We start from the raw sequence: 113064 nt of genomic DNA, 5'->3' as shown, positions 1-113064 counted from the left end.
GGTGCCCATGAGCGACAGGCACATCAGTCAGCACTTCGAGACCCTCGCGATCCACGCGGGCAACACCGCCGATCCCCTCACCGGCGCGGTCGTCCCGCCGATCTACCAGGTCTCGACCTACAAGCAGGACGGCGTCGGCGGCCTGCGCGGCGGCTACGAGTACAGCCGCAGCGCCAACCCGACCCGCACCGCCCTGGAGGAGAACCTCGCGGCCCTCGAGGGCGGCCGCCGAGGACTTGCGTTCGCTTCCGGACTGGCGGCCGAGGACTGCCTGTTGCGTACGCTGCTCAGCCCCGGTGACCACGTGGTCATCCCCAACGACGCGTACGGCGGTACCTTCCGCCTCTTCGCCAAGGTCGTCGCCCGCTGGGGCGTGGAGTGGTCGGTCGCCGACACCAGCGACCCCTCCTCCGTACGGGCCGCGATCACCCCGAAGACCAAGGCCGTGTGGGTGGAGACCCCCTCCAACCCGCTGCTCGGCATCACCGACATCGCCACCGTCGCCCAGATCGCCCGGGACGCGGGCGCGAAGCTCGTCGTCGACAACACCTTCGCCACGCCCTATCTCCAGCAGCCGCTGGCGCTCGGCGCGGACGTCGTGGTGCACTCCCTGACCAAGTACATGGGCGGCCACTCCGACGTCGTCGGCGGCGCGCTGATCACGGCCGACGAGACGCTCGGCGAGGAACTGGCGTTCCACCAGAACGCGATGGGCGCGGTCGCCGGGCCCTTCGACTCCTGGCTGGTGCTGCGCGGCACCAAGACGCTGTCGGTGCGCATGGACCGGCACAGCGAGAACGCCACCAGGGTCGCCGACATGCTGACCCGCCACGCGCGCGTGACGCAGGTGCTCTACCCGGGCCTGCCCGAGCACCCCGGCCACGAGGTCGCGGCCAAGCAGATGCGGTCCTTCGGCGGCATGATCTCCTTCCGTGTCACCGGCGGCGAGGAGGCGGCGGTCGAGGTCTGCAACCGCGCCAAGGTGTTCACGCTCGGCGAGTCCCTGGGCGGCGTCGAGTCCCTCATCGAGCACCCCGGCCGGATGACGCACGCCTCGGTGGCGGGCTCGGCGCTGGAGGTGCCCGCCGACCTGGTCCGGCTCTCCGTGGGCATCGAGAACGTCGACGACCTGCTCGAGGACCTTCAGCAGGCCCTGGGATAGCCCCCGCGAGGCCTGCCGCGCGGTGGTCACCAGTCGGTGACCGGTGGAGTCGTCTGCGAGGGCGGCTCCACCCAGGGGCGGGCCGTGGCCGCCCAGACCACGAAGGCCACGGTCGCCGCGAACAGCAGCAGCCACAGCAGCCGCAGGGCGATCGTCCGGCGCCGCAGCATACGGCCGCCCAGCCGGAGCACGTCCGCGTGCAGGCCGGCCGGGACCCGCGGTGCGGTCCGCTCCATCATCTGCCGTACGGCGGCCTCCCGTTCGGGCCGGTTCACGAGGTGGCCGCCTTCGCGCTCACGCGCGCGGGGGCCGGCCCCCGAGGCGGATGCAGCAGGACCGTGGTCGCCCGGTCGACGATCAGGTGGATCCGATCCGCGGGCAGCCCGAGCAGCGCCGCCACCTGCTCCTCGGCGACCCCCTCGTGCAGCCGCAGGACCACGACGAGCCGGTGCTGGGCGGAGAGCACGGCCAGCGGTCCGGCGGGCCGCGCGCGGGCGCGGCCGAACGGCAGAACGCCGTACCGGTGCCAGGTGCCGCGCGCGAAGCGGACGGCCAGGCACTCCCGCGCGTGGTTGTACGGGTCCTCGCCGCGCAGCCGGTCCCAGCACGCGTACGTGTGCGCGAGGGCGTGGGTCAGCAGACGCCGCGCGCGCGGGTTGTCCTCCGCCGTCTCCGCGGTGAGCAGGGTGGCGGTCCCCAGCAGCCGTCCGCCCGCCCCGGCCAGGAACGCCTCGAACTCCCGGGCCCGGCGGGCTTCCTGGACCGTACGCCTCTCTCGCATCGCGCGCGCCTCCCGCCCGCCGGCGACCCCCTGGAAACGGACCCCGGCGGAGCACGGTTGCGGCACCACGTACGGCGCGGAGGGACCCGGTCTCATATGAGGCCAGGGGTGGGCTTTCGGTCAAGAGCCGCGCACGCGCCGTATGCATGTCGCGTACGAGAACCACGCACCCCCGGCGGGAGACCGCCCCGCACGCGTGTGTGCCCCGGTCCTCAGGAAGCGGCCGGTGCCGGCTCCGCGCCCGGTAGGCCCTGGGCGGCCATGCGCGAGGACAGGGCGACGTTGAAGCGGGTGAGGAGGGAGCAGAACGCCTCCCGCTCCTCCGGAGCCCAGTCCTCGGTCAGCTCGGCCATCAACTGCCGCCGGGAGGACCGTACTTCCTCCAGCCGCGACTGCCCGCGCGGGGAGAGCTGGAGCACCACGGCCCGCCCGTCCTCGGGGTGCGAGGTCCGCTTGACCAGGCCGGTGTCGACGAGGGGGGCCACCTGCCGGGTGACGGTCGACGAGTCGATCCCCATGCTGGCCGCGAGCGCCTTGACGCCCATGGGGCCTTCCTTGTCGAGACGGTTGAGCAGCAGGTACGCGGCGCGGTCCATGGAGTTGCGCACCTGTCCGACGCCGCCCAGGCGGGTCTGTTCGGCCCGGCGGGCGAAGACCGCGACCTCGTGCTGCAGCGTGTCGAGAAGACCGGTGTCACCGACGGTCGTCATGTCCATCGACATTTCAGGTGTTGTGGGCATGGCCGGGGGCTCACTTCATGAAGGGGGTGCTGTCAGGAATGGGGGACAGAGTACGCGGCCGGAAGCCGGGTCGTACCGGCGCTGCGCAAACCAGTCTCGGTGGTTGGTCACAGCGGCCGTTCCCGCCTGTGAACTGCGATGCTGATGTCATGAGCTATGGCACGGCTGACTCCTTGCGGCCCGTCACCCTCGACGATGTGCGCGGCGCACAGAAGATGCTCTCGGGCGTGGCGCGGATGACGGCGATGGAGGGCAGCAGGCATCTGTCCCAGCTCGTCGGGGCGCCGGTGCACCTCAAGTGCGAGAACCTCCAGCGGACGGGATCGTTCAAGCTGCGCGGCGCGTATGTGCGGATCGCGGGGCTGCTGCCGGAGGAGCGGGCCGCCGGGGTGGTCGCGGCGAGCGCGGGCAACCACGCGCAGGGCGTGGCGCTGGCGTCGGCGCTGCTGGGAGTGCGCTCCACGGTGTTCATGCCCAAGGGCGCCCCGCTGCCGAAGATCAGCGCGACCCGGGAGTACGGCGCGGAGGTGCGCCTGCACGGTCAGGTGGTCGACGAAACGCTGGCCGCCGCGCAGGAGTACGCGGAGCGGACGGGCGCGGTGTTCATCCATCCCTTCGACCACGCCGATGTGATCGCGGGGCAGGGGACGGTCGGCCTGGAGATCCTGGAGCAGTGTCCGCAGGTGGGCACGGTCGTCGTCGGGATCGGCGGCGGGGGCCTCGCGGCGGGTGTCGCGGTCGCGGTGAAGTCGCTGCGGCCGGAGGTGCGGATCGTGGGCGTCCAGGCGGAGGGGGCTGCGGCGTATCCGCCCTCGCTGGCGGCCGGCCGGCCGGTGTCGATCGAGGCGCCGGCGACGATGGCCGACGGGATCAAGGTCGGCCGTCCCGGTGACGTGCCGTTCGGGATCGTCGGCGATCTGGTGGACGAGGTGCGCACGGTGTCGGAGGGCGAGCTGTCCGCCGCGCTGCTGCTGTGCCTGGAGCGGGCCAAGCTGGTCGTCGAACCGGCGGGGGCGAGTCCGGTCGCGGCGCTGCTGAGCGAGCCCGGCACCTTCGAGGGCCCGGTGGTCGCGGTGCTGTCCGGCGGCAACGTCGACCCGGTGCTGATGCAGCGCGTGCTGCGGCACGGCATGGCCGCGCAGGGCCGCTACCTGGCGGTCAGCGTGCGGCTGACGGACCGGCCGGGTGCGCTCGCGACGCTGCTGGGGGTGTTGTCAGTGGTCGACGCCAACGTTCTCGACGTGAGCCATGTGCGGACCGATCCGAGGCTCGGGCTGACCGAGGCGGAGGTCGAGCTGCACCTGGAGACGAAGGGGCCGGCGCACTGCGCCGAGGTCGGCCAGGCCCTGCGCGACGCGGGGTACACGGTCGTCGTCTGACCCGTCGCGAGTGCCGGGAGTCCGGTGAACGCGCAGGTCGGAGCCCGTTCGCTCACTCATGCGAGCGAACTCTCTGGTGAGTCGCGATACATCGCGTTATGGTGGATGCGTGGTCGCCTGTCGGGCGTCCGAAACAGCGCAAACCTAGGCTTTTCGAAGGAATCCCCGAAGACGTGGAGAACTTTTATGCCAGGCGCCATCTATGCCGAAGGCCTGGTCAAGACCTTCGGTGACGTAAGGGCTCTGGACGGCGTTGACCTGGACGTCCCGGAGGGCACCGTCCTCGGCCTGCTCGGGCCGAACGGCGCGGGCAAGACCACCGCGGTCCGCTGCCTGACCACCCTCCTGCGCCCTGACAGCGGGCGGCTGCAGGTCGCCGGCCTCGATGTGCTCAAGCACCCCAACGAGGTGCGCCGCTCGATCGGCCTGTCCGGCCAGTTCGCGGCGGTCGACGAATACCTCACCGGCCGTGAGAACCTGCAGATGGTCGGACAGCTCTACCAGATGAGGGCGAGGCCCGCGAAGGCCCGCGCCGAGGAACTGCTGGAGCAGTTCGACCTCACCGAGGCCGCCGACCGCACGGCCAGGACCTACTCCGGAGGTATGCGCCGCCGGCTCGACCTGGCCGCGGCACTGGTGGTCTCACCGCCGGTCATGTTCATGGACGAGCCGACGACCGGCCTCGACCCCCGCAACCGCCAGCTCCTGTGGGACGTGATCAAGCGCCTCGTCTCCGGCGGTACGACACTGCTGCTCACCACCCAGTATCTGGAGGAGGCCGACCACCTCGCGCACGACATCGCGGTCGTCGACCACGGCAAGGTCATCGCCCGCGGCACCTCCGACGAGCTCAAGGCCCGCACCGGCGGCGAGCGCATCGAGGTCGTGGTCCACGAACGGGAGCAGATCTCCGTCGCCCGCGAGGTGCTCGCCGGCTTCGGCAAGGGCGAGACCACCGTCGAGGAGCACACCCGCTGCCTCACCGTGCCCGTCACCGGCGGCGCCAAGCTCCTGGCCGAGGTCATCCGGGAGCTGGACACCCGCGGCATAGAGATGGACGACATAGGCCTGCGCCGCCCGACCCTCGACGACGTCTTCCTGTCCCTGACCGGACACATGGCCGAGGAGAAGGCCGAGGAGAAGGCCGAGGAGAAGGCCGAGGGGAACGGCGACCGGCAGGGCCAGGACAGGAGCAAGGGCAGGCAGAAGGGAAAGGAGGCCACGGTATGACCGCCGTCACCGACACCGTCCGGGGAACGGCCCCCGCCCACCCCATGGGCCAGTCCGTCCGCGACCCACTGGTCGTTGCAAAACGCAACTTGATTCGGATGTCACGGATTCCGAATCCTGTTCGCCCGTGTTGGTCGGGTTTCACCTCAGGGAAGGAGTCGGCGAAGTGAGTGCCATGAACGACTCCCTGGTCATCGCCCGCAGGAATCTGATTCGCATGAGTCGGATTCCTGAAATGGTTATTTTCGGGCTGATCCAGCCGATCATGTTCGTGGTCCTCTTCACGTACGTCTTCGGCGGCTCGATGAACATCGGCGGCTCCACCGACCCGGACGTCTACAAGAACTTCCTGATGGCCGGCATCTTCGCGCAGACCGTCACCTTCGCCACCGCCGGTGCGGGCGCGGGCATAGCCGACGACATGCACAAGGGCCTGATCGACCGCTTCCGTTCCCTGCCCATGGCGCGCGGCGCGGTGCTCACCGGCCGCACCATGGCCGACCTCGTCCAGACGGCGCTCACCCTGCTCGTCCTGGCCGTCGTCGCGCTCCTGGTCGGCTGGCGCCCCGGCTTCGCGGAGCCCACCAACTTCGGCAAGGTCATCGCCGGCTTCGGCCTGCTCCTCCTCCTCGGCTACGCGTTCACCTGGATCGGCGCCCTGATCGGCCTGACCGTCCGCACCCCCGAGGCGGCCACCTCCGGCGGGCTGATCTGGCTCTTCCCGGTGACCTTCATATCCAACGCGTTCGTGGACTCCTCCCAGATGGCGTCCTGGCTGCAACCCATCGCCGAGTGGAACCCGTTCAGCGCCACCGTCCAGGCCTGCCGCAAGCTCTTCGGAGACCCGGGCGTCTCCCCGTCCGACGCATGGCCGATGGCCCACCCTGTCTGGGCCTCGATCATCTACTCGGTGGTGATCGTCGCGATCTTCCGCACGCTCGCGGTCCGCAAGTACCGCCGGGCAGCCGGCTGATCACGGGCGCCTCAACTTCGTCTGCTGGATGCGCCGGCCAGAACCCTCTCCAAGATCGAGGAGGGGGCTCGGTCGTCTCTCATCGGTCCGCGTGGCCACTGCCCGATGTTCGCCAACCCCGGACAGTCACCCTCCGACGCCTGGCCCATGCAGCATCCGGACCACCCGACGACATGGCGAAGCCCCCGGCGGCTCGGGCGCCAGGGGCTCGTCAGGAGAGTGAGGCGGTGGCTCAGCCGCTGTAGGGCTCGGCCTTGAGGATGCGCACGGAGGCCTTCTTGCCGTTCGGCAGCTCGTACTCCGCGTCCTCGCCGACCTTGTGACCGATCACGCCGGTGCCCAGCGGGGACTGCGGCGAGTAGGTCTCGACGTCGGCGCTCGCGTACTCGCGCGAGGCGAGCAGGAACGTCATGGTGTCGTCCTCGTCACCGTCGAAGGCGATCGTCACGACCATGCCGGGCGCCACGGCACCGTCCGCGGAGGCCGGAGCCTCGCCGACCTTGGCGTTCTCGAGGAGCTGGGTCAGCTGGCGCACGCGAAGCTCCTGCTTGCCCTGCTCCTCCTTGGCCGCGTGGTACCCGCCGTTCTCGCGCAGGTCGCCCTCCTCGCGCGCGGCCGCGATCTTGGCGGCGATCTCCGTGCGCGCAGGACCAGTAAGGTGCTCAAGCTCTTCCTTGAGCTTGTTGTACGCCTCCTGGGTAAGCCAGGTGACGGACTCGCTGGTCTGGGTCACAGGTGCTCCTCGTCGGTACTGGGAATACAAAGCATCGCCCTACCCTCAAGCATGTTCCTCAGGGGATGGGCGAAACCACGAGCCTAACAATTCCGCGGGCAAAGGGGGAGGACATAAGCCACCAGAATTACGTCAACGCAGGTCAGCGTGTACGCAATGCGGAGGACGGGGCGCCCTCAGTCGGCGTGACAGCCGAGCAGCTCGGCCGTGGTGCCCTTGGCCGTCGTGCGGAGGGTGACCACCTTGTCGATCCGGGTGTCCGAACCGGAGAAGCGGAAGTCCGCGCGGCCCACCTCGGCGCCGTCGGCCGACTGGGAGCGGACCGTGCAGTAGCCGCTCGCCCCCGCGTCCTTGCGGACCTCCAGGTGCACCTCGACGGCGTCGTCCGAGGTCGCCTTGAAGGTGATCACCTCGGCGCTGATCTTGTTCTGGCCGACGTAGTGGTAGGCGAAGTATCCGACGATCACGAGCAGGACCCCGCCGAGCACGGCGCCCACGATCTTCAGGGTGCGGTCGGCCCGTTCGTCCGAGGCGCGGCCGTAGCGGCCCTCCGGCACGCGGGTGCTCGCCGTACTCATGATCGTCCTCTCGGCAGGCCAGGGCCCTGGAATTATTCGCCCCCCGATTCGGTCACTATAGAAGCCTGCGATCGCGCCGGCTCACACGGGCGCCGACTTACCGAGGATTGAGTCTTGACTGACCAGCTGCGACTGATGGCCGTGCACGCGCACCCCGACGACGAGTCGAGCAAGGGCGCGGCCACCATGGCGAAGTACGTGTCCGAGGGGGTGGACGTGCTGGTGGTGACCTGCACGGGCGGGGAGCGCGGCTCCATCCTCAACCCCAAGCTTCAGGGCGACAAGTACATCGAGGAGCACATCCACGAGGTACGCAAGAAGGAGATGGACGAGGCCCGCGAGATCCTCGGCGTCCGGCAGGAGTGGCTCGGCTTCGTCGACTCGGGCCTGCCCGAGGGCGACCCGCTGCCGCCGCTGCCCGAGGGCTGCTTCGCGCTGGAGGACGTCGACAAGGCGGCCGGCGAGCTGGTGAAGCAGATCCGCTCCTTCCGTCCCCAGGTGATCACCACCTACGACGAGAACGGCGGCTATCCGCACCCCGACCACATCATGACCCACAAGATCTCGATGGTGGCGTTCGAGGGCGCGGACGACACCGCGAAGTACCCGGAGGACGAGTTCGGGCCCGCGTACCGGCCGCTGAAGCTGTACTACAACCAGGGCTTCAACCGCCCCCGTACCGAGGCGCTGCACCATGCGATGCGCGACCGCGGCCTGGAGTCGCCCTACGGGGAGTGGCTCAAGCGCTGGGAGGAGTTCGGGGTGAAGGAGCGCACGCTCACCACGCACATCCCGTGCGCCGAGTTCTTCGAGATCCGTGACAAGGCGCTGATCGCCCACGCCACGCAGATCGACCCCGACGGCGGCTGGTTCCGGGTGCCGATGGAGATCCAGAAGGAGGTCTGGCCGACCGAGGAGTACGAGCTCGCGAAGGCTCTCGTCGATACGTCCATCCCCGAGGACGACCTCTTTGCGGGCGTCCGGGACAATGCCTGACATGAGCGCAAGCGTGAGCCTGGCAATGACGCATCTCGTCCCCCTCGCCAAGGAGGTCGACGAGAACAAGGTCACCCCCGGTGTCCTCGGCTTCATCGTGTTCGCGGCGATGGCGGTGGCGGTGTGGGCCCTGATGAAGTCGATGAACAAGCACATGGGCAAGGTCGACTTCAAGGAAGCCCCGGACGGCGAGGAGACCCCCGCCGCCGCCCCGGGCTCGACGAGCAAGACCTCTCCGGCCAAGGGCTGATCGGGGCCGGGCGCACCCGGCCGGGCGCCCGGGCTCAGGAGGGGGAACCGTCCCGCTGCTGAGCCCGCGTGCCCGCCTACGCCTCGTTCACCGCCACCCCCATCACCTCCCGTTCGTGCCGGCCGGGCACCAGCCCGAGGCGCCAGGCCTGCCAGCCCGTCTCCGGACGGATGCCGCGTTCCAGGAGGACGGCGTAGGCGGCGAGGGACTCGGACAGCTTGGTGTCCCGCAGGGGGTGGGCGGTGCGGCTCAGCTGGGCCAGTTCCTCCTGGGCCACGGCCGTGCCCACCGCCGCGCCGCCCGGTGCGCCGTACGGCAGGAGGGTGCAGCGCAGGAAGCGGGCCCAGTCCTCGCCGCGGCGGTCGCCGTAGGAGGAGAACAGGCCCGCCGCCTCGTCGCACAGGGCCAGGGCCTGCTGGGCGCGGGCGTTGCCCGCCTCGATGATCGCCAGCTCCAGACAGGTCCACGCCTCACCGTGGGAGACCCCGATGCGCTGGAAGTCGGCGCGGGCGTCGACGAGGAGCTGCCGGGCGAAACCGGAGTTGCGCAGGGAGCCGGTCTGGGCGGCCCGCTGGTCCCGGGTGACCCGTGCCGAGTGATGGCGGGCGCAGGCCAGGCCGTAGACGTCACGCATCCGGGAGAACAGGGTGCGCGAGCGTTCCAGCTCGCGCACGGAGGAGTCCAGGTCGCCGGTCTCCTCGAGGGCGAGGCCCAGGTAGTACACGGTCCAGGCCTCGCCGCGGGCGTCCTCGTTGGCGCGGTGCCGGGCCGCCGCCGCGCGCAGTCCCTCCACCGCCGGGGCCGGGTCACCGGCGATCATGCGGGCCCGGGCCAGCTGGGTCAGGGCCCAGGCCGCACCGCGTTCGTCGCGGGTACGGCCGTACAGGTCGAGGGCGCGGTTCAGGTCGGCCTCCGCGGCCGGGACGTCGCCGCGGCGCAGGTTGAGCTGGCCGAGCTGGAAGTGGGCCCAGGCCTCCCCGTGCACGGAACCGCCCTCGCGGTGCAGCACCAGGGAGCGGGTCAGCAGGTCCAGGGCTTCGCCGAGCCGGGCCCGGTCGCGTTCCACGGCGGCCAGGGCGTGCATGGTCCAGGCGCGGTCCGTGGCCAGCTCGGGCGCGGCCTGGAGGTCCAGCGCCTCCCGCAGCTTGGCCGCCGCCTCGGTGAGGCTGCCCTGGTGGTGCAGGGTGATGCCCAGGGAGCACAGGGCCCGGGCCGCGCCGGCGTCGTGATGGGCCTGGAGGTAGAGGTCGACGACCGAGGCCAGGGTGGTCCGGGCCTTGTCCAGCTCGCCCAGCTGCCGGGCCGCGATGCCGGTGCGCCACTGCACGGACCGCACCAGCAGGTCCTGGCCGACCGACTGGGCCAGCTCGCTGATCTCGCCGAGGCGGTAGAGGTCGCCGCGCAGCAGGCAGTAGTCGCACAGCGCGCCCAGCAGGCTCAGTACGGCCGTCTCGTGCACGCCCTCCGCCTGGCGCAGGGTCGCGGTGATGAAGCTCGACTCGTCGTCCAGCCAGCGCAGGGCCTCGTCGAGGGAGGTGAAGCCGTGCGGGGTGAACCGGTCCGAGCGGGTCGACATGTTGCCGTCGACCAGCCGCAGCACGGAGTCGGCGAGCTCGGCGTAGCTGACGATCAGGCGTTCCTGGGCGGCCGTGAGCTCGGTCTGCTCCTCCTCGTCGAGCAGCCGGGCCTGGGCGAAGGCGCGGACCAGGTCGTGCAGCCGGTAGCGGTCGCGGCGCACCCGGTCGACGAGGCCCGCGTCCGCGAGGGCGGTCAGATGCCGGGTCGCCTCCGCGCGGTCGGTGGCCAGGAGGGCGGCGGCCGCGGCGGCGCCGAGCGAGGCCCGTCCGGCCAGGGCCAGCCGCCGCAGCAGCCGGCGGGTGCCTTCGGGCTGGTCGGTGTAGCGCAGCCACAGGGCGCGCTCGACGGGTCCGACCGGGCCGTACGCCCCGAGGTCCGTGGCCAGTCCGCGTGGTGAGCGCGGGCCCAGCGAGGAGCCCGCGATCCGCAGCGCCAGTGGCAGCCCGCCGCACAACTCCCTTATCCGTTCGGCGGATTCGGCGTCGTACGGTGCGGAGGCGTCCTGGGCGGCGGCGCTCAGCAGTTCCTCCGCGCCCGCCGCCTCCAGGGGCCGTACCGGGAGCCGGTGTGCCCAGGCGGACAGCTCGGCGGGGAGGTCCAGCGGGTCGCGGGCGGTGACCAGGACCAGGCTGTCGGAGCGTTCCGGGACGAGGGTGCGCACCTGCTCGGGGTCGCCGGCGTCGTCGAGGAGGACGACGACCGGCAGGCCGGTGAGGTGCTGGTAGTAGAGGTCGGCGAGGCGTTTGACCTGCTGGTCGGGGGACGAGCGCTCGCGGAAGAGGAGCTGTTCGCGGGGGGCGCCGAGGCGGTTCAGCAGGTGCAGCAGGGCGTCCCGGGTGGCCAGCGGGGCGCCCTGGGCGCTGTCGCCGCGCAGATCGACGACGCAGGCGCCGCGGAACTGGTCGCGCAGATCGTGTGCGGCGCGTATCGCGAGCGCGCTGCGGCCGCTGCCGGGCGGGCCGTGCAGCACGACGACCGTGGGTCTGGTCTCGGTGCTCGCCCGGGCCGACTGCACCCACTGCCGGATCTGTGCCAGCTCCGCCCGGCGTCCGGCGAACGGGCCGACCGGCTCCGGCAGTTGGCCGAACGACTGCTCCAGCACGGTCCGCCCGCGTGCCGCCGCGCTCTTGTCCGCGCCCTTCAACTGCGGGCCGGGCGCCTTCTTCGGCCGCGGTCCGGTCGTCGCGTCCAGCACCCGCTGCTGGTCGAGGAACGGGCGGATCCCGCGTACCTCCAGCGCCGTCAGCCACTGCAACCGCAACTGCTCGGCGCCGCCCGGCTGTCCGGCCTCGCCGGCGTGGTGGTGCGCGGCCGGCAGGTGCGAGCCGGCCACCTTCACCACGGTCGCCGCGGCCCCGACCACGCCGACCGCCACTCCGGCCCCGAGGGCCGTGCCGGGACCGGTCCCGAGCGCGAGGTCGGCGACCGCGGTCGTCACGGCGGCAACTCCCGCTACCAGTAAGGGAGTCCGCCCGCCGCCCTCCTGGGCGTACCGCTGCGCGAAGCTGACCCGTCCGGCGTCCCGTTCGTCCAGGGCGCGGGCGTAGGCCTCGTACTCCGCGGCGGCGGTCTGCGCCATCGCGTCCAGTGCCCCGCGCGCCCTGGTCATCAGCACCTGCCGGTCGGTGCGCCCGCCCGACCGCCGTACCTCTTCCTCCACGGCCCGCGCCAACAACCGCTCGGCCTCTGCCTTGTGACTGTCCCGCATGTCCCGTCCCCCTCCGGCGGCACGGCGTCCGTCCGGTCAAGTGTGCGGCGGACGACTCCCGTGGCGCGAGAGGGCGAAGGGTTACGGAGGGTTTCCGATCGGACACCACCCTCGCCCCGCTGCCCGCCGCCGGGTACTGGGGCAGGATGGACCCCATGCCGAACCGACTGGCCCATGAGACGTCTCCGTATCTGCTCCAGCACGCCGACAACCCGGTCGACTGGTGGCCCTGGTCCGAGGAGGCCTTCGAGGAGGCGCGGCGGCGCGGGGTCCCGGTGCTGCTCAGCGTCGGGTACAGCAGCTGCCACTGGTGTCATGTCATGGCCCACGAGTCCTTCGAGGACCCCGAGACCGCGGAGCGGCTCAACGCGGGTTTCGTGAGTGTCAAGGTCGACCGTGAGGAGCGTCCCGACGTGGACGCCGTCTACATGGAGGCCGTGCAGGCCGCGACCGGGCAGGGCGGGTGGCCGATGACGGTGTTCCTGACGCCGGACGCGGAGCCGTTCTACTTCGGTACGTACTTCCCGCCGGAGCCCCGGCACGGCATGCCCTCGTTCCGGCAGGTGCTGGAGGGGGTCCGGCAGGCCTGGGGCGAGCGGCGGGAGGAGGTCGCGGAGGTCGCCGGGAAGATCGTGCGGGATCTGTCGGAGCGGGAGATCTCCTTCGGGGACGCGGAGGCGCCGGGGGAGCAGGAGCTGTCGCAGGCGCTGCTGGGGCTGACCCGGGAGTACGACCCGCAGCGCGGCGGGTTCGGCGGGGCGCCGAAGTTCCCGCCGTCCATGGTGGTCGAGTTCCTGCTGCGGCATCACGCCCGCACCGGGGCCGAGGGTGCGCTCCAGATGGCCCAGGACACCTGTGAGCGGATGGCGCGGGGCGGGATCTACGACCAGCTCGGCGGCGGGTTCGCCCGGTACTCGGTCGACCGCGACTGGACCGTGCCGCACTTCGAGAAGATGTTGTACGACAATGCGCTGCTGTGCCGCGTGTACGCGCATCTCTGGCGGGCCACCGGCTCCGAGCTGGCCCGGCGGGTCGCCCTGGAGACGGCCGACTTCATGGTGCGGGAGCTGCGGACCGGGGAGGGCGGGTTCGCCTCGGCGCTCGACGCCGACAGCGACGACGGGACCGGGAAGCACGTCGAGGGCGTGTACTACGTGTGGACGCCCGAGCAGCTGACCGAGGCGCTCGGCGCCGAGGACGCGCGGCTCGCGATGCACTACTTCGGGGTCACGGAGGAAGGCACCTTCGAGCAGGGCGCCTCCGTGCTCCGGCTGCCCCAGCAGGACAGCGTCTTCGACGCGGAGAAGATCGCCGGGATCAGGGAGCGGCTGCTGCGGAAGCGGGCCGAGCGCCCCGCGCCCGGCCGGGACGACAAGGTCGTCGCCGCCTGGAACGGGCTCGCGATCGCCGCCCTCGCCGAGACCGGCGCCTACTTCGACCGCCCCGACCTGGTGGCCGCGGCCGTGGGCGCCGCCGATCTCCTCGTACGGCTGCACCTCGACGAGCAGGCCCGGCTCTCCCGTACCAGCAAGGACGGGCGGGCCGGCGCGAATGCCGGGGTGCTGGAGGACTACGCCGATGTCGCCGAGGGGTTCCTCGCGCTGGCCTCGGTCACCGGGGAGGGGGTCTGGCTGGAGTTCGCCGGGTTCCTGCTCGACCATGTCCTGGTGCGATTCGCCGACCCGGAGTCGGGGGCGCTGTACGACACGGCCGCCGACGCCGAGCGGCTGATCCGCAGGCCGCAGGACCCGACCGACAACGCCGTGCCCTCCGGCTGGACCGCCGCCGCCGGCGCGCTGCTGGGCTATGCCGCGCACACCGGTTCCGAGCCGCACCGCACCGCCGCCGAGAAGGCCCTCGGGGTCGTCAAGGCGCTGGGGCCGCGGGTGCCCCGGTTCATCGGGTGGGGGCTCGCCGCCGCCGAGGCGCTGCTGGACGGGCCGCGCGAGGTGGCCGTGGTGGCGGCCGATGTCGACGATCCGGCCGCGAGGACCCTGCTGCGCACCGCGCTGCTCGGTGCCGCGCCGGGGGCGGTGGTGGCGTACGGCACGGTCGGCAGCGAGGAGTTCCCGCTGCTCGCGGACCGGACCCTGAGGGACGGGGAACCGACGGCGTACGTCTGCCGCAACTTCACCTGCGACGCCCCGACGACCGACCCGGAACGGCTCCGCGCGGCGCTGGGCGACTGACGCAGCGGCTCAGGCGCCGGTGAGGATCATGGCGCCGAGCGTCAGCTGAGCGCCCCACTGCACCAGCACGGCCGCGGGCCTCACGTACGACGCGCCGGCCCGGCGCCACACCAGCGCGGTCAGGCCGGCGAGCACGGACAGCCAGAACAGTGTGTACAGGGTGGTGCCGTCGACCGTCGAGCACCGCTCGCCGTAGGTGAGGCAGCGGCTGCCGCGCTCTCCGGACCACACGGCCAGCCAGGCGAGGCCGACGGTCGGCAGGAGCGAGACGAGTCCGGCCGCCGCCCACCCGATGAGGAAGCGGTCGGTCTGCCGGTGCGCGGTGGTGTCCATGGCGCCATCCCATCGTGCGACGGCGTGGCGGGGGAGGGGCCGTCGTACTCAGTTCTCCTGTGCGCGCATGCTCAGGGCGTCCTCGACGATCGCCTCCAGTTGCTGGTGGTGGGCGCCCTTCCAGTAGGCGCGGCCGCAGGCGGTGCACTGGGCGAAGACGTCGTAGGAGCGGTGGGTGCCGTGTTCGAGCTGGTCGGCGACCTCGTCCTTGGTGGCTTCGCGCAGCAGGCCGTTGCAGGCGGTGCAGCGGGTCCAGGGGTCGAGGGCGGGGCGGAACCGGTCGAGGACGTCGCGGAGTTGGTCCTCCGGGCGGGTGCTGTAGATGTAGGCGCCGGCCCACAGCTCGCGGCGGCGCAGCAGGCCCCGGTCGCGGCTGAGCATGACCCGCTGCTCGGCGGCGGACCGGGCGGCGAGGGCCGGGTCGCCGATGTCGGTGGACTCGTAGGCCGTGTCCACGCCGAGCAGGCGCAGCCGGCGGGCGAGGGTGCCGAGGTGGACGTCGAGGAGGAACCGCAGGGGCGCGCCGGGGACCTGCTGGGGGCGGGCGACCGGGCGGACCGTCACCCGCTCGCCGTCCGCCGGGATGTGCGCGACCGGGACCTCGCGGCCGTCGACCACGAGGGTGCCGACCTCCGTCAGCGGGACGCCGAGGGACTCGACGACATGGCCGAGGGTGGAGACGCCGTCGACGGCGAGCGGGTGGGCGCCGGTCCGGCGGGCGTGCGGGACGAACAGGGCCAGCTCGGAGGCGACTTCGACGTGGATCTCGGGTGGGTTCACCTGGTCAGGATGGCACGGTGGGCCGGGCCCGGCTCAGGGGTTTTCGACGGTCAGGCCGTTCTGGAGGACGTCCAGGGCGCGGTCGAGGAGAGCGGGGAAGTCCCCCTCGTGGCCGTGCTCGGCCCAGTACATCGAGGTCTCCATCAGACCGCCGATGAGCGACATCGTGTGTACCCGCACCTCCAGGCTGTCGGGGTCGAGGCCGGTGCGCTCGGCGACGGCGGTGGCGAACATCCGGCCGGTGACCGACATGCTCTCCATCATCCGCGAGCGCACCGCGGGAACCTGGGCCAGCAGATGGGTGCGGATGCGTGCCACCTCCGGGTCCTCCTCCATGCCGGTGCGCACGGCCTCCTGCATCACGTACCGGACGGACTGCGCCCAGGGCTCGTCCGCCGGGCGGGCCCGCAGTTCCTCCAGCAGGACCGGGTCGTACTCGTCCGTGAGGACGATGTCCTCCTTGGTCGGGAAGTAGCGGAAGACGGTCGACGGCGACACCTCGGCGCGCTCGGCGATCTGGTCGATCGTCGTGGCGTCGTACCCCTGCTCCTTGATCAGCGCGTACGTCGCGGTGCGGATCGCCTCGCGCGTCTTGATCTTCTTGCGCTCACGCAGACCCGGCTGGGGGCGGTCGGCGGGGGTGGAGGTGCGGGCGGCCGTCATGGGGTTCATTCTCAGGCATCCGCCTTGTGCGCGGCCACGTCGGGCCGCGGGCTGCCGGTGCGGCGGGCCGCCGTGGTCCCCGGCAGGAAGGCCGCCGCCAGGAGGGCCGAGACCAGGGCGGCGATCCCGCACACCAGCAGGGCCAGGGTCATGCCGTGCACATACGCGTCGTTCGCGGAGGCGGCGAGGTGGGCGGAGCCCGCCTGCTCGGCGACGATGCGCGCGGCGACGACCGAGTCCCGTGCGGTGTCGGCGGCCCCGGCGGGCAGGCCGGCGACGTCGAGGCGGTCGCGGAAGGCGCCCGAGAGCAGGGAGCCGAGCAGGGCGATCCCGATCGCGGCGCCGACCTGGCGCAGGGTCATCAGCAGCCCGGAGCCGCTGCCGGCCCGGTCGGCGGGCAGGGCGCCGAGGGCGCCGTCCATCGCGGGCACGACCGCGAAACCGAAGCCGAAACCGGTGATCGACAGCCAGAGCGCGGTGAAGCCGTAGCCCGAGTCGACCGTCGTACGGGTGCCGAGGAGGGCGGCGAAGGCCAGCACCATCAGGCCGGCGCTGACGACGGCCCGCGGGCCGAACCGGGTGACGACCGGCTGGGCGGCCCGGGAGGCGACCAGCAGACCGCCCATCAGCGGCAGCAGCCGTACGCCGGTGCCGAGCGCGTCGTTGCCGAGGACGGCCTGGAGGTACGGGGGCAGGACGAACATCAGGCCGGACAGGACGAACATCACCAGGGTCGCGGCGAGCGTGTTGAACAGGAAGCCGCGGTCGGCGAGCAGCGCCATGTCGAGCATCGGCCGCTCGACGCGCCGCTCGCGCAGCACCAGAGCGGCGATCAGGGCCACCGCCGCGCCGAACATGCCGAGCACCAGCGGATCGCCCCAGCCGCGGGTGGGCGCCTCGATGATCGCGTAGATGAGCGCGCCGAGGCCGGTGGCGGTGAGCGCGGTGGACAGGGTGTCGACCCGGGGGGAGGCGGGGTCGCGGGTCTCGGGCAGCAGCAGGACGCAGGCGGTGATGCCGATCGCGGCCATCGGCACGTTGACCAGGAAGACCGAGCCCCACCAGAAGTGGTCGAGGAGCCAGCCGCCGATGATCGGGCCGAGCGGCAGGCCGAGCGCGGAGGCGGCGGAGATCACGCCGATGGCCTTGGTGCGCTCGTCGGGGCCGAAGAGCGAGGGCAGTACGGACAGGGCGAGCGGGGTGACGAGCGCGCCGCCGACGCCCATGAAGGCGCGGGCCGCGACGACCCAGTTCACCTCGTCGGCCAGCGCGCCCAGCAGTGAGCCGGCCAGGAAGATCCCGAGTCCGGTGATCAGCATCCGGCGGCGGCCGAAGCGGTCGCCGAGGAGGCCGGCGGGGAGCATCAGCGCCGCGAAGACGACGACGTAGGCGTCCGCCATCCACTGCTGCTCGCCGGTGGTGGCGCCGAGGTCGCGCGCCATCGTCGGGAGCGCCACGTTGAGGATCGTCATGTCGAAGCCGAGCGTCAGCATGCTGGCGACCAGGGCCGCGAGGGCCCACCAGCGGCGGGGGTCGCGTCCCGCCCCGGAAACGTTCGTGACAGTAGCCATGAAATGAGAGTAGCTCTCAAAACCTAGTGAGTGTCAATTCCCGTGACGGGTGCGCCGGGCACGAAAAAAAGGGCCGCGGCTCGGAAGCCGTGGCCCTGGGAAGGCTGAAAACCGACGCTACGCGTGCTGGTACGCCACCAGCGAGATGCCGACGTAGTGGACGATGAACGCGGCCAGCGTCAAGGTGTGGAAGACCTCGTGGAAGCCGAACCACCGAGGTGACGGGTTGGGCCGCTTGATGCCGTAGATCACGCCGCCCGCGCTGTAGAGGAGCCCGCCGACGACGACCAGGACCAGCACCGCGATACCGCCGGTGCGCATGAAGTCCGGCAGGAAGAAGACGGCCGCCCAGCCCATCGCGATGTAGCAGGGGGTGTAGAGCCAGCGCGGGGCGCCGACCCAGAACACCCGGAAGGCGATGCCCGCGAGCGCCGCGCCCCAGATGCCCCACAGCAGCCACAGGCCCTTGGTCTCCGGCAGGAGCAGCAGGGTCAGCGGGGTGTAGGTGCCCGCGATGATCAGGAAGATGTTGGCGTGGTCGAGGCGGCGCAGGATGCCGTCCATGCGCGCGTTCCAGTTGCCCCGGTGGTACAGCGCGCTCACGCCGAACAGCAGGCAGGCGGTGAGCGCGTAGATCCCGCAGGCGATCCGGCCCCGGGTGGAGTCCGCGAGGGCGGTGAGGACCAGGCCCGCGATCAGCGCGGCCGGGAACATGCCGAGATGCAGCCAGCCGCGGAGCTTGGGCTTGATCTCTTGCGACAGGGAGAGCGCGGCGGGACCGCGGCCGGCGGCCGGCGTGTCCGTGGGCGCGTCGGGGACGGGCGCAGTCATAGGCGGAATCGTACCTACGGAGCCGTAAGTTACGGATCAGTCCTGCCGGTTCAGGGGCGAAGAGTGGCCATCATCTCACGGTCCTGCACCAGAAGCCGTAAAAGGTTCATTCAAAAGAATCTTCTGTTGAACGTCAAGTGGACGCAAAGAAGCGTGGTTATGCGTGGCGATCCTCACTCTGCTCACCTGTGACGCCTTCTGGACAGATGGGCGCGAGCGTCGGATGATCAGATGAGTGCGGTCGGCACCGGATGAGCGCTGAAGATCCAGTCGCCGGGCATCCGGGCCGCAGCCCCCACGGGGCCTCCAACAAAAAACCCCTCATCTAGGAGCGATCGTGGCGCGCGACATCGCGGCTCCCACTGTCATCCCGACCAACCACCAGGAACTGATCTCGTGGGTCAACGAGATCGCCGAACTGACACAGCCGGACAGCGTGGTCTGGTGTGACGGATCCGAGGCCGAGTACGAGCGCCTGTGCGGGGAGCTCGTCGAGAAGGGCACCTTCCGCAGGCTCGACCCGATCAAGCGCCCCAACTCCTACTACGCCGCTTCCGACCCGACCGATGTCGCGCGGGTCGAGGACCGGACGTTCATCTGCTCCGAGAAGGAGGAGGACGCCGGTCCCACGAACCACTGGAAGGCCCCCGCCGAGATGCGGGAGATCTTCGCCGGCGAGAACGGCATCTTCCGCGGCTCGATGCGCGGCCGGACGATGTACGTCGTGCCGTTCTGCATGGGCCCCCTCGGCTCCGACCTCTCCGCGATCGGCGTCGAGATCACCGACTCCGCCTACGTCGCGGTCTCCATGCGCACCATGACCCGCATGGGACAGCCCGTCCTCGACGAGCTCGGCTCCGACGGCTTCTTCGTCAAGGCCGTGCACACCCTCGGCGCGCCCCTGGCCGAGGGCCAGGCGGACGTTCCGTGGCCGTGCAACTCCACCAAGTACATCTCGCACTTCCCCGAGAGCCGCGAGATCTGGTCCTTCGGCTCCGGCTACGGCGGCAACGCCCTGCTCGGCAAGAAGTGCTACGCCCTGCGCATCGCCTCCGTCATGGCCCGTGACGAGGGCTGGCTCGCCGAGCACATGCTGATCCTCAAGCTCACCCCGCCGCAGGGCGAGTCGAAGTACGTCGCGGCCGCCTTCCCCTCCGCCTGCGGCAAGACCAACCTCGCCATGCTGGAGCCCACCATCTCCGGCTGGACCGTCGAGACGATCGGCGACGACATCGCCTGGATGCGCTTCGGCGAGGACGGCCGCCTGTACGCGATCAACCCCGAGGCCGGCTTCTTCGGCGTCGCGCCCGGCACCGGCGAGCACACCAACGCCAACGCGATGAAGACGCTGTGGGGCAACTCCGTCTTCACCAACGTCGCCCTCACCGACGACAACGACATCTGGTGGGAGGGCATGACGGAGGAGACCCCGGCCCACCTCACCGACTGGAAGGGCAACGACTGGACCTCGTCCTCGGACGTCCCGGCCGCCCACCCCAACGCCCGCTTCACCGTCCCGGCCTCGCAGTGCCCGATCATCGCGCCCGAATGGGAGGACCCCAGGGGCGTGCCGATCTCGGCGATCCTCTTCGGCGGCCGGCGCGCGAGCGCGGTCCCGCTGGTGACGGAGTCCTTCGACTGGAACCACGGTGTCTTCCTCGGCGCGAACGTCGCCTCCGAGAAGACCGCCGCCGCCGAGGGCAAGGTCGGCGAGCTGCGCCGCGACCCGTTCGCCATGCTGCCGTTCTGCGGCTACAACATGGGCGACTACATGGGTCACTGGGTCGAGGTCGCCAAGGGCAGGGACCAGGCGAAACTCCCGAAGATCTACTACGTCAACTGGTTCCGCAAGAACGACGAGGGCAAGTTCGTCTGGCCTGGCTTCGGCGAGAACAGCCGCGTCCTGAAGTGGATCGTCGAGCGGCTGGACGGCAGGGCCGAGGGCGTCGAGACCCCGATCGGCATCCTGCCGGCCAAGGGCGCCCTGGACACCAAGGGCCTCGAACTGGCCGACGCCGATCTCGAGTTCCTGCTCACGGTCGACAAGGAGGTCTGGCGCGAGGAGGCCGCCCTGGTCCCCGAGCACCTCAACACCTTCGGCGACCACACCCCGAAGGAACTGTGGGACGAGTACCGCGCCCTGGTGCAGCGCCTGGGCTGACGCCCTCCACGAACGCCGCGGCCGGCTGCCGATCGAGCCCTGACCAGCAATATCGTCACGGCCGGCCGCGGTGACAGCACCATCCGCACCACCGGACCGGCGAGGTTGCGCACAACGGCGTGCGCAACCACGGGCCTGTCGTCACCACCCCGTCCGCCCCGACGGGGAGGCGGCGACAGGCCTTCGCCCGTTTCAGGCGGCCTTCGCGAAGACCCACCACCGCAGCAGCGTGAAACGCAGGACCGTCGCCGTCCCGTTGGCCACGACCAGCGCGGCGATCTCCACACGCGGAGTGTCCGACACCATCCGGTGCACCAGGGCGAGGGCGCCGCTGCTGAGCGCGAGCCCCGCGAGGAAGGCCACCAGCCCCTGGAGCTGATGCCGGGCGACCCCCTCCCTGCCGCGGACCCGGAAGGTGAACCGGCGGTTGGCCGCGGTGTTCGCCACGGCCGTGGCGAAGAGCGCGACCAGGTTGGCGAGCTGGGCGTCGAGCACCGGCCGCAGCGCCGTGAACAGCCCGAGATGGGCCAGCGTGGACAGCACGCCGATGACCGCGAACACGGGAAGCTGCCGGGCGACCCCTGTGGTACGGGGTGCGTGTGTCTCTACGCGCTGAGCCATTCCAGCATTGTACGGTAAGTAAGCAAATACTACCGTAAGTGAGCATTGGGCTGGGGTCCGCATGTCATCAGTCGAACTGTCGGTCGTGATTCCGGTGTTCAACGAGGAAGAGGCACTTCCGGCCCTGGCGGAGCGGCTGCGGCCGGTGCTCGACGGGACGGGCGAGACGTACGAGGTGGTCGCCGTCGACGACGGTTCCACGGACGGGACGGCCGGTCAACTCACCCGGCTGCGCGCCGACTGGCCCGAGCTGCGGGTGGTGCGGCTGCGCCGCAACAGCGGACACCAGGCCGCGCTGACCGCCGGGCTGCACCACGCCCGCGGCCACTACACCGCGAGCCTCGACGCCGACCTCCAGGATCCCCCGGAGAAGATCCCCGAGATGCTCGCCCTGGCCCGCTCCCGGCACCTCGACATCGTCTACGGCGTGCGCGGCAACCGCTCCAGCGACACCGGCTTCAAACGCCGTACCGCCGGCGCCTACTACTGGCTCGTGCGCCGGGTGGTCGGCGGTCATGTCTCGGCCCAGGCGGGCGACTTCCGGCTGCTGTCGCGCGAGGCCCTCGACGCCCTGAAGGCCCTGCCCGACCAGCCGCAGGTCTACCGGCTGCTCATGCCCTGGTTCGGCTTCCCCAGCGGGGAGATCACCTACCGCCGGGACCCCCGTGTCGCCGGCCGCACCAAGTACCCCCTGCGCAAGATGGTCCTGCTCGCGGTCGACAGCGTCATCGGCTTCTCCGTCGCCCCGCTGCGGCTCGCCGTCTGGCTCGGTGTGCTCGCCTTCGCCGTCTGCCTCGGCATGGTGGCGTACACCCTGGCCGTGTACGCCGCGGGCGACACCACCCGCGGCTGGACCTCCCTGATCATCGCGGTGCTCTTCGTCGGCTCCGTCCAGCTCATCTGCCTGGGGGTGGTCGGCGAGTACATCGGCCGCATCTACACCGCCGTGCAGCGGCGGCCGACCTACTACGTCGCCGACGACACCGCCGCGGCCGTCGCCCCGGGCGCGGCGGTCACGCCCGGGCCGCCGGTCACGTCCGGGCCGGCTCGGCCGCGGTCGGGCTGACGAGCGGCGCGGGCGCGCCGGGCGGGCGCCGCAGTTCGAGGACGGCGGTGCGGAGTACGGCCACCACCGCCAGCAGCATCAGCGCACCGTGCGCGGCCATGGACAGATACGGGGCCAGGGTCGCGTTGACGACCACCAGATAGCTGCCGAACGAGGCGAGCTGCACCAGCACCGGTACGTACCAGAGCTGCCGGGGCAGGACGAACGCGGCCACCACCGTGAGCACGTCCGCGAGGTAGAAGTACCGCTCGTGCATCGAGGGCAGCAGGAACGGCACCAGGACCGAGGAGCAGGCGGCCAGCAGCACGATCCGGGTGTCCGTGAGCCCAGGCGTGGCGGGGGCGGGGTCCGGCGCGCCGGACCGGCCGCTCCGCAGGGTCCAGGCCGTGAGCCCGACCAGGGCCGTCACCACCACCCCGGCGACCAGCACACCCGCCGTGCGGACCGGACCGGTGTCCCCGGGCACCGAGACGAACTCGTAGACGGACGGTGCGTGCAGGGACAGCAACTGGTACGTCCCCGTCTGCCGGGCGTAGACCGTCAGCAGCCGCCAGGGATCGGCGCCGAGCAGCAGTGCCGGCACGTCGAGGGCGAGGTACGCCCCGGGGATCGCCAGCAGGCTCCGCCACGGCACCCGTCCCAGCACCACCATGACCAGCAGGAACGGGAAGAGGAACACGGCCTGGAACTTGACCGCCAGCGCGATCCCGAAGAAGGCGCACGCCCACCACGGCCGCCGGCTCAGCAACTGGTGGATCCCGCCGAGAAGGAAGACCGTGTAGACACTGTCGCACTGCCCCCACCAGCCGCTGTTGGTGACGACGGTGGGCAGCAGGAGCACCGCCGCCGCCGCGCCGTAGGCCGCCCAGGCGGAGGCGGGCCGCAGCCGGGCCACGATCCGGAAGGCGCAGTACGCCAGCGCCAGGTCGGACAGGATCGAGATCCACTTGATGCCGGCCAGCGCCGACACGGGCAGATAGGTCAGCCCGGCGAGCAGATAGAGGTAGGGCACGTTGTAGTCGGAGAAGCCGGGGTCGGCGAGGGCGGCGAACCCGCCGTGGCTCTCCAGGTGCCGATACCAGGGGTCGAGGAAGGTGATGAAGTCACCCGACTGGTAGGGCAGCAGGAAGACCCGGGCCGCGAGGGCGGTCGCCACCAGGGTGTACACGGCCAGCACCCGTACGGTCCGGTCGCTCGTCGTCATCGGGGACTCCCTGCCGGGCTCGGGGCGGGTGCGGGGCGCAGGGAATCCCGGAAGGACTCCGGTACCTGGGAAAGGAGTGCGGGGTCGGCCGCCACCGCACTGCGGAATTCCTCGGCGGCCTCCCGGTCCCGGTGCTTGCGGACCCAGAGATCCCCCAGCTCCAGATGGGCGGTGGCCGCCTGCGGATCGGCGCCGACGGCGCGTTCCAGAAGTCCCATCGCGAGATCGGGATCGCTCGACTTCAGCAGGAGCGCCTCGTTGTACAGGGCCGAGGGAAACGCCGGATCGATTTTCAGGGCCTTTTCGTAGGCCCTGCGGGCATCGGCGGTCCGGCCGTCCTGGTGCGCGATGACGCCCAGGTTGTACCAGGCGGCCTTGTTCCGCGGGTCCATGGTGAGGACCACGCCGTAGAACCGGGAGGCCCCTTGGGGATCGTCGTTCTGCTGCGCCGCGATGCCCGCTTGCAGCAGGGCGTCGGCGCTCGGGGGAGTCCGCTCCGACGAGGGCCGCATTCCGTTGTCCGAGAGCGCCGCCGCACAGGCGACGACCGACCACGACAGCAATCCGGTGGCAACTGCAGCCGCACCGGAGAGCACTACCAACAATTGCCTGCGTTTCACCGCATCGACGTTACGAGGCGGTGCTTGTGGCGCAGGTGTGCGCGGGCACGCCGGGCGCGCAGTCCACCCGAATGCAGGCGGGCAAAAAATATGGCGCCCGGTCCGCGCGTCGCTGCGGGTGCACGCGGACCGGGGCCGTAGGGGGACCCCGCAGGGTCAGCCGGCGGTGCTCAGCTCCTGCTCCTCCGCCAGCGCGGCGGCATGGGCTTCCATGCGCTCCGCCGCGAGGATCGCCGCCTTGGTGTCCGCGCGGGACGCGGCGACGACCAGGGCGCGGCCCGCGAGGGAGTGCGCCCGCTGGTGCAGTGCCGCGAGCCGGGACTCGCGGGCGGCGGAGGTGGCCGCGCGGGCCGGTGTCCGTCCGCCCCGCAGCCGGGTCACCTGCTGGGCGAGCCGTGCGGCCGCGCCGTCGAGGTCGGCGGACGGGGCCGGCCCGCGCAGCTCGTCGGTGACGGCGAGCAGGGCCGAGAGATGTCCGGCGAGCTGGATGTCCAGCTCCTCCTCGCGGGAGCGGTGGGGGAAGTCGGACGTGGTGCCGGCCATCGTGCTGTGGACGGACCCCTTGTGCGAGGAAGGGGTGCGGTTCGGCTCGTACATGAGGATGGCCTCCTGTGCTCTGACAGGAAGCCATCCTAGCTTAGATTTCGTCTAAAGTTGAGCCGTTCGCAGAACAGGGGCACGGCCTCTACAGAGGGTGAACCCCGCCGGGATCAGGGCTGGCCGTAGCCGTCCAGGAAGCGCGAGATCCGGCCCATCGCGTCCCGCAGATCCGTCGCCGTAGGCAGCGTCACCACCCGGAAGTGGTCCGGTTCCGGCCAGTTGAAGCCGGTGCCCTGGACGACCATGATCTTCTCCTGGCGCAGCAGGTCCAGGACCATCTGCCGGTCGTCCTTGATCTTGAAGACGGTCGGGTCCAGACGCGGGAAGAGATACAGCGCGCCCTTCGGCCGTACGCAGGTCACGCCCGGGATCTGCGTCAGCAGCTCGTACGCCGTGTCCATCTGCTCCTTGAGCCGGCCGCCCGGCAGTACCAGGTCGTTGATGGACTGCCGTCCGCTGAGCGCGGCCACCACACCGTGCTGGCCCGGCATGTTGGCGCACAGCCGCATGTTCGCCAGGATCGTCAGGCCCTCGATGTAGGAGTCGGCGTGGGCGCGCGGGCCCGAGATCGACATCCAGCCGACCCGGTAGCCGGCCACCCGGTAGGCCTTCGACATCCCGTTGAAGGTGAGCGTCAGCAGATCCGGGGCCACGGAGGCGGTCGGCGTGTGCGTGGCGCCGTCGTACAGGATCTTGTCGTAGATCTCGTCGGAGCAGACGAGCAGATTGTGGCGCCGGGCGATGTCGGTCAGCCCCCGGACCATCGTCTCGTCGTACACCGCGCCCGTCGGGTTGTTGGGGTTGATGATGACGATCGCCTTGGTGCGGTCGGTGACCTTGCGCTCGACGTCCGCGAGGTCGGGCATCCAGTCCGACTGCTCGTCGCAGCGGTAGTGCACGGCCGTGCCGCCGGACAGCGACACGGCGGCGGTCCACAGCGGATAGTCCGGCGACGGCACGAGCACCTCGTCGCCGTCGTCCAGCAGGCCCTGCATCGCCATCACGATCAGCTCGGAGACGCCGTTGCCGATGAAGACGTGCTCGACGTCCGTCTCGATGCCGAGGGTCTGGTTGTGCATGACGACCGCGCGGCGCGCGGCGAGCAGACCCTTGGCGTCGCCGTAGCCGTGCGCCGTGGAGACGTTGCGGAGGACGTCCTCCAGGATCTCGGGCGGGGCCTCGAATCCGAAGGCGGCCGGGTTGCCGGTGTTGAGCTTGAGGATGCGGTGACCTGCCGCCTCCAGGCGCATCGCCTCCTCGAGAACCGGGCCCCGGATCTCGTAACAGACGTTGGCGAGCTTCGTCGACTGGATCACCTGCATGTCAGGGAGCTTACGGCCCGGTTACGCCCCGTGGGGCGTGTTTTCCACCACGCGAGACGGGTGATTTGGTCTGTTATCGCCGGTCACTGTCCGACGGGCCGTACCTCTCCCTACAATGCGCGGCCATGTCCAGGCCAGGCGAGAGCGGCGCGCCCCAGGTGCGGCCGATCGTGTTCCACCCGGATGCCGGGGCCGATCCGGCGTCGTACGCGCAGTACGCCGATCCGGCGGCCGCGCACGGGTGGCAGAACGCGTACGACGAGACCCAGCGGCTGCCCCGCGTGCCCGCCCTGCCCGCCGACGGGCCGGCCGCCTTCGCGGGTGAGCCGGTGGCGGGCGGCCGGGCGGACCGCCGGCGCGCCGCGCGCCGCACGGGTGGCGGGCGCTCGCGCCGGGTGGCGGTCGCGGCGGGGGCCGTGGGCGCGGTGTCGCTGGCCGCGCTGGTGGCCGGGATGTCCCTCAGCTCGGGTTCCTCGTCGGACGGCGGCCAGGACAGGCGCGGGGACACCCGCTCGGCACCCGACGACACGGTGAGCCCCTCGGGCTCCCCGGGCGGCACGCCCTCGTCGGCGGGCGAGCCGGTGCCCTCCGGTACGAGCGCGCCCCCGTCCTCCGGCTCCACGACGTCCGGCGCGCCCTCCGTCACCTCCTCGGCCCCGGCTCCGAGCGCTCCGGCGGCGACCGGCGCCCCCTCCGTGACCGTCACCGGGTCCTGGGGTGCCCCCGGTGGTGTGGGTAATCAGGGCCGGGGTCATGGAAAGGGTGGTGGGAAGTCCCGCTGAGTGCTGTGCGGGATGTGCGGTCGGTCTTTCGTGGCCGTGTCGTGGCCGTTCGTGCCGCGCGGCGCGAACGCTCCGGCGGCGACCGGCAGCCCCGCCGTGACCGTCACCGGGTCCTGGAGCGCATATCGATGCGGCCCCGCGCCCCTTCCCGGGCGCTGCCGTGGCCCTCCTTCGACTCGACCCGGCCGAGCGGTTCGGGCTCGGCCGCCAGCGTCTCGCTGGCCGACTGCCAGGCCGGGTCTCCCGGGTACAGCTCGCTGCGCAGGTAGGCCCAGGTGAGGTGCTGGACCACGGACACCCGCTCGGGGCTCTCGTCCGTGGTCTCGGCGACGTCGTATCCGGAGACCCCGCCGAGCCCGTGCTCCCCGCCGAAGAGGGTGAGCAGGGACTTGCGGCCGGGGGAGAGGGTGTAGGGGTCGGCGTGCCAGTCCGGGCCCGCGACCGTCAGGTGCGCGGAGTCGTCCCGGTCGCCGGCGACCACCAGGGTCGGCGTGGTCATCTTCGAGAAGTCCGTGGTGGCGAGGAAGGGCCAGTTCTCGGTCACGAACGGGGTGAGGGCGTTGCCGCCCCGGCCGACCGAGGCCAGCAGGACGCCCGCCCTGATCCGGGGCTCGGTCAGGTCCACCTCCGTCCCGTCGTCGGGGTCGGTGAGCCGGGCGCCCAGCAGCAGGCTCGCGGTGTGCCCGCCCATCGAGTGCCCGGCCACGGCGACCCTGTCCCGGTCCAGACGCCCCGCGAGCTGCGGGACGGCGGCCTCGATCTCGTCGAGCCGGTCGAGGATCAGGCTCATGTCCTCGGCGCGTGAACGCCAGAACAGGGGTGCCCCGGGGGTGTCGGGGTCCAGGGTCAGGCTCCGGGAGCTCAGATGCGTGGGCTGGACGACCGCGAAGCCGTGCGCCGCCCAGTGGTGGGCGAGCGGCGCATTGCCGTTCAGCGAGGAGAGGTGGTTCGCGTAGCCCTGGCCGTGCGACAGGAGGACGGCCGGCAGATCGTCCCCGGTCAGGGGTGCCGAGACCCGCAGCTGGAGGTCCACGGGCCGGTCCGGGGCGGAAAGGGTCACGGGGCCGACCGAGAGGACGGGGGCGGGCGAGGGGCGGGTCGATGCGCTCATGATGAGGTGCCCCAAAAGCGGAACGCTGTCCCGTTTAATATACGGAACCGTGTCCCGTTTCTGCAAAGCATGGGATCGCGCCAACTCCCGTCCGGAAACAACCGCTTGCCCCTCCGGGTATCCGTACTAAGAATGCACATGACAAAACAGCGGGCGGCCGGAAGATCTCCGGTCGCCTCGTCGTAAGAGGGGACCCCCACATGAGAAAGCCTCTCGTCGCCGCGCTCACCGCCCTGGCCATCGCCGGGATCGGGGCGGCACCGGCCGTCGCGGCACCCGCGGCCAAGGCGGACACCAAGGCGGACAGCAAGGCGGACACCCGGGCGGCCGCGCCCACGTTGCAGGCCGTCACCCTCGCCGGGACCGTCGCGCTCAGCAACTGTTCCGGATCGGTCATCCGCTTCCCGAACTCCCTGGACACCGACCCGGCGCTGGTGCTCAGCAACGGCCACTGCCTGACGTCCGGCTTCCTGGACCCGGGCGAGGTCCTCACCAACCAGACCTCCACCCGGACCTTCGGGCTGCTCAACTCCTCCGGCACCCGGGTCGCGACCCTGCGCGCCAGCAAGCTCGCCTACGCGACGATGACCGACACGGACGTGTCGATCTACCAGCTGACCAGCACCTACGCGACGATCAAGAGCGCGTACGGGATCTCCGCGCTGACCGTGCAGGACACCCACCCGACCGCCGGCACCGCCATCACCGTGGCCTCCGGCTACTGGAAGACGCTCTACAACTGCAACATCGACGGGTTCGCCTACCGCCTCAAGGAGGGCGACTGGACCTGGAAGGACTCCGTCCGCTACACCTCGGCCTGCCAGACCATCGGCGGCACCTCCGGCTCGCCGGTGATCGACCAGTCCACCGGCAAGGTCGTCGCCGTCAACAACACCGGCAACGAGGACGGCGCGACCTGCACGGAGAACAACCCCTGCGAGGTCAGTGAGAGCGGCACCGTCACCGTGCGCAAGGGCATCAACTACGCGCAGGAGATCTACCAGATCCCCGCGTGCTTCACGACGGGCAACCAGCTCAACCTGAGCGCGAGCGCCTGCGTGCTGCCCAAGCCGTAAGGCACCGGCGGGTGTTCCGTCACATGGGACTGCGACGGACCGCCCGCCCGGCCAGGACATCCGTGCGGCGGCCGTCCTCGATCACGAAACGGCCGTCGACCAGGACGTGCGGGATGCCCGTGGGCAGGGTGCGCGGGGTGGCGTACGTCGCGCCCGCCGCCACCGTCGCCGGGTCGAACAGGACCAGGTCGGCGCGGAACCCCTCACGGACCAGGCCCCGGTCGGGCAGGCGGAGGCGGGCCGCCGGGCGGCCGGTCAGATGGGCCACGCACTCCTCCAGGGACAGGATGCCCAACTCCCGTACGTAGTGGCCGAGATAGTGCGGGAAGGTGCCGTAGGCGCGCGGGTGCGGTTTGGCGCCGTGCAGGACGCCGTCCGAGCCGCCCGTGTGGACGCGGTGGCGCATGATGGCCCGGACGTTCTCCTCGTGGCCCACGTGCTGGAGGATCGTCGGGCCGAGGCCGTCGTCGAGCAGCAGCCGGCGGGCCGTCGCCCAGGGCGCCTCGCCGCGCAGGGACGACGACTCCAGGACCGTACGGCCGACGAAACCGCCCAGTGCCGGGTCGGTCACCCCGGAGATCTCCACGGTGTCCCAGTCCACCGGCACCCCGTGGCAGCCGTCCGCGCCGGTCACCTCCAGGTCGTGGCGGATCCGCTCGGCGGTCCCGTCGTCGGCGAGCCGGCGCAGGATCTCCCCGGGACCGCCCTCGCTCGCCCAGCTCGGCAGCAGGGCCACCAGCGTGGTGCAGCCGGGCGTGTAGGGATAGGTGTCGAGCGTGATGTCGGCGCCGGCGTCGAGCGCCTCGTCGAGGAGGGTCAGCAGCTCGGGCGCCCGCCCCCGGTTCACCCCGAAGTTCAAGGTGGCGTGGGCGAGGTGCAGGGCGCAGTCCGCCTCCCCGGCCAGCTTCACCATCTCCGCGTACGCCTCCAGCGCGCCCGCCCCGTAACTGCGGTGGTGGGGGCAGTAGTAGCCGCCGTGGCGGGCCACCACCCGGCACAGCTCGGTCAGTTCGGCGTTCTCGGCGTACATCCCGGGGGTGTACGTCAGCCCCGACGACAGGCCGACCGCGCCCTGTTCCAGGCCCTCCGCCACCAGGTGCCGCATCCGGTCCAGCTCGCGGGGCGTGGCCGGGCGGTCCTCCCAGCCGACGACGAGGGCGCGGACCGTGCCCTGCGGGACCAGGTAGGCCGCGTTCACCGCGATGCCCCGGTCGAGCCGGTCCAGGTACTCGCCCACCGAGCGCCAGTCGAAGTCGATGTCGTCGCCGGTGCCGTTCCAGCCGGCGATGGCCCGGCGGACCTCGCCCAGGGTGCGGTCGTCGACCGGGGCGTACGACAGCCCGTCCTGGCCCAGGACCTCCAGCGTCACCCCCTGCGCGGCCTTGGCGCTGTGGTCGGGGTCGCGCAGCAGGGCCAGGTCGCTGTGCGCGTGCATGTCGATGAAGCCGGGGGCGAGGACCAGCCCCTCCGCGTCCAGCTCCCGTACCGCCTTCGGCCGCTGACAGCCCGCCGCCGCGGCCTCCCGGACGATCGCGACGATCCTGCCGTCGTCGATCACCACGTCCGCGCGGTAGGAGTCCGCGCCGCTGCCGTCGACGACGTCCGCGTCCCGGACGACGAGGTCTTCCATGCCCGGCCCTCCGCTCAGGGGAACGTACGGATGTGTCAGAAGAACGTACGGATGTACTCGACGACCGTGCCGTCCGCCCGCGCGACCGGGATCAGCGGCCACTTGTCGAACGACGTGCACGGATGCGACAGCCCGAGCCCGACCCAGTCGCCGACCTCGACATCCGCCTCCTCGGTGGTGCGCAGCCAGGCGTGCTGGTCGGACAGGGCGGTGACCGACACCCCGGTGGCCGGGCGTTCCGCACCGTTGCGGCGGACCACCTGGGCGAACGGCAGGTCCAGGTCGTAGGCGGCGTCCCGCTTGCCCGCGTTGACGAACGCCTGGCCCGGTGAGGGGCGGGAGACCACCTGTGTCCACAGCCGGAACGCGGGCTCCAGGGCACCCTCCTGCGGCACCCGGTTGAACGGGGTGAGCCGGCGGTAGTGACCGTCGTCGTGCGAGACGTACGCGCCGGAGCGCAGCAGCTTCAGCACCGGGGAGGACAGCTCGGGGATCTCCGCGAACACCTCGGCGACCCCGTCGAACCAGGCGCTCCCGCCCGCGCTGACGACGATCTCCGCCACCCCGGCGAACCGCCCCGCCCTGTCGAAGTCGGCGGCGAGCGCCACCAGCCGGCGCAGCCAGGCCCGCACCCGCTCCTCGTCGGCCCGCGGGACCTCGCCCTCGTACCCCGCGACCCCCACCAGCCTGAGGGTCGCCGTGGCGGCCACCGCGTCCGCGACGGCCGTGCACTCCGCCTCCGTACGGACCCCGGTGCGGGCGCCCTCCCCGGCGGCGAGCTCGACGACGACGTCCAGCGGGCGGGCCGCCCCGGCGAGTGCCGCGTCCATCAGCTCGACCCCGCGCACCGAGTCGACGTAACAGACGAAACGGAAGTCCGGGTCGGCGTCGAGCTGTCCGGAGATCCAGCGCAGGGCCGCCGGGTCCACGAGCTGGTTCGCGAGGAACACCCGCCCGACGCCGTACGCCCGCGCCACCCGGACCTGGTGCGGGACGGCGAGGGTGATGCCCCAGGCGCCGTACTCGATCTGCCGCCGGAAGAGCTGGGGCGCCATGGTCGTCTTGCCGTGCGGGGCGAACGCGAGTCCGTGCCGGGTCGCGTACGTCTCCATCAGACGCAGATTGTGCTCCAGGCGCTCGGCGGAGAGGGCGAGCACCGGGGTCGTGAAACCGTCGGTGAAGAGGTTGCGGCGCTGGGCGGTCAGCTCGGCGACGGTGAGGCCGTCGGCGTCCGGCGGGAGGCCCTTGAAGCGGTGGTCGACTGCTTCCTCCGCGAGGCGGGCGAGCGCTTCCGTACCGGACACGAGGCCTCCCTGATCGAGTGCGTTGCCTTCGGCGCCGCATTTCATGTTGCATTATCTGCAACGTTCATTGCGTATGTCGCTTACCGCTGTCTAACATCCACGCCAATGCCGGGTCAATGGCGACGCCGTGACCCTCCGCCCTCGACGAGGAGCTACGACCATCGTGACTGCCCCCGACGTCGTGGACGTCGTCGCGCTCGGCGAGTCCATGGTCACGTTCCTGCCCACCCGCCCCGGCCGACTCGCCGACGTCCCCTCCTTCGACCGGGGGATCGGCGGCGCGGAGTCCAACGTGGCGTGCGGGTTGGCCGCCGCCGGCCATGCGGTGAGGTGGGTCAGCCGGGTCGGGGCGGACGGGTTCGGCGATCACCTGGTCGAGGCGATCGGAGCGTACGGCGTCGACGTCGCCTCCGTCGGCCGTGACCCGTCCCGTCCCACGGGCGTGTACTTCCGTACGGCGGGGGACCGGGCCGGCGCGGACCACGAGGTGGCCTACTACCGGGCGGGGTCGGCGGCCTCGGCGATGTCCACGGCCACGGTGGAGCTGGCGGCGGTGCGGGCGGGGCGGGTGCTGCACCTGTCGGGGATCACGGCGGCGTTGTCGCCGCAGTGCCGCGAACTGCTGTGGGAGCTGACCGGACCCGGCCCGGGCCGTCCCCTCGTCTCCTTCGACGTCAACCACCGCACCGGCCTGTGGCCGACGGCCGACGGGCCGAGGGTGCTGCTGGAGCTGGCGCACCGGGCGGATCTCGTGTTCGTGGGGGAGGACGAGGCGGAGGAGGCGTGGGGGGTGACGGGTGGGCCGTCGGCGATCCGGGACGTGCTGCCCGAGCCGCAGGTGCTGGTGGTGAAGGAAGGCGGGAGGGGGGCCACTGCCTTCGTCTCGTCCGCGGGTGCGCGGGGGCCGGCCGCGCCCACACGGCGGGGCCGCACATGTCAGGGCCCCACGCCCCCCGGGCCGGCCGACTCCCGTGGCGTCTTCGTCCCCGCTCTGACCGTCGACGTCGTGGCAACCACCGGCGCCGGGGACGCCTTCGCCGCCGGGTTTCTCTCCGCGACCCTGCGGGGGCTTCCCCTCCGGGACCGGCTGCGGCACGGGCATCTCACGGCCGCCGCCGCCCTCACCGTCCCCGGTGACCTCACCGTGCCCCCCTCCCGCGACCACGCCGACCGGCTCGCGGGGCTCGACGACCACGCGTGGGGGACACTTCGACTCGGCCCCGGCTGGACACAGGCCGGGGCGGCCCCGGAGGAGGTACGCACCCCATGAGCCAGACCGTCGACCGCGCGCTGAGCATCCTGCCGCTGCTCGCCGAGGGCCCCGCCGATCTCGGACAGGTCGCCGACCGCCTCGGCGTGCACAAGTCGACGGCCCTGCGGCTGCTGCGCACCCTCCATGAACACGGCCTGGTCTACCGCCAGTCCGACCAGCGCTACCGCCTCGGCGCCCGCCTCTTCGCCCTCGCCCAGGAGGCGATGGAGAACCTCGACATCCGCGAGATCGCCCACCCCCACCTCGTCCGCCTCAACGAGCAGTGCGGACACACCGTGCATCTCGCCGTGTACGAGGAGGGCGAGGTCCTCTACATCGACAAGGTCGAGAGCCGTTACCCGGTGCGGATGTACTCGCGGATCGGCAAGCCCGTGGCCATCACGGTCGCCGCCGTCGCCAAGCTGCTCCTCGCCGACCTCCCCGAGGCCGAGCGGCGCGCGGTCGCCGAGAAGCTCGAATACCCGATGTACACGGCCCGTTCCACCCCCAACGCCCCCGCTTTCCTGCGGGAGCTGGAGAAGGTGCGGGAGCAGGGCTGGGCCACCGACCTCGGCGGCCACGAGGAGTCCATCAACTGCGTCGCCGCCCCCATCCGCGGTGCGGACGGCCGGGTGGTCGCCGCGATGTCGGTCTCCGCGCCGAACGTCGTCGTCACCGCCGACGAACTCCTCACCCTCCGCCCGCTGGTGCGCCGTACGGCGGACACGATCAGCGGGGAGTACTCCGGCAGGACACCGATCAAGGAAGCCACCTGATGACCGAGAAGATCGCGCTCACCCCGAAGACCCACACCACCCCGCCCGCGAAGTTCTCCCACGGCGTGCGCAAGGGCAACCTCCTCCAGGTCGCCGGCCAGGTCGGCTTCCTGCCCGCCGAGGAGGGCAGGCCCCCGACGCCGGCCGGGCCCACCCTGCGCGAGCAGACCCTCCAGACCCTCGCCAACGTGGAGGCGATCCTCCGGGAGGGCGGGGCGCGCTGGGAGGACGTGATGATGATCCGCGTCTATCTGACGGACGTGGACCACTTCGCGGAGCTGAACGAGATCTACGACGCCTACTTCGCGGACCTCACCGAGGCGCCCGCCGCCCGCACCACCGTCTACGTCGGTCTCCCCGCCGGGCTCCTCGTCGAGATCGACGCGCTCGCCGTACTCGGCTGACGCGGCCGGGTTGAGCGTGTTCGGGTGAGCCTCTCCCTTGTAGGTCTCCGGTAACGAAGTAGGGGCTGGCTGTGTCCGGCACAGGATCTTCGACCATACTTCGCGCTGTGGAGCAGCAGCGGATAGGTTCGAGCAGCAAGCCCCTGGAGGGCGCCGGATTCGACCCGGCGTTCATCCCCGGACTCTCGTCGCCTCCCAAGGCGGAGCCGGAGGACGCGAAGCCGCCCGAGGAGGCCGAGGAGTCCGAGGAGACGGCCGAGGCCGAGTCCGAGGAGACCGGGGTCGTCGACGAGACCCCGGCCGCCGAGGAGGCCCCCGCCGAGGAGGAGGCCTCCGACGGCCCCGTCTTCGAGGCCGCCGACCGCCGGGCGCGGATCACCGCCGACGCCAAGGGCGTCCGGCTCCGCCTCGACGAGGAGGCGTGCGAGTTCCGCTGGGACGAGATCGGCGCCATCGAGACCGAGGCCCCGCGCTTCGGCAAGCGGTTCACCATCACGGTCCACACCCCTGACCGCCGCTGGTACCCGATCGAGATCGAGGCGACGGCCAGGTCCCGCTTCAAGGAGTGGGAGACGTCATTGGACGAGGTCCTCGACGCGTACTTCGAAGAGGGCGACGACTAGTCCCGCCTAGCCGCAGTACTGGGCGGCCTTGCCGATGGACCGGTACATGCAGTCCGCGTTCTCCAGCAACTGCAGCACCGCGTCCCGGTTCCGGGAGGTCTCCCGCTCGATCACCTCGTCGGGCGGGTAGAACCCACCCCCGGAGCTGGACGTCGGATACATCTCGAACGTGTACGAGAAGATCTTGTGCACGCCCCAGAGATAGTCGTCGATCGTCCCGTCGGTGATGTACAGGTCGCTCGACTGCTCCGCGGTGTACCCGTTGCTGGCCGCCATCTTCTGCCCCACCGCCTTGAACGCGGCGTTGTCGTCGGCCGTCATCCCGGTCGCCGTGTCCGAGTACGTGTACCCGAACGGCCACAGCACCAGCTCGCTGTAGGTGTGGAAGTCGATCCCGGCGGTGATCTGCTGCTTGCCGCCCACGACCCGGCTGCGGACGAAGTCGGAGACGACCTTCACCTCGGGCGCGGACTCGGCCGAGGCGCCCCGGTAGGTCTCGGAGGACGTGGAGCCGGAGGAGCCGCCGCAGCAGCCGAACTTGTAGTTCCAGTTCCGGTTGAGGTCGGTACCGACGTACGAGGAACCGGAGTTGGGCTGCCGGTTCTTGCGCCAGGAGCGGTAGGAACCGGTGGCGATGTCGTACTCGCCGCCGTCCGGGTTGAGGTCGGGGATGATCCAGATCTCCCGTCCGTTGACCATGTTGGTGACCCGGGAGTCGGTGCCGTAGCCGGCGCCCAGCTCGCGGAGCAGATACAGCGCCATCTCGACGGTGAGGTGCTCACGGGCGTGCTGGTGGTGGGTGAACAGCACCTCCGGCTCGGCCTCGTCGGTGCCGACGTTGTCGCTGATCTTGATGGCGACGATGTCCCGGCCACCGTACGACTTGCCGATGACCTGCTTGCTCATGATGCTCGGGTAGGCCGCGACGCGCTGGTCGATCTCCGCGGTCATCTCGGCGTAGTTGTGGTACTTGGCGTCCGCCGTCGGGAAGTCGAACAGGCGCACCTCGTCCGCGGCGAGGCGGTCGGGCGCGGAGCCCACCGGGGTGACCTCGTACCCCTGGGCGCGCAGTCTGGCGATCTGGTCGGCGCGGCCGGAGACCACCACGGTCTCCTCGTCGGCCTCGTCGACGCTCACCCCGGCGCGGGCGATCGCGGTGCGGGTGACCGGGGTGTTGTCGGCGACATGGATCTCGTACTGGCGGATGTCGTCGGCGGAGGCGGTCGCCTTCGGAGCGCTGTCGGCCGAGGCGTGGCCGGCCGTCGCCGAGAGGGGGGCCGCGAGGGCGAGGGCCAGCAGGGTGGCGAGGGCAGCGGTGCGTTTGCCGCTGCGGGCGCGGGTGGCGCCGGCGCCTGAGCCGCGGATGCGAAGTCGCATGAACTCTCCTTGTGGGGAGTGGTCGTGGGGGGCCGTGCTGTGCGCTTGCTGTGTGCGGCGGTGCGGTGTCGCACATGGTCCGGTGTTGGCATGGTCAGGTCAAGACAGCGCATATCGCCGCTGGCCTGAATCATGCGGAAAGGGACGAGCCGATCGGCGGCGCAGTGTACGCGTGGGCGTGTCGCCGCGAACGGACCTCGCGGAAGTGCACCCGTGGGGGTGAGGGCGAGGTGCATATATGTACAACCCGGGGAAGCCTGAGGGTCCGCACGCACGCACCCCCCAGAGGACTGGCTGATCATGGGCGGATCAGCGCCGCGCCGGGACTGCCACCTGCCGGTGGAGACGACCAGCTTCGTCGACCGGCGGAGCGAACTGGCCGAAGGGCGCGAACTCTTGGCCAGGGCGAGGCTGGTCACCCTGACGGGCCCGGGCGGCGTGGGCAAGACCCGCCTCGCCGGCCGGATCGCGGCCCGCGTCGGACGCGCCTTCCCCGACGGCGTCCGCTTCGTCCACCTCTCCGGCCTGCACGACCCGGCCCTGGTCCCACTGGCCGTGGCCGACGCGCTCGGCCTGCACGACCACTCCGAACGCCCGGCGCTGGACTCCCTCGTGGAGCGGGTACGCGAACGCAGACTGCTCCTCGTCGTCGACAACTGCGAGCATCTGGCGACCGCCTGCGCCGCCCTAGCCGGCGCCCTGCTGCGCGGCACCACCGGCATCCGTGTCCTCGCCACCAGCCGCCACCGCCTCGGACTCACCGAGGAACACCTCATGGAGGTACGGCCGCTGCCGGTACCCGACCCCGACGGCGACCTCACCGCCGCCGACGGCTACCCCGCCCTCGCCCTGTTCGCCGACCGCGCCGCCGCGGTGGTCCCCGGCTTCCGTCTCACCGCCGCGAACCGCTCCGCCGTCGCCCGCCTCTGCCGCCGCCTCGACGGACTCCCGCTCGCCATCGAACTGGCCGCCGTCCGGATGCGCGTCCTCGACGTCCACCAGCTCCTCGCCCGCCTCGACGACCGCTACCGCCTCCTCACCGGCGGCAGCCCCGCCGTACTGCCCCGCCACCAGACCCTGCGGGCGGCCGTCGACTGGAGCCACGAGCTGTGCGACGCGCGGGAGCAGGCGGTGTGGGCGCGGTTGTCGGTGCTGGCGGGAAGCTTTGACCTGGCGGCCGCCGAAGCGGTGTGTTGTGGGGGTGGGGTGGCTGAGGGTGCCGACGTTCTCGAAGCCGTTGCCGGACTCGTCGACAAATCCGTCCTCTGCCGGGAAACCGGGCCCGACGGCGGGCTGCGCTACCGGCTGCTCGACAGCCTGCGGCACTACGGGCTCGAGCGGCTGCGCGAGATGCCGGGGGAGGAGCGGGCCGCCCGGGTCCGGCACCGGGACTGGGTCCAGCAACTGGCCGCCACCTGTGAGCGGGAGTGGTTCGGGCCCGGGCAGCCCGGGATCGTCGCCCGGCTGCGCGCCGACCGGGACAACATCCGCGCCGCCCTGGACTTCAGCCTCACCACCCCCGGAGAGGCCCATGCCGGGCTGCGGCTGGCCGGCATCCTGTGGTTCCACTGGCATGCCTGCGGAGCCCCCCGCGAAGGCCGGTACTGGCTCGACCGCGCCCTCGACGCCAACCCCGACCCCAGCCCCGAACGGGCCCGTGCCCTGTGGACGGCGGGCCTGCTCGCCGGCTGCCCCGAGGACCTCACCCGGGGCCGCCGCCGAGCCGAGGAGGCCCGTGCCCTCGCCCGGCGCCTCGGCGACCCGGCCGAGGCCGCCCACGCCGACTACGTCATCGGTGTCATCCGGCTGTTCAGCGACGACATCCCCGGCGCCCTCGCCCACTTCCGCGCCGCCGTGGCCCGCGGCCGCGCCCCCGGCCAGCACCTCAGCCTCCTCGGCCTGGACCACGTCGAACTCGCCTGCGCCCTCGCCTTCCTGGGCCGGGCCGACGAGGCCATCGAGGTGTGCGAGGAGATCCGCCGGCTGTGCGCGGAGCACGGCGAGCAGTGGGTGCTGTCGTACGGGGAACGCATCCTCGCCCTCGCCCACGCCGTGAAGGGGGACGGCGAGCGGGCGGAGGCGCACGCCCGTGAGGCACTGCGGCTCAAGCTCGCGGTCCACGACGTCGTCGGCATCGGCCTCACCCTCGATCTGCTGGCCCGGATCGCCGCCGACCGCGGCGCCCACCGCCGTGCGGCCCTCGTGCTCGGCGGTGCCGACCGGGCCTGGACCGACGTGGACCGCGACCGCTGGGGCGCGGCCTGCCTCAACGCCACCCGCCGCGCCGCCGAGGACCGGGTCCGCGAGGCGATCGGGGCTGCCGCCTACCGCCGGGCCTACGACCGGGGCACCGCCCTCGCCCTGCCCGAACTCGCCGCCCGCGTCCTGGACGACACGGGGGACGACACCGGGCTCGCCCGCCCCGACGGACACCCCGAGGAGCCGCCCGCCGCCGCCACCGTCCGCCTGACCCGACGCGAGGCCCAGGTCGCCGAACTCGTCGCCGAGGGACTCGCCAACCAGCAGATCGCCGACCGACTGGTGATCGCCCGCCGCACCGCCGAAGGACATGTCGAACGCATCCTCAGCAAGCTCGGCTTCAGCAACCGCAGCCAGATCGCCGCCTGGGTGGCGGCCCAGCGCTGACCGGACCCCGCGCCACCGCACCCACCCGACCCACCCCATCGATCCACGAGGGACCCATGACCGCTCCGTCCTCGCCCTCCCCGTCCCCTTCTCCCTCTCCGTCCGTGTCCGGCACGTTCGACCACCGCATGACCGTCTTCGGCACCGACGAGGGCTTCCTCGCCGATGCCCTGCCCTTCCTCGCCGAGGGGCTCGCCGCCCCCGACGAGCCGCCGCCGATGGCGATCCTCGCCCCCGACCGGCTGGACCTCCTGCGCGACGCCCTCGGCGCCGACGCCCGCCACATCGGCTTCCTCCCGCACACCGACTGGTACACCGGCTCCGCCGCCAACGCCGTCGCCCGCGCCGCCGCCCACCTCGCCGGACACGGCGGCCCCGGCGGCCGGATGCACCTCCTCATGGAACCGGTGTGGAACGGCCGCGCCGGCCGCTCCCCCCGCGAGAGCGCCGAGTGGATCCGCTACGAGGCCCTCGCCAACCTCCTCTTCGCCTCCGCCGCGACCACCGCGATGTGCGTCTACGACACCCGTACCGCGGGCGGGGTCCTCATCGAGGCGGCCCGCCGCGCCCACCCCGGCACGGGCGTGTACGAGGACCCGGTCCTGATCGCCGCCGAACTGGACGCCGTACCGCTGCCGCCGACCCCGTCCGACGCGCGGCGGCTCTCCGAACCGGCGCCCGAGGCCGTGCGCGCCTGGGCCGCCGGGCGTGGGCTGGGCGGCGCCGACGCGGAGACGTTCACCACGGCCGTCACCGAGGCCGCCACCCTCGGCCGGGTCACCGGCGCGGCGCTCTGGGGCGAGGCGCCCGGCTGTGTCTGCGAACTCCTGCTGGCCGAACGGATCGACGACCCGCTCGTCGGTTTCGTCCCGCCCCCGGCCGCCGGGCCGGCCCCCGGCCAGGGGCTCTGGTACGCCCGCCAGGTGTGCGCGTACGTCGACGTCCGCGACGCCGGTGGCGGGGGTACGGCCGTACGGTTGCAGTACGCGTGAGCCCACCCGGGTGAGCGGTGCGGGTACGGAATCGGGTAGTCCTCCCCGTACGGGAAAGGCCCGGGGAGGACATCCTGAGGCCATGGCCATGCTGCGACTCTCCGGCGGAGGACCCCGCCCGGAACCCGCCCCTCGCTACGGCGCCCATCCCCAGCCGCCGATGGGCGCCGGCCACTGGAGTGCCGAGTACGAACCCCGGCCCGCCGTCGTGCGGGAGGCACGGGCGCAGGTGCGCAGACAGCTGGAGGGGTGGGGGCTCGCGGAGCGCGGCGATCTGGTCGACACCGCCGAGCTGCTCGTCAGTGAGCTGGCCACGCATGCGCTGCTCCGGTCGGGGAGCCGTTTCCGGCTCACGCTGACGGCCGCGCACGGGGTGCTGCGGTGCGAGGTGGCGGACCGGGGGTGGTGCGGGCCGGAGGAGGAGAAGGAGGAGGAGGGCTGCCGGGCGGAGAGCGGGCGGGGGCTGTTCCTGGTGGACGCGATGGCCCGGCGGTGGGGGTGCCGGCGGGAGGGCGCGGGGAGGACCTCGTGGTTCGAGCTGGGAACGTGCCCTTTCGGGCACTGATTAGTTGCGCAGGGCAAGTTTGAGTTTCTCAAGCTTGAGTTTGGCAAGTACCCCTCCTAGGCTCGTGCTCCCCCAGGAGAGGTGCCCCGCCGTGGCCGTGACCGTGCTGGACGACAAGACCGCCCTCGTGCTGATCGACCTTCAGGCGGGCACGCTCGCCGCCCCGACCAAGCCCTACCCGGCGGCCGACGTGGTCGCCCGGGCCGCCACGCTCGCCGACGGATTCCGGGCCGTCGGCGCCCCCGTGATCCTGGTCCGCATGGCCACCTCGCCCGACGGCGCCGACGCCGTGCCCGGCCGCAGTGAGGCGGCCCGGCTGGCCGGCGGCCGCTCCCGCCCCTACGACCTCGGCCCGATCGCCGAACCGCTCACCGGCCACGACGGGGACATCCTCGTCACCAAGCGGAACTGGGGCGCCTTCCTCGGCACCGACCTGGACATCCAGCTGCGCCGCCGGGGCATCACCCAGATCGTCCTCGGCGGCATCGCCACCAGCCTCGGCGTCGAGTCGACCGCCCGCGCCGCCCATGAGCACGGCTACCACGTCACGTTCGCCGTCGACGCGATGACCGACATCGACGAGGACGCCCACCAGCACAGCGTGTCGTACCTCTTCCCGCTGATCGGCGAGCCGGGGACCACCGAGGAGATCCTGGCGCTGCTCAAGGGGTGACCGTGTCGGTCAGCCACTGCGGGCTGAGCGCGATCCGCCGCAGATCGCCCAGGGTGAGGGCGGGCGCCTTGCGGGTCGCGTCCTTGTTCTGGTCACCGGTGTTGAAGGCGCTGATCACGACCCGCAGCCCGTTCTTGCGCAGGGTGTCCGCCGTCCACATCACGACCCCCGCCCCGCCCTTCTCGCCGGGCTCCTCGCGGACCGTGACCAGGGTGCCGTCGGCCAGGGTCTCGGTGCCGGAGCCGAAGAGCTCGCCGGTGACATCGGACATGCCGGGCTGCACATTGACCTGGACGAGGCTGCGGCCCTTGCCGTCGTCGACGACGAAGTAGCCGTACCCGGTCTCCTCGCTGCCGCTGGAGACGATGGCGGCCTTCTTGGGCAGCAGCAGCTTGAGCTTGCGCAGGATCGTCGGCCCGGTCAGTTCCCCGGGACGGGTGGGGCCACCGGTGGCGGCGCTCGGCGTCTTCACCTCCGGGAGGGCGTCGATGATCTCGCGCCACTCGGCGGCCGAGGCGAGCGCCTTCAGCTGCTTCGGGCCCAGGGGCGGATCGGTCCGGGTGATCGGCTTGCCCTTCTCCGCCGGGGAGTTCCACTCGATGACGCCGACGTGGTGGCCGTCCGGGGTGACGAGATCGGCGCCCCACGCCTTGGTGTCGACCCGGCGGTCGGGATACTCGTAGCCCTGGTAGACCGTGATCGCGGAGCCGTCGGGCAGGCTCTCCGTCGTGCAGCTGTCGAAGTCCGACTGCGTTCCCTCGGGGCAGGGCATCACCTCGGCGGAGGGATTGAGGTTCCGTCCGCTCGCTGTGATCCGCTCCAAGCCCACGGAGAGGGATCCCTCGCCGTGGCCGTCGTCGAACACCCCCACCGCGAGCGGCGGCAGCTCTTCGTCGGTGCCGCGCGCCTCCGTGCTGGTGAACCTGCCCCGGGGGAGCAGCTTCTGGAGGGTGCGCACGACGTCGTCGGCGGAGTAGGTGCGCGCCGGATCGGGGGTGCCGCTGCCGGCGACCGAGGAGGGGTGCGGGGCGGGCGTGCCGTGCCAGGGCACGAGCAGCGCGCCGCCCACCCCGACGAGCGCGAGGCTCGCCGCGCTCCCCGCGAGCGCGGCCCGGCGCTGCAACTGGAGCCGCCGGCCGCGCCGGGCACCCGCGGCGGCGAGTTCGGTGCGCGGGGCGTCGAAGGCGCCCCCGACCTCGTGCAGTGCGGCGGTGAGACGGTCCTCGAAGGGGCCGGTGTGCTGGTCTGCGGGCATGGTGAACCACCGTTTCCACGGGCTCTGGATGAAGTCGAAGTGAGGGGGCGCGTGGTCAGGGGCGTACGTACTCGCCGATGTCCTCGCCCAGCAGCTCCCGCAGCCGTCCCAGCGCCCGCGAGGACCGGGTCCGTACGGCCGCCGAGCTGGCGTTCAGGGCACCGGCGGTCTCCTCGATCGACCGGTCCTCCCAGTACCGCAGCACCACCACGGCCCGGTCCTTCGCGGGCAGCCGGCCGAGCGCCTGGAGCAGGGTGAGCCGCAGCGGTGTGTCGGTGCCGCCGCCGTCCGGCAGGTCGGGGAACGTCTCCACGGCCCGCTCCCGGCTGCTGCGTCTGCGCTGATGGGCGAGGTAGGTGCGGGTCAGGACGGTCTGCGCGTACGCCGCCGGGTTGTCCGCCCGGGACACCCGGCCCCAGCGGACGTACAGCCTGCCGAGGGTCTCCTGCACCAGATCCTCGGCGAGATGGGTGTCCCCGGCGGTGAGCAGACACGCGGACCGGTACAGATGCCCGGTGCGCGCCGCCGCGAACTCGGCGTACTCGTCCGCACGGACCTTCCTCATACGAGTCCCCCTGTGTCAGCCGCTCTGTTCGGTCGCTGTGCCGTCCTCACCTCCTTGATGCGGTGGGACGGGGGAAATGTTTCAGGGGGGACCGAAAGTGGGTGCACAGGGGGCTCCGGGTAGGTTGCCCGGGTGACAGACCAGCCGCCGCCACCCCCGGCCGTCCCGCCGGGCTTCGGACCGCCCCCGCCCCCGTACGCGCCGGGGCCGCCGCAACCCGCCCCTCCCGGGCCCGAGTTCCTCGCCGTCGACAAGCACAACTCGATCGTCGTCGACGTCTCCGGCGTGGCCTTCGAGATGTACGACATCACGGTCGACTTCCCCTGGCCCGAGATCCGCAGCGTCCACTACAAGGCGAGCCCCAACGGCAAGGCGCTGATGGTCGCCGTGGTCCACCTGGACGGCCGGGTGTACGAGTGCGTCGTGAACGCCCGGCCGCGCGAACTGCTCCAGACCTGGTTCACGCAGCTGGCCTGGGTGCTCGGCCACTACCGGCCGCTGGGCTAGGCGGGATCTGCAACCCAGGTAAGAGGCGGGAATACGACCCGAGCGGGAGTCGGGCCCCTCACCTGCGGCCCTAGCCTGGGCGCACCATGAAGCGAACCGACGACCGGCTGATCCCGGTCCTGCTGATCTGCGTCCAGGCGCTGGTGTGGCCCGGGGCGGCGCTCGTGCGCGGCAGCGTCCCCTCCGCTTCCGACCTGCTCGTGGCCGCCCTGGTCGCCGGACCGCTGACCGCCGCGCTCGCCCTGCGCCGGGCCCGCCCGGTGACCACCCTGGTCCTGGTGGCCGTCGCCTGCGGGCTGGGGGCCGGGCCGCTGCCCACGGGGGCGGTGGCCGTGTTCGGGACCGCGGGTGCCGCGCTGGCCCTGTTCACCGTGGCGAGCGAGCGCGACACCTTCACCGCCGTACTGTGCGTGGTCGCGCTCCCCTTCTGGCAGTTGACGCAGGACGTCACCCTGCACGGGCTCAGGGACGGCGACGGCCTGGGCGTCGCCCTCACCGCCCTGCTGTACGGGGCCGCGTGCGGCGGCGGCCTGGTGGCCCGGCGGGTCCGGCGGGCCCGGCAGGCGGCCGAGCGGGCGCTGCGCCGCGCCGAGGCCGAGCGCCACCGGCTCCCCGCCGCCGAACGGCGCCGGATGGAAAGGGAGTTGCACGACGTCAGCGCCCACCATCTGACCGCCGTGGTGGTCACCGCGGGCGCGGCGCTCGGGCTGCGCGAGCGGCGCCCCGAACTGGCCCAGGAGGCCCTGCGGTTCGCGGCCGAGACCGGCCGGGAGGTCACCCGCGCCCTCGGCGCGGTCCGGGCGCCGACGCCCTCACGGGAGGAACTGCCCACGCCCGAGGAGCGGTTGCTCGCGCTCGTCGCGGGGTTCCGCAGGCTCGACCAGCCCGTGGACTGCGAGATCGACCCGCTGCCGGACGGGATCGTCGCGGACGCGGCGTACGGCATCGTGCGCGAGGCGCTGACCAACGTGGCGCGCCACGCACCCGGCGCCCGTACGACGGTGCTGTGCCGGTACGGCGACACCCGCACCGACGTCGTGGTCACCAGCGCGGCCCCGCCGGCCGGCGCGGCGGCGCACGCGGCGGGCCTCGGCGGCGGCCGCGGCCAGGGTTTCCTGCGTTCCCGCGCCCGGGAGGCGGGCGGCACCTTGAGCACCGGTCCGACGGCCGACGGCGGCTGGGAGGTGCGCGCGGCCCTGCCCGGCCGCAGCTCCGCGCCGGTGGAGGGAAGCGTGCCGCGGGGCTACCGCCTCGCCCAGGTCGTCGCCGCGCTCGGGCTGTCCCTCCAGCCACTGCTCCCGGCGCTGGTGATCCGCGCGGACACCGCGTCGTACACCTCGCACATCACGGCGGGCGCGCTGTTCGCCCTGCTCGCCGCGGCCCAGGCGGTCGCCCTGCTGTGGCTGCGCCGGACACCCCGGCTCGCCCTCGCCGCCCTGCTCGCCCTGGCCCCGCTGTGGCCGGTGGCGATGGCGCTGGGCGACTACACCGGCCCGGTGCTCCTGCCGCCCGCCCTGAGCATGCTCGCGACCTGCGCGGCACTGGCGGCACGGGTGGAACGCCGTGTGGGCGACTCCGTGGCCCTCTTCGGGGATCGTCCGCTGCTCGCGGTCGTCCTGGCGGCGGTGGTGGTCCATGCGGGGGCCGCGACCGGCGCCGTCCTGGATCGGGGTACGGCGGTGCCCGGGTGGGCGGTGGCCGCGGGCGTGACGGTGGGGGTCCTGGCGGTGGCCGGGGCGGCCGTGGGGGCCGGGGCGCGGCGGGGGCGGCGCGACCGGGCCGACCGGGGTGCGCGGGAGGAGCGCCTCGCCGCCTGGACCGGGGAGGCCGTCCGGGACGCGTGGGCCGAGCGGCGCCGGATCGCCGCCGGGCTGGAGACCACCGTGCTGGCCCGCACCGCCGGCATGGTCGCCGAGGCTGAGGCGGGGCGGCTCGACTCCACCGTCGGCCGCGCCCGGGAGGCCCTGGCCGCGATGCGCGCCCTGCTCGACGCGGTCCGGGAGGACGAGACGGCGCCCGAACTGCGCCCCCAGCCCACCCTCCAGGCCCTCGACCTGCTCGCCGCCCAGTGCCGGGCCACCGGCCGCGACATCGAGATACGGCTCACCGACCGCGTACCGGACCGGCTGCCCACGGCGGTGGACCTGACCGCCTACCATGCCGCCGAGACACTGCTCGCGGCCGGCGGCGAGGATCCCGCCCTGCTCGAACTCGACGCGGACGGAACTACGTTGACGCTGACCGCCACCGGTGTGCCGCTTGGCGCCCGCCCCGCCCTGCGGGAGAGGCTCACGGCGCGGATCGCGGCGCTCGGCGGCACCCTGACCACCGAGGCGCCCGGTCCGGTCGGCCTCCGGCTGCCGTTCGCGCCGGTGGCGGAGCAGGGTGAGGAGAAGAGGGAACGATGAGTCTCAACGTGCTGGTCGTCGACGACCAGGGCATCGTACGGGCGGGGTTCGCCGCGGTGATCGACGCCGAGGAGGACCTGACGGTCGTCGGCGAGGCCGGCGACGGCGCGAGCGCGGTGCGGCTGGCGGAGGAACTCCGTCCCGACGTGGTCGTCATGGACGTACGCATGCCCGAACTCGACGGCATCGCCGCCACCCGCATCATCACCGGCCGGGAGGACGCGCCCCGGGTCCTCGTCCTGACCACCTTCGACCTCGACGCGTATGTCTTCGACGCCCTGCGCGCCGGAGCCTCGGGCTTCCTCCTCAAGGACGTCCAGCCCGCCGAACTCCTCCAGGGCATCCGGGTGGTGGCGGCCGGGGAGAGCGTGCTCGCCCCCTCCGCGACCCGGCGGCTGATCGGCCACTACGCCGCGGGCGGCGGCGGGCAGGCCTCGTCCGGCCCGCCCGCCCCCGGACTGGACACCCTGACCGCCAGCCAGCGGGGTGTCCTCACCCTGGTGGCGGCCGGTCTCAACAACGCGGAGATCGCCGATCAGCTGGGCATCACCGTGGGCACGGTCAAGTCCCACGTCAACGCGCTGCTGCGCAAGCTCGGGCTGCGGGACCGCGTCCAGGCGACGATCCTCGCCTACGACCTGGGCCTGGCCCGCCCGAACCCACCCGGCCTGCACCTCTGACCCGCCGACAGACAGGAGAGCCTCCGTGACCGACACCGTGAACGACACCGTGACCGACCGACTGCGGCACGCCCTGACCGATGTCTTCGCCCTCGCCTATCTGGGCCTCTGCGCGGCCCTGTTGATCTGGGCCCTGGCGGTCACCCTGACCGACGACTCGGGCGAGTCCATGGCAGGGGTCATCCCCCTCCTCGCCACGGCCCCGGCCGGCCTGGTCCTGTTCTGGCTCCCGGACCACCTCTCGATGCTCGTCCTGTCCGTCGCCCTCGGCGCCCTGGTCAACGCCACGGTCATCGGCTGGTGCGCCCGCACCCTGCGCCGGTGACCGGGCGTCGTCGCTCACCTCAGTCGCCGTACCTCACGGCAGCGCGTGCACATGCGGCCCCACCGCCGACGACCACGCGTTGCCCGCGGAGGCGTCCCAGTTGGTGGACCAGGTCATCGCGCCCCGGAGGTCCGGGTAGGTCTTCGAGGGTTTGAAGGAGCCGCAGCCGGTGCCCTTCGTGAGGCAGTCCAGGGCGTTGTTCACCACGGTCGGCGGGACATAGCCGCTGCCCGCGCCGCTCGTCGAGGCCGGCAGGCCCAGGCCGACCTGGGACGGGGCGAGGCCGCCCTCCAGCTGGATGCAGGCGAGGGCCGTCAGGAAGTCCACCGAGCCCTGGCTGTACACCTTGCCGTCGCAGCCCAGCATGGAACCGCTGTTGTAGTACTGCATGTTGACGACCGTGAGGATGTCCTTCACGTTCAGGGCGGTCTGGAAGTACGCGGTGGACGTGGACTGCATGTCGATCGTCTGGGGCGCCATCGTCAGGATGAGGGAAGAGCCCGCCTTCGAGGAGAGCGACCGCAGCGCCTGGCTCATGTACGTGGCGTTCAGGCCGTTCTCCAGGTCGATGTCGACGCCGTCGAAGCCGTACGTCTGCATCAGCGAGTAGACCGAGTTCGCGAAGTTCGCCGCGGACGTCGCGTCGTTCACCGACACCGTGCCGTTCTGCCCGCCGACCGAGACGATCACCTTCTTGCCGGCCGCCTGCTCGGCCCTGATGTCGGCCTTGAACTGGGCGACCGTGTAGCCGCCGAGACCGGCGGAGTCGAGGTTGAAGGTGACGGCGCCCGGTGTCGTCGTCGCGTCGGCGAAGGCCACCGCGATGATGTCGTACGCGGACGGCACGTCCGAGATGCGCTGGACCCTGGCGCCGTTGTTGAAGTTCTGCCAGTAGCCGGTCACCGCGTGCCTGGGGAGCGAGGCGCCGGGGGTCCCGGTCGCCGTCGTCGTGCCCGTCACCGCCGCCGACTTCGGCGACTCGCCCGCCGTGTTCGTCGCCGTCACCTGGAAGCTGTACGACGTCGAGGCCGCGAGCCCGGTCACGGTCGCCGAGGCGCCGGTCACGGAGGCGACCTTCGTGCCCGCCCGGTAGACGTTGTAGCCCGTCGCGTTCGAGACGCCGGACCAGGAGAGGGAGACCGAGGAAGAGGTGGTTCCCGAGACCGCCAGGGCCGTCGGCGCGGCGGGGATCGTGGGGGCCGGGTCGCCGCCTCCGCCGCCGTCGGGGCCGTAGACCGAGAGGTCGTCCGCGTAGTAGGGCTGCTGGCCGTACCAGCCGTGGGTGTAGACCGTCACGGACGTGGTCGACGCGCCTGTGGTGAAGGTGGTCCGGAGTTGTTTCCAGGCCGTCGAGTCCGGGGTCCAGGTGGACACGTCCGTGGTGCCGGTGCCCGTCACGCCCAGGTAGCTGTAGCCGCCCTGCACCCACGCGCTGAGCGTGTAGGTGGAGTCGGGCCGCACGGCCACCGTCTGGGTGCACTTGGCGTTGTCCTGGCCGGCCGGCGTCGCCTTGAGGGCGGCCGCGCCGCCGTGCACCGGCGAGGGCACCGTCGTACCGCTGCCGGCCGTACAGGACCAGTTGGCCAGGCCGGACTCGAAGCCGGCGTTCTTCGCGTTGTTCAGGTCCGCGGCGGACGCCTGAGCCGCGCCCGCCAGGGACAGGGCGAGGGCGGCGGTGACCGACCCCGACCAGATCCTCGTCCAGATCCTCGTCACTCGTTTATGTGGGGACATGACAACACGTTGGTCCAGACCAATTCGCTTGTCAAGAGATCCGCTTGTGGAGGGTCCGTGTGCGCAACCTGCCCCGTTTTGCCGTGACTTGCGCGAAGAACAGTTCCTTACCAGCTACGGAAAGCTGTTCTCCGGCCACAAGCGCGTGGTTACAGTGCTGACGTAGTCACGCAATGAAGTCACCTCGGTGCGCCGGAGTAACTCCCGGCGGGCCGGACCGCGGGAATCGGGGAGCTGCGCGTGCCAACTGCCGTTGCCGTGACCGGCGCCGACCTGGCGCTGCCGCCGCAGGACGAGCGGACCCTGCCCGCCGTCGTGCTCGCCGACCTGGACCGGCAGCCGCTGGAACAGGCCCTGGACGCCGTACAACTCCTCGTCGAACAGCACGGACACCTCGTCGTCGTGTACTCACGGGCCGTCCCGCCCGCCGTGGAACAGCGGCTGCACACCATCCGCTCGCTCCTGGAGAGCGACCGCATCGCGCTGTACCGGCCCGACCTGCCGCCCCTCGGCGTCGCCGTCCTCGCCCGCCAGCTCCGCCAGCTCGCCTCCTGCGACCTCGGGCCGGGCGTGCTCGCCTCGGCGGGCCGGCTGCTCACCCACTACCTCCACGCGGGCGCGCTCCTCGGCTCCGTCGCCCGGCTCGACCGCGTCCCGGTCGTCGGACTGAAGTCGCATGCCCGGTCGTGGGTTCCGGGTAGTCAGTTCGGCGTGCTCGCCCATCCACAGCCGGAACTGGTCAAGGCCGCCCCCGACGTCACCCTCCCCGGGCCCGAGTTCGGGACCTGGATGCTCGTCGGCCGCGGTCAGCTCCAGTCCGACTGGGTCACCGGCACCCTCGCCCCCGCCTGGAAGGCCCAGGGCCTGCGGGAGACCGAGGCACCCGCCGAGTCCGCCGACTGGTGGGGCACCCCCAAACTGATCGAGTTCTGCGCCTATCTGCCCGACCTGTCGGTCCTCTACCAGCTCGTCGCCTCGGTGCGGCAGGGCGTCTGCCACTGGTGCGGGATCGACGTCATCGGCGACCGCTGCGTGTTCTGCTCCGCCACCCCGCCGCCCGCCGCCGAGCTCACCGCCCGCTCCGTCCGCGCCCTCACCACCGGCTGAGACACCGGAAAGCACCGACGCACCGACCACCGTTCCCGCTCGACCCGACCCCCAACGAGGTTGCACGGTTCCATGAACTCCCGTCAGCGCCGCGGCGTGATTCTCCTGCTCCTGTCGGTGTTGTGCGCCCTCGGTGCCTTCGCCGGCGTCCTCTCCGTCATCGACGACGTGAACTCCAAGGTCGGCCCCGAAGTCAGCGCCTACGAGCTGCGCTCCGACATCGCGCCGTACACGGCCCTCGAGGAGGGCCAGTTCAAGAAGATCGAGATGCCGAAGCGCTGGCTGTCCCAGAACGCCGTCACCGACCTCGCCGCGATCCGGGACAAGATCGCCGTGACGACCCTGAAGAAGGGCTCGCTCCTGCAGAGCGACATGATCGTCGACCAGCCCGCCCTCCAGCCGGGGCAGCAGGAGGTCGCCATCATGGTCGACGCGGCGACCGGCGTGGCGGGCAAGATCAGGCCCGGCTCCTCGGTCAACGTGTACGCCACCTTCGAGGGCGCCCGCGACAGCGACCCCGACCAGTCGAAGATCATCGTCACCAACGCGCGCGTCCTCGACGTCGGCGAGATCACCGCCCTCGAACCCGACCGCAACGACCGCGACAGCGCCACCGACGCGGTTCCCATCACCTTCGCGCTGTCGACCCTGGACGCCCAGCGCATCACGTACGCCGAGTCCTTCGCCAAGCGCGTCCGCCTCGCCCTCGTGGCCCCCGGCGGCGCCACCACGATCCCCGACCAGGACCGTACGTACGAACTCGTCACGGACAAGTGAGAGGCCGCCGCCCATGCCCACGAGGATCCTCCCGGCCGTCGGCGACGCGGACGCGGTCCGCTCCCTCACCACCCTGCTCAGCCAGCTCCCGGACGCCGAACCGGTCACCCCGGTCGCCGACTCCACCCAGCTCGTCGACACCCTCGCCCGCCTCGCCGCCGAGTCCGTCGACGAACTCCCCGAGGTCGTGATCGTCCACGAACGCATCGGCCCCGTCCCGGCACTGGAGCTGGTCCGCGAGGTCGCCCTGCGCTTCCCGGCGGTCGGGGTCGTCCTCGTCACCACCGACACCGGCCCCGGCCTCTTCCAGGCCGCCATGGACTCCGGCGCCCGAGGAGTCGTCACGCTCCCCCTCGGCTACGAGGAACTGGCCCACCGCGTCCAGTCCGTCGCCCAGTGGTCCGTGGGCGTACGACGTCATCTCGGCCACGGGGGCGATGTGCTCCCCGGCGTCGGCGGCACCGTCGTCACCGTCAGCGGCGCCAAGGGCGGAGTGGGGGCCACCCTCACCGCCGTGCAGCTCGCCCTCGCCGCCCAGGCCTCCGGCCGGCCCACCGCGCTCGTCGACCTCGACCTGCAGACCGGCGACGTCGCCTCCTACCTGGACGTCCAGTTCCGCCGCTCGGTCGTCGACCTCGCCGCCATCACCGACCTCTCGCCCCGCATCCTCGCCGAGGCCGTCTTCCGCCACGACTGCGGACTGGCCCTCCTCCTCGCCCCCGCCGAGGGCGAACGCGGCGAGGAGGTCACCGACCGCGCCGTACGCCAGATCGTCGGCGCCCTGCGCTCCCGCTACGAGGTCGTGATCGTCGACTGCGGCGCCCAGCTCAGCGGCGCCGGAGCCGCCGCCGTCGAGATGGCCGACCGCGCCCTGCTCGTCACCACCCCGGACGTGGTCGCCGTCCGCGGCGCCAAACGCACCGTCCGGATGTGGGACCGGCTCCAGGTCCGCAAGGCCGAGGAGACGACCGTCGTCGTCAACCGGCACACCCGCGGTACGGAGATCCAGCCCCCGCTCATCCAGAAGATCACCGGCACGGCCGTCGCCGCCACCGCGGTCCCCGCCAACTTCCGGGAACTCCAGGCGGCGGTCGACGCAGGCCGCGTCCACGCCCTCGACGGCAAGGGCACCGTCCGCCAGGCCCTGTGGGCGCTCGCCGCCGAACTGGGCCTGGTCAAGGCGCCGGAGACGGCCCTCGTGCGCCGGGGCGGGCGCGCCCGGGGCACGGACCGGGGCACCGGCGGCTTCCGGCGGCGGAAGGAGTGAGCGCCGTGACGAGGCTCCGCCCGTACAGGAGCGATCGCGGCCAGGTCACCGTCGAGTTCCTCGGCATGACCCCGCTGATCATCGTGACCCTGGTGGTGGTGTGGCAGTTCGTACTGGTGGGGTACACGTTCACGCTCGCGGGGAACGCTGCCGACGAGGCGGTGCGGGCGGGCACGGCGGCGCACCCGGGGGAGCGGGAGGGGGCCTGCCAGGAGGCGGGCCTGGACAAGCTGGGGGACGCGTGGAGGGGGAACGCGGACGTGGACTGCGGCACCGGCGGCGGCTACGTGACCGCCGACGTCTCCCTGCGCGTCCCCGTCCTGTTCCCGGGCACGATCGACTTCCCGTTCACGGTGCACGGACACGCGGGCGCCGTCGAGGAGGAGGACGACTGAGATGCCGTACGGACCCCGCAGACGCGGCGACCGGGGTCAGGTCGCCCTGGAGTACCTGGGCTTCCTGCCGCTGCTCCTCATCGTCGCCCTGGGCGCCGTCCAGCTCGGGCTCTTCGCGTACGCCGCCCAGCAGGCCGGCACGGCGGCCCGCACCGGGGCCCGCAGCGCCTCCCTCGACCAGGACTTCGCCGGGGACTGCGCACGGGCGGTCAGCAGCTGGCTGTCGGTGAGCTGCTCCCGCGCCGACCTGGGCGACGAGGTCCAGGTCACCTCCACCGTCACCATCCCGTCCGTCATCCCGGGCATCGGGAACTTCGGCACCGCCCGCAAGACGGCCACGATGCCGGTCGACCACTGAAGGAAGGCGGCACCGCCATGAGCCTGCGGGCACGCATCAGCTCCCCCGAGGAGGGCAGCGGGCGGGGCGAGGACGGCCACCTGGTCTCCTCGTACCGGGCCAAGCTGCTGGAGGAGATCGACCTCGCCGAGATGAGCTCGCTCGCGGCCGCCGAGCGCCGGGCCCGGCTGGAGCGGGTCCTCGGGCACATCATCAGCCGCGAGGGCCCGGTGCTGTCGACGGGCGAGCGCTCACAGCTGATCCGGCGGGTGGTCGACGAGGCGCTCGGCCTGGGCATCCTGGAACCGCTCCTGGAGGACGCCTCCATCACCGAGATCATGGTGAACGGCCCCGACGCGATCTTCGTCGAGCGGGCCGGCCGGGTGGAACAGCTCCCGCTGCGGTTCGCCTCGAACGACCAGCTCATGCAGACCATCGAACGCATCGTCTCGACCGTCAACCGCCGCGTCGACGAGACGAACCCGATGGTGGACGCCCGCCTCCCGTCCGGCGAACGCGTCAACGTGATCATCCCGCCGCTCTCCCTGACCGGCCCCATCCTCACCATCCGCCGCTTCCCGCGCTCCTTCACCCTCAACGAGCTCATCGGCTTCGGCTCCCTCGACGAGCCGATGCTCTACCTGCTCGCCGGGCTGGTGCAGGCCAAGTTCAACGTGATCGTCTCCGGCGCCACCGGCACCGGCAAGACCACCCTGCTCAACGCCCTGTCCGGACTCATCCCGGAGGGCGAGCGGATCATCACCATCGAGGACTCCGCCGAACTCCAGCTCCAGCAGTCCCACGTCATCCGCCTGGAGTCCCGGCCGCCGAACGTCGAGGGCAACGGCCGGATCACCATCCGCGACCTGGTGCGCAACTCGCTGCGGATGCGCCCCGACCGGATCGTGGTCGGTGAGGTCCGCGGCGGCGAGTCCCTCGACATGCTCCAGGCGATGTCCACCGGCCACGACGGCTCGCTCGCCACCGTCCACGCCAACAGCGCCGAGGACGCGCTGATGCGGCTCCAGACCCTCGCCTCGATGTCCGACGTCGAGATCCCCTTCGTCGCCCTCCACGACCAGATCAACAGCGCGGTGGACGTCATCGTGCAGCTGACCCGGTTCGCGGACGGCGCCCGCCGGATCACCGAGATCGCCCTCCTCGACAGCCATGGCTCGGAGGCCTTCCGGCTGGCCACCGTCGCCCGCTTCGACGCCCGCCCGATGACCGCCGACGGCCGCGTCCACGGCGCCTTCGGGTACTTCCCCCTCCCACGCCGCACCGCCGACCGCCTCTACATGGCGAGCCAGCCGATCCCCCAGGCCTTCGGGGTCGCCCGCGACGCACTCGAACTCACGACCAGGGAAGCCCGGTAACAGCGATGAACCTCGACACCCTCATCACCCTCACCACCGGCGTGACCCTCCTGACCTGCGCCCTGGCCGTCGTGGGCGTGCACGTCTACGCCAAGGGCCACGCCCAGCGCGCCGCCCTCGTGGAGCGCCTGTCCTACACCGGCCAGGCTCCCCTGGGCGGACGCCGGCGCCGCTTCCGCGACCTGGACCGGCGGCTGCGCCGCACCAGGGCGGGCCGCAGGCTGGAACTGAAACTCGTGGCCACCGGCCTGGACGTCACCCCCGGCGAGTTCTTCGTCTACATGCTCGCCACGGTGGCCGGCCTGTGGCTGGTCGGCCAGGCCGTCCTGGCCCCCTTCTTCGGCCCGCTCGCCGGACTCCTCGGCCTCTGGGCGGCCCTGCAGTTCCTCAACTGGCAGCGCCAGAAACGCATCGAGAAGTTCATCAACCAACTCCCCGAACTGGCCCGCATCCTGGCCAACGCCACCCACGCCGGCCTCGCCCTGCGCACCGCGATCGGCATGGCCGCGGAGGAACTGGAGGCCCCGGCCGGCGAGGAACTCGGCAAGGTCGCCGACCAGTTGGCCATCGGCCACTCCATCGACGACGCCCTCGGTGAACTCGCCGACCGCCTCCCCTCCCGCGAACTCGTCGTCCTCGTCACCACCCTGGTCCTCTCCAACCGGGCCGGCGGCCAGGTCGTCGGCGCCCTGCGCAACCTCACCGAGACCCTGGAGGAACGCAAGGAGACCCGGCGCGAGGTACGCACCCAGCTCTCCCAGGTCAACATGACCTCGTACGCCGTCCCGGTGCTCGGCGTCGGCGCCCTGTTCCTCATGGACGGCGTCAACGACGGCACCCTCGACCGGATGACGTCCTCGGCCGTCGGCCAGGCCTGTGTGATCGTCGCCTTCGGCCTCTACGCCGTCGGCTTCGTCCTCATCCGCCGTATGTCCCGCATCGACGTCTGAGGAGGGGACGTACACCGTGGAACTCCTGCTCGCCCTCGCCATGGGCCTCGCCGTCTGGGGGATCTTCGCCGGGATCCGCATGTACCGGGCCGAGGTGAAACTCCCCAGCGACCTCGTCCTCGCCCTGGAGGTCGGCGCCACCCGCACCAGCGCCGTCGGCTCCCTCGTCGACCGCATGGGCATGCGGTACGCGCCCGCCGTGCTGCGTCTGATGGGTCCCAGGCAGGTCGCCCGCTACCGCCGCCGCATCGACCTCGCGGGCAACCCCGGAGGCCTGACGATCGACCGTTACGCGGCCCGCCGCGCGGTCTACGGCGCGATCGGCGGCCTCGGCGCGCTGGCCGCCCTCCTCCAGGGCAGCTTCTTCGTCGCCCTGCTCATGCTGGCCTTCGCCGCCTTCTGGTCCGAGGTCGGCATCTGGTCGGCGATCCGGGTCCGCAAGGACGCCATCGAACGCACCCTGCCCGACTTCCTCGACGTCCTCGCCGTCGTCGTCAGCGCCGGCCTCGGCTTCCGCCAGGCCCTGGACCGGGTCGCCTCCAAGTACGAGGGCCCCTGGGCGGACGAGATCCGCATCACGCTCCGCCAGATGGACCTCGGCATGAGCCGCCGGGAGGCCTTCGAGGAACTCCGCCGCCGCAACGACTCCGAGCAGGTCGCCATGTTCGTCACCGCCCTCCAGCAGGGCGAGGAGCTGGGTGCGCCGATCGTCGACACACTCGTCGCCATCGCCAAGGACATGCGCCGCACGGACGCCCAGAACGCCCGCCGCAAGGCCGCCCGCGCCGTCCCCAAGGCCACGCTGATGATCACCACCTTCATGGTCCCGGCGACGATGCTCCTCCTCGGCGCGGGCATGCTGCTCGGCTCCGGCACCGACTTCAGCTCGATCACGGGGGAGTAGGCGGCCGGTCATGAAGGCAACCATGGACAGCACAGGCACAGGCACAGGCACAGGCACTGATGCGGGTGTCGCCGTGGGCCTCCGGGCGAACGCCGTACAGGCCATGTGCCGTCAGGTCTTCGGCTTCCGCCTGGCGATGATCGCCCTGGCCGCCCCGTCCGCCCTGCTGCACGCCTCCCCGGGCCTGGGCGTCCGCCTCGTCGGCGCGGCCGTGGTCGTCACCTTCATGGGCTCCTACGTCCTCTTCCGCGACTGGGAACGCTTCGGCCCCCTCCTCCTGCGCCACCCCGTCCTGCTGGCCGCCGACACCCTCGTCGGGACGCTGTTGCTGATCTCCGCCGGCCCGGACACCACCCTCGCCTACGTCAGCGTCTGCACCCCCCTCCTCGCCGGCATCGTCTACGGCTGGCGCGGCGCCGCCTGCTTCGCCTCGCTCCAGTCGCTGATCCTGCTGCTGGTCCAGGCGACCGTCGGCCACGGCACGGACGCGGGCCTGGCCGAACACCTCCTCCTCCCCGGCTTCTGCGTCATCACCGGAGCGGTCGGCTCCACCCTGCGCGGGCTGCTCCTGCGCTTCGGCGAGGCCACCCAGGCCCTCACCGCCGTCCGCGCCCGCCTCGCCGCCGCCGAGGCGGTGACCGCCGAACGCGCCCGCCTCGCCCGCGAGATGCACGACTCCGTCGCCAAGACCCTGCACGGCGTCGCGCTCGCGGCGGACGCCCTGGCCGCCTCGACGGACCCTGCCCAGGTGCGGCGGCAGGCCGAGCTGGTCGCCAGGTCGGCCCGCCGCGCCGCCGCCGAGTCCCGCGACCTGCTCGCGGATCTGCGCCGGGAGCCGGAACCGCCCGACGGGGCGTCCCGGACCGCCGGAGTGGACGTGCTGCCCGCACTGGCGGCCCGCGCCGACGACTTCGCCGAACGCACCGGCCTGCGGGTCACCTACCGCCCCACCGGCGACCGTACGACCCTCGCGGTGCCCCCGGCGGTGGCCCGCCAGCTCCTCACCATCACCGCCGAGGCCATGGAGAACGCCCACCGCCACGCCGCCCCCACGGCGGTCGAGGTCCGCGCGGGCGTCCAGGACGACCTCCTCACCCTCACCGTTCACGACGACGGCCGCGGCCTGCCCCCCGGCACCACCCTCGAACACCTCCGCGACACCGGTCACTTCGGCCTCGTCGGCATGGCGGAACGGGCCGCCTGCGTGGGCGCCCGCCTGCGCATCGCCAGCGACGACCGTACCCCCGGCACCGAGGTCCGCCTGGAACTCCCCCTGGCCGACCTGACCTTCCGAGAGGAGGCACCATGCCGGACCAGCCCGCCGTACGCGTAGTGGTGGCCGACGACAACCCGGTGGTCCGCGCGGGCCTCACCGCGCTCCTGTCGAGCTGCCCGGACTTCACGGTCGTGGCGCAGGCGGCGGACGGCCGCGAGGCCTGCGAGGCCGCCCTGCGCCACCGCCCCGACGTGATCCTCCTCGACGTCCGCATGCCCGGCGTCGACGGCCTCACGGCCCTGCCCCACCTGGCCCGGATCGCCACGGTCCTGATGCTGACGTACAGCCACGACCCGGAAACCGTCCGAGCGGCGCTACGGGGCGGGGCGAGCGGTTATCTGGTGCACGGGCAGTTCACGGTGGAGGAGCTGGGGGAAGCGGTGAGAAGCGCACACGGGAATGCGAATGCACACGTCAACGTGCCCTCAAGTCCCTTGCTTCCAGTGACTTTCCCCGAACAGCTTTCGCGACTGCAACCGTCTATGGGACCCTCTGACGAGTCGGGTCACCGGGCGGGGTTCCAGCTCAGCGCGAGGGAGGCGGAGATCATGGACCTCATCGCGTCGGGCATGAACAACCAGCAGATCGCCGCCGCATGCTTCATCAGCGAGAAGACGGTCAAGAATCACATCAACCGCATCTTCGCCAAGCTGCACAGCAGCAGCCGCGCCGAGGCGGCGGCCAAGTGGCTGGGAAATTGGGCCCTGGGACCCTCGCCGGAGGCACCCCGGGCGCCCTACGTTCCTCCTGCCAATGCCTCAAACCGAGAGGAACGCCATGAGCGACCTGCTGCTGAAGACCGTCGTCGCGGCCATGGTCCGGGTGACGGAGGCGGTACGGCGCCGCACCGCCGACGACAGGGGGCAGACCGCGGTCGAGTATCTGGGGATCATCGCGGTGGTGGTGGCGATCGTGGTGTTGATCGCGAACACGAATCTGGGCCAGACGATCGTGGACAAGCTCAGGGCCCAGATCGCCAAGGTGGCGCCCTGACAGCTCGTCGAACACGCCTTCTCGGCGATGGCGGGCAGGCTTTCCCCATCTACATCACGGTGGTGGCCGGCCTGCTCTTTCTCGCGCTCGCGTACTTCGCGGTCGGCCAGGCGGCAGTCAACCGCAACGGTGCCCAGACAGCGGCCGACGCGGCGGCCCTGGCGGCGGCGCAGGAGACCAGGGACGAGCTTGCCGACAAGTGGGTGCTCGACGTGCTCGACCCCACGAAATGGCAGAGCATCTTCGACGGCAACGGTGGGACGAACTCCTGCTGGAGAGCCGACCAGTTGGCCGCGATGAACGATGCGACGGTCCAGTGTTCCCCGGACGGACTTCTGAGCTACCGGGTCAGGGCTCAGACGAACAAGACGATCGGGGAGTCGGTCGTGCCCGGCACGGCGGACCGCCAGGCGCACGCCAACGCCGTCGCGGTGATCGAGCCGCTGTGCACGTTCGCGCTGCCGGCCGGCACCGCCGCACTCCCGACGCTCGAATGCGACGACGGGGACTGGGAGCTGGACCCGGACGACCTGACCGATCTGCCCGGTCCCGAAGACCTGTTCGACGTGCACCTGGCCACAGGCTGAGGAAGGAAAACGGAGCGATGAGGATGCGGTTCACTGCGAATGCCCGCAGGGTGACGGTCGCGCTGACCGTCGTGGCGGGGCTGGCCCTGGGGTCGGCCGCCTGCGGGGGCGGGGGTGACGACGACGCCAAGAAGCCGCAGAACTCGTCGTCCGCCTCCACGTCCGGTGGATCGCAGCCGAACCCGCAGGAGGGGGAGTCCGCGGCACCGATCGCCGAGCTGAAGGGCCCGAGCGGGCTGCTCCTCCAGATCACCTCGGCCGTGCGGGACTCCGGTGGCTTCATCACAGTCAACGGGGACCTGAAGAACGACAGCGGCACGGAAGCCGTGATCCCCTCGGCGTTGAGCGGCAACGAGACGGAGATCATCAACAACGGACTGTCCCTCGGCGGAGCCACCCTCGTCGACTCCAAGAGCAAGAAGCGCTACTACGTCCTCCGCGACACAGAAGGCCGCCCCCTGACCACCACCGGCTTCTCGACGCTGAAGGCGGGGGAAACGATCGACGTGTTCCTCCAGTTCCCCGCCCCGCCCGCGAGCAGCACGGAGGTCACCTTCCAGCTCCCGCTGTTCCCCAGCGCGGTCATCAAGATCTCCGGGTGAGGCCGGTCATGACCCCACGTCTCTCCCTGGCGGTGGCCACCGCCACCCTCCTCGTCCTCGGCACGGCGCCGGCCTCCCTGGCCGACGACGCCACCCCCAGCGTCCCTCCGGGCACCGAAGCCACCGCCACCGCGCCGGTCGAGGTCGACCCCAACGACCCCGACCTCAAACTCCCCGAGGGCGGCACGCTCGCCGAGCCCAAGGTCCTGGACATCAAGCAGGTCGTGGAGGACGAGTCCGGCGACGAACGGCGTGAGGACACCAACGCGGACGTCACGTTCGCCCTCCAGGCCGAGGTCCTGTTCGGCAAGGACAGCGCGAAGCTCGGCACCGAGGCGAAGGCCCGGATCGCGGTGATCGCCGACGAGATCAAGAAGCAGAACACCACACTGGTCCGCGTCTTCGGCTTCACCGACAATCTCGGCTCCTCCGCCCACGGCGACGTCCTCTCCAAACAGCGCGCCGACGCCGTCCAGGCGGAACTCGCCGGCGACCTCAACGACCCCGCCATCACCTTCGAGGTCCGCGGCTACGGCGAGCAGTACCCCATCTCCGACAACTCCACGGAGGAGGGGCGCAAGAAGAACCGCCGGGTGGAGATCACCTTCCCGAGGACGGCGGGCTGAGTTCGGTCACCTCGACGTGCACTCCTGGCCGTAGCCCCCACCCCTGCATCACCCCCGCCGCCGCCTCCAGGACGTGGCGGGAGCGGAGGCGGGGGAGGCCCAGGCGGGCGGGGGGCATGGTGCGTACGGCGAGGACCGTCAGGTGGCGGTCGAGGTAGGCGACGTCGAGGGGGATGCGCATGCCGAAGGTGTGGATGCTGCCGGCGGGGGTCAGCAGCAGGGCGCCGTCGACCGAGTCCCGGCCCAGGAGGCCCCTGGTGCGGGCGCGGTAGGAGGCGGCGATCTCCAGGGGGATCCGCAGAGGGGGCCTGCCGTCCGCCTCCACGAGCAGTTCGGCATACCCGTCGTGCCAGCGCGCCATAGACCTGATCCCCTCGCTCGCCTCGCTACCCTCGGCACGGTAGCGAGCCGGGGACACGAAGAGGTGGCCGTCGTATGCGGAAGATCGTGCTGATGATGTCGGTGTCCCTGGACGGATACATGGAGGGCCCGGACCGCGACATCTCCTGGCACCGTGTCGACGACGAGGTCCACCAGGACGCCAACGACTTCGTCGCCGGGATGGCCGGTCTCCTCAGCGGCCGGGTCACCCACGACCTCATGGCCGATTTCTGGCCCACCGCCGACGCCGACCCCGAGGCCCCCGCGGTGATGGCCGAGTTCGCCGCCATCTGGCGGGAGATCCCCAAGTACGTCTACTCCCGCACGCTGGAGCACGCCGACTGGAACACGACGATCGTGCGGGAGGTCGTCCCGGAGGAGGTACGGGCCCTCAAGGAGCGGCGCGACGCGGAGCTGGGCCCCGGCGATCTGGCGCTCGGGGGTGCCGAGCTCGCCGCCGAGTTCCTGCGCCACGGGCTCGTCGACCAGATCCGGCTCTACGTCCACCCCGTGCTGATCGGCCGGGGCAAACCCCTCTTCCCGGACACCGACACGGTCACCGGCCTCCATCTCGCCGAGTCCCGCACCTTCGGCAACGGCGTCGTCCTGCTCCGCTACGACGTGGAGCGGGACTGAGGAGAGGGAATAATCGGCTGCGGGGGTGGGGGGCCACCTGCCACGATCGGCCCATGAGCGACGACGACCACCCCCAGGGCACGACCTTCGAGGAGCTTCTCGCCGAGGGCGCCGCCGTCCCCACCGAGGGGTGGGACTTCTCGTGGTTCGAGGGGCGGGCGACCGAGGAACGGCCCTCCTGGGGGTACGCCGTGTCGCTCGCCGGTCGGCTGGCCGGGGCCGGTGCCGTGCTCGACATCCAGACCGGCGGCGGGGAGGTCCTGGACTTCGCCCTCGCGCGGGTCGCCGCGGCCGCCACCGCCCCCGCCCCCGTCCTCACCGTGGCGACCGAGGGCTGGCCGGCGAACGTCGCCAGGGCCACCGCCCTCCTGCGGCCGCGCGGCATCGCCGTCGTCGCCGTCCCGGAGACGGCCCCGCTGCCCTTCGCCGACGCCGCCTTCGACCTGGTGACCAGCAGGCATCCGGTACGGCCCCGGTGGGGCGAGATCGCCCGGGTGCTCCGGCCCGGCGGGACCTACTTCGCCCAGCACGTGGGGCCCCGCAGCGTCTATGAGCTGGTCGAGTACTTCCTCGGCCCGCAGCCCGAGGCAGCGAGCCACGACCGCCACCCCGACCGCGAGCGCGCCGAGGCCGAGGCGGCGGGCCTGGAGATCGCCGACCTGCGCGCGGAACGCCTCCGGATCGAGTTCCACGACATCGCCGCCGTGGTCCACTTCCTGCGCAAGGTGATCTGGATGGTGCCGGACTTCACCGTCGAGGCCCACCAGCCCCGCCTGCGCGCCCTGCACGAGCAGCTCACCGGGCAGGGCCCCTTCGTCGCCCACAGCACCCGCCACCTCATCGAGGCCCGTAGACCGCTCGCCCGACCGTCCGCCTGGGCCGAGCCCCTCACGCGTGCGGCCCCGTCGTCACCTCCCCGATCACCAGCTCCGCCGTCGCCTCCAGTACCTCCCCGACCCGGTCGGCCCGTTCGCCCAGCTCCCGGGTCTGGCGGGCCGTCAGGCGGCCGAGCGGCTCGACCGTGACGGTCGTACGACGGCCCCGGCGCCGGTGGTGCCACACGCCCGCCACCACCCCGTCCACCAGCAGTACCGGGAAGTTCCCGGCCTGCCCGCCGGCCAGCGCCCGCCCGTAGGCGGCCCCGGGGAACAGCAGCTCCCGGGGCTGGGCGGCGACGACGTACGCGTCGAAGTACGGCAGCAGCCGCACCCCGCGCACGGGCTCCTGCGGGAATCCGGTGTCCCCGGCCGCCACCCAGGCCCGCCGGCCGGCGCACAGCACCTCCTCCACCGCCGCCTCCCCGAGTGCCTCCTCGAACAGCGCGACCGCCCAGCCGGCCGGCACCGCCAGCCACTTCGCGAAGTCCTGCGGGGTCGCCGGGCCGTAGACGGTCAGATAGCGCAGGAGCAGCAGGCGCAGCGCCTGCCGGGGCGCCAGCGGATCGAAGCGGGGCGGGCGGGTGTACGTCACCTTGCGGCCCCGGTTCGGCCCGAAGCACAGCGCGCCGGACTGGCCCGCCCGGTGCAGCACCTGCCGCCAGCGCGCCACAGGTCCTGGAAGGCGGGCATCACCCGGTCCCCGGCCCAGGTCCCGGTGCGGTCGACGACCTCCTGGTCCAGCTCCTCCAGCGTCAGGCACACCCCGCCGAGGGCCTCCCCGACCGCCGCCACCACCTGCTCGGCCTGTTCCCCGGTGAGCCGTACGTCCGGCGGGAAGGGGCTGCGGCCGGACGGGAGGGCCGTCAGGGCGGCGGTCCACAGGGGGAGTTCACGGGCGGGCAGCAGATGGACCGTCCCGCGCGGGCCGTGGGTCCGCACCAGCGACCGGTCCCCGCTCAGCGCGGCCCGTACGCCGGTCCGGGTCGTCCCCTCGGCGCGGATCCCGACCGACACCTCGGCGGCCGAGGGAACCTGTGCGTGCGCGCCGAGCATGGCCGCGACGATCTCCGCGGGGCCTCCGGTGCCGGCCGCGAGCGGATTGGCCAGGAACTGCCGTTCCAGCCGTCGTGCGGACGCCTCTTGCCAACTGATCCTCCGGTTCATGGCGCCGACGCTGGCAGGCAAAGAGGACGGGAACTGTCCGCCACGGGCCCGCCGCACCCCGGTCGTGTCGTCCGCTCGGCCCCACCGGGCAAACAGAAAAGGGCATTCCGGTTCACTCCCCCGCAGACCGCCTCACATTCTCCACGAGGTTTCCACATCGTTATCGCGAGCGGTTCGCATTCACTGTGGGCCTCACGTAAGTTCAAGCGCGGGTAATTCGCGTGAGCAAAGCTGCGCGGGCGGCACCGCGCGGTGGAGGGGGCCGTGCGGCGCCGTCCGCGTCAAGCGGGCGTGAGGGGCCGGGGTAGCCCGTCGGGGGGACGGGTGGACAACTGCCCGACCGACGCCCAAGCCCCGCCGAAACCTCAGCTTCCCTCGGTGAACACCGTCATTCCCCTGGGATTCCGTCGCGTTCTGGCCATGTAGGGCCCATGAATCATGCCCGGGAAGGCCATCTGGGTGTCGCCGAGCGACTTCGGAGAGTAATTGTGCCGCGCCGATGCACGCAGCATCACTTACGAAGGGTTATGGTGGAAACCCCCCCTCGGGCCGGTCCGTCTCCCCCCCACGGACCGGCCCGTTTTTTGCACATCAAGAGGGTGCCTCCGCCAACACGGTCCACCACCCTCACCGAAGGGGCGCGGGGAACTGCGCGAGCAACCCCCGCCGGCCCGCACCCGAACAACAACCGCACCCCCCGCAGCGGTACCCTTTGGCCCGCGGGGACCGCATTGGCACGGAGGGGCTGACATCACGTGAACCTGCGCGACAAGCTGCGCGGCCTTCTGGTCAGGCTGTACGCACGCCGGGTGGAAGGCCACCTGGACCACGCTCAGGTGCCCAAGCACATCGGCGTCATCATGGACGGCAACCGCCGCTGGGCGAAGGCCTCGGGGTCCACCACCGAGCACGGCCACCGCGCCGGCGCCGAGAAGATCGAGGAGTTCCTCGGCTGGTGCACCGAGACGGACGTCGAGGTCGTCACCCTCTGGCTGCTGTCGACGGACAACCTCGACCGCCCCCAGGAGGAGCTCGTCCCCCTCCTCGGCATCATCGAGGACGTGGTCCGCACCCTCGCCGCCGACGGCCGCTGGCGCGTCCACCACGTCGGCACGCCCGACATCCTCCCCTCCCATGTGCAGACCGCGTTGAAGGAGGCCGAGCAGGCCACCGCCCACGTCGACGGAATACTGGTCAACGTCGCCATCGGCTACGGCGGCCGTCAGGAGATCGCCGACGCCGTGCGCTCGATGATCACCGACGCCGCCGACCACGGCGTCTCGATGGAGGACCTCGCGGACTCCGTCAGCGTCGACCTGATCGGCCGCCACCTCTACACCGGCGCCCAGCCCGACCCCGACCTGGTGATCCGCACCAGCGGCGAACAGCGGCTGTCCGGATTCATGCTGTGGCAGACGGCCCATGCGGAGTACTACTTCTGCGAGGTCTTCTGGCCGGCCTTCCGCAAGGTCGACTTCCTGCGTGCCCTGCGCGACTACGCGGCACGTCACCGCCGCTACGGCGGCTGACCGCGGGACGGAAGTAACAAGGAGTTCACCGGTGCGCCGTCATATGCCGTGGCATGGCGGCGCATCTTCGAGGGCATAAGCCAAGCAGGTCGACGCCCGAACCACGGGTGTCGGATCCTCAGCGGGCGGCACGGGGCCGTCCGCCCGGGAGGCCCTTTGCACCAGCCCGACCGTGCGGTCACGGCACGGAAGAAGCAGCGGGGGGCCGGTCCCCGGCCCGTGCATCGGGGCCGTCGACCGGTCCAGCTCCACTCCGTCGCTCCCCGACCTCATCCGAGGGGGTACGTCCTTCCGTGGTGACCAGCACAAAGCGCCGTATGCCTGACCGGCGCACCTATGTTCTCGACACCAGCGTCCTGCTGGCCGACCCGAACGCCATGACCCGCTTCGAGGAGCACGAGGTCGTGCTCCCCATCGTCGTGGTCACGGAACTGGAGGCCAAGCGGCACCATCCCGAACTCGGCTACTTCGCCCGGCAGGCGCTGCGCCTGCTCGACGACTACCGGGTGAAGTACGGTCGCCTCGACGCCCCCATCCCGATCGGGGAGCTGGGCGGCACCATCCGTGTCGAGCTCAACCACTCGGACCCCAGCGTGCTGCCCAGCGGCTACCGGCTGGGGGACAACGACTCACGCATCCTCGCGGTCGCCCGCAATCTGCAGGCCGAGGGGTTCGACGTCACCGTCGTGTCGAAGGACCTGCCGCTCAGGATCAAGGCCTCGTCGGTCGGTCTCCTGGCGGAGGAGTACCGCGCCGAGCTCGCCATCACGGACTCCTCCGGCTGGACCGGAATGTCCGAACTGGGCCTGTCCGGCGAACAGGTGGACATCCTCTTCGAGGAAGGACACGTGTACGTCCCGGAGGTCGCCGACCTCCCCGTGCACACCGGTCTCACCATCCAGTCGGAGCGCGGCAAGGCGCTGGGCCGGGTCACCCCGGAGGGCAACATCCGGCTGGTGCGCGGCGACCGGGAGGCGTTCGGCATCAAGGGCCGCAGCGCCGAGCAGCGCATCGCGCTCGACCTGCTGCTCGACCCGGACGTCGGGATCGTGTCGATGGGCGGCCGGGCCGGCACCGGCAAGTCGGCGCTGGCACTGTGCGCGGGTCTCGAGGCGGTCCTGGAGCGCCGTCAGCACCAGAAGGTGATGGTCTTCCGTCCGCTGTACGCGGTGGGCGGGCAGGAGCTCGGCTATCTGCCGGGTTCCGAGGCCGAGAAGATGAGCCCCTGGGCGCAGGCGGTGTTCGACACCCTGTCGGCCGTCACCTCCCGCGAGGTCATCGAGGAGGTCACCGCGCGCGGGATGCTGGAGGTCCTGCCCCTGACGCACATCCGGGGCCGCTCCCTGCACGACGCCTTCGTCATCGTCGACGAGGCCCAGTCCCTCGAACGGAACGTCCTGCTGACCGTTCTGTCCCGGATCGGCGCCAATTCGCGGGTGGTTCTCACCCATGACGTGGCCCAGCGGGACAATCTGAGGGTCGGGCGCTACGACGGTGTCGTCGCCGTCGTGGAGAAGCTGAAGGGCCACCCGCTCTTCGCGCACGTGACGCTGAACCGGTCCGAGAGGTCCCAGATCGCGGCGCTTGTGACCGAAATGCTGGAGGACGGGCACATCTGACCCTGACCGCACAAGTTCATAAGCTTTGAGCGTCAGTTGGTGCCGCCCGGCAAAGGCTGTGAGCCTAGCCGGGCGGCACCGGCGTGTGTGGGGGTTTGGCGAAATCCCCGGGGATCCCGGGGGTGTGAGCTTTCACACGTAACTCGGAATTGCCTTGCGGCGTCCGGTTACGGCAGAGTCTCGATCCTGTCAGGCCCCGCATACGGCACACGTGTACCCCCAGGGGTACGGAAACACACTTGCACCACCTTCAACTCCATAGCGTCGCCGTATGCCGCCCGAGCACCACGCGGCGCTCCCCTCCGGGGAGTTGCCCACCGGGCCCGTGTCTCCCGTGACCCATCGAGGGGAGGCCAGCGTCAGGGGCACGATCGCGTCCGCCAGGGTCACCGAAGCGGGCGCTGCTGGAAGGAAACCGTGTGAGCCGGATCTCGGTCCGGGGATTCGCAGTGGCCTCGGCCACGGCGGTCACCGCTGTCGGAAGCGTTGTCGGCGTTGCCTCGGGCAGCATCGCAGCACCGAACAACGACGCTGAGGCGACCGCGAGCGACGCGACGCTCCTCGCTGACATCCCTGCCGGCCAGCAGGCCCAGGTGCAGACCGCCACCGTGGCGCAGCAGGCCAACTACCAGGCCATCGCCGCCGACGAGGGCGCGAAGAAGGAAGCGGAGGCAGCGGCCCGCAAGGCTGCCGCCGAGACCGCCGTCGCGAAGAAGGAGGCCGCCGAGAAGGCGGCCAAGGAGCGCGCGGAGGCCAAGGCCAAGGCCAGCCGCAGCGCGTCGGACTTCCCGGTCCAGAGCTCCTACACGGTCGCGCAGATCCAGGCCATGGCCGCGCAGATGGTGCCGAGCGGCCAGTTCCAGTGCTTCAGCAACATCGTGGACCACGAGTCCAGTTGGAACTACCACGCCGTCAACGCCTCCTCCGGCGCCTACGGCCTTTTCCAGGCGCTGCCCGCCGGCAAGTACGCGTCCGCGGGCGCCGACTGGCAGACCAACCCGGCCACGCAGATCAAGTGGGGCCTGAACTACATGGACAGCCGGTACGGCAGCCCCTGTGAGGCCTGGTCGTTCTGGCAGGCCAACCACTGGTACTGAGCCCCGAGCGGCTCCGGGCCGCACCCCCTTTCAGCTCGATTTTCATCTCGAACGAAGGAATTCGTGTGAGCCGGAACTCGGCCCGGGGATTCGCCGTGGCCTCGGCCACCGCGGTCACCACTGTCGGTGCGGTCATGGGCGTGGCCCAGGCCGGCACCGCACAGCCCAGTGACGACGCGCAGGCCACGGCGAACGGCACGACGCTGCTCGCCGATTTACCGATAGGTCAGCAGGCCGAGGTACAGACGGCCTCGCTGCACCAGCAGGCCACCACCCAGGCCATCGCCGCGGACACCACCGCCAAGAAGGAGGCGGAGGAGTCCGCCCGTAAGCAGGCGGCCAAGGACGCCGTGGCCAGACAGAAGGCCGCCGTCGCCAAGGCCAAGGCCGAGAAGGAAGCCGAGGAAGCCAAGGAACGCGCGGAGGCGGAGACCAAGTCCACCGCGTCCTCCGGCAGCACCGCGAGCTTCCCGCAGCAGGCGTCGTACACCGTCGCCGAGGTCCAGGCCATCGCACGCCAGATCGTGCCCGCCGGCCAGTTCCAGTGCTTCAGCAACATCGTGAACCACGAGTCCACGTGGAACTACCAGGCCGTCAACCCCACTTCCGGCGCCTACGGTCTCGTCCAGGCCTACCCGGGATCGAAGATGTCGTCCGCGGGCGCCGACTGGCGCACCAACCCGGCGACGCAGATCAAATGGGGCCTGAACTACATGAACGAACGGTACGGCAGCCCCTGCGACGCCTGGGACTACTGGCAGGCCAACGGCTCGTACTGAGCCGACGCTCAACCCCGCGCAGCCCCTCCCCGTCCTTAGGTGAGGGGCCATCGCCCTGTACGGTCGACGAGCCGACGACTCCAGGAGGAGTGGTGGGGAGAGACGGGGGAAGAGGGCGGATCATGTCGCGAGTGCCAGGGTGGCTCGGCCGGCTCGGTGCCGGTCTGACCGAGATGGGTGAGCGGCTCGACGAGCGGCGTGCCGAGGTGGAGCGGGAGAGCATCCCCGAGGAGTTCGCGCCGGATCCGGATCCGGCGCCGGAGCCGCCCGCGCCCGAGACCGTCGTGGCGCCCCCCGAGGAGCCGTCCCCTCCGCTCCCGCGCCCCGATCCCGCACAGGCCGTGCCGTGGGGCGTCCGGGTCGCCGCGGAGGCGGGCTGGCGGCTGCTGGTGCTCGCCGGCACCGTCTGGGTGCTGATCAAGGTCATCAGCGCGGTCCAACTGGTCGTCCTGGCCTTCGTGGTCGCGCTGCTGCTGACCGCGCTGCTCGAACCCACCGTGGCCCGGCTCAAGCGCATGGGGGTGCCCGGGGGACCCGCGACCGCCCTCACCGCGATCCTCGGATTCGTCGTGATCGGTCTGATGGGCTGGTTCGTGACCTGGCAGGTCATGGAGAACATCGACAACCTCTCCGACCAGGTCCAGGACGGCATCGAGGATCTGCGCCGCTGGCTGCTCAACAGCCCCTTCCACGTCACCGACAAGCAGATCAACGGCATCGCCACGAATCTGCGCGAGGCGATCGGCGCCAACACCGACTCCATCACCTCGGCGGGCCTGGAGGGCGTCACGGTCGTCGTCGAGGCGCTCACCGGCATCCTGTTGGCGTTCTTCTCGACGCTGTTCCTGCTCTACGACGGCAAGCGGATCTGGGAGTGGACCCTCAAGCTGGTCCCGGCCGCCGCCCGCCCGGGCGTGGCGGGCGCCGGCCCACGGGCCTGGGCCACGCTGACGGCGTACGTCCGGGGCACGGTCGTGGTGGCCCTCATCGACGCCATCTTCATCGGCCTCGGCATCTACTTCCTCGATGTGCCGATGGCCGTGCCGCTGGCCGTGTTCATCTTCCTGTTCTCGTTCATCCCGCTGGTCGGCGCGGTGGCCTCCGGCGCGCTGGCGGTGGTCGTGGCGCTGGTGACGCAGGGCGTGTTCACCGCGGTGATGACCCTGGCCGTGGTGCTCGCCGTGCAGCAGATCGAGGGCCACATCCTCCAGCCGTTCATCCTCGGCCGCGCGGTCCGCGTCCATCCGCTCGCGGTGGTCCTGGCGGTGGCCTCCGGCGGCCTGGTCGCCGGCATCGGCGGCGCGGTGGTCGCCGTACCCCTGGTGGCGGTGACGAACACCGTGGTGGGCTATCTGAAGGCGTACGCCCAGGAACCGGCGCTGCGGACGTCCCCTAGGCCGAGAGGGGCGACGGCGATGGACGTGGCCCCTGTGTCGGGCCCACCCGTGGGGAACCCGGCCGGACGGACGCCTGAGGACGAGGCCCGGCGCTGAGGGCCCGAGCGGGGGCCCGGGGCCGGACTACTCACCCAGCACGGCCTCCGCCTCCAGCGTCACCCCCACCGCGTGAACGACCGCCGCGATCTTGAAAGCCTCCTGCACCACCTCGCGCCCGACCCCCGCCGCGCGCAGTGCCCGCTCGTGCGAGTCGAGACACAGCCCGCACGCGTTGATCGCCGACACGGCGAACGACCACAGCTCGTAGTCCACCCTGGCCACCCCGGGGTCGCCGAGGACGTTCGTCCGCAGCCCGGCCCGCAGCCGGCCGTACCCGGGGTCGGACAGCAGATGCCGGGTGCGGTGGAAGACGTTGGTCATCGCCATCTCGGCAGCCGCCGACCTGGCGGCGGTGTACGCCTGGGGCGAGAGGTTCGCCCGTGCCAGCGGCCCCAGCTCGCGCAGCAGGACCGGGGAGCGCACGGCGATCGCGGTCGCCAGGACCGTGCCCCAGAGCTGCTGGGCCGGCAGCTCCGCGTCCCCGATGACCGAGTCCACGTTGCGCCGCAGATCCTCGGCGTAGTCCGGCAGAGCGGACTTCAGCGCGTCCAGCGACATGTCTCCCACCTTCTCAAAAATGAGCACCGAACACATGATTTAAATGATCCGACAAGACAACTTCCGTCAGGTCGGGGCAGGTAGCAAATCCCCGACAGGGAAATGCGCCCGGACTGATAGACATTCCCCCCTCAGCGGTACGCGTCAGGCGTATGTGCGACAGGGCAAGGGGAGTGATGTCGGGCTACGAGCTGCTGGCGCGCGACCTTGCCGCGTGCGTGCGCGACGGGTTCACGGGCGAGCTGCGGGTGGCGGGTTCACCCGGCGGCATCTTCCATCTGCACGGTGGACTGATCGCCGCGATCGAGTCACCGGGCGCGCCCGGCGCGGAGGCGCTGCTGCTGCGCTCCGGGCGTATCGCCGGTGAGGAGTGGGCCGCGCTGGTGCGGGAGTCCGGGGGCGCCCGCTGGCCCGCCGCCGGCCTGATAGCCCACGGCTACGCGGGCGCCGCCCAGCTCCGGGTGGTCTGCGCGATGGCCCTCCAGGACGCCGCGTTCGCGATCGTCGCGGGCAGCGTCGACGGCTGCGAACGCGGTCCGGCGACCGGGCAGCCGCCCGCCCCGGTCGCCATCGGCGAGGCACCCACCCGGCTGCTCCAGGAGGCGGCCCGCAAGCTCTCGGCGCTGCTCTCGATGCCGTATCCGGTACGTCCCGAGCGGGAGCGTCCGGTCCCCGGCGCCCTCTCCTGCGCCGCCGACCGCCTCGGCCCGATCCAGCGTGAGCTGCTCACCCACGCCGACGGCCGGCGCACCGCCCGTGACCTCGCCTTCCGCACCGGGCGCGGGGTCTACACCGTCACCGTGGCGGTGGCCCGCATGCTGGGGGAGGGGCTGCTGGAGTGCGGGGAGGCGCCCCTGCCGATCCCGGTGCGGCTGCCGCCCGGCGGCCAGGGCGTACGGCCCCGGGAACCGGCCCCGCCCCCACCGCCCGCCCCCGTCCCGCCGCCCGAACCGCCCCCCGAGCCGGCCGCCCTGCCCCGCCGCCGCCCGGGCGCCAGCGGCATCAACGAGGCCCTCGCCCCGGAACCCGACGAGAACCACGGCGGCGGCACCGGCTGGAAGGACTTCTTCCGGCTCCGCAATCCGACGACGAAATAACAGCCCCACACCAAAATCCCCACACCGAAAGCCCCACGCCCAAACCCCCACGCCGAAAGCCCCACGCCCAAACCCCCAAAGAAATCAGACGGTCAAATGCGATCAGAATCAGGGGAGTTGAACCCATGGACCATAAAGCCCTCGCACAGGAGATGCGCGGTCTGCGCGAGCAGGTGACCGGAATCACCGACACCGCCGTCGCCGCGGCCGACGGGCTGCTCATCGCCGCCGACACGGCCGACTCGATCGACCCGGAGGGCCTCGCCGCCCTCGCCGCGGCCGGCCTCGGCCTCGCCCGCCGTACCTCCGAGGCGACCGCCCGCGGTGCCCTGCACCGCACGGTGACCTACGGCAGCCATGGCTGTGCCGCGTTCTACGCCGTCGGCGACACCGCGCTGATGGTCGTACTCGGGGACGAGGGGATGGATGTGGAGCGCCTGCACCGGGCGACCCAGCCGGCTCTGCGCCGCATCGATCTGATCCTCACCGAGAAAACCGCCGAAGGAGTCTGAAGGGATGGCGACGAAGCGTATGACCCCCGGTTTCTCCGATCAGGTGATGGGCCTGGTCAAGTCACTCCGTACGGATGCCCCCGACTGCGTCGCCTCCGGCGTCGTCGACATGTCCACCGGCATGCTGCTCTCCTACGAGACGGTCGACAACCACCCGCCCGAGGTCCTCGACCTGCTGGCGGGCGCGACGCTCGACCTGTTCCAGGGCCGCACGGTCGTCATGATCGAGGACGTCTTCAAAGAGCGGCGCGGCATGCAGAGCGACAACCACTTCTTCCAGGAGATCCTCGTCAACAGCGACAATCTCACCCACCTGTTCGTGAGGATGAACGAGCAGCAGGACGTCGTTGCGGTGGTCGTCTGCCGCAAGTCCGTCAACGTGGGCATGCTGTTCGCGCAGGTGCGAAGGGTGGTGCGGGAGTACCAGCTGTGAACGGCCGAAGGGCCCCTCGACGAGGGGCCCTCCAGGTCGTTCCGGGTCACCGGTGTCACTCCGTGCGCAGTCCGTCCGGCCGCATCAGCCGGATCAGCGGCGGCAGGCTCAGCAGCGTCACCAGCACCACGACCGCCGCTCCGAAGCCGGTCATCGCCAGCACGCTCGGCCAGTCCACACGGATCGCGGTGTCCGTCATCCGCAGCAGGATCGCGCCCAGCGTGAGCCCCACCGCCATGGCCAGCAGCAGGCCCAGCGCGATCGGGATCGCCGTCTGCCACAGCACCGACAGGCCCAGTGTGCGCCGCCGGGTGCCGAACGCGACCAGGGACGACAGCAGCTTGCGGCGGTCGCGCAGCTGCTCCAGCTGCGACACCAGCAGGCTCGCCCCGATCAGCAGCAGCACACAGGCCGAGCCGATGAGCAGACCGCTGCGGATGGAGGCGTACTTCCGGTCCTGCTTGGTGGCCGACCAGGTCATCAGACTGGCCATCGGGTCCACGTGGAAGGCGGTGTTGCGGACGTGGTCGTCGGCGTCGGGCACGGACTGGTCGACCGAGAGGTACACCTCACCCCTGACGGACGCCGCGAGCGACTTCGGCAGCGCGCCTGTCGTCAGCGCGAAGCCACCACGCTTCAGATTCCGCGGGTCCTTGGCCGAGGGAACCTCGCGGACGCCCGCGGGGATGGTCCAGACGCTCTCGTCGCGGCTCCCGCCCGGCTCCTCCAGGTACAGCTTCGTGCCGGGCTTGTTGAGCACCGGGGTGTCGCCGTCGTAGTCGGATCCGTCGAGGACGAACATGTCGCCGTCCTTGCACGAGGGCAGCTTCGCCACCTCGCGCAGCGCGGCGCAGTCGCCCACGGTCAGCTCGGAGGTACGGGTCGGGCCGTTCTCGCTCTCCCAGGAGGCGTCGCCGAGGTAGCCCTCCCACAGCGCGGTGACCTTCGTGACGCCCTTGGTGTCGGCGAACTTCTCGGCGGTGGCGTCGAGCGGGGCGCCTTCCGGCACGGTCACCTGCAACTGCGCGCGGCGTAGATCCTGTCCGGTGGACTCGGTGTAGTCGCCGTCGACCCCGGCGAACAGCATCTGCAGGGCGATGGCCCCGGCCACCGCCACCGCGATGCCGTTCACCATCCTCGCCGCCGTACCACTGCTCAACTGGAGTCGCCGTACGGCCAGTTGCCAGGCCACTCCACCGGAGCCGAGCCGGGCGACGACCGTCTCCACGAGCCACGGCAGCAGGGCCGTGACCCCGACCAGGAGCAGCAGCACTCCGCCGGTCACCAGGTACTGGTTGAAGTCACCGTTGGTGCGGCCCTGGCCGATCATCGGATAGAGCATCGCAAGACCGCCCACGGGCAGCAGCAGCCGCCACCACAGCCGGCGCCGGGCGGGCCGGGCGGTGCGGACCACGCCGAGCGGTTCGATGACGACCCCGCGCAGGGCGAAGAGCGTGACCAGGACGGCGGCGGCGGGCACCGCCAGCGCGACCAGCGCCGCCAGCAGGGGCGAGGGGTTGAGATAGCTGGGCCAGGCGCTCATGCCCAGCACCTCGACCGAGCCCGCCACCTGGCGGCCGATCAGGAAGAACCCGGTGCCGGCGACCAGGCCGAGCAGGGCGCCGGCCATCGCCTCGCCGGCCGCGACGCGCCGGGTCATCCGGCCGTCGGAACCGATCAGCCGGAGGGCCGCGAGCCTGCGGTCGCGCCGCTCGCCGCCGAACCGCACGGCCGCGGCGATGAACACGGCGACCGGCATCAGCAGCACCACGATCATGACGAGGATCAGCAGGACCAGCACCGGGTCCGTGGCCTCGTGCGTCGGCTTCGGGTTCCCGAACGCCGTCAGCCGGGTCGCCCCGTCGCCGTCGAGGTACGCGGCCAGCCCGGAGCCGCCCGCGTAGTAGGCGAGTTCCTGCGAGCCGATCAGCCCGCTCTCCCCGATCGTCCCCACGATCCGGTACGGCAGCCGCTCCCGCAGCAGCGCCGAACCACCGGAGGCGAGCAGCCTCTTCAGCGCCGGCGAGACCACCATCTCGCCCTGGGCCGGGTACACGTCCACCCCGGGCGGCCGCGGGGCGTCGGGCCCCTCCGGCTCCACCAGCCGGCCGCGTACGTCCTTGTCGCGGAACGTGGTGTCGGTCTCGACGATCAGCAGCGTGTCGTCGGCCTTGCGCGGCACCTCGGCGGAGAACGAGTAGTCCAGCCTGGCCTCCTCGCGCTCGTGCCGCACCGCGAGCGCGTTGGGGATCGCGGTCGTCAGCAGCAGCACCGCCACCCCGAGCCCCACGCCGACCGCGGTCAGCACGGCACGGATCCAGCCCTCCCGGCCGCCCGTGAAGGCGAACCGCACCCCGAGGCCCAGATCCCGGGACCACTGCCTGACGTTCATACGACCCGCTCCATGTCCCGCGACTTCCCGTCCCGTACGACGATCTCGCGGTCGGAGTAGGCGGCCACCCGTGCCTCGTGCGTCACCAGCACCACGGCTGCGTTGGCCGACCGGGCCGCCTCGGTGAGCAGCTCCATCACCCGCTCCCCGTTGAGCGAGTCCAGGGCGCCGGTCGGCTCGTCGGCGAAGATCAGCCGCGGGCTCGTGACGAGCGAGCGCGCCACCGCGACCCGCTGCCCCTGCCCGCCGGACACCTCACCCGGCCGCTTCTTCGCCAGGTCGTCGACCTCCAGCCGCTCCATCCACCCGAGGGCGGTGCGCTCTGCCTGCTTGCGGGAGGTGCCGTTCAGCCGCAGCGGCAGGGCCACGTTCTCCACACAGGTCAGCTCCGGCACCAACTGGCCGAACTGGAACACGAACCCGAACTCCGTGCGCCGCAGCAGACTGCGCCGGGCGTCGTTCATCGTCGCGAGCTCCTGGCCGTCGTACCGGATCGAGCCGGAGTCGGGCGTGACGATGCCGGCGAGGCAGTGCAGCAGCGTCGACTTGCCGGACCCGGACGGGCCCATCACCGCGACGACCTCGCCGGGGTGGATGGAGAACGCGGCGCCGTCCAGCGCCATGGTCGGCCCGTACGCCTTTTTCAGGTCCTCGGCGACGAGCAGGGATCCCCCGGGAGCGTTCATGCGGTCACCGTGGCCTTCAGCTTGTCGAGGCGCGCGGCGGCGAGCTCCAGCCAGCGCAGGTCGGCCTCGAGATGGAACAGGGCGTGGTCGCAGATCAGCTGGTCCGCCAGATCGCCCTTGCGCTTGCGGTCGGTCAGGATGCGCATGCTGCGCAGATGCTCCGCCCGCTGGGTGTCGAGGATGTCGGCCGCGTCGCGCGCGGTGAGCAGGGCGAGGACGACCTTCGTGTAGAGGGTCGACTGCAGATACGGCTCGGGCTTCTCGGGCGTGGCGAGCCAGCGCTCCACGTCGGTGACGCCGGCGTCGGTGATCGCGTACCGCTTGCGCTCGGGCCCGCCGCCGGCCTCGATGCCGTCGACCTCGACGAGACCGTTCTTCAGCAGGCGCGACATCGTCGAGTAGACCTGGCCGTAGTGCAGCGGCCGGTCGTGACCGAACTTCTCGTCGAAGGCCCGCTTCAGGTCGTAACCATGGCGGGGCCCGGACTCCAGGAGTCCCAGGAGGGTGTGACCGATGGACATGGGGAGGACTGTACACGCGGTGTATACCCGGGGTGTATACGCGGAGTGTGTAGGTGGTGGCGGGGGGTGGGAGGCCGCAGGTGGGCGCCCATTGTCACCGTTCTGCTACAGTCGACCGGCCGTCCGGCGATGCGACCGGCCGTCCGGCGATGGAGGACCGGGCCGTCAGGCCGACGGGGGTCTGGGGGCGGAGCCCCCGGGGGGCCGTCCCCTCCGGGGGATGGGGCCGGCCTCCCCCGGCAGCCGCCCGGCCTCCTTCAGGGCCCTGCGCAGCAGGAACTCGATCTGCGCGTTGGCGGACCGCAGCTCGTCCCCGGCCCACCGCGCCAGCGCGTCGTACACCGTGGGGTCCAGCCGCAGCAGCACCTGCTTGCGCTGCGGCCGGCCCTGTGGGGTCGCACCCCCGGAGGGAACCGTCACTGGTAGAGGGTCCCCGTGTTGAGCACGGGCTGCGGCGCCCGGTCCCCGCACAGCACCACCATCAGGTTGGACACCATCGCCGCCTTCCGCTCGTCGTCCAGTTCCACGATGTCCTGCTCGGCGATCCGGGTGAGCGCCGCCTCGACCATCCCGACGGCCCCGTCCACGATCTCCCGCCGCGCCGCGACCACCGCGCCCGCCTGCTGCCGCTGGAGCATCGCCGAGGCGATCTCGGGAGCGTACGCGAGATGCGTGAACCGGGACTCGATGATCCGCACACCGGCCGCCTCCACGCGCGCGTGCAGCTCGACCGCGAGCTTCTCGGTGATCTCCTCGGCGTTGCCGCGCAGCGAGAGCCCGTCCTCGTCGTGGGAGTCGTAGGGGTACTCGATGGCGATGTGCCGCACCGCCGCCTCGGTCTGGGTGGCGACGAACTCCAGGAAGTCGTCCACCTCGAAGACGGCCTGCGCGGTGTCCTGCACCCTCCACACCACGACCGCGGCGAGTTCGATCGGGTTGCCGTAGGCGTCGTTGACCTTCAGGACGGCCGTCTCGTGGTTGCGCACCCGGGTGGAGATCTTCTCGCGGGAGGTGAAGGGGTTCACCCAGCGCAGCCCGTCCTCCCGGATGGTGCCCCGGTAGCGCCCGAAGAGCTGCACCACGCGTGCCTCGCCCGGCGCGACCGTGTTCAGCCCGCACATCGACAGGAACGCGGCGATGCCTATGACGATGCCGCCGACGATCAGCGCGGCCTTGCCGCCGGTCTCGGCCACCGTGGTCGCGGCGGCGATCAGCCCGCCGCCGAGCAGCAGTCCGACCAGTCCGCCGAGCAGCGCGAGCCCGCCGCCCACGCTGTGGGCCGGGAACTCCTTCACCGAGGAACTCTCTGTGGACATGGGTGATTCCCCCCGTTTCATGCAGGCGTGATCCGGTTCGTTCCGGCGCCCGCGTAAGCGTTTGTCTAGCTAAGTGATATCACTTAATGAGCAGATGGCAACCCCCGGCGCGTTCCAGTCGTCGAACGAGGTGACGTGGTGTGCCGGTTTCCCGGCGGGGTGCTGATTCTCACCCCCTCCGAACGCCGGACCGAGGCCTCTTCGACATAGCCGACGGTGTTAGCTTTCTGAGCTGACCTGCCTCCAGGCACTGGTGTGACTGCCGAGTACGAAGCGGAGCGAGCGGACTCATGGGACGAGCGGACGAGAGACGAGCGCGGCAGAGCGGTGGCCGTCGCGCGGCGCCCAAGAGCCGCTCGTCGAGAAGAGAGGCCCCGCCGTCGCGCAGCGAGTCGCGATCGGCCGTGGAGGCCCCCGAAGCCCCCGAGACGTCCGAGGCCCCCGACACCGCCGGCGGCCCCGCACCCGGCGGCCGCGCGGCCGCGCGCAGGGCCGCCGCGGGAAAGAAGGGCGGCCGGGGAGTCAAGGCCGGCAAGGGGGGCAAGGGCGGCAAGGGCGGTAAGAAGGACAAGAGCCTCATACGCCGGATCTTCACCTGGAAGAAGATCCTCGGCGCGTTCCTGATCATGACCACGGCCGTCATCGGAGCGCTCGTCTGGCTCTACGTCAGCACCCCGATCCCGGCGGGCAACCCCGACGCCGAGCTCCAGAGCAACGTCTACGAGTACAAAGACGGCTCGATCATGACCCGGGACGGCGCGGTCAACCGCGAGGTCGTCGATCTCGCCGAGGTCCCCAAAAAGGTCCGGTACACCTTCGTCGCCGCCGAGAACAAGTCCTTCTACACGGACGCCGGCGTCGACCTGAAGGGCACCACCCGAGGCATCCTCAACACCCTCATGGGCAAGGGCGCGCAGGGCGGTTCGACGATCACCCAGCAGTACGTGAAGAACTACTACCTGAGCCAGGAACAGACCGTCACGCGCAAGCTGAAGGAACTGGTCATCTCCCTGAAGCTGGACCGGGAGAAGGACAAGAACTACATCCTGGCCGGCTACATCAACACCAGCTACTACGGCCGCGGTTGCTACGGCATCCAGGCCGCCGCCCAGTGCTACTACCGCAAGGACGCCAGCGAGCTGAACGTCCAGCAGGGCGCCTACCTCGCCGCCCTCCTCCAGGCCCCGAGCCAGTACGACTGGGCCGTCGCCACCGACACCGGCAAGCGGCTGGTCAAGGCCCGCTGGAACTACGTCCTCGACAACATGGTCGAGCAGGGCTGGCTCGACAAGTCCGAGCGCGAGAAGATGACGTTCCCGGAGCCGGAGGCCCCGAAGGCCGCACCGGGCCAGGAGGGCCAGACCGGCTACCTGGTCGCCGCGGCCAACAACGAGCTGGCCAATCAGCTCGTCGCCACGGGGGTCGCCGAAGACTACGAGTCCGCCGCCGCCCTGGTGAAGAAGGGCGGCTGGAACATGAAGCTCAACATCAACAAGGGCAAGCAGAAGGCGCTGGAGAAGGCGGTCAAGGAACAGCTGACCAGCAAGCTGGACGCGAAGAAGCGCCCGGTCGACGGTGACGTCCAGGCCGGCGCGGTCTCGGTGGACCCGAAGACGGGCGCTGTCGTGGCGATGTACGGCGGCAAGGGCTACACCGAGCACTACATCAACAACGCCACCCGCACCGACTACCAGCCCGCCTCCACCTTCAAGCCGGTGATCCTCGCCGCGGCCTTCGACGAGAACGCCAAGACGCAGGACGGCGACGAGATCACCGCCAACACGCTCTACGACGGCACCAGCAAGCGCCCGGTCGTCGGCAGCGACATCGGCTTCGCGCCGGAGAACGAGGACGACCAAGACTACGGCGACGTCACCGTCCAGACGGCGCTGAACAAGTCCATCAACTCCGTCTTCGCGCAGATGGGTGTCGACGTCGGCATGGACAAGGTGCTGAAGGTCGCCGACGACCTCGGCATGGACACCAAGGACCTGAAGGCGGTGCCGGCCCAGACCCTCGGCACCATGGGTGCGAGCCCCCTCCAGATGGCCGGCGTCTACGCCACGCTCGACAACCACGGCAAGAAGGTCACGCCGGCGATCATCGCGGAGGCGAAGAACAGCGCCTACCCGTCCTTCAAGCACACCGAACCCATCGGCGACCAGGTCATCGACCGGGAGGCCGCCGACTCGGTCACCTCGGTGCTCACCGGTGTGGTCGACGACGGTACGGCCAAGAAGTCCGTACGGGACAACCCGCTGCGCAAGGGCCAGAAGGTGGCCGGCAAGACGGGTACCTCCGACAACAACAAGTCGGCCTGGTTCACCGGCTACACGCCCGACCTGGTGACCTCGGTCGGCCTGTTCGGCGAGAAGGCCAAGACCGGCGCCCAGGTCAGCCTGACCGGTGCGACGACGGGCATCACCACGGTCGCGGGCCGTGTCAACGGTGGTGGCTTCCCGGCGCAGATCTGGGCGGCGTACACCTTCGGCGTCTCCACCAAGGTCACCAAGTTCGACCTGGAGACCAAGCAGGGCGCGGCGGTCCAGACGGCCTCCCCGTCCCCGACCGCGTCCGCCTCGTCGAGCCCGAGCCCCTCCGCCACTCCCACGGCGCAGGACAGCCCCTCGAGCACCCCCACGACCCAGCAGCCGACGCCGAACAACACCCCCACGAACACGCCGACGAGCCCGGAACCCACGGGCAACACCACAACGGAACCGTCCACGGGAGAACCGACGGTGGATCCGACGAACCCCACGGATCCCCTGAGCGGCGACGGCCAGTGAACACATGAAAGAGAGGGCGCCCGGTGATCACCGGGCGCCCTCTCCGTTTGACCCGCAGCCGGCCTACGACCGATTCAGTTCGAACCACACGACCTTGCCGGTGCTGAGCCGAGTGGCCCCCCACCGCCGAGCCAGCCGATTGACCAGATACAGCCCCCGCCCACCCTCGTCGGTGGCCCGGGCCTGCCGCAGCCGGGGCAGTTGAGGCACATCGTCCCCCACCTCGCAGCGCAGTACGTCGGTCCGCAGCAGTCGCAACGTGACCGGCCGGGAGGCGTACCGCACCGCGTTCGTGACCACCTCGCTCACCAGCAGCTCGACGGAGTCGGTCAGATCCTCCATCCCCCACCGGGACAACGCCCGCCGGGCCAGCCGCCGGGCACGGCCGGGTGCCGCGTCCTCCGGCTCCAGGAACCAGTACGCCACGTCGCTCGGCGCGATCCCGTCGAAGCGGGCCGCGAGCAGCGCGATGTCGTCGTCCCGGTCACCCGGCCCGAGCATGTCGAGCACCTCGTCGCACAGGGCCTCCAGCGGCGGCGGATGATCGGGCCCCGTGAGCTGAGCGGTCGCGGCCAGTTTCTCCCGCAGCTGCTCTATCCCGGTCGCCACGTCCCGCAGCCGGGACTCCACCAGGCCGTCGGTGTACAGCAGCAGCGTCGCCCCGGCCGGTGCGTCCAGCTCCACCGCCTCGAAGTCGACCCCGCCCACGCCGATCGGCGCCCCCGGCGGCACCCGCAGCACCTCGGCCCGGCCGCCCAGATGCAGCAGGACCGGCGGCGGATGGCCGGCGTTGGCGATGGTGATGCGGTGCGACACCGGGTCGTAGACGGCGTACAGGCAGGTCGCCATGCGGTCGGAGCCCAGCCGCTGGGCCTGCTCGTCGAGGTGGTGCAGCACCTCCTGCGGCGGCAGATCCAGCCCCGCGAGGGTCTGCGCGGTCGTCCGCAGCTGGCCCATGATCGCGGCCGAGGTCATCGAGTGCCCCATGACATCGCCCACGACCAGCGCCACCCGGCTGCCCGGCAGCGGGATCGCGTCGTACCAGTCGCCGCCCACCCGCGCGGTCTCGGCCGCGGGGAGATAGCGGGAGGCGAGCCGTACGCCCGTGGGCCGGGGCAGGTGCTCCGGCAGCATCGTGCGCTGCAACTCGTCGGCGATGTACGCCTCACGGTCGTACAGCACCGCCTTGTCGATGCCGAGCGCGCTGTGCGTGGCGAGCTGCGCCGCGACCAGCAGGTCGTCGTTCTCGAACGGGAAGCGCTCCGGGCGGCGCAGGAAGACCGCCGCGCCGATGACCCGGCGGCGGCCCCGCAGCGGGGCCAGGATGGCCCGCTGGCCGCCCGGGACGACCAAGGTGCTGTCCTCGCCCAGGAGTTCGGGCAGCGCGGCACGGGCGGCCGGACTGTCGGCGAACACCGGGCGCACCCCGCGCAGCACCTCCGCGAGCGCCCCGCCGGGCCGTACCTCGCACAGTTCGGCGATCGCGGAGGACAACTCGGCGCTCAGCTCGGAGGGTTCCGGCGGCGGCAGGGCGAGCGCGGCGAAGCCGGTCTCGGTGTCGCGCTCCTCCGGGATGCGGTCGGTACGCCGCAGCCGCAGCATGACGCGGTCGGCCACCGGCCGCTCGTCGCCGACCGGCAGCGGGTCGCGCAGATAGACGAGGATCGCGTCGGAGAAGGTCGGCACGGTGGCCCGGCACAGCCCCATCACGATCTCGTCGAGGTCCAGACCGCGGGCGATCCGCCGGGTGGCGGCACCGATGAAACGCAGCCGGTCCCCGTCCCGGCGCATCGGCGTGGGCCGCCCGGGCGTCACCCCTTGCCCCGTACGACGCTCGGAGCGCATGTCACCGCCCGGCTGGGCCGGGATGGACTCGGGCGCCGGACGTGGCCGGTGGCTGTCGGGCTCGGCTCCGGTCGCCGGCTGTGAGTGCTCGGCCTGCGAACCGGCCGGATCCGTTCCCTGGGCACCCTTGTTTCCCTTGCTGCCCTTCCCGCTGGTGGCACACGGCGCGGTGGTGCCAGGGCCGTCCTCCGCGCGGCCCTGGGAGGCGGCGGGAGGTAAGGCGTCCGAGGCGTCCGGGGCCTGGGTATGCAGGAGCGCCCCGCGGCCTTCCGTGGGGTCGACGCCCTGGGGGCGTTCGTAGCTGGTGGGCTGCTCCGTCACGCGTGTCGAATCCGTCCGTCCGGGGCTGCGCGGCGCGCACACAGTTGGTCCCGCAGAAAACCCGATACCCGGAATACCTGTCCCCGGAACGGAATTCCCGCGTGGTCAGAGGCTGTTCCTGTGTCACCGGAGGACCGGGCGCGGCCCTGGCAGCGGGTGCCGTCCGTTCTTTCGGCCCCGCCGGTGTTGCCCTCGTACCCCTCGCTCACGTCCTGCCGCCCCTCGGTGACGTTCGGTCAGACCCGGTGTCGGCCCCGGGAGTTGCTGTTCGATGGTCTTGCGGAGGACGATCCTACGTTTCCTGCCCGGGGGCGCATCAAGGGTCTCATGTGGACATGTGCGCCGGGACTCGGTCCCAGTCCTCCGGAAGCAACGGTACGGCCCAGGAGGGATCCGGGCGCCAGTGCTGCCAGCCCTTGTTGAACGGAGCCTCCCAGGCGTGGATCACCTCCACCGCCGCTCGGCCCGCCTCCCGCGCCCGCCCGGCGACGGCGGCGTCCATCAGCCCGTCCTGCTGGGCCTGCGCGAACTCGTCCTCGTCACGCCAGCCCCAACTGCGGTCGGGGTACACGCAGATGTCCAGAAAATGATCCTCGGAGTCCACTCCGCCGCCCCAACGGGCCAGCGGCTCCTCCAGATTGACGTACCAGTTCTTGAACTGCCAGCCCGGCTCCCAGAACAGCCACACGGACCAGGGCTCGCCGGGCCGGGCCAGTTTCAGCACGCCGGTGCCGAACCAGCGGTCGAGCTGGACGGTCCGGGGCTTGGTGTAGCGCGTCGGCAGCGGCTCCCGGTGCAGCGGGGTGCCGTCGGCGAGCACGGGCTTGACGACCTGTGTCCCGGGCGCCAGCCAGACCGCGAGCAGCTCCTCGTCGTCACGGACCACGGTGACCGGGCGGGCGATGTGGAAGCCCGGGCCACCGTTCTCCCGGTAGCGCCACAGGATCCGGTCCCCGGGCGCCCAGAACGCCGCCGTACCACCTGTTCCCACCCGTCTCACCGCTCCACCGTCTGCCATGCACAGATATTAGGTGCCATGGGCATACGACGCTGCGGCGCGCGTCACGGTTCTGCGCGCCGCGGGGAAAGGTTACGGGCGTGTCATCCGCAGGACATCCAGGGCCTCGTCGAGCTGCTCGACCGTCAGCATGCCGCGCTCCACATACCCGCTTTCGAGGACGACCTGGCGGATCGTCCTGCGCTGCGCGAGAGCCTTCTTGGCGACCTTGGCGGCCTCCTCGTAGCCGATGTACCTGTTGAGCGGCGTGACGACGGACGGCGAGGACTCGGCGTACTCGCGGGCGCGCTCGCGGTGCGCGACGATGCCGTCCACGGTCCGGTCGGCGAGCAGTCGCGAGACGTTCGCCAGCAGCCGGATCGACTCCAGCACGTTCTTGGCGATGACCGGGAGCATGACGTTGAGCTCGAAGTTGCCGGCCGCTCCGGCGGTGGCGACGGTGGCGTCGTTGCCCATGACCTGCGCGGCGACCATCAGCACGGCCTCCGGGACGACCGGGTTCACCTTGCCGGGCATGATCGAGGACCCGGGCTGGAGGTCGGGCAGCGAGATCTCCGCGAGACCCGTCCGCGGTCCCGAGGCCATCCACCGCAGATCGTTGGCGATCTTCGTGAGCGAGACGGCGACGGTCCGCAGCTGCCCGCTCGTCTCGACGATCCCGTCCCGGGCGCCCTGTGCCTCGAAGTGGTCCCGGGCCTCGGTCAGCGGGAGTCCGGTGGCCCGGGCGACCTCCTCGATGACGGCGGCGGAGAAGCCGGGCGGGGTGTTGATCCCGGTCCCGACGGCGGTCCCGCCGAGGGGCAGCTCGGCGAGCCGGGGGAGGGAGGCCCGCAGCCGCTCCACGCCGTGGCGCACCTGGGCGGCGTACCCCCCGAACTCCTGTCCCAGGGTGACGGGCGTGGCGTCCATCAGATGCGTCCGCCCCGACTTCACGACGTCCGCGAACTCCTCCGCCTTGCGGCCGAGCGCCGCGGCGAGATGCTCCAGGGCCGGGATCAGGTCCCGGGTGACGGCGGCGGTGGCGGCGATGTGGATCGACGACGGGAAGACGTCGTTGGACGACTGCGACGCGTTGACATGATCGTTGGGATGGACGTCCCGGCCGAGCCGCTCGCTCGCCAGCGTGGCGATGACCTCGTTGGTGTTCATGTTCGACGACGTACCGGACCCCGTCTGGAACACGTCCACCGGGAAGTGCGCGTCCCAGGTTCCCTCGGCGACCTCCGCGGCCGCCTCCTGGATCGCCCCGGCCACGTCCTTGTCGAGCACCCCGAGTTCGGCGTTCACCTTCGCCGCGGCACCCTTGATCCGCGCCAGCGCCTCGATGTGCGCCCGCTCGATCCGCTGCCCGGAGACGGGGAAGTTCTCCACGGCCCGCTGCGTCTGCGCCCGCCACTTGGCGTCCGCCGGGACCCGCACCTCCCCCATCGAATCGTGCTCTACGCGGTACCCGCCCTTGTCCTGTTCGCCGGCCATCGACGATCACCTCCACAGGGGACAGCATCGCCGACGCGCCTCCTGTTCCCCCGGAGGCGAGGTGTGCGCCCGGTGGCGCCCCCTTCGGCACCGGCCCAGAGATCCAGCCCGTCCGGCGGCACCACTCCGCCGGTCCGGCGTTTGAGGACGAGGCCCGTTCAGGCCGATGGGGGCCGGGGAGGGTGGCCGGGTGGGTGTGGGGGCGGAGTTCTGCGGGGCCGGGGCCGGGGCCGGGGCCGGGGAGGGTGGCCAGGTGGGGTGCGGGGGCCGAGTTCTGCGGGGGTGCGGGACGGAGCCCCGGTGGCGGTGGAGGGGCGGAGCCCCTGGGGAGGGGACGGTAGGGGCGGCGGGGCGAAGTCGTCCCCGCCGCCCCAACGGCACTACGCCAGCCCAGGCCCCCGCACCGGGATCGACGTGAACGTCGGGGCCGGCGCCGGGTCCTTGAAGAAGTCGTTGCCCTTGTCGTCGACGACGACGAAGGCGGGGAAGTCCTCGACCTCGATCTTCCAGACGGCCTCCATGCCGAGCTCCTCGTACTCGACGACCTCGACCTTCTTGATGCAGTCCTGGGCGAGACGGGCGGCGGGCCCGCCGATGGAGCCGAGGTAGAAGCCGCCGTGACTGCCGCAGGCGTCGGTGACCTGCTGGGAGCGGTTGCCCTTGGCCAGCATCACCTTGGAGCCGCCCGCCGCCTGGAACTGCTCGACGTAGGAGTCCATCCGCCCGGCGGTGGTCGGGCCGAAGGAACCGGACGCGTAGCCCTCGGGGGTCTTGGCCGGGCCCGCGTAGTACACCGGGTGGTCCTTGAGGTACTGCGGCATCTCCTCGCCCGCGTCCAGCCGCTCCTTGATCTTGGCGTGCGCGATGTCCCGGGCCACGACCAGCGGGCCGGACAGGGAGAGCCGGGTCTTCACCGGGTACTTCGTCAGCTCGGCGAGGATGTCGTCCATCGGCTGGTTGAGGTCGATGCGGACGACGTCCTCGTCGGCGGAGTCGAGATGCTCGTCGGTCGTGTCCGGCAGGAACCGCGCCGGGTCGGTCTCCAGCTGCTCCAGGAAGACACCCTCGGCGGTGATCTTCGCGACGGCCTGGCGGTCGGCGGAGCAGGACACGGCGATGGCGACCGGGCAGGACGCGCCGTGCCGGGGCAGCCGCACCACGCGTACGTCGTGGCAGAAGTACTTGCCGCCGAACTGCGCGCCGATGCCGATCTTCTGCGTCAGCTCGAAGACCTTCTCCTCCAGCTCCTTGTCCCGGAAGCCGTGACCGAGCTCCGAGCCCTCCGCCGGGATCTCGTCCAGGTAGTGCGCGGAGGCGTACTTCGCGGTCTTCAGCGCGTACTCCGCGGACGTACCGCCGACGACGATCGCCAGGTGGTACGGCGGGCAGGCGGCCGTGCCCAGCGAGCGGATCTTCTCCTCCAGGAACTTCATCATGGAGGCCTCGTTGAGGACGGCCTTCGTCTCCTGGTAGAGGAAGCTCTTGTTGGCGCTGCCGCCGCCCTTGGCCATGAACAGGAACTTGTACGCGCCGCCGTCGGTGGCGTACAGCTCGATCTGGGCCGGCAGGTTGGAGCCGGTGTTCTTCTCGTCCCACATGGTGAGCGGGGCCATCTGCGAGTACCGCAGGTTGAGCTTGGTGTACGCGTCGTAGATGCCCCGGCTGAGGGCCTCCTCGTCGCCGCCCGAGGTCAGCACGTTCTGGCCGCGCTTGCCCATGACGATCGCCGTGCCCGTGTCCTGGCACATCGGCAGGACGCCCGCCGCCGCGATGTTCGCGTTCTTCAGCAGGTCCAGCGCGACGAACTTGTCGTTGCCCGACGCCTCGGGGTCGTCGATGATCCGCCGCAGCTGGGCGAGGTGCGCCGGCCGCAGATAGTGCTGGATGTCGTGGACGGCCTCCGCGGCGAGCTTGCGCAGCGCCTCCGGCTCCACCTTGAGGAACGTCCGCCCGTCGGCCTCGAAGGTGGAGACACCCTCGGAGGTCACCAGCCGGTACGGGGTGGTGTCCTCTCCCATGGGGAGCAGATCGGTGTACGCGAACTCAGGCATCGCAGCCCATTCCTCACTCTGCAGACGGCGGCCCGCCGACACTGGCGGGCCCCACCAGCGTAGAACCTGCCTCCGACACGGAGCTTGTGAGGTAGGGCTCAGTTCGGCCGGAGGGAGCGGGGGCTATCGCGATCTATCGTGTTTGGGTACGCTGTTCCCGTGGACCTTCAGAAGCAGACCGCTGCCGCAACCACACCGCCCACCCGGCTGCGCGCGTCGGACGCCGACCGCGACCGTGTCGCCGACATCCTGCGCGAGGCCCTGGCCGAGGGCCGGCTGACCGCCGACGAGCACGCCGAGCGCGTGGAGGGCGTGCTGGCCGCCAAGACGGTCGGTGAACTGGAGGTCTTCATACAGGACCTGCCCGCCGCCCACGCCCGCCGTACGGCACCCGGCGGCGCCCCGAGCCGGCCCGACCGCGGCGCGATCCCCGCCGACCCCGACGACAACGTGGTCGCGGTGTTCAGCAGCGCCAGCCGCCGGGGCCGCTGGCGCGCGGGCCGCCGTATCCACGCCTACGCGGTCTTCGGCAGCGTCGAGATCGACCTCAGCGAGGCGCTCTTCGAGTACCAGCAGGTCATGATCAAGGCCTGGTCCGTCTTCGGCAACGTCGAGGTGTACGTCCCGGAGAACGTGTCGCTGCGCGGCACCGGCGGCGGAGTCCTCGGCAACTTCGAGGTGGACGCCCTCGACTCGCCCGAGCCCGACGCCCCGGTGGTCTACATCGACGGCTGGGCGGTGCTCGGCAACATCGAGGGCCGGCCGAAACGCGGCAGGTTCGTCGCGGACATCCTCGATCGCGTGCACCGCAAGGTCGACAAGGGTTTGCGCAAACACCTGGACCGTTGACGGTCGTGAATCGCGCCGCGCCCCCAGGGGCCCTCGGACCCCACCCGACCGCGCAGGACTCCCCGGAATCCAGCGGTTCGGAACGGAGTGCATAGGCGCGCGCACAGCGGGTAGGCCTTGCTGCATCGTCTCTCGCTCGCGAAGCCGTCGTCAGGAGTAGACCCGTGCTGCAACCGCCGCATTCGTCCCTGCAGGTCGCCGCCGTTCCGGCCCAGCGGGTGCCAGCGCGCGACCAAGACGCTCCCTGGCACACCGAGGCGGTGTGCCGGCGTGACGAGGCCGGCCTGTTCTTCGCTCCCTCCAAGGAGCCCACCGCCGCCCGGCTCTCCCGCGAAGAGGCCGCGAAACGGGTCTGCGCCCGCTGTCCCGTCATGGTGGAGTGCCGGGAGCACGCCCTGCTCCAGCCCGAGCCCTACGGCGTGTGGGGCGGCCTCACCGCCGCCGAACGCCGGGTCGTCCTGGCCCGACGCCGCCGCCGCGACATGGAACTGAAGAAGGCGGCCAGGACGGCGGACCGCATAGCGCAGGCGGGCTAGCCGCGCCGACGCGGACGTGGGCGCCCCCTCCGCACCGGGGGCGCCCACTTCTTGACGTGCGGTGTGGTGGACCACTCGCTTTTCAGGGGCGCGGGGCTGCTACTTGGCGCGATCGAAGTCGACCGCGCTGTACGCCCGCAGCTTGCTGAGCCGGTGCACCGAGTCGATCCGCCGCACCGTCCCCGACCGCGACCGCATCACGATCGAGTCGGTCGTCGCGGTCTCCGACCGGTACCGCACCCCGCGCAGCAGCTCCCCGTCCGTGATCCCGGTGGCGACGAAGAACACGTTCTCGCCCTGGACCAGGTCCTCGGTCGTCAGCACCCGGTCGAGATCGTGCCCCGCGTCGACCGCCCGCTGCCGCTCCTCGTCGTCCTTGGGCCACAGCTTGCCCTGGATGGTGCCGCCCAGGCACTTCACCGCGCAGGCCGAGATGATGCCCTCCGGCGTACCGCCGATGCCGAGCAGCAGGTCGATACCGGTGCCCTCGCGCAGCGCCAGGATCGAGCCGGCCACATCGCCGTCGGAGATCAGCTTGATGCGCGCCCCGGTGTCCCGGATCTCCTTGATGATGCCCTCGTGCCGCGGCCGGTCCAGGATGACGACGGTGACGTCCTCCGGGGTGGCCCGCTTGGCCTTGGCGACCCGCCGGATGTTGACCTCGACGGGGGCGTTGATGTCGACGAACTCGGCCGCCTCCGGGCCGGTGACCAGTTTGTCCATGTAGAACACGGCGGAGGGGTCGAACATCGCGCCCCGCTCGGTCGCCGCGAGCACCGCGATCGCGTTCGGCATGCCCTTGGCCGTCAGCGTGGTCCCGTCGATCGGGTCGACGGCGATGTCCACCTCCGGCCCGGTCCCGTCGCCGACGCGCTCGCCGTTGAACAGCATCGGCGCCTCGTCCTTCTCGCCCTCACCGATGACGACGACGCCGTTCATCGAGACGGTCGAGACGAGGGTCCGCATCGCGCGCACCGCGGCACCGTCGGCGCCGTTCTTGTCACCGCGGCCCACCCAGCGGCCGGCGGCCATCGCGGCGGCTTCGGTCACGCGGACCAGTTCGAGGGCGAGGTTGCGGTCGGGGGCCTCGGAAGGAACATCGAGCTCGGACGGCAGATGATGATTCTCGGTCATCGGAGCGCACCTTTCTGATACGACGACGGCCGGATGAGGGTTCGATCCTCGACTCTATCGTCAGTCCGACAAAATGAGCAGGGGACCCCACGGATGAGCGGACCGGGCACCTGCGACGATAGGGGGCGTGGCAGGTTCGAACGGCAAGCAGAAGACGGCCCGGGACATGGTTCTCTCCCTGGGCCTCATCGTCATCGCGGCGTATGTGATCTACCTCTTCGTCCCGCACGACGAGACCGCTCCCGACGTCAAGCGGGTCGACTACCGCGTCGAGCTGCTCACGGCACGCCGTGCGGCGTCGTACCCGGTGGCTGCGCCCGAGGGCCTGCCCGAGAGCTGGAAGGCGACCTCCGTGCGCTTCCGGGGCGCCGAGTTCGACTCCTGGCATCTCGGCTTCCACACTCCCGACGGGGAGTACGTCGCGATCGAGCAGTCCACTCAGAAGCGCGCGGAGTTCATCGAGGAGGCGAGCCAGGGCGCCAAGGCGACCAAGGTCACCGAGGACATCGCCGGCCGCACCTGGACCCGCTACGCCGGCGGCCGTTACGACGCCCTCGTCCTCCAGGGCACCGACGGCTCGACGACGGTCGTCGCGGGCACGGCGTCCTTCGACCGTCTGACGGAGATGGCGAAGGCGCTGAAGACGGCGTGAGCGCCCCCTGACCGGTACGCGAAGAGGCCCCCGGCCGGCTGGCAGGGGGCCTCTCGTGCGTCGCGATGGGTCCGTCTCGATCCGCTCGATCTGCTCGATCCGCTAGATCCGCTCGGACGGTTCGGACGGTTCAGACGGTGGTGACGACCTGGTCGTAGGCGAGGCGCGGGGAACGCGGGTACGCGGCGTCCGGGCCGGGCTTGCCGATGTTGATCACCATCAGCGGGGTGTGGTCGTCGTCGAGGAACTCCTTGCGGACGCCCTCGAAGTCCAGGCCGGTCATCGGGCCGGCGGCCAGACCGGCGGCGCGGATGCCGACGATGAAGTACGCGGCCTGCAGGGCGGCGTTCATCCCGGCGGCGCCCTCACGGGCCGCGCGCTCGGCGAAGAACAGGTCCTTGGCCTGCGGGAAGGCCGGGAACAGGGTCGGCAGCTCCTCGTGGAACTCGTTGTCCGCGGAGAGGATCGCGACCAGCGGGGCCGTGGACGTCTTGGCCTTGTTGCCGTCGGCCATGTGCTGCACCAGCCGCTCACGGGCCTCGGCCGAGCGGACCAGGGTGATGCGCAGCGGGGTCTGGTTGAAGGCGGTCGGGCCGAACTTGACCAGGTCGTAGATCGCCTGGATCTGCTCGTCGGTCACCGGCTCGTCGGTGAAGGTGTTCGCGGTGTGGGCTTCGCGGAACAGCAGGTCCTGGGCGGTGGGGTCAAGAACGAGAGACATGCGTGGACTTCCTCGGTGTGGGGCGCCTGACTCCGTTCCGGACCGTGGTCCGGATCGGCTGATGTCGACGACCGTACGCGAGGAGAGGTTCAAGTTTCAACAAAAGACGGGTATCGGTGACCCGGCTCACAGTGGCACCCCGCCGCCGCGCTCACTCGCCGTCCGCTTCCCCCTCCTCGGCCAGCGCCGCGTCCAGCCGCGCCCGCGCACCCTCCAGCCAGCGCCGGCACACCTTGGCCAGCTCCTCCCCGCGCTCCCACAGGGCGAGCGACTCCTCCAGCGTCGTACCCCCCGCCTCCAGGCGTCGTACGACGTCGATCAACTCGTCCCGGGCCTGCTCGTACCCGAGGGCTTCCTCAGCCTTGCTCGTCATGCGGCGTTTCCTTCTCGTCGACTCGAACCATGAACTCGCCCTCGGCGACCCGCGCGCGCAGCACCTCGGCCGCACCCACCTCGCCCGGATCCCGGACCACATGCCCGTCGGCCCGCTGCAGTACCGCGTACCCCCGCTTCAGCGTCGCGGCCGGCGAGAGGGCCACCACGCGCGCGTGCGTGTGCGTGAGCTCCGAGTCGGCGCGGTCCAGCAGATGCCCGAGCGTGCGCCGGGACCGCTCGACGAGCGAGGTGACCTGATCGGCGCGCTCCTCGACCATCCGGTGCGGATCCTGTATCACCGGCCGCCCGAGAGCGTGCGCGAGCCCGCGCTCCTCCCGCTCCACGAACGCCTGCGCACACCGCCGCGCCCGCCCGCGCAGCATCCGCACCCGCTCCAGCTCCTCGCCGACGTCCGGTACGACCTTCTTGGCGGCGTCGGTGGGCGTGGAGGCCCGCAGGTCCGCGACCTGGTCGAGGAGCGGATGGTCGGGCTCGTGCCCGATGGCCGAGACCACGGGCGTACGACAGGCGGCGACCGCCCGCACCAGCTGCTCGTCGGAGAACGGCAGCAGATCCTCCACGCTGCCGCCGCCCCGCGCCACGACGATCACATCGACCTCGGGGATCTCGTCCAGCTCCTTCACGGCCTGGACGACCTGCGCCACCGCGTGCACCCCCTGCACGGCGACATTGCGCACCTCGAAGCGGACCGCGGGCCACCGGTGCCGCGCGTTCTCCAGCACGTCCCGCTCCGCGGCGGACGCCCGCCCGCACACCAGCCCGATCAGCTGCGGCAGAAAGGGCAGCGGCTTCTTCCGGTCGGCCGAGAACAGCCCCTCCGCCGCCAGCGACTTCTTCAGCTGCTCCAGCCGGGCCAGCAGCTCCCCGACCCCCACCGGCCGTATCTCCACGGCCCGCAGCGACAACTGCCCCCGCGGCGCGTACCACTCGGGCTTCGCGTGGACGACGACCCGGGCGCCCTCCCCGACGACGTCCGCGACGGTGTCGAAGACCTGCCGGTAGCAGGTCACGCCCACCGAGATGTCGTGCGAGGGATCCCGCAGCGTCAGGAACACGACGCCCGCCCCCGGACGCCGCGACAACTGGGTGATCTGCCCCTCGACCCACACGGCGCCGAGCCGCTCGATCCATCCCCCGATGAGCCGGGACACCTCGCCGACGGGCAGCGGGGCGTCCGCGGACGTGTTCACAGCCATGCGACCGAGAGTATCGGCAGGCACCGACAACGCCGCTGAGCGTTTCCGGCGGGCGCGGGGCGGCACGGCGGGCGGCCTTACGATGGGACACATGACTGCTTCGCCAGCCCGCCGCCGTGTCCTGCTCGCCGCTCCCCGGGGCTACTGCGCGGGCGTGGACCGCGCCGTGATCGCCGTCGAGAAGGCCCTGGAGCAGTACGGGGCCCCGGTCTACGTCCGGCACGAGATCGTCCACAACAAGTACGTCGTGCAGACCCTGGAGAAGAAGGGCGCGATCTTCGTCGAGCGGACCGAGGAGGTCCCGCCGGGCAACATCGTGATGTTCTCGGCGCACGGAGTCGCGCCCGTGGTGCACGAGGAGGCCGCGCGCGGGCAGCTCGCCACCATCGACGCGACCTGCCCCCTGGTCACCAAGGTCCACAAGGAAGCCGTCCGCTTCGCCGGCGAGGACTACGACATCCTCCTGATCGGCCACGAGGGCCACGAGGAGGTCATCGGCACCTCCGGCGAGGCCCCCGACCACATCCAGCTCGTCGACGGCCCCGGCGACGTCGCCAAGGTGGAGGTCCGCGACCCCTCCAAGGTCGTCTGGCTGTCCCAGACCACCCTCTCGGTCGACGAGACCATGGAGACGGTCGACGCCCTCAAGGAGAAGTTCCCGCAGCTCATCTCCCCGCCGAGCGACGACATCTGCTACGCCACGCAGAACCGTCAGCTCGCCGTGAAGCAGATGGGCGCCGAGGCCGAACTGGTCATCGTGGTCGGCTCCCGCAACTCCTCCAACTCCAAGCGGCTCGTCGAGGTCGCCAAGCTGGCCGGTGCCCGCGCGTCGTACCTGGTGGACTTCGCGAGCGAGATCGACGAGACCTGGCTGGAGGGCGTGAGCACGGTCGGTGTCACCTCCGGCGCCTCCGTCCCCGAGGTCCTCGTCGAGGAGGTCCTCGCCTTCCTCGCCGAGCGCGGCTACGGGGACGTCGAGCTGGTCAAGGCCGCCGACGAGCACATCACCTTCTCGCTGCCCAAGGAGCTGCGCCGCGACCTGCGCGAGGAGGCGGCGGCCCTGGTGGCGGCGCGCGGCGGCAGCGGGGCCGAGGGCTCCCGGGCCGCCTCGGGTGAGTGACTGTCAGTCGTCCGTCGTAACGTAGGGCCATGCAGATCTTCGGCGTGGACATCGGCGGATCCGGGATCAAGGGCGCCCCTGTGGACCTGGACAAGGGCGACCTGGCTCAGGAGCGCCTGAAAGTGCTCACCCCGCAACCGGCGACGCCGGATGCGGTGGCCGACGGCGTCAAGGAAGTCGTCGAGCACTTCGGCTGGACGGGACCGGTCGGCCTCACCTTCCCCGGTGTGGTCACCGGCGGCTCCCACATCCGTACGGCGGCCAATGTCGACAAGGCCTGGATCGACACCGACGCGCGCGCGTTGTTCAGCGAGCGGCTGGGCGGCCTCCCCGTGACCGTCGTCAACGACGCGGACGCGGCGGGCGTCGCCGAGATGTCCTTCGGCGCCGGCCGCGACCGCAAGGGCACGGTCATCCTGCTGACCTTCGGCACGGGCATCGGCAGCGCCGTCTTCACCGACGGCGTCCTCCTCTCCAACACCGAACTCGGCCACCTCGAGCTGAACGGCCACGACGCGGAGAAGCGGGCCTCCAGCAAGGCGAAGGAAGACCACGAGCTGACCTGGGAACACTGGGCCCGCCGGGTCACCAGGTACCTCGCCCACGTCGAGATGCTGTTCTCTCCCGAGCTCTTCATCATCGGCGGCGGGGTCAGCCGCAAGGCGGAGAAGTTCCTGCACTACATCGAGGGCATCCAAGCCGAGATCGTCCCGGCCCAACTGCAGAACAACGCGGGGATCGTGGGGGCGGCCATGAGGGCGACGACGGGCACCCGGGCGGGCTGAGCCCTGCGCCGACCGGGGCGCGGCGGGGCCGGGCGCGGCGGTGGATCAGATCAGGAAACCTGACCCGAGGGCCGTGAACCCCGGCTCGCGGACCCCGGCTCGCGGTCCGGCGGCCCTGCGTCGGGGGCGTGGCCCGGCTCGGCGGAGCGGATCGGGGACCCGGCGTGCGGGTCCCGGACCCCGTCGGGGCACCACCCCGGTGCCTGCCGTCATCGGATCAGGAAGCCCGGCTCGAGGGGCGCGGGCCCCGGCTTGCGCTCGCTGTCCGGCGGCGGGCCGCTGCCCGGCGTACGCCCCGTACCAGGACGGTCGCGGCCGCGAGAAGCGTTCCGGCGTAGAGCCAGCCGGCCTGCGTGGCCAGTGCCGTGACCAGTTCCATCAGCCGCGCCCCGAGCCCGTCCGCACCCCCGACGACGGGCAGCAGACCCACCGCGAAGGCGATCGGCACGACCACGGGCGCCGACAGCAGATCCCCCGGGCGCACCCACAGCGCGACCAGCAGACACACCGGCAGGAACAACACGCCGTACACGGTCAGCGAGCTGTCGAACAGCATCTCGTCCACACCCCCGAGCGCGAACATCACCACCCCACCGAACAGCCCGCTCCCCAGCCCGGTGAGCCGGGGGTTCGGCCACCGGCCCCCGGCCCCTCCGGCGGACTTGGCCGGGGACAGGGGCGTGCCGGGGGCGGCGGAAGGACGGCCGGTGGGGGAGGGGCGCCCGGTGACGGAGGGGCGACCGGTGGGGGAAGGACGCCTGGTGGGGAAAGGACGGCTGGTTGGGGAAGGACGCCCGGTTGGGGAAGGACGGCTGGTTGGGGATGGGCGCCCACCGGGGGACGATCCGCCACTGGGGGAAGGGCGCCCAGCGGGGGAGGGCCCGCTACCTGGGGAGGGACGGCCACCAGGAAGGTGTCCGCCACCTGGGAAGGGGCGGCCGCCCGGAAGAGGTCCGCCAGCCGGAAGGGGTCCGCCACCTGGGGATGGGCGCCCACCGGGGGACGATCCGCCACTGGGGGAAGGGCGCCCAGCGGGGGAGGGCCCGCCACCTGGGGAGGGACGGCCACCAGGAAGAGGTCCGCCACCCGGAACAGGTCCGCCACCCGGAACAGGTCCGCCAGCCGGAAGGGGTCCGCCACCTGGGGAGGGACGGCCACCAGGAAGGGGTCCGCCACCTGGGAAGGGACGGCCACCCGGAAGAGGCCCGCCGCCCGGAACAGGTCCGCCACCCGGAAGGGGTCCGCCACCCGGTGAGGGGCGGTCACCGGAGGGAGGCCGCCGGCCGTAGGAAGCACGCGGACCGGCGGACGGCCGCGCACCCCTGCCCCCGGACGACCCCGAATCCAAGGACGGCCGCAGGCCCGTTGACGGGCGGGGACCTGCGGACGGCCGCAGGCCCGTTGACGGGCGGGGACCTGCGGACGGCCGCAGGCCCGTTGACGGGCGGGGACCTGCGGACGGCCGCAGGCCCGTTGACGGGCGGGGACCTGCGGACGGCCGCAGGCCCGTTGACGGGCGCAGACCCTCGGATGGCCCGGCACCTTCGGATGGCCCCGGGCCTTCACATGGCCCGGGACGTCCGGACGGCCCGGGACCCGAGGAGGGGCGTCGACCGGCGAAGGGACGAGGGTCCGGTGAGGGCTCCCGGCCGTCCTCGGCCCGCTGAGCCACGACCGGCGCCGGGCGGGAAGCCCCCGACAGGCGCTTCGTCCTCGACCGGGCGGGCAGCTTCATGGGCCGGGGCGGCTCCGACGGGCGAGGCGGCACCGAGCGTCGGCCGGCCCCCACGTCGGAACACGCCGGCCCGCGCTCCCTCCCGCCTGCGGAATCGCCTGCTGAATCCCCCGAACCCTCGGCGGGCTCCCCATGCTTCTCCCTCCGTGGCCGCAGCTCGAGGCCCGCCCCCGCCGACACCCCCGACGAGGTTTCCCGGGCTGTCTGGGGCGGCAGCGGCGGTGGCGAAGGCGGGTCGCGGCGCGTCGCGCTCTGCGGGGGTCGCGTCCTGTGTTGCTCCACTGCACCAACTTAGGTCGGTTTATGTGCCGAATCGGGTGTCGGACACGCCGAGGGACGGACGGTGACCATGCGTTCGACAGGGCCGCCGGTCCGGTGCCCGGCACGCCGTAAACTGGTGGATCGGTCGGCCTCTCGGCCCGCCCCGGCCTTCTCACCACGGGAACCGGCCCCTGGCCCTCTGACTACGGGAAGTCGCAACGTGTCGCTCACGATCGGAATCGTCGGTCTGCCGAATGTCGGCAAGTCGACCCTGTTCAACGCCCTGACCAAGAACGACGTGCTGGCGGCCAACTACCCGTTCGCCACGATCGAGCCGAACGTCGGCGTGGTCGGCGTCCCCGACGCCCGGCTCACCAAGCTGGCCGAGATCTTCTCCTCCCAGCGGATCCTCCCGGCGACGGTCGACTTCGTCGACATCGCCGGCATCGTGCGCGGCGCCTCCGAGGGCGAGGGCCTCGGCAACAAGTTCCTGGCGAACATCCGTGAGTCCGACGCGATCTGCCAGGTCATCCGTGCCTTCAAGGACGAGAACGTCGTGCATGTCGACGGCAAGGTCTCGCCCAAGGACGACATCGAGACGATCAACACCGAGCTGATCCTGGCGGACCTCCAGACGATCGAGAAGGTCCTCCCGCGCCTCCAGAAGGAGTCGCGCATCAAGAAGGACGTGGCCCCCAAGGTCAAGGCCGTCGAGGAGGCCAAGGAGATCCTGGAGAAGGGCGACACCCTGTTCTCCCAGGGCATCGTCCAGGGCGGTGAGCGCGCCGAGCTCCTGCACGACCTGCACCTGCTCACCACCAAGCCGTTCCTCTACGTCTTCAACGTCGACGAGGACGAGCTGACCGACGACGGTTTCAAGGACGAGCAGCGCGCCCTGGTCGCCCCGGCCGAGGCGATCTTCCTCAACGCCAAGCTGGAGGCGGACCTCGCCGAGTTGGACGAGGCGGACGCCATGGAGCTGCTGGAGTCGGTCGGCGCCGAGGAGCCCGGCCTCGCGACCCTCGCCCGCGTCGGCTTCGACACCCTCGGCCTCCAGACCTACCTCACGGCCGGCCCCAAGGAATCCCGCGCCTGGACCATCAAGAAGGGCGCGACGGCTCCCGAGGCGGCCGGTGTCATCCACACCGACTTCCAGAAGGGCTTCATCAAGGCCGAGGTCATCTCGTTCGCCGACCTGGTGGAAACCGGCTCGGTCACCGAGGCCCGCGCCAAGGGCAAGGCCCGCATGGAGGGCAAGGACTACATCATGCAGGACGGCGACGTCGTGGAGTTCCGCTTCAACGTGTGATCGTGTGATTACCGCGTGCTGGACATGTCGTCGAGCATGCAGGTCGGAGGGGGCGGGCTCTGGCGAGCCCGCCCCCTCCGTGTTCCCGCGCCGACCCGATGCAACGGCACAGGGTGCTTCAGGGTGCCCCGGAAGACGCCGGCGGGCGCGTGGACGCCGGTCGGTTCGTCGAGTTCGTAGACGTGGATGACAGGAGTGCCGACCGCGTCCCCTATGTGCCAATGGTGCGGGTATGTGCCAATGGTGCGGGATCTTGGCCTCCGCGTACTTGCGCAGCTTCACCGTGCGGTCGCGGTGGGCGGACTCCGGTGGGACGACCTCGACGACGAGCCGGGCCTCTTCCGCTGCGTACCACGTGCGGGCACTCGCCCCGGCGATGGCGGGGCTGTCGCCGTCGGTGACCGCGGAGGCCGGGGTCGAGTCGATGCCGGGGATGCCGGGGTGGGTGACGGTCTCCACCTGCGGGCTGAGGGCCTCGTCCGCGAGGGCGGCGCGCGCGACGCGTTGGTCCGGCCGGTCCGTGGGACGGCCGGGGTGAGGGCGGGCAGCAGGCCGGTCCACGACGGGAGCATCAGGGCCAGGGCGACGGCCGCCACGTGTGCGGGCTGCGCGAGGGTCGCGGTGGTGGTGCCGGACGCCGCCCGGTCCACCCATCCGCCCGGCCTGAGCGCGGCCCGGCAGTCGAGGCCGAGGGGCGGTGGTCGTCAGCGGGGTGCGAGCCCGCCCGGGAGGAGGATGTCGGGAAAGGCCGCGCCTGGCCCCAGGTCGAATTCGTCGCCGTCCGGGTCGAGCGGCGGCGTCGTGATCGGGCGGAGGCAGGACTTGCTCAATACTCAATCTTTACACTTTCCTTTACACCTGGCATGATCGAATGTGTGCCAGCCGCACCGCAAACCGCGTACGAACATCTGACCAATGTCCGTATTTGTTCGCGTGTCGGCATGGGTGTGAACGGGGGTTTTTCTATTGACGACTTATTCGGTTCTGGTGCCTTTCTTACCGAGGCGCCCTGAGTAACTTCTTCCGTACGCGGGCCTGGTTCAATGGACTCGGGCCGAGCGCCTGTGGCAGGGGCAGGCGCTGTTCCTGGAGCCGCATCAGGGATTCGCGTACGCGGCGGGAGCCGGCTTCCGGGTGCCGACCGGGCTCGGTGTCACGCTCATGCCGCTCCGGCATCCTTACGAGGCGGCGCTCCAGGTGCGGTCCCTCGCCCTGGCGACGGGCCGGCCGGTCGTGGCCGGATTCGGCCCCGGCGCCAGATCGATGCAGCGGAGCCTGCTCGGCGAGCCGTACCGCAGTCCACTGACCGCCGCACGCGAGTACCTGACGATCGTCCGGGGCCTGCTGGCCCTTGATGTCGTCGACCTCAAGGGCGAGTACTTCTCCTGTCACGGCGCGCTGCACGCCTTTCCCGCCCCTCCGGTCGAACTCGGCCTCGGCGTGCTCCGCCCCGGCATGGCCCGGCTCGCCGGGGAGCTCGCCGATGTCGCGATCACCTGGCTGACGCCCGCCTCCTACCTGGAGGACGTCGACTGCCGGCGATGCGTGAAGGCGCCGCGACGGCCGGCAGACCCGTACCGCGGCTGACGGCGATCGTGCCGATCGCACTGGAGTGCGAGGGTCACGAGCCGGGCACCTTCGCGCTGGCCGGCAACGCCGCCCACCTGCAAGGGCCGCACCACCTCGATATGCTGCGCCGGGCCGGTGTCGGAGTGGGCGGCGGGGATCTCAAGGCCGACGCGCAGGCCCTCGTGGAGGGCGGGGCGTTCCTCGGCGGCGACACGGACGGACTGCTCGCACGATTGAGTGCGTACGAAAAGGCCGGAGTGGACGAAGTCGTGCTGAATGTGACCGGGGTCTTCAATGTCGCCGGCGCGCAGGAAGCGATGTCCGATCTCAAGCGGATCCTTGCCGCGTTGTCTGCCTGACAAAGTATGTGCCGGACAATCGTCTGTTAGGTAACCGTCTGCTTTTCGGCGCGAATATGCGCTTTTTCGAATCACATGCCCGTGACGCATGTGCTTTCAGGTAACCCGTTGGCGCGCCGGACTTTTCTTCAGGTGGGTCTCTTCGTGCTGCGCGCGGCCGGTCCACGTATATGGGAAATCAATCGGGGGATGAAAAAGGGGATGCGATGTCTGTGCTGAAAGAGCGCCTCATGAGCTGGGCGACCGGGCGCACGACGGTGTCCCAGAACGCCGGACACGCTGCCCGCACCGTCGTTCTGGAGGACGCCGCGCACCTGGCGGCCCTGCTGGCATCCGACGCCGTGGACGCCGACACCATGATCTTCGTGCCGGGCGTGGAGGGCTCCGCGGGCTCCGCCGACAGCCCCACCGTCATCGGCTACGAGGGCTCACTCGCCGAACCGGGCACCGAGTTCACCCACGACCCCGGCTTCTACCTCCAGATCCAGGCGTACGGCATCAGTGAGTACATGTCGGTCGTCGGGCCCACCCTCGTACGTGTGGCGGACGCGACGGACTTCGAGTCCTACCTCCTCGACGCCGACCGCGCGCACGACCAGGGCATGTTCGCCGACTCTCACCAACCCCGCCATCCAGCTCGCGGACCTGCCCGGGCTCGGGGCCGGCCAGAGCGGGGACGGGCCCGGACTGCGGCTGTACGTGGGGCCCTCGGGACAGGTGTCGACCTCCCCGGGCGGCAGCCCTCTCGGCAGGACGTCCACGACGGCGACCGCGACCACCACCGCGTCGACCGCCGGAGCGGGGATCCGCGCCCACCACGCCCGGGGCGTGGTGCCGGGTGGCAGCATGGAACGTGACGGGTGGACCGCGCACCCGGCACACCGGGGGAGGGGCGCATGGGGCGGGTCGAGGAGGCGCAGGCCGTCGGGAGCGCCGCGCCGCCGCCGTACGATCCCGCCCCGGCCGTGGGACGACGGGCGCGCGAGCTGTGCGAGGCGGGGACGCGGCTGTACGACGCCGCCCGCACCCTGCGCGCCGACCACGCCCGCGCCCTGGAAGCGGTGCGGGCCGCCCACGCGCCGCTGCGGGACGCCCTCGTCGCCGAGGAACTGCGGACCATCCCGCCGGCCCGGCTGAAGGAGGTCACCGGGGGCCGGCTGCGGCTCCCCGCGCTGGAGGCGGCCGGCTTCGACTCGGTGGGCGCCGTGCACGCGGCGAGCCGGCACACACTCCGGCAGATCCCCGGGGTCGGCCCGCAGACCGCCGACCAGGCGCTCGCCGCCGCCCGGCAACTCGCCCGCGCGGTGGAGGAGACGGTGTCCGTACGGATCGACGTCGACGCCCCCGAACCCCGCACCACCGCCCTCGTCACCGCGCTGTACCGGCTGGTCGGGGCCGGACCCGACCTGCCCCGGGCCGTCGCCGCCGCCGAACGGTACGAGACCCGCCTCGCCGCCCTGCTGCCCGCACTGCGCCCGGCCACCGGCCGGCTGCGGCTGGCGCTCGCGGGCCGTGGCCGCCGCGAGGCCGCCCGCGCGGCCGGGCCGGAGCTGCGGGACCTGACGGCCGAGGCGGCCCGCACGGACGTGCCGTTGCTGCTGGCGCAGACCACGGCCGACCTGCTGCGCGAACCCGCCGCCGAGCTCGAGGCGTGGGTCGACTTCGAGGTGCGCTCCGCCGAGTACTACAGCCTTCTGGCGGAGATCTGCGCGCTCCCGGCGGACGTGGCGGCGGCCGAGGGGTTCATGCCCTCCGAGGTCGCCGAACAGGTGCGCGCACAGCCGCTGGACGACACCCACCGCCGGGTCTCCCTGCGCGGCTACCAGGCCTTCGGCGCCCGCTTCGCGCTCGCCCGGCGCCGGGTGATCATCGGCGACGAGATGGGGCTCGGCAAGACCGTGCAGGCCATCGCCGTGCTCGCGCATCTCGCGGCGGAGGGGAAGACCCACTTCCTGGTGGTCTGCCCGGCCGGTGTCCTCATCAACTGGACCCGAGAGATCCGCGCCCGCAGCACGCTCAGGGCGGTGCCGGTGCACGGACCGGACCGGCGGGACGCGCACGCGGAGTGGCGCGAGCGCGGCGGAGTCGCCGTCACCACCTTCGACGTGCTGCACACCCTGCCCGCGCCGGAGCCCGCCACCGCACCGGGTCTGCTGGTCGTCGACGAGGCGCACTACGTCAAGAACCCCGCCACCCGCCGCGCCCGCTCGGTCGCCGTGTGGACCGGCGCCTGCGACCGCGTCCTGTTCCTCACCGGTACGCCGATGGAGAACCGCGTCGCGGAGTTCCGCGCCCTCGTCGCCCCGCTCCGCCCCGAACTGCTCCCGGAGATCCACGACAGCGACGCGGCGGCCGGACCGCATGTCTTCCGCAAGGCGGTCGCCCCCGCCTATCTGCGCCGCAACCAGAAGGACGTCCTCACCGAACTGCCCGCGCTGATCCAGGTCGACGCATGGGAGGAGTTCGGCGCCGCCGACCGGGACGCCTACCGGGCGGCCGTCGCCGAGGGGAACTTCATGGCGATGCGCCGTGCCGCGTACGCCGATCCGGAGAAGTCCGCGAAGCTCCAGCGGCTGCGCGAACTGGTCGCGGAGGCGGCGGTCAACGGCCTGAAAGTGGTCGTGTTCTCGTACTTCCGCGGCGTCCTCGACACCGTCCGGGAGGCGCTCGGCGACGCGGTGCACGGCCCGCTGACGGGATCCGTGTCCGCCGCCCGCCGGCAGCGGCTGGTCGACGACTTCACGGCCGCCGAGGGGCACGCGGTGCTGCTCTGCCAGATCGAGGCGGGCGGCGTCGGCCTCAACCTCCAGGCCGCCTCCGTGGTCGTCCTGTGCGAACCGCAGACCAAGCCGACCCTGGAACACCAGGCCGTGGCCCGCGCGCACCGGATGGGCCAGGTCCGCCCGGTCCAGGTGCACCGTCTGCTGGTCACCGACAGCGTGGACGACCGGCTGCTGCGGATCCTGGCCGGCAAGAACCGCCTCTTCGACGCCTACGCCCGCCGCAGCGACACGGCGGAGTCCACCCCGGACGCGATCGACGTCTCCGACGACGGCCTGGCCCGCCGCATCGTGGAGGAGGAACAGCGCAGGCTCGCGGGCGAGGCTCAGAAGACCACGGGTGTCCCGTCCCCCTCCTCCGGCCACCCGTAGTCCTCCTCCCGCCACACCTTCGGCTCGCTCACCCACCCGGCCGTCAGGACCAGACCGCTCGCCCGGTGGACGGCGAGGAAGCCGAAGGGGCGGTCGAAGGCGGCGCGCACGACCGTCGTCTCGTACGGCAGTTCCTCCGCGCTCAGCCAGACCGCCTCCGCCGCCGTCACCGCGGTCGCCCGGAAGCCCTCCGCGCTGAAGACGGCCGTGGCCGTCTGGCGGGCGGAGCGCAGCCCGAGCGGGGCCCGGCTGATGCCGGGGAAGTGTCCGGGCCGGCCGTCGGTGGCGGTCACCAGGCCGAACAGGTCCCGGTGGGTCAGGAAGTCGTGCTCGGAGGTCAGTTCGAACTCCATGGCGGCGAGGACGACGGAGGGCGGCGCGGGCTCCCGCACCCGCTGCCGCGCCACGCACACCCCGGGCCCGGCCACACCGAGCGGAAGCCGCCCACCGGGAACGGCCGTGAGCCGGCCCCCGAGGATCTCCGCCCCCGCCTCCAGCACCTGCCCCGGCGTCATCCGCTCCTCCCCGAGCAGCAGATGGACGTCCAGCCCGTTCGTGCCCCGCACCCTCGCCTCGGTCACCGCCCCGCCGGGCGCCCGCGCCACCCCGACGGCGTCGAGATCGGTGGTCGTCCGCCGCAGCCCGGCCACGTCCTCACCGGTCGGCCGCCCGCCCGTCCAGGCGCCGATGTCCCCGGTGAACGGCTCCTCCCAGTCCGTCCGCAGCGCCGACGCCGTCGCCAGTACCAGCGAGCCGTCCCGGTCCAGCCGTACCGGCATCCGTCCGATCCGCCCACCGGTCCGCTTCGCCGCCCAGGCGTCCAGCGCCGCCCGGTCGGCCTCCGCGTCCCCGGTGAGCACCCCGTGCGCCTCGGCGGGCAGCCCCGCTGCCCAGGCCTCCTCCAGCTCCACCGTCCGAGCCGTCCACAGCCCGAGAGCGGCCTCCACGCCCTCGGCGCACTCCAGCAGGCCCAGCAACTCCCGCGCCGCACCCGCCGCCTGATCCGCCGCCAGCCCGAGGGCGTCCGCGAGTTCCTCCCGGGCGGCTCCCTCGGCGCCGTCCGTGAGGAAGGCCAGCAGGGGCCAGACGCCCGCCGCCGAGAAGACCGAGTTCCCGTCCGCGCGGACCTCCCCGGCCCAGCGCGCGGCAAGCGCGTTCACCGCCCGAATCGTCGCGTTCGCGACCACCGTTCCTCCCCCGTGAGCAACACGCTTACGATGCCGCCCAGCCGCGTCGGTCGCCTCTCGGTTCCGTACCGCTGTCGGACCCCGCTGCCAGACTGCCCGCACCCCGCCTCGATCCGCCCGAACCAGGAGCACGGTACCCGTGTCCATACCCCCGCCCCCAGGGCCCCAGCAGCCCCAGGACCCGTACCAGCCTCCGCAGCCGCACGGCCCGTATCCGCAGGGGCCGTACCCCCAGGCTCCCCAGGCTCCCCAGGCCCCCCAGGGCCCCTACGGTGCCGTGCCCGCGCCGTACCAGGTCTGGGGGCAGGGGTACACGCCCTTCGCCCGCCCCGCGCCGGTCAACGGTGTCGCCATCGCCGCCCTCGTGCTGGGTCTGCTCTGCTTCCTGCCGGCCGTCGGGCTGATCCTCGGGATCATCGCGCTGGTGCAGATCAGGAAGCGGGGCGAGCGCGGCAGGGGGATGGCGATCGCGGGCGCGGTCGTGTCCTCCCTCGGCCTCGCGCTGTGGGCCCTGTCGCTGTCCACGAACGTCGCCTCCGAGTTCTGGGAGGGCGTCAAGGAGGGCGCGAGGGGCAGCAGTTACGCGCTCGCCGCGGGCGACTGCTTCGACGTCCCGGGCCGGGGCTTCGACCAGGACGTCTACGACGTCGACGAGGTGCCCTGCGCCGACCCGCACGAGGGCGAGGTGTTCGGCACGATCCCGCTGTCCGGCGACGACTACCCGGGCGACGGATACGTCACGGACCAGGCCGAGGACACGTGCTGGACCCTCCAGGACGCCTACGCCATGGACCCCTGGGCGCTGGGCGACGAGGTCGACGTCTACTACCTCACGCCGACCGCGGAGAGCTGGGAGTGGGGCGACCGCGAGATCACCTGCGTCTTCGCCCACACCGACGAGACCGGCACCCTGACCGGCTCGCTGCGCGCCGACGAAACGAACCTGGACGCGGACCAGCTGGCCTTCCTGAAGGCGATGGCGGCGATCGACGAGGTCCTCTACGAGGAGCCCGAGGACTACGCCGAGGAGGACCTGGACGCCAACAAGGACTGGGCGGCGGACGTCCGGGACGTGCTCGCCGAGCAGGCCGGGGCACTGGGCGGCCGTACCTGGTCCGCGGACGCCGGGAAGCCGGTGGACGCCCTGGTCGAGGACATGCGGGACGCGCGGGCGGACTGGGCGAAGGCGGCCACCGCGGGGGACGCCGACACGTTCTACCTGCACTACGACAGCGGCTACGCGTACGTCGACGGCGACACCACCGTCGCCGCCCGCGAGGCCCTGGACCTGGCCACCACCCCGCCCTCGTACGACGAGGACGAATACGGCGAGGGCGGCTCGGGCGCCGGCGGGAGCGGCAGCGAGGACGTGTGATCGCCGCCATAGCGGGGAGAAACTGCCTGCGTAAAGCCTTTCCGGGGCACATGTCATCACATCGAGTGATTCTCTGGCCTTTGCTTGCATGGTCGAACCCACGGTTGCCACGCTGTAGCTGTCTGTACAACCTGATGGGAGCGGCCAGTGACATTCGGTGAGCAGCCGGCGTACCTGCGTGTCGCGGGCGATCTCCGCAAGAAGATCGTGGACGGCTCGCTGCCACCGCACGCCCGGCTGCCGTCCCAGGCCAGAATCCGCGAGGAGTACGGCGTCTCGGACACCGTCGCCCTGGAGGCCCGCAAGGTCCTGATGGCCGAGGGCCTGGTCGAGGGCCGCTCCGGATCCGGTACGTATGTCCGCGAGCGGCCGGTGCCCCGCCGGATCGCCCGCTCCGGCTACCGGCCCCCGGGCGGGGCCACACCGTTCCGCCAGGAGCAGGCCGAGGCGCACGCCCGCGGGACCTGGGAGTCCAGCAGCCGGCAGAGCGAGGCGAGCGGCGCGGTCGCCGAGCGGCTGGGCATCAAGGCCGGGGACCGCGTGATGTGCACCAAGTACGTCTTCCGGGAGGCCGGCGAGACGATGATGCTCTCCACCTCCTGGGAACCCCTCGCCGTCACCGGCCGTACGCCCGTCATGCTGCCCGAGGAGGGCCCGCTCGGCGGCATGGGCGTGGTCGAGCGGATGCGCGCCATCGACGTGATCGTGGACAACGTGACGGAGGAGGTGGGCGCCCGCCCGGGCCTCGCCGAGGAACTCCTCGCCCTCGGCGGCGTCCCCGGCCATGTCGTCCTGGTCGTCCAGCGCACGTACTACGCCTCGGGCCGCCCCGTGGAGACGGCCGACGTGGTCATCCCGGCCGACCGCTACCGTGTCGCGTACCACCTGCCCGTCAGATAGCCCGCGCCACCGGACGGCCGTGGGCGACGGTCCTCGGCCGTCCTTGCGGTAGCGCATCGCTGCGGGCGGCGCACACCCTTCCGGCAGTTGCCCCCGGAAAACGCCCGCACGCAGCGCGTCCGCGTGCCGTCGGGATCCGGTCGTTTCCGGTCGTTCTCGCAGGTCGTCCCATATATGCCCGACCCCCCGCCGACCGGACGCGTCAGCGCGCCCGCACGGCGCGTTCGGCCACGTGCGCCCCCTGCGTCTTGGCTGGTTGCGTACCTCTTTGTGCAAAGCCGTGTTCGCTGTGTAAAGGTAAGGCGTACGCTCGGGCATATGCGGATTGCGGTTTCCTTAGAGGGCGGGGCGCGGGGCGGGCCGTGCCGGGGAAGCGGAGGGGCGCGATGAACGAGGGCACCATCTCTCTGCCCTGGCTCGTCATACGGCAGGACGACAACGGCAATCGCTACCGCGTGGGCCGGTACGCCACCCGGGCGGAGGCCCAGAAGATCGCGGACAGCCTCGACGACCGTGGCCACAAGCAGCTCTACTGGGTCGAGCGCATCGGCCAGAGCCAGGCCCAGAGCGGAGACAGCACCCGGAACTGACCGACACCTGACCCACACCTGACCCACACCGACGTCCCGTAGGCTCCGGCGCATGACCGAACGGACCGTGGTGGTCGCAGCCGCCCTCCTCGACGCGGGCCGGCTGCTCGCCGCGCGCCGCAGCGCACCCCCCGAGCTGGCCGGCCGCTGGGAGCTGCCCGGCGGCAAGGTCGAGCCCGGCGAGCGGCCCGAGGCCGCCCTCGTGCGCGAGCTGCGCGAGGAACTGGGCGTCGACACCGAGGCCGTGGAGCGTGTCCCGGGCGAATGGCCCCTCAGGGCGCCCTATGTGCTCCAGGTGTGGACCGCCCGGCTGCGCCCCGGCTCCGCGGCCCCCGCGCCGCTCCAGGACCACGACGAACTGCGCTGGCTCGCCCCCGGCGAGATCTGGGACGTGCCCTGGCTGGACCAGGACGTCCCCGCCGTACGGGAGACCCTCACCCGGCTCGGCACCCGGGCCCACTGACCCGGCCCGCCCGCTCCCCGCCTCCCCTCCCCTCCCCTCCCCTCCCCTTCCTGTCCGTCCGGGGCGCCTTCCCCGGCCGTCCGAGCGGTACCGCCCCCTGGATATCGGGTATGTCCCCATTAACCCCATGAAACCGGACGTGGGTGTACTCGCTGGCCCGGGAAGTGATCGGTGTGGTCGACACCGAAGACGGCTGCGCCGAGTGGACGTTTCCGGCGGACCCCGGCGCGGTGGCCACCGCCCGCCGCGTCGTCCGGGGCCGGCTGCACGGCTGGGGCCTCGACAGCCTGGGAGACATCGCGGCCCTGCTGGTCAGCGAGCTGGTGACGAACGCCCTGCGGCACGCCACCGGCCCCATCGGCGTCCGCCTGGTCCGCCCGGCCGGCCTCGAGGGCGTCCTGCTGGTCGAGGTCTCCGACCCGCTGCCCGACCCGCCCCGCGAGCGCGCCGCCCGGCCCGAGGACGAGAGCGGCCGCGGACTGCAACTGGTGGCATCCTCCTCCCGGCGCTGGGGAACCCGGCCGGGAGAGAGCGGGAAGACGGTCTGGTTCGAACTCGCGGTGCCGGGCTGACCGGTGCCGACCGGGTGTACAGCGGGCGCTCCGCCGTCACCCGTCCGGTGCCCGCCGGCGACCGGTCCCGGAAGGTGTGGTTCGACCACGTGCCCGCTGGTTAGAAGACTGGATGTGTTGTCGCGGAACGGTCCAAAAACAGCCTGGACCGTGCTGTGATCGTGAACACCGTGTCGTGCGGCTCCGTAGTGCTGGATACTGCGGGCAGCCGCCGCCGGTGACCGGTACCGGGCGCGGTGAGCTGGAGGGGACGGTTCGCGTGAGCGAGATACCAGCGAAGGCCACGGGGTCCGAGGACCCGTCGGGCGGCGCGAGGGCCAGGGCCGCAGGGGCGTTCGCTTCGGACGCGTCCCCGGCCCCGGACCGCGCGTACGGCGGACTCGCGGACGGCGGGGCGGCGCCGGGTGACGCCGTGTGGCAGAGCAGCCCGCCCGGCTCCATCTACGACTACATCAAGGTCGCGTCCTTCTCGATCGGCCCCGACGGGCTCGTCGACCAGTGGAGCCTGCGCGCCGAACAGATCTTCGGCATCTCCGCGGACCGCGCGGTCGGCATGGACCCCATCGAGGCGTTCATCGACCCGGACCTGCGCGAGCGCGGCGAGCGCAAGATGGCCGAGATCCTCGACGGACGGGAGTGGACCGGAGTGGTCCCCTTCCGGATGCCGGACCCCGTCCCCGGCGGCGGACGCGGCGAGCGCGGGCTCGCCGAGGTGTACGTCATGCCGACCCGCAGCCTCGACGGCGACAACGCCGCCGTGTGCATCGTCGTCGACGTCCGCACCCTGCGCAGCATCGAGACCGACCTCGCCGCCTCACAGGCCATTTTCGGCCAATCCCCGTTCGGCTTCCTGCTGATCGACCCCGACCTGCGGGTCCGCCGCGCCAACCACCGGTTCGCCTCCATCTTCGGCGGCACCCCCGACGACCACCGGGGCAAGGGCGTCCACGACTATCTTCCCCGGCCCGAGGCCGAGCGGGTCAGCGCCACCCTGCGCCGGGTCCTGGAGACCGGCGACTCCATCACGGACATGCACGTCACCGGCTTCGTACCGGGCTCCGACGAACGCCGCCACTGGTCCATCAACCTCTACCGCGTGCACAGCGGCACCGGCCGCCCCATCGGCATCGCCTGGCTCGGCACCGACATCACCGCCCGCCGCGCCGCCGCCCGCGAGGCCGCCGCCGCACGGCGCAATCTCGCCCTTCTGAACGAGGCGGGCGCCCGCATAGGGAACTCCCTCGACCTGGAGACCACCGCACGCGAACTCCTCGACGTCGTCGTGCCCGGCTTCTGCGACCTCGCCACCGTCGACCTCTACCAGGGCCTCCTGGCCGGCGACGAGACCCCGCCCGGCCTCGCCGACGGCAGCGCCGAACTGCGCCGGGTCGCCTTCTCCTCCGCCGTCTCCGACGCCCCGTACTCGGCCACCGGCGCGCCCGTCGCGGTCGGCGCGGTCCACCACTTCCCCTTCAACTCCCCGTGCGCGGACGCCCTGCGCACGGCCCGCCCGCAGAGCATCCCCGGCGAGGAGGGCGGCCTCGTGCAGTCCACGCTCGCCATCCCGATGGTCGCCCACGACACCGTCGTAGGCCTCGCGCAGTTCTCCCGTACGAAGGGCAGCGAGCCGTTCGGGGACCGGGACCGGGATCTGGCCTGGGAACTGGCGGCACGGGCCGCCGTCTGTATCGACAACGCCCGCCTCTACCGCCGTGAGCACGAGCGGGCGTTGATACTGCAACGGTCCCTGCTGCCCCCCGGCGACCCGGTCGCCTCCGGCCTCGACATCGCCTGCCGCTACCTCCCGGGCAATGTCTCCACGGGCCGGCCCAGCGAGGTCGGCGGCGACTGGTTCGACGTCATCGAACTCCCCGGCCACCGTACGGCCCTCGTCGTCGGCGACGTCATGGGCCGCGGCCTGCGCGCGGCCGTCGCGATGGGCGAACTGCGCACCGCCGTCCGCACCCTGGCCCTGCTCGACCTCGAACCCGCCGAGGTCCTCTCCGCGCTGGACGAGATCGCCCGCGGACTCGGCACCCCCGGCGGCGTCCAGCAGGCCACCCGCGCCGCCCGCCGCCCCCGCGAGGCCGACCTCTCCGAGGTGTACCTCGCGACCTGCGTGTACGCCGTCTACGACTCCGTCACCCGGCGCTGCACCTTCGCCAACGCGGGCCACCTCCCGCCCGTCCTGGTCGAACCCGGCGAACCGGCGCTGATGCTCGACGTCCCGCCCGGCATGCCGCTCGGCGTCGGCGGCGAACCCTTCGAGGAGGTGGAGGTCGACCTCCCCGAGGGCGCGCTGCTCGCCCTCTACACGGACGGCCTCGTCGAGTCCCGCGACCACCCCCTGGACGAGGGCCTCCAGGCCTTCGTCGGCGCCCTCACGGACCCCACCCGCCCCCTGGAGGACGTCTGCGACCACGTCCTCAACACCCTCGACACCCACCACGGCGAGGACGACATCGCGCTGTTGATGGCACGTGTACAGGGCCTTCCCGAGGACAGTGTCGGCGACTGGACCCTCCCTCGCGAGCCGCGCAGCGTCGGCCGGGCGCGGGAGTACGCCCGCACCCGGCTCCTCTCCTGGGATCTCGAACCCCTGGTCGACACCACGGAGTTGCTGGTCAGCGAACTCGTCACGAACGCCCTGCGCTACGGCGAGGGCGAGATCCGGCTCCGCCTCCTCCTCGACCGCACCCTGGTCTGCGAGGTCTGGGACGCCGGCCTGGTCCAGCCACGCCGCCGCCGCGCCCGCGACACGGACGAGGGCGGCCGCGGCCTCCAACTCGTCGGCCTCCTCAGCGCGGCCTGGGGCTCCCGCCGCACACCCCGCGGCAAGACGGTCTGGTTCGAACTACCCCTCCCGGACGGCGAAACAGGGCTGACGGATCCGGCGGAGGCGTTGCTGAGCCTGTTCTGACCGGGTACGTCAGGTCGGGAACTCACCGACCCAGGCGCGCTTGAGCAACTCGCCGGGGAGGTAGTCGGATTCGACATCGATGGGGAACCCGGCGTCGTAGGCGAGGCAGGCGACGGCGAGAGGGCCGAGCGCCAGGTAGCCGTCGACCGTCTCTTCGCGTTCCTCCGACGCCGTCCAGAACGACTTATGGAGCTCCAAGGCCTCGACGAGGGCCTGCCGGAAACCTTCGTGGTCCTTGCGGAGGAAAAACTGGAAGAGATTGATCGGCTGATAAAGAATCTTGTCCAGCAGTTCTCGGTCGGCGATGTGCACGACGTCCGGTTCGGAAGTCCGGATCGCCGCGAGCAGTTTCTCACCCAGTCCCGGGCGCTCCGACCAGTACGTCTGGAGAGCGTCGATCCAATGGTAAACGTACTCGTCGTAGTCCACTCCTGACGAGCGCAGGAATTCGACCGAAACCTCGCACAGTTGGGTCATGCGGGCCTGTTCACGGCAGACGACCGCCAGCCAGAACGCGGTGAGCCAGTTTCCAGCATTCGTGTAGTACTGATGACCGGTTGCCGGGATTGTTCGCATCACGTCCGCGATACGGCACCCGACGGTACCCTCCGTCCGAACTGCGGCGGCGAATGCCGAGGAATACACCTGCATCGCGGTGACGGTGGCTTCCCAGGTACGGAGATGAGAGGCATCGGGATCGACCGCCAGGCGCGCGTTAAGGTAGGTTGACGCGCCTCCCATAGCTCCGTCGAACATACGCGGCGAATTTTCCAGGACGGCGATTGTCCGTTCCAGTCCCTCGCTCAAGGTCTGCGCGTACGCCTCGTCATCAGGGCCGGGACTGCCGTGCCGGATCACCCTTGCTGTCACTGAACTCTCCCGTCACCCGATGTCGAACTGCTGCTTCTCGTAGCCAGCGTACAGACCGCCGTCGACCTTGCCCTTGACGAGAATGTAGTCAACCTTGCCTTCGGCCAGGGCGATCTTCAAGTCCGCAGCAAGCCGTGCCTCACTCGGATATTTCCGGCCCCTGCTCTCCATCTTCTGGATGATGTCCATGAAGTATTCCCTGGTGCCCTGCATGGCGGCCCTCTTGCCGTCGAGGTAGGGCACATCCCTCTTACCCAGCTTGGTATCGACCGTCGATTTGGCCTCGACGACGACGAATCTTCCGTCCTCGCGGCGCCACAACTGATCGAACTGGTCATTTCCGTTCGCCGGACCATGGAGAGTCTCCCGGACCGAATTCGGGTAGAGCTCGGGAATCACCTGGTGCTCCGCGACGGCCTCGCCGAAGGCTTCGGCAGCCTTGGTCCGTTCGTTCATCGCGGACTTGTACTCGTTGCCGGCATCGTCCAGCGCCCCGTGCGAGTCGTCCCAGCCCTCGATGATGTCCCTGTGGTGCTCGGCGCTCTTCGAGTAGTCGATCGAACTCCTCCGGTGCGCCGCGGCCTCATCCAGATGCCGGAGCGTCTCGTCGTTCAGCACCTGGTGCCGGCTGCGACTCACTTCGGCACTGTCGATGTACTTTTCGGGAATGGGGGGCGGCGCGTCAGAAGCCGCGGTCTTCACCCCGGTGACGGGATCGACGTGCATCTGAACCGGGGCGTAACCACTCTCGTCCGGGATGTTCGTCCTGAGCCGACGTCCGTCGTCGTAGTAGTACTTTTCGTAGTAGCCCGGTTCGTGATTGGCCCGGTAGACCTGAATTTCCTTGATCTGTTCGGGAGTCAATGAATCCTTCGGGCCGTATGGATTGCCGCCGTCCCGCATGAAGTCAGGACGCTCAGGCGCGGCGTGGTGGCCCGCCGCGGTCGCGTCGTCGCCCAGGTCGCCCGGGCCGCCGCCGTGCGGGGTGTCCGGGGTAGGGCCGGGGAAGTCGTGGCCGGACGTGCCCGGGAGGTCATGGCCGCCGGTGCCCGGGAGGTCGTGCCCCGCGCCCGGGCCGGTCTCGGTGGTGTGGCCGCCCGGGGCGTGGTCGCCGGTCGATGTTTCCGGGATCGCGTTGTCGCCGGCGCTCGCCGGGGCGGGGGTGTCGATGCTGTTCCGCGCCGCATTGTCCCCCACCCCTCCCCCCGGCAGATGGTCCGCGGTGCCGCCGGGGAGGTGGTCGACTGTGTGGGTCGCCGGGGTGGTGGTGGCGTTGTCGCCGGTGCGGCCGATGTCGCCGAGGTCGGTGTCGAGGCTGTTGCCGAGGTTGATGTGCTGCGCGCCGGACTCGGCGGTGTGGGTGCCGGCGCCGACCAGGGCCGGTTCCTTGGTCGGGGTGTCGACTCGGGGGAGGTCGGCTCCCGAGGCGGGGGTGCCGGGCTGGTCGACGATGTCGCCCGGGCCGTCCGCTGCTTCCTTCAGGACGGTGCCGTTCTCGTCGAGGAGGTTGCCCTGCGGGTCGTAGTAGCGGGCCGGGGCGCCCGCGTCCGTGGGGAGTTTGACCGAGCCTTCCGGAATGGCCGGAGTGTTGTCGGGGAGTTTGAAGGTGCCGTCCGGAAGCTTGGTCACGCCTTCCGGGACCGCCGCGCCCTCGGGCAGGTGGATCGTGCCGTCGGGGAGGTGGACCGTGCCCTCGGGCAGGGTGATCGCGTTCTCGGGCAGCTTGGGGATCTCGATGTTCCCCATGCCCTTCAACGCCTTGCTGATGTCGCCGATCTTCGACAGGCCCGCGCCCGCGCCCTTGGCGATGTACGTCATCGGGTCGATCACACGACCCGCCTTGCCCGCGATCGACAGCGCCTTGGCGA

At 71.6% G+C, this 113064-nt stretch carries 103 protein-coding genes and 4 pseudogenes; 63 read left to right on the top strand and 44 right to left on the bottom strand.

What is annotated here, in order from left to right:
- Window positions 1-7: 7 nt before the first annotated feature.
- Window positions 8-1162 (top strand): cystathionine gamma-synthase, encoded by a 1155-nt coding sequence (locus tag AQJ64_RS13975; protein ID WP_055634735.1) that lies wholly within the window; start codon window positions 8-10, stop codon window positions 1160-1162.
- A 26-nt stretch (window positions 1163-1188) separates the two neighbouring features.
- Here the strand turns inward: AQJ64_RS13975 and AQJ64_RS13970 are convergent, their stop codons facing one another.
- The 3 genes from AQJ64_RS13970 to AQJ64_RS13960 all read right to left on the bottom strand — a co-directional run bounded on the left by AQJ64_RS13970 (window position 1189) and on the right by AQJ64_RS13960 (window position 2665).
- The gene (locus AQJ64_RS13970) at window positions 1189-1437 is read right to left on the bottom strand and encodes a hypothetical protein (protein WP_055634736.1); all 249 of its coding nucleotides are present in this window, start codon (window positions 1435-1437) and stop codon (window positions 1189-1191) included.
- Window positions 1434-1943: a SigE family RNA polymerase sigma factor gene (locus AQJ64_RS13965; RefSeq protein ID WP_055634737.1), complete on the bottom strand. Its 510-nt coding sequence runs from the start codon at window positions 1941-1943 to the stop codon at window positions 1434-1436. The genes AQJ64_RS13970 and AQJ64_RS13965 overlap by 4 nt, the downstream gene beginning before the upstream one ends.
- Before the next feature lie 212 nt (window positions 1944-2155).
- Window positions 2156-2665 (bottom strand): MarR family winged helix-turn-helix transcriptional regulator, encoded by a 510-nt coding sequence (locus AQJ64_RS13960; RefSeq protein ID WP_079061644.1) that lies wholly within the window; start codon window positions 2663-2665, stop codon window positions 2156-2158.
- Window positions 2666-2832: 167 nt separating this feature from the next.
- Between AQJ64_RS13960 and ilvA the strand changes: the two genes are divergently transcribed.
- From ilvA to AQJ64_RS13945, 3 genes are all read left to right on the top strand, one after another.
- Entirely contained in the window at window positions 2833-4062 is a 1230-nt protein-coding gene (gene ilvA, locus AQJ64_RS13955) for a threonine ammonia-lyase (protein ID WP_055634738.1), read from the top strand.
- A gap of 186 nt (window positions 4063-4248) precedes the next feature.
- The gene (locus AQJ64_RS13950) at window positions 4249-5292 is read left to right on the top strand and encodes an ATP-binding cassette domain-containing protein (RefSeq protein ID WP_055634739.1); all 1044 of its coding nucleotides are present in this window, start codon (window positions 4249-4251) and stop codon (window positions 5290-5292) included.
- A gap of 175 nt (window positions 5293-5467) precedes the next feature.
- Complete coding sequence (locus AQJ64_RS13945) at window positions 5468-6265, top strand: ABC transporter permease (RefSeq protein WP_206189733.1); 798 nt, start codon at window positions 5468-5470, stop codon at window positions 6263-6265.
- Window positions 6266-6497: 232 nt separating this feature from the next.
- Here AQJ64_RS13945 and greA read toward each other — a convergent pair whose 3' ends face one another.
- Window positions 6498-6998 carry a transcription elongation factor GreA gene (gene greA, locus AQJ64_RS13940; RefSeq protein WP_055634741.1) on the bottom strand — a complete coding sequence of 167 codons (501 nt, stop codon included), beginning with the start codon at window positions 6996-6998 and terminating at the stop codon, window positions 6498-6500.
- Window positions 6999-7174: 176 nt separating this feature from the next.
- Entirely contained in the window at window positions 7175-7576 is a 402-nt protein-coding gene (locus AQJ64_RS13935; RefSeq protein WP_055634742.1) for a DUF4307 domain-containing protein, read from the bottom strand.
- Between the two features lie 135 nt (window positions 7577-7711).
- On the opposite strand from AQJ64_RS13935, the gene mca reads away from it, so the two are divergent.
- A complete protein-coding gene (gene mca, locus AQJ64_RS13930; RefSeq protein WP_055634743.1) occupies window positions 7712-8572 on the top strand; it encodes a mycothiol conjugate amidase Mca in 861 nt (286 codons plus the stop codon).
- Window positions 8565-8822 carry a hypothetical protein gene (locus tag AQJ64_RS13925; protein ID WP_055634744.1) on the top strand — a complete coding sequence of 86 codons (258 nt, stop codon included), beginning with the start codon at window positions 8565-8567 and terminating at the stop codon, window positions 8820-8822. Before mca ends, AQJ64_RS13925 begins: the two co-directional genes overlap by 8 nt.
- Before the next feature lie 76 nt (window positions 8823-8898).
- Here AQJ64_RS13925 and AQJ64_RS13920 read toward each other — a convergent pair whose 3' ends face one another.
- Complete coding sequence (locus AQJ64_RS13920) at window positions 8899-12108, bottom strand: tetratricopeptide repeat protein (RefSeq protein ID WP_055634745.1); 3210 nt, start codon at window positions 12106-12108, stop codon at window positions 8899-8901.
- Window positions 12109-12263: 155 nt separating this feature from the next.
- Here AQJ64_RS13920 and AQJ64_RS13915 point away from each other — a divergent pair, with 155 nt between their 5' ends.
- Window positions 12264-14297 carry a thioredoxin domain-containing protein gene (locus AQJ64_RS13915; RefSeq protein ID WP_055634746.1) on the top strand — a complete coding sequence of 678 codons (2034 nt, stop codon included), beginning with the start codon at window positions 12264-12266 and terminating at the stop codon, window positions 14295-14297.
- 9 nt (window positions 14298-14306) lie between these two features.
- Here the strand turns inward: AQJ64_RS13915 and AQJ64_RS13910 are convergent, their stop codons facing one another.
- The 5 genes from AQJ64_RS13910 to trhA all read right to left on the bottom strand — a co-directional run bounded on the left by AQJ64_RS13910 (window position 14307) and on the right by trhA (window position 18475).
- Window positions 14307-14630, bottom strand: coding sequence for a hypothetical protein (locus AQJ64_RS13910; protein ID WP_055634747.1), 324 nt, complete (start codon window positions 14628-14630; stop codon window positions 14307-14309).
- A gap of 48 nt (window positions 14631-14678) precedes the next feature.
- Complete coding sequence (locus AQJ64_RS13905) at window positions 14679-15410, bottom strand: Mut7-C RNAse domain-containing protein (protein WP_055634748.1); 732 nt, start codon at window positions 15408-15410, stop codon at window positions 14679-14681.
- 33 nt (window positions 15411-15443) lie between these two features.
- Window positions 15444-16073, bottom strand: a complete 630-nt coding sequence (locus AQJ64_RS13900; RefSeq protein WP_211286480.1) for a TetR/AcrR family transcriptional regulator — start codon at window positions 16071-16073, stop codon at window positions 15444-15446.
- Window positions 16074-16084: 11 nt separating this feature from the next.
- The gene (locus AQJ64_RS13895) at window positions 16085-17644 is read right to left on the bottom strand and encodes an MFS transporter (RefSeq protein WP_059202665.1); all 1560 of its coding nucleotides are present in this window, start codon (window positions 17642-17644) and stop codon (window positions 16085-16087) included.
- Window positions 17645-17761: 117 nt separating this feature from the next.
- The gene (gene trhA, locus AQJ64_RS13890; protein WP_055638171.1) at window positions 17762-18475 is read right to left on the bottom strand and encodes a PAQR family membrane homeostasis protein TrhA; all 714 of its coding nucleotides are present in this window, start codon (window positions 18473-18475) and stop codon (window positions 17762-17764) included.
- A gap of 337 nt (window positions 18476-18812) precedes the next feature.
- On the opposite strand from trhA, the gene AQJ64_RS13885 reads away from it, so the two are divergent.
- Window positions 18813-20636 carry a phosphoenolpyruvate carboxykinase (GTP) gene (locus AQJ64_RS13885; RefSeq protein ID WP_055638170.1) on the top strand — a complete coding sequence of 608 codons (1824 nt, stop codon included), beginning with the start codon at window positions 18813-18815 and terminating at the stop codon, window positions 20634-20636.
- A gap of 192 nt (window positions 20637-20828) precedes the next feature.
- On the opposite strand, the gene AQJ64_RS13880 is transcribed toward AQJ64_RS13885, so the two are convergent.
- Window positions 20829-21257 (bottom strand): GtrA family protein, encoded by a 429-nt coding sequence (locus AQJ64_RS13880; RefSeq protein ID WP_240512936.1) that lies wholly within the window; start codon window positions 21255-21257, stop codon window positions 20829-20831.
- 61 nt (window positions 21258-21318) lie between these two features.
- Here AQJ64_RS13880 and AQJ64_RS13875 point away from each other — a divergent pair, with 61 nt between their 5' ends.
- Window positions 21319-22323 carry a glycosyltransferase family 2 protein gene (locus AQJ64_RS13875; RefSeq protein ID WP_055638168.1) on the top strand — a complete coding sequence of 335 codons (1005 nt, stop codon included), beginning with the start codon at window positions 21319-21321 and terminating at the stop codon, window positions 22321-22323.
- Here the strand turns inward: AQJ64_RS13875 and AQJ64_RS13870 are convergent.
- From AQJ64_RS13870 to AQJ64_RS13855, 4 genes are all read right to left on the bottom strand, one after another.
- On the bottom strand, window positions 22289-23527 hold the full coding sequence (locus tag AQJ64_RS13870) for a glycosyltransferase 87 family protein (protein WP_055638167.1): 1239 nt from the start codon (window positions 23525-23527) through the stop codon (window positions 22289-22291). The genes AQJ64_RS13875 and AQJ64_RS13870 overlap by 35 nt on opposite strands.
- Window positions 23524-24147, bottom strand: a complete 624-nt coding sequence (locus tag AQJ64_RS13865; RefSeq protein ID WP_157881153.1) for a tetratricopeptide repeat protein — start codon at window positions 24145-24147, stop codon at window positions 23524-23526. The genes AQJ64_RS13870 and AQJ64_RS13865 overlap by 4 nt, the downstream gene beginning before the upstream one ends.
- Before the next feature lie 156 nt (window positions 24148-24303).
- Window positions 24304-24744: an SCO4983 family protein gene (locus tag AQJ64_RS13860; RefSeq protein ID WP_055638165.1), complete on the bottom strand. Its 441-nt coding sequence runs from the start codon at window positions 24742-24744 to the stop codon at window positions 24304-24306.
- 113 nt (window positions 24745-24857) lie between these two features.
- Window positions 24858-26069 (bottom strand): pyridoxal phosphate-dependent aminotransferase, encoded by a 1212-nt coding sequence (locus tag AQJ64_RS13855; RefSeq protein ID WP_055638164.1) that lies wholly within the window; start codon window positions 26067-26069, stop codon window positions 24858-24860.
- A 125-nt stretch (window positions 26070-26194) separates the two neighbouring features.
- Here AQJ64_RS13855 and AQJ64_RS47940 point away from each other — a divergent pair, with 125 nt between their 5' ends.
- Window positions 26195-26851 (top strand): hypothetical protein, encoded by a 657-nt coding sequence (locus AQJ64_RS47940; protein ID WP_099054134.1) that lies wholly within the window; start codon window positions 26195-26197, stop codon window positions 26849-26851.
- Between the two features lie 103 nt (window positions 26852-26954).
- Here the strand turns inward: AQJ64_RS47940 and AQJ64_RS13845 are convergent, their stop codons facing one another.
- Window positions 26955-27962, bottom strand: coding sequence for an alpha/beta hydrolase family protein (locus AQJ64_RS13845; RefSeq protein ID WP_079061673.1), 1008 nt, complete (start codon window positions 27960-27962; stop codon window positions 26955-26957).
- A gap of 200 nt (window positions 27963-28162) precedes the next feature.
- Here AQJ64_RS13845 and AQJ64_RS13840 point away from each other — a divergent pair, with 200 nt between their 5' ends.
- On the top strand, window positions 28163-29038 hold the full coding sequence (locus AQJ64_RS13840; RefSeq protein ID WP_055637985.1) for a S1 family peptidase: 876 nt from the start codon (window positions 28163-28165) through the stop codon (window positions 29036-29038).
- Between the two features lie 19 nt (window positions 29039-29057).
- Here the strand turns inward: AQJ64_RS13840 and AQJ64_RS13835 are convergent, their stop codons facing one another.
- Window positions 29058-30668 carry an N-acyl-D-amino-acid deacylase family protein gene (locus AQJ64_RS13835; protein ID WP_055637986.1) on the bottom strand — a complete coding sequence of 537 codons (1611 nt, stop codon included), beginning with the start codon at window positions 30666-30668 and terminating at the stop codon, window positions 29058-29060.
- 35 nt (window positions 30669-30703) lie between these two features.
- The gene (locus AQJ64_RS13830) at window positions 30704-32017 is read right to left on the bottom strand and encodes an amino acid deaminase (protein ID WP_055637987.1); all 1314 of its coding nucleotides are present in this window, start codon (window positions 32015-32017) and stop codon (window positions 30704-30706) included.
- Between the two features lie 163 nt (window positions 32018-32180).
- On the opposite strand from AQJ64_RS13830, the gene AQJ64_RS13825 reads away from it, so the two are divergent.
- The 4 genes from AQJ64_RS13825 (at window position 32181) to AQJ64_RS13810 (ending at window position 35027) form a co-directional block, all read left to right on the top strand.
- The gene (locus tag AQJ64_RS13825; protein ID WP_244902657.1) at window positions 32181-33242 is read left to right on the top strand and encodes a sugar kinase; all 1062 of its coding nucleotides are present in this window, start codon (window positions 32181-32183) and stop codon (window positions 33240-33242) included.
- Entirely contained in the window at window positions 33239-34000 is a 762-nt protein-coding gene (locus AQJ64_RS13820; RefSeq protein ID WP_055635193.1) for an IclR family transcriptional regulator, read from the top strand. The genes AQJ64_RS13825 and AQJ64_RS13820 overlap by 4 nt, the downstream gene beginning before the upstream one ends.
- Window positions 34000-34404 (top strand): RidA family protein, encoded by a 405-nt coding sequence (locus tag AQJ64_RS13815; protein WP_055635194.1) that lies wholly within the window; start codon window positions 34000-34002, stop codon window positions 34402-34404. Before AQJ64_RS13820 ends, AQJ64_RS13815 begins: the two co-directional genes overlap by 1 nt.
- A gap of 107 nt (window positions 34405-34511) precedes the next feature.
- Complete coding sequence (locus AQJ64_RS13810) at window positions 34512-35027, top strand: hypothetical protein (RefSeq protein ID WP_079061642.1); 516 nt, start codon at window positions 34512-34514, stop codon at window positions 35025-35027.
- A gap of 6 nt (window positions 35028-35033) precedes the next feature.
- Here the strand turns inward: AQJ64_RS13810 and AQJ64_RS13805 are convergent, their stop codons facing one another.
- A complete protein-coding gene (locus AQJ64_RS13805) occupies window positions 35034-36404 on the bottom strand; it encodes a M14 family metallopeptidase (RefSeq protein WP_055635196.1) in 1371 nt (456 codons plus the stop codon).
- Between the two features lie 300 nt (window positions 36405-36704).
- On the opposite strand from AQJ64_RS13805, the gene AQJ64_RS13800 reads away from it, so the two are divergent.
- The 4 genes from AQJ64_RS13800 (at window position 36705) to AQJ64_RS13785 (ending at window position 41280) form a co-directional block, all read left to right on the top strand.
- The gene (locus tag AQJ64_RS13800; RefSeq protein WP_059202663.1) at window positions 36705-39050 is read left to right on the top strand and encodes an ATP-binding protein; all 2346 of its coding nucleotides are present in this window, start codon (window positions 36705-36707) and stop codon (window positions 39048-39050) included.
- 104 nt (window positions 39051-39154) lie between these two features.
- Window positions 39155-40042 (top strand): MEDS domain-containing protein, encoded by an 888-nt coding sequence (locus tag AQJ64_RS13795; protein WP_244902651.1) that lies wholly within the window; start codon window positions 39155-39157, stop codon window positions 40040-40042.
- 82 nt (window positions 40043-40124) lie between these two features.
- Window positions 40125-40607, top strand: coding sequence for an ATP-binding protein (locus tag AQJ64_RS13790; RefSeq protein WP_342342289.1), 483 nt, complete (start codon window positions 40125-40127; stop codon window positions 40605-40607).
- Between the two features lie 91 nt (window positions 40608-40698).
- Window positions 40699-41280 carry an isochorismatase family protein gene (locus AQJ64_RS13785; protein WP_059202662.1) on the top strand — a complete coding sequence of 194 codons (582 nt, stop codon included), beginning with the start codon at window positions 40699-40701 and terminating at the stop codon, window positions 41278-41280.
- On the opposite strand, the gene AQJ64_RS13780 is transcribed toward AQJ64_RS13785, so the two are convergent.
- Window positions 41270-42535: a hypothetical protein gene (locus AQJ64_RS13780; protein WP_059202661.1), complete on the bottom strand. Its 1266-nt coding sequence runs from the start codon at window positions 42533-42535 to the stop codon at window positions 41270-41272. The genes AQJ64_RS13785 and AQJ64_RS13780 overlap by 11 nt on opposite strands.
- 55 nt (window positions 42536-42590) lie before the next feature.
- Window positions 42591-43100, bottom strand: coding sequence for a SigE family RNA polymerase sigma factor (locus AQJ64_RS13775; RefSeq protein WP_059202660.1), 510 nt, complete (start codon window positions 43098-43100; stop codon window positions 42591-42593).
- A 132-nt stretch (window positions 43101-43232) separates the two neighbouring features.
- On the opposite strand from AQJ64_RS13775, the gene AQJ64_RS50065 reads away from it, so the two are divergent.
- From AQJ64_RS50065 to AQJ64_RS13755, 4 genes are all read left to right on the top strand, one after another.
- A complete protein-coding gene (locus AQJ64_RS50065; RefSeq protein ID WP_059202659.1) occupies window positions 43233-43607 on the top strand; it encodes a hypothetical protein in 375 nt (124 codons plus the stop codon).
- A gap of 86 nt (window positions 43608-43693) precedes the next feature.
- Window positions 43694-46015 carry an ATP-binding protein gene (locus tag AQJ64_RS13765; RefSeq protein ID WP_059202658.1) on the top strand — a complete coding sequence of 774 codons (2322 nt, stop codon included), beginning with the start codon at window positions 43694-43696 and terminating at the stop codon, window positions 46013-46015.
- A complete protein-coding gene (locus AQJ64_RS13760; RefSeq protein WP_059202657.1) occupies window positions 46012-46695 on the top strand; it encodes a response regulator in 684 nt (227 codons plus the stop codon). The genes AQJ64_RS13765 and AQJ64_RS13760 overlap by 4 nt, the downstream gene beginning before the upstream one ends.
- A gap of 25 nt (window positions 46696-46720) precedes the next feature.
- A complete protein-coding gene (locus AQJ64_RS13755; RefSeq protein ID WP_055637712.1) occupies window positions 46721-47020 on the top strand; it encodes an SCO4225 family membrane protein in 300 nt (99 codons plus the stop codon).
- Window positions 47021-47053: 33 nt separating this feature from the next.
- Here AQJ64_RS13755 and AQJ64_RS13750 read toward each other — a convergent pair whose 3' ends face one another.
- A complete protein-coding gene (locus AQJ64_RS13750; RefSeq protein WP_055637711.1) occupies window positions 47054-48754 on the bottom strand; it encodes a chitinase in 1701 nt (566 codons plus the stop codon).
- A 240-nt stretch (window positions 48755-48994) separates the two neighbouring features.
- Between AQJ64_RS13750 and AQJ64_RS13745 the strand changes: the two genes are divergently transcribed.
- The 13 genes and pseudogenes from AQJ64_RS13745 to AQJ64_RS13685 all read left to right on the top strand — a co-directional run bounded on the left by AQJ64_RS13745 (window position 48995) and on the right by AQJ64_RS13685 (window position 59951).
- Window positions 48995-49861, top strand: coding sequence for a hypothetical protein (locus AQJ64_RS13745; RefSeq protein WP_079061641.1), 867 nt, complete (start codon window positions 48995-48997; stop codon window positions 49859-49861).
- Between the two features lie 72 nt (window positions 49862-49933).
- Window positions 49934-50638, top strand: coding sequence for a Flp pilus assembly protein CpaB (gene cpaB, locus AQJ64_RS13740; protein ID WP_055637709.1), 705 nt, complete (start codon window positions 49934-49936; stop codon window positions 50636-50638).
- Window positions 50639-50651: 13 nt separating this feature from the next.
- Entirely contained in the window at window positions 50652-51905 is a 1254-nt protein-coding gene (locus AQJ64_RS13735) for a CpaE/TadZ family protein (protein WP_059202656.1), read from the top strand.
- Window positions 51906-51970: 65 nt separating this feature from the next.
- Window positions 51971-52300 (top strand): pilus assembly protein, encoded by a 330-nt coding sequence (locus AQJ64_RS13730; RefSeq protein ID WP_244902656.1) that lies wholly within the window; start codon window positions 51971-51973, stop codon window positions 52298-52300.
- Between the two features lies 1 nt (window position 52301).
- Complete coding sequence (locus AQJ64_RS13725; protein ID WP_055634792.1) at window positions 52302-52658, top strand: TadE family protein; 357 nt, start codon at window positions 52302-52304, stop codon at window positions 52656-52658.
- 17 nt (window positions 52659-52675) lie between these two features.
- Window positions 52676-54013 carry a TadA family conjugal transfer-associated ATPase gene (locus AQJ64_RS13720; RefSeq protein ID WP_055634793.1) on the top strand — a complete coding sequence of 446 codons (1338 nt, stop codon included), beginning with the start codon at window positions 52676-52678 and terminating at the stop codon, window positions 54011-54013.
- Between the two features lie 5 nt (window positions 54014-54018).
- Window positions 54019-54963: a type II secretion system F family protein gene (locus tag AQJ64_RS13715; RefSeq protein ID WP_055634794.1), complete on the top strand. Its 945-nt coding sequence runs from the start codon at window positions 54019-54021 to the stop codon at window positions 54961-54963.
- Between the two features lie 16 nt (window positions 54964-54979).
- Window positions 54980-55867 carry a DUF5936 domain-containing protein gene (locus AQJ64_RS13710; protein ID WP_099053992.1) on the top strand — a complete coding sequence of 296 codons (888 nt, stop codon included), beginning with the start codon at window positions 54980-54982 and terminating at the stop codon, window positions 55865-55867.
- 22 nt (window positions 55868-55889) lie between these two features.
- On the top strand, window positions 55890-57200 hold the full coding sequence (locus tag AQJ64_RS13705; RefSeq protein ID WP_240512684.1) for a sensor histidine kinase: 1311 nt from the start codon (window positions 55890-55892) through the stop codon (window positions 57198-57200).
- A pseudogene (locus tag AQJ64_RS45670) lies at window positions 57173-57838 on the top strand (response regulator); the annotation flags it as partial. The gene AQJ64_RS13705 and the pseudogene AQJ64_RS45670, both read left to right, overlap by 28 nt.
- Before the next feature lie 294 nt (window positions 57839-58132).
- Window positions 58133-58723 carry a pilus assembly protein TadG-related protein gene (locus tag AQJ64_RS13695; protein ID WP_055634800.1) on the top strand — a complete coding sequence of 197 codons (591 nt, stop codon included), beginning with the start codon at window positions 58133-58135 and terminating at the stop codon, window positions 58721-58723.
- Window positions 58724-58740: 17 nt separating this feature from the next.
- A complete protein-coding gene (locus AQJ64_RS13690) occupies window positions 58741-59325 on the top strand; it encodes a hypothetical protein (protein WP_055634796.1) in 585 nt (194 codons plus the stop codon).
- Window positions 59326-59333: 8 nt separating this feature from the next.
- On the top strand, window positions 59334-59951 hold the full coding sequence (locus tag AQJ64_RS13685; protein WP_055634797.1) for an OmpA family protein: 618 nt from the start codon (window positions 59334-59336) through the stop codon (window positions 59949-59951).
- Here the strand turns inward: AQJ64_RS13685 and AQJ64_RS13680 are convergent.
- Window positions 59926-60312 carry a DUF192 domain-containing protein gene (locus tag AQJ64_RS13680; RefSeq protein ID WP_059202654.1) on the bottom strand — a complete coding sequence of 129 codons (387 nt, stop codon included), beginning with the start codon at window positions 60310-60312 and terminating at the stop codon, window positions 59926-59928. The two genes, AQJ64_RS13685 and AQJ64_RS13680, sit on opposite strands and share 26 nt — an antisense overlap.
- Window positions 60313-60386: 74 nt before the next feature.
- On the opposite strand from AQJ64_RS13680, the gene AQJ64_RS13675 reads away from it, so the two are divergent.
- Window positions 60387-60968 (top strand): dihydrofolate reductase family protein, encoded by a 582-nt coding sequence (locus AQJ64_RS13675; protein ID WP_055635763.1) that lies wholly within the window; start codon window positions 60387-60389, stop codon window positions 60966-60968.
- A gap of 53 nt (window positions 60969-61021) precedes the next feature.
- Window positions 61022-61831, top strand: a pseudogene (locus tag AQJ64_RS13670) (methyltransferase domain-containing protein); the annotation flags it as partial.
- A 25-nt stretch (window positions 61832-61856) separates the two neighbouring features.
- Here AQJ64_RS13670 and AQJ64_RS13665 read toward each other — a convergent pair.
- A pseudogene (locus AQJ64_RS13665) lies at window positions 61857-63010 on the bottom strand (winged helix DNA-binding domain-containing protein).
- Between the two features lie 755 nt (window positions 63011-63765).
- On the opposite strand from AQJ64_RS13665, the gene AQJ64_RS13660 reads away from it, so the two are divergent.
- The 5 genes from AQJ64_RS13660 (at window position 63766) to AQJ64_RS13640 (ending at window position 69527) form a co-directional block, all read left to right on the top strand.
- A complete protein-coding gene (locus AQJ64_RS13660) occupies window positions 63766-64539 on the top strand; it encodes an isoprenyl transferase (protein ID WP_055635764.1) in 774 nt (257 codons plus the stop codon).
- 293 nt (window positions 64540-64832) lie between these two features.
- Entirely contained in the window at window positions 64833-66158 is a 1326-nt protein-coding gene (gene phoH2 / locus AQJ64_RS13655) for an RNA 5'-3' helicase PhoH2 (RefSeq protein ID WP_055635765.1), read from the top strand.
- Window positions 66159-66577: 419 nt separating this feature from the next.
- Entirely contained in the window at window positions 66578-67255 is a 678-nt protein-coding gene (locus AQJ64_RS13650; RefSeq protein ID WP_055635766.1) for an aggregation-promoting factor C-terminal-like domain-containing protein, read from the top strand.
- Window positions 67256-67320: 65 nt separating this feature from the next.
- Window positions 67321-68034 carry an aggregation-promoting factor C-terminal-like domain-containing protein gene (locus tag AQJ64_RS13645; protein WP_055635767.1) on the top strand — a complete coding sequence of 238 codons (714 nt, stop codon included), beginning with the start codon at window positions 67321-67323 and terminating at the stop codon, window positions 68032-68034.
- A 122-nt stretch (window positions 68035-68156) separates the two neighbouring features.
- On the top strand, window positions 68157-69527 hold the full coding sequence (locus tag AQJ64_RS13640; protein ID WP_055635768.1) for an AI-2E family transporter: 1371 nt from the start codon (window positions 68157-68159) through the stop codon (window positions 69525-69527).
- A gap of 27 nt (window positions 69528-69554) precedes the next feature.
- On the opposite strand, the gene ahpD is transcribed toward AQJ64_RS13640, so the two are convergent.
- Entirely contained in the window at window positions 69555-70088 is a 534-nt protein-coding gene (gene ahpD, locus AQJ64_RS13635) for an alkylhydroperoxidase, AhpD family (protein WP_055635769.1), read from the bottom strand.
- Between the two features lie 176 nt (window positions 70089-70264).
- Between ahpD and AQJ64_RS13630 the strand changes: the two genes are divergently transcribed.
- The 3 genes from AQJ64_RS13630 to AQJ64_RS13620 all read left to right on the top strand — a co-directional run bounded on the left by AQJ64_RS13630 (window position 70265) and on the right by AQJ64_RS13620 (window position 72130).
- The gene (locus AQJ64_RS13630) at window positions 70265-71185 is read left to right on the top strand and encodes a hypothetical protein (protein WP_059202653.1); all 921 of its coding nucleotides are present in this window, start codon (window positions 70265-70267) and stop codon (window positions 71183-71185) included.
- A gap of 125 nt (window positions 71186-71310) precedes the next feature.
- On the top strand, window positions 71311-71697 hold the full coding sequence (locus tag AQJ64_RS13625; RefSeq protein WP_055633839.1) for a roadblock/LC7 domain-containing protein: 387 nt from the start codon (window positions 71311-71313) through the stop codon (window positions 71695-71697).
- 4 nt (window positions 71698-71701) lie between these two features.
- Window positions 71702-72130, top strand: a complete 429-nt coding sequence (locus AQJ64_RS13620; RefSeq protein WP_055633840.1) for a hypothetical protein — start codon at window positions 71702-71704, stop codon at window positions 72128-72130.
- Window positions 72131-72185: 55 nt separating this feature from the next.
- On the opposite strand, the gene AQJ64_RS13615 is transcribed toward AQJ64_RS13620, so the two are convergent.
- From AQJ64_RS13615 to AQJ64_RS13595, 5 genes are all read right to left on the bottom strand, one after another.
- A complete protein-coding gene (locus AQJ64_RS13615) occupies window positions 72186-74522 on the bottom strand; it encodes an ABC transporter permease (RefSeq protein ID WP_055633841.1) in 2337 nt (778 codons plus the stop codon).
- The gene (locus tag AQJ64_RS13610; protein WP_055633842.1) at window positions 74519-75208 is read right to left on the bottom strand and encodes an ABC transporter ATP-binding protein; all 690 of its coding nucleotides are present in this window, start codon (window positions 75206-75208) and stop codon (window positions 74519-74521) included. Before AQJ64_RS13610 ends, AQJ64_RS13615 begins: the two co-directional genes overlap by 4 nt.
- The gene (locus tag AQJ64_RS13605) at window positions 75205-75729 is read right to left on the bottom strand and encodes a PadR family transcriptional regulator (RefSeq protein ID WP_055633843.1); all 525 of its coding nucleotides are present in this window, start codon (window positions 75727-75729) and stop codon (window positions 75205-75207) included. Before AQJ64_RS13605 ends, AQJ64_RS13610 begins: the two co-directional genes overlap by 4 nt.
- Window positions 75730-75894: 165 nt before the next feature.
- Window positions 75895-76149, bottom strand: a complete 255-nt coding sequence (locus AQJ64_RS13600; protein ID WP_055633844.1) for a type II toxin-antitoxin system antitoxin — start codon at window positions 76147-76149, stop codon at window positions 75895-75897.
- Window positions 76146-77045, bottom strand: coding sequence for an SPFH domain-containing protein (locus AQJ64_RS13595; RefSeq protein ID WP_397800959.1), 900 nt, complete (start codon window positions 77043-77045; stop codon window positions 76146-76148). The genes AQJ64_RS13600 and AQJ64_RS13595 overlap by 4 nt, the downstream gene beginning before the upstream one ends.
- Before the next feature lie 290 nt (window positions 77046-77335).
- On the opposite strand from AQJ64_RS13595, the gene AQJ64_RS13590 reads away from it, so the two are divergent.
- On the top strand, window positions 77336-79834 hold the full coding sequence (locus tag AQJ64_RS13590) for a transglycosylase domain-containing protein (protein WP_055633846.1): 2499 nt from the start codon (window positions 77336-77338) through the stop codon (window positions 79832-79834).
- 63 nt (window positions 79835-79897) lie between these two features.
- Here the strand turns inward: AQJ64_RS13590 and AQJ64_RS13585 are convergent, their stop codons facing one another.
- The 4 genes from AQJ64_RS13585 to AQJ64_RS13570 all read right to left on the bottom strand — a co-directional run bounded on the left by AQJ64_RS13585 (window position 79898) and on the right by AQJ64_RS13570 (window position 86545).
- On the bottom strand, window positions 79898-82000 hold the full coding sequence (locus AQJ64_RS13585) for a SpoIIE family protein phosphatase (protein WP_055637952.1): 2103 nt from the start codon (window positions 81998-82000) through the stop codon (window positions 79898-79900).
- A gap of 325 nt (window positions 82001-82325) precedes the next feature.
- Window positions 82326-83018, bottom strand: a complete 693-nt coding sequence (gene fomD, locus AQJ64_RS13580) for a cytidylyl-2-hydroxypropylphosphonate hydrolase (RefSeq protein WP_055637951.1) — start codon at window positions 83016-83018, stop codon at window positions 82326-82328.
- A 72-nt stretch (window positions 83019-83090) separates the two neighbouring features.
- Entirely contained in the window at window positions 83091-84494 is a 1404-nt protein-coding gene (locus AQJ64_RS13575; protein ID WP_055637950.1) for a class II fumarate hydratase, read from the bottom strand.
- Between the two features lie 380 nt (window positions 84495-84874).
- The gene (locus tag AQJ64_RS13570) at window positions 84875-86545 is read right to left on the bottom strand and encodes a fumarate hydratase (protein WP_055639045.1); all 1671 of its coding nucleotides are present in this window, start codon (window positions 86543-86545) and stop codon (window positions 84875-84877) included.
- 159 nt (window positions 86546-86704) lie between these two features.
- Here AQJ64_RS13570 and AQJ64_RS13565 point away from each other — a divergent pair, with 159 nt between their 5' ends.
- Both AQJ64_RS13565 and AQJ64_RS13560 read left to right on the top strand, forming a co-directional pair.
- Window positions 86705-87394 (top strand): DUF1707 SHOCT-like domain-containing protein, encoded by a 690-nt coding sequence (locus AQJ64_RS13565; RefSeq protein ID WP_055639044.1) that lies wholly within the window; start codon window positions 86705-86707, stop codon window positions 87392-87394.
- Window positions 87395-87558: 164 nt separating this feature from the next.
- Complete coding sequence (locus AQJ64_RS13560) at window positions 87559-87930, top strand: WhiB family transcriptional regulator (protein ID WP_055639043.1); 372 nt, start codon at window positions 87559-87561, stop codon at window positions 87928-87930.
- A 99-nt stretch (window positions 87931-88029) separates the two neighbouring features.
- Here AQJ64_RS13560 and glpX read toward each other — a convergent pair whose 3' ends face one another.
- Window positions 88030-89064: a class II fructose-bisphosphatase gene (gene glpX, locus AQJ64_RS13555; protein WP_055639042.1), complete on the bottom strand. Its 1035-nt coding sequence runs from the start codon at window positions 89062-89064 to the stop codon at window positions 88030-88032.
- A 127-nt stretch (window positions 89065-89191) separates the two neighbouring features.
- On the opposite strand from glpX, the gene AQJ64_RS13550 reads away from it, so the two are divergent.
- The gene (locus AQJ64_RS13550; protein WP_055639041.1) at window positions 89192-89716 is read left to right on the top strand and encodes a DUF4245 domain-containing protein; all 525 of its coding nucleotides are present in this window, start codon (window positions 89192-89194) and stop codon (window positions 89714-89716) included.
- Window positions 89717-89846: 130 nt separating this feature from the next.
- Here AQJ64_RS13550 and AQJ64_RS13545 read toward each other — a convergent pair whose 3' ends face one another.
- The 3 genes from AQJ64_RS13545 to xseA form a co-directional block, all read right to left on the bottom strand.
- Window positions 89847-90437, bottom strand: coding sequence for a malonic semialdehyde reductase (locus AQJ64_RS13545; protein ID WP_055639040.1), 591 nt, complete (start codon window positions 90435-90437; stop codon window positions 89847-89849).
- 151 nt (window positions 90438-90588) lie between these two features.
- Entirely contained in the window at window positions 90589-90810 is a 222-nt protein-coding gene (locus AQJ64_RS13540; RefSeq protein ID WP_055639039.1) for an exodeoxyribonuclease VII small subunit, read from the bottom strand.
- Complete coding sequence (xseA, locus tag AQJ64_RS13535; RefSeq protein WP_055639038.1) at window positions 90794-92029, bottom strand: exodeoxyribonuclease VII large subunit; 1236 nt, start codon at window positions 92027-92029, stop codon at window positions 90794-90796. Before xseA ends, AQJ64_RS13540 begins: the two co-directional genes overlap by 17 nt.
- 82 nt (window positions 92030-92111) lie before the next feature.
- Between xseA and AQJ64_RS13530 the strand changes: the two genes are divergently transcribed.
- On the top strand, window positions 92112-93149 hold the full coding sequence (locus AQJ64_RS13530) for a 4-hydroxy-3-methylbut-2-enyl diphosphate reductase (RefSeq protein WP_079061636.1): 1038 nt from the start codon (window positions 92112-92114) through the stop codon (window positions 93147-93149).
- A 29-nt stretch (window positions 93150-93178) separates the two neighbouring features.
- Window positions 93179-93934 (top strand): polyphosphate--glucose phosphotransferase, encoded by a 756-nt coding sequence (gene ppgK / locus AQJ64_RS13525; RefSeq protein WP_055639036.1) that lies wholly within the window; start codon window positions 93179-93181, stop codon window positions 93932-93934.
- 217 nt (window positions 93935-94151) lie between these two features.
- Here ppgK and AQJ64_RS13520 read toward each other — a convergent pair whose 3' ends face one another.
- Window positions 94152-94517, bottom strand: coding sequence for a DUF6542 domain-containing protein (locus AQJ64_RS13520; protein ID WP_063788890.1), 366 nt, complete (start codon window positions 94515-94517; stop codon window positions 94152-94154).
- 1633 nt (window positions 94518-96150) lie between these two features.
- Here AQJ64_RS13520 and ychF point away from each other — a divergent pair.
- A complete protein-coding gene (ychF, locus tag AQJ64_RS13515) occupies window positions 96151-97239 on the top strand; it encodes a redox-regulated ATPase YchF (RefSeq protein WP_055635207.1) in 1089 nt (362 codons plus the stop codon).
- Between the two features lie 8 nt (window positions 97240-97247).
- On the opposite strand, the pseudogene AQJ64_RS50720 reads toward ychF, so the two are convergent.
- A pseudogene (locus AQJ64_RS50720) lies at window positions 97248-97599 on the bottom strand (hypothetical protein); the annotation flags it as partial.
- 675 nt (window positions 97600-98274) lie between these two features.
- Here AQJ64_RS50720 and AQJ64_RS52015 point away from each other — a divergent pair.
- From AQJ64_RS52015 to AQJ64_RS13495, 4 genes are all read left to right on the top strand, one after another.
- A complete protein-coding gene (locus AQJ64_RS52015) occupies window positions 98275-98826 on the top strand; it encodes an LLM class flavin-dependent oxidoreductase (protein WP_342342291.1) in 552 nt (183 codons plus the stop codon).
- Window positions 98781-99167 carry a hypothetical protein gene (locus AQJ64_RS52010; protein ID WP_342342288.1) on the top strand — a complete coding sequence of 129 codons (387 nt, stop codon included), beginning with the start codon at window positions 98781-98783 and terminating at the stop codon, window positions 99165-99167. Before AQJ64_RS52015 ends, AQJ64_RS52010 begins: the two co-directional genes overlap by 46 nt.
- A 206-nt stretch (window positions 99168-99373) precedes the next feature.
- Window positions 99374-100024: a daptide biosynthesis RiPP recognition protein gene (gene mpaB, locus AQJ64_RS13500; RefSeq protein ID WP_055635209.1), complete on the top strand. Its 651-nt coding sequence runs from the start codon at window positions 99374-99376 to the stop codon at window positions 100022-100024.
- Window positions 100025-100063: 39 nt separating this feature from the next.
- A complete protein-coding gene (locus AQJ64_RS13495; RefSeq protein WP_079061635.1) occupies window positions 100064-102319 on the top strand; it encodes a DEAD/DEAH box helicase in 2256 nt (751 codons plus the stop codon).
- Here AQJ64_RS13495 and AQJ64_RS13490 read toward each other — a convergent pair.
- Window positions 102274-103479 (bottom strand): serpin family protein, encoded by a 1206-nt coding sequence (locus AQJ64_RS13490; RefSeq protein ID WP_244902650.1) that lies wholly within the window; start codon window positions 103477-103479, stop codon window positions 102274-102276. The two genes, AQJ64_RS13495 and AQJ64_RS13490, sit on opposite strands and share 46 nt — an antisense overlap.
- Before the next feature lie 166 nt (window positions 103480-103645).
- Here AQJ64_RS13490 and AQJ64_RS13485 point away from each other — a divergent pair, with 166 nt between their 5' ends.
- The 6 genes from AQJ64_RS13485 (at window position 103646) to AQJ64_RS13460 (ending at window position 110326) form a co-directional block, all read left to right on the top strand.
- Window positions 103646-104881, top strand: a complete 1236-nt coding sequence (locus AQJ64_RS13485) for a DUF4190 domain-containing protein (RefSeq protein ID WP_059202652.1) — start codon at window positions 103646-103648, stop codon at window positions 104879-104881.
- A 147-nt stretch (window positions 104882-105028) separates the two neighbouring features.
- Window positions 105029-105781, top strand: a complete 753-nt coding sequence (locus AQJ64_RS13480) for a GntR family transcriptional regulator (protein ID WP_055639047.1) — start codon at window positions 105029-105031, stop codon at window positions 105779-105781.
- Between the two features lie 386 nt (window positions 105782-106167).
- Complete coding sequence (locus tag AQJ64_RS13475) at window positions 106168-106371, top strand: SPOR domain-containing protein (RefSeq protein ID WP_059202651.1); 204 nt, start codon at window positions 106168-106170, stop codon at window positions 106369-106371.
- A gap of 52 nt (window positions 106372-106423) precedes the next feature.
- Window positions 106424-106834: a (deoxy)nucleoside triphosphate pyrophosphohydrolase gene (locus AQJ64_RS13470; protein WP_059202650.1), complete on the top strand. Its 411-nt coding sequence runs from the start codon at window positions 106424-106426 to the stop codon at window positions 106832-106834.
- 164 nt (window positions 106835-106998) lie between these two features.
- Window positions 106999-107406, top strand: coding sequence for an ATP-binding protein (locus AQJ64_RS13465; protein ID WP_244902655.1), 408 nt, complete (start codon window positions 106999-107001; stop codon window positions 107404-107406).
- A gap of 259 nt (window positions 107407-107665) precedes the next feature.
- Window positions 107666-110326 carry a SpoIIE family protein phosphatase gene (locus tag AQJ64_RS13460; protein ID WP_055636055.1) on the top strand — a complete coding sequence of 887 codons (2661 nt, stop codon included), beginning with the start codon at window positions 107666-107668 and terminating at the stop codon, window positions 110324-110326.
- 9 nt (window positions 110327-110335) lie between these two features.
- Here AQJ64_RS13460 and AQJ64_RS13455 read toward each other — a convergent pair whose 3' ends face one another.
- Window positions 110336-111196: an immunity 49 family protein gene (locus AQJ64_RS13455; protein ID WP_055636054.1), complete on the bottom strand. Its 861-nt coding sequence runs from the start codon at window positions 111194-111196 to the stop codon at window positions 110336-110338.
- Between the two features lie 12 nt (window positions 111197-111208).
- Entirely contained in the window at window positions 111209-113014 is a 1806-nt protein-coding gene (locus AQJ64_RS47935) for a hypothetical protein (protein ID WP_211286479.1), read from the bottom strand.
- Between the last annotated feature and the right edge of the window lie 50 nt (window positions 113015-113064).

The organism is Streptomyces griseoruber (genome assembly GCF_001514205.1).
Lineage (GTDB): Bacteria > Actinomycetota > Actinomycetes > Streptomycetales > Streptomycetaceae > Streptomyces > Streptomyces griseoruber.
The sequence above is the reverse complement of the archived record's forward strand: the minus strand, read 5'-3'. Positions and strand labels throughout refer to the sequence as shown.

Coding starts and splice junctions, on each gene's coding strand:
- AQJ64_RS13725 (WP_055634792.1), top strand. CDS start 52,302: ATGCCGTACGGACCCCGCAGACGCGGCGACCGGGGTCAGGTCGCCCTG.
- AQJ64_RS13825 (WP_244902657.1), top strand. CDS start 32,181: ATGGTCACGTTCCTGCCCACCCGCCCCGGCCGACTCGCCGACGTCCCC.
- AQJ64_RS13880 (WP_240512936.1), bottom strand. CDS start 21,257: ATGGCTCAGCGCGTAGAGACACACGCACCCCGTACCACAGGGGTCGCC.
- AQJ64_RS13475 (WP_059202651.1), top strand. CDS start 106,168: ATGAACGAGGGCACCATCTCTCTGCCCTGGCTCGTCATACGGCAGGAC.
- AQJ64_RS13615 (WP_055633841.1), bottom strand. CDS start 74,522: ATGAACGTCAGGCAGTGGTCCCGGGATCTGGGCCTCGGGGTGCGGTTC.
- AQJ64_RS13590 (WP_055633846.1), top strand. CDS start 77,336: ATGGGACGAGCGGACGAGAGACGAGCGCGGCAGAGCGGTGGCCGTCGC.
- AQJ64_RS13910 (WP_055634747.1), bottom strand. CDS start 14,630: ATGGACACCACCGCGCACCGGCAGACCGACCGCTTCCTCATCGGGTGG.
- AQJ64_RS13570 (WP_055639045.1), bottom strand. CDS start 86,545: ATGCCTGAGTTCGCGTACACCGATCTGCTCCCCATGGGAGAGGACACC.
- AQJ64_RS13870 (WP_055638167.1), bottom strand. CDS start 23,527: ATGACGACGAGCGACCGGACCGTACGGGTGCTGGCCGTGTACACCCTG.
- glpX (WP_055639042.1), bottom strand. CDS start 89,064: ATGACCGAGAATCATCATCTGCCGTCCGAGCTCGATGTTCCTTCCGAG.
- AQJ64_RS13895 (WP_059202665.1), bottom strand. CDS start 17,644: ATGGCTACTGTCACGAACGTTTCCGGGGCGGGACGCGACCCCCGCCGC.
- AQJ64_RS13835 (WP_055637986.1), bottom strand. CDS start 30,668: ATGGAAGACCTCGTCGTCCGGGACGCGGACGTCGTCGACGGCAGCGGC.
- AQJ64_RS13960 (WP_079061644.1), bottom strand. CDS start 2,665: ATGTCGATGGACATGACGACCGTCGGTGACACCGGTCTTCTCGACACG.
- AQJ64_RS13830 (WP_055637987.1), bottom strand. CDS start 32,017: ATGAAATGCGGCGCCGAAGGCAACGCACTCGATCAGGGAGGCCTCGTG.
- mca (WP_055634743.1), top strand. CDS start 7,712: ATGGCCGTGCACGCGCACCCCGACGACGAGTCGAGCAAGGGCGCGGCC.
- AQJ64_RS13775 (WP_059202660.1), bottom strand. CDS start 43,100: ATGAGGAAGGTCCGTGCGGACGAGTACGCCGAGTTCGCGGCGGCGCGC.
- AQJ64_RS13495 (WP_079061635.1), top strand. CDS start 100,064: ATGGGGCGGGTCGAGGAGGCGCAGGCCGTCGGGAGCGCCGCGCCGCCG.
- xseA (WP_055639038.1), bottom strand. CDS start 92,029: ATGGCTGTGAACACGTCCGCGGACGCCCCGCTGCCCGTCGGCGAGGTG.
- AQJ64_RS13875 (WP_055638168.1), top strand. CDS start 21,319: ATGTCATCAGTCGAACTGTCGGTCGTGATTCCGGTGTTCAACGAGGAA.
- AQJ64_RS13530 (WP_079061636.1), top strand. CDS start 92,112: ATGGGACACATGACTGCTTCGCCAGCCCGCCGCCGTGTCCTGCTCGCC.
- AQJ64_RS13800 (WP_059202663.1), top strand. CDS start 36,705: ATGGGCGGATCAGCGCCGCGCCGGGACTGCCACCTGCCGGTGGAGACG.
- AQJ64_RS13925 (WP_055634744.1), top strand. CDS start 8,565: ATGCCTGACATGAGCGCAAGCGTGAGCCTGGCAATGACGCATCTCGTC.
- AQJ64_RS13975 (WP_055634735.1), top strand. CDS start 8: ATGAGCGACAGGCACATCAGTCAGCACTTCGAGACCCTCGCGATCCAC.
- ilvA (WP_055634738.1), top strand. CDS start 2,833: ATGAGCTATGGCACGGCTGACTCCTTGCGGCCCGTCACCCTCGACGAT.
- AQJ64_RS13715 (WP_055634794.1), top strand. CDS start 54,019: ATGAACCTCGACACCCTCATCACCCTCACCACCGGCGTGACCCTCCTG.
- trhA (WP_055638171.1), bottom strand. CDS start 18,475: ATGACTGCGCCCGTCCCCGACGCGCCCACGGACACGCCGGCCGCCGGC.
- AQJ64_RS13915 (WP_055634746.1), top strand. CDS start 12,264: ATGCCGAACCGACTGGCCCATGAGACGTCTCCGTATCTGCTCCAGCAC.
- AQJ64_RS13605 (WP_055633843.1), bottom strand. CDS start 75,729: ATGTCCATCGGTCACACCCTCCTGGGACTCCTGGAGTCCGGGCCCCGC.
- AQJ64_RS47935 (WP_211286479.1), bottom strand. CDS start 113,014: ATGACGTACATCGCCAAGGGCGCGGGCGCGGGCCTGTCGAAGATCGGC.
- AQJ64_RS13705 (WP_240512684.1), top strand. CDS start 55,890: ATGGACAGCACAGGCACAGGCACAGGCACAGGCACTGATGCGGGTGTC.
- fomD (WP_055637951.1), bottom strand. CDS start 83,018: ATGGCAGACGGTGGAGCGGTGAGACGGGTGGGAACAGGTGGTACGGCG.
- AQJ64_RS13820 (WP_055635193.1), top strand. CDS start 33,239: ATGAGCCAGACCGTCGACCGCGCGCTGAGCATCCTGCCGCTGCTCGCC.
- AQJ64_RS13620 (WP_055633840.1), top strand. CDS start 71,702: ATGGCGACGAAGCGTATGACCCCCGGTTTCTCCGATCAGGTGATGGGC.
- AQJ64_RS13545 (WP_055639040.1), bottom strand. CDS start 90,437: ATGTCTCTCGTTCTTGACCCCACCGCCCAGGACCTGCTGTTCCGCGAA.
- AQJ64_RS13950 (WP_055634739.1), top strand. CDS start 4,249: ATGCCAGGCGCCATCTATGCCGAAGGCCTGGTCAAGACCTTCGGTGAC.
- AQJ64_RS13685 (WP_055634797.1), top strand. CDS start 59,334: ATGACCCCACGTCTCTCCCTGGCGGTGGCCACCGCCACCCTCCTCGTC.
- AQJ64_RS13595 (WP_397800959.1), bottom strand. CDS start 77,045: ATGTCCACAGAGAGTTCCTCGGTGAAGGAGTTCCCGGCCCACAGCGTG.
- AQJ64_RS13860 (WP_055638165.1), bottom strand. CDS start 24,744: ATGTACGAGCCGAACCGCACCCCTTCCTCGCACAAGGGGTCCGTCCAC.
- AQJ64_RS13625 (WP_055633839.1), top strand. CDS start 71,311: ATGGACCATAAAGCCCTCGCACAGGAGATGCGCGGTCTGCGCGAGCAG.
- AQJ64_RS13845 (WP_079061673.1), bottom strand. CDS start 27,962: ATGAGCGCATCGACCCGCCCCTCGCCCGCCCCCGTCCTCTCGGTCGGC.
- AQJ64_RS13520 (WP_063788890.1), bottom strand. CDS start 94,517: ATGTTCGCGCTCGGGGGTGTGGACGAGATGCTGTTCGACAGCTCGCTG.
- AQJ64_RS13965 (WP_055634737.1), bottom strand. CDS start 1,943: ATGCGAGAGAGGCGTACGGTCCAGGAAGCCCGCCGGGCCCGGGAGTTC.
- AQJ64_RS13765 (WP_059202658.1), top strand. CDS start 43,694: ATGAAGCGAACCGACGACCGGCTGATCCCGGTCCTGCTGATCTGCGTC.
- AQJ64_RS13690 (WP_055634796.1), top strand. CDS start 58,741: ATGAGGATGCGGTTCACTGCGAATGCCCGCAGGGTGACGGTCGCGCTG.
- AQJ64_RS13610 (WP_055633842.1), bottom strand. CDS start 75,208: ATGAACGCTCCCGGGGGATCCCTGCTCGTCGCCGAGGACCTGAAAAAG.
- ppgK (WP_055639036.1), top strand. CDS start 93,179: ATGCAGATCTTCGGCGTGGACATCGGCGGATCCGGGATCAAGGGCGCC.
- AQJ64_RS13855 (WP_055638164.1), bottom strand. CDS start 26,069: ATGCAGGTGATCCAGTCGACGAAGCTCGCCAACGTCTGTTACGAGATC.
- mpaB (WP_055635209.1), top strand. CDS start 99,374: ATGTCTGTGCTGAAAGAGCGCCTCATGAGCTGGGCGACCGGGCGCACG.
- AQJ64_RS13945 (WP_206189733.1), top strand. CDS start 5,468: ATGAACGACTCCCTGGTCATCGCCCGCAGGAATCTGATTCGCATGAGT.
- AQJ64_RS13805 (WP_055635196.1), bottom strand. CDS start 36,404: ATGCGACTTCGCATCCGCGGCTCAGGCGCCGGCGCCACCCGCGCCCGC.
- AQJ64_RS13935 (WP_055634742.1), bottom strand. CDS start 7,576: ATGAGTACGGCGAGCACCCGCGTGCCGGAGGGCCGCTACGGCCGCGCC.
- AQJ64_RS13730 (WP_244902656.1), top strand. CDS start 51,971: ATGACCCCGCTGATCATCGTGACCCTGGTGGTGGTGTGGCAGTTCGTA.
- AQJ64_RS13630 (WP_059202653.1), top strand. CDS start 70,265: ATGTCGGGCTACGAGCTGCTGGCGCGCGACCTTGCCGCGTGCGTGCGC.
- AQJ64_RS13680 (WP_059202654.1), bottom strand. CDS start 60,312: ATGGCGCGCTGGCACGACGGGTATGCCGAACTGCTCGTGGAGGCGGAC.
- AQJ64_RS13790 (WP_342342289.1), top strand. CDS start 40,125: ATGGCCATGCTGCGACTCTCCGGCGGAGGACCCCGCCCGGAACCCGCC.
- AQJ64_RS13900 (WP_211286480.1), bottom strand. CDS start 16,073: ATGACGGCCGCCCGCACCTCCACCCCCGCCGACCGCCCCCAGCCGGGT.
- AQJ64_RS13675 (WP_055635763.1), top strand. CDS start 60,387: ATGCGGAAGATCGTGCTGATGATGTCGGTGTCCCTGGACGGATACATG.
- ahpD (WP_055635769.1), bottom strand. CDS start 70,088: ATGTCGCTGGACGCGCTGAAGTCCGCTCTGCCGGACTACGCCGAGGAT.
- AQJ64_RS13920 (WP_055634745.1), bottom strand. CDS start 12,108: ATGCGGGACAGTCACAAGGCAGAGGCCGAGCGGTTGTTGGCGCGGGCC.
- AQJ64_RS13735 (WP_059202656.1), top strand. CDS start 50,652: ATGCCCACGAGGATCCTCCCGGCCGTCGGCGACGCGGACGCGGTCCGC.
- AQJ64_RS13760 (WP_059202657.1), top strand. CDS start 46,012: ATGAGTCTCAACGTGCTGGTCGTCGACGACCAGGGCATCGTACGGGCG.
- AQJ64_RS13840 (WP_055637985.1), top strand. CDS start 28,163: ATGAGAAAGCCTCTCGTCGCCGCGCTCACCGCCCTGGCCATCGCCGGG.
- AQJ64_RS13720 (WP_055634793.1), top strand. CDS start 52,676: ATGAGCCTGCGGGCACGCATCAGCTCCCCCGAGGAGGGCAGCGGGCGG.
- AQJ64_RS13575 (WP_055637950.1), bottom strand. CDS start 84,494: ATGGCCGGCGAACAGGACAAGGGCGGGTACCGCGTAGAGCACGATTCG.
- AQJ64_RS13640 (WP_055635768.1), top strand. CDS start 68,157: ATGTCGCGAGTGCCAGGGTGGCTCGGCCGGCTCGGTGCCGGTCTGACC.
- cpaB (WP_055637709.1), top strand. CDS start 49,934: ATGAACTCCCGTCAGCGCCGCGGCGTGATTCTCCTGCTCCTGTCGGTG.
- AQJ64_RS13780 (WP_059202661.1), bottom strand. CDS start 42,535: ATGCCCGCAGACCAGCACACCGGCCCCTTCGAGGACCGTCTCACCGCC.
- AQJ64_RS47940 (WP_099054134.1), top strand. CDS start 26,195: ATGTCCAGGCCAGGCGAGAGCGGCGCGCCCCAGGTGCGGCCGATCGTG.
- AQJ64_RS13470 (WP_059202650.1), top strand. CDS start 106,424: ATGACCGAACGGACCGTGGTGGTCGCAGCCGCCCTCCTCGACGCGGGC.
- AQJ64_RS13540 (WP_055639039.1), bottom strand. CDS start 90,810: ATGACGAGCAAGGCTGAGGAAGCCCTCGGGTACGAGCAGGCCCGGGAC.
- AQJ64_RS13750 (WP_055637711.1), bottom strand. CDS start 48,754: ATGTCCCCACATAAACGAGTGACGAGGATCTGGACGAGGATCTGGTCG.
- AQJ64_RS13815 (WP_055635194.1), top strand. CDS start 34,000: ATGACCGAGAAGATCGCGCTCACCCCGAAGACCCACACCACCCCGCCC.
- AQJ64_RS52010 (WP_342342288.1), top strand. CDS start 98,781: ATGCGTGAAGGCGCCGCGACGGCCGGCAGACCCGTACCGCGGCTGACG.